General features: G+C 69.2%; 112 protein-coding genes, 1 tRNA gene and 3 pseudogenes (1 of these 116 cut by a window edge). 53 read left to right on the top strand and 63 right to left on the bottom strand.

The window, feature by feature from the left end; genetic code table 11:
• Positions 1–624, bottom strand: partial view of an AAA family ATPase gene (locus tag AB0J87_RS00580; RefSeq protein ID WP_363962030.1) — the 5' end (the start) only. The gene continues 2277 nt to the left of window position 1, outside the view; 624 of the gene's 2901 nt are visible here — the first part of the coding sequence; the start codon lies at positions 622–624; the stop codon falls past the left edge of the window.
• A 181-nt stretch (positions 625–805) separates the two neighbouring features.
• On the opposite strand from AB0J87_RS00580, the gene AB0J87_RS00575 reads away from it, so the two are divergent.
• From AB0J87_RS00575 to AB0J87_RS00565, 3 genes are all read left to right on the top strand, one after another.
• Entirely contained in the window at positions 806–4528 is a 3723-nt protein-coding gene (locus AB0J87_RS00575) for a S8 family serine peptidase (protein WP_363962028.1), read from the top strand.
• 147 nt (positions 4529–4675) lie between these two features.
• Positions 4676–5029 (top strand): hypothetical protein, encoded by a 354-nt coding sequence (locus tag AB0J87_RS00570; RefSeq protein WP_363962026.1) that lies wholly within the window; start codon positions 4676–4678, stop codon positions 5027–5029.
• Positions 5026–7143: a carbon starvation CstA family protein gene (locus AB0J87_RS00565; RefSeq protein ID WP_363962024.1), complete on the top strand. Its 2118-nt coding sequence runs from the start codon at positions 5026–5028 to the stop codon at positions 7141–7143. The genes AB0J87_RS00570 and AB0J87_RS00565 overlap by 4 nt, the downstream gene beginning before the upstream one ends.
• On the opposite strand, the gene AB0J87_RS00560 is transcribed toward AB0J87_RS00565, so the two are convergent.
• Entirely contained in the window at positions 7140–7565 is a 426-nt protein-coding gene (locus tag AB0J87_RS00560; protein WP_363962022.1) for a MarR family transcriptional regulator, read from the bottom strand. The two genes, AB0J87_RS00565 and AB0J87_RS00560, sit on opposite strands and share 4 nt — an antisense overlap.
• Before the next feature lie 62 nt (positions 7566–7627).
• Here AB0J87_RS00560 and AB0J87_RS00555 point away from each other — a divergent pair, with 62 nt between their 5' ends.
• The gene (locus AB0J87_RS00555; RefSeq protein WP_363962020.1) at positions 7628–8263 is read left to right on the top strand and encodes a maleylpyruvate isomerase family mycothiol-dependent enzyme; all 636 of its coding nucleotides are present in this window, start codon (positions 7628–7630) and stop codon (positions 8261–8263) included.
• Here the strand turns inward: AB0J87_RS00555 and AB0J87_RS00550 are convergent.
• Complete coding sequence (locus tag AB0J87_RS00550) at positions 8226–8822, bottom strand: histidine phosphatase family protein (RefSeq protein WP_350733136.1); 597 nt, start codon at positions 8820–8822, stop codon at positions 8226–8228. The two genes, AB0J87_RS00555 and AB0J87_RS00550, sit on opposite strands and share 38 nt — an antisense overlap.
• Before the next feature lie 50 nt (positions 8823–8872).
• On the opposite strand from AB0J87_RS00550, the gene AB0J87_RS00545 reads away from it, so the two are divergent.
• From AB0J87_RS00545 to AB0J87_RS00535, 3 genes are all read left to right on the top strand, one after another.
• Positions 8873–9820, top strand: a complete 948-nt coding sequence (locus AB0J87_RS00545; protein ID WP_350733134.1) for an ATP-dependent DNA ligase — start codon at positions 8873–8875, stop codon at positions 9818–9820.
• Between the two features lie 153 nt (positions 9821–9973).
• On the top strand, positions 9974–11473 hold the full coding sequence (locus tag AB0J87_RS00540) for a M28 family metallopeptidase (protein WP_363962017.1): 1500 nt from the start codon (positions 9974–9976) through the stop codon (positions 11471–11473).
• Between the two features lie 190 nt (positions 11474–11663).
• Positions 11664–13160, top strand: a complete 1497-nt coding sequence (locus AB0J87_RS00535; protein WP_363962015.1) for a M28 family metallopeptidase — start codon at positions 11664–11666, stop codon at positions 13158–13160.
• A 129-nt stretch (positions 13161–13289) separates the two neighbouring features.
• Here AB0J87_RS00535 and AB0J87_RS00530 read toward each other — a convergent pair whose 3' ends face one another.
• Both AB0J87_RS00530 and AB0J87_RS00525 read right to left on the bottom strand, forming a co-directional pair.
• Positions 13290–13901: a hypothetical protein gene (locus tag AB0J87_RS00530; RefSeq protein ID WP_363962013.1), complete on the bottom strand. Its 612-nt coding sequence runs from the start codon at positions 13899–13901 to the stop codon at positions 13290–13292.
• A gap of 158 nt (positions 13902–14059) precedes the next feature.
• The gene (locus AB0J87_RS00525; RefSeq protein WP_363962011.1) at positions 14060–14257 is read right to left on the bottom strand and encodes a hypothetical protein; all 198 of its coding nucleotides are present in this window, start codon (positions 14255–14257) and stop codon (positions 14060–14062) included.
• A gap of 156 nt (positions 14258–14413) precedes the next feature.
• Between AB0J87_RS00525 and AB0J87_RS00520 the strand changes: the two genes are divergently transcribed.
• Together AB0J87_RS00520 and AB0J87_RS00515 are read left to right on the top strand one after the other, a co-directional pair.
• Positions 14414–16471 (top strand): serine/threonine-protein kinase, encoded by a 2058-nt coding sequence (locus tag AB0J87_RS00520; protein ID WP_363962009.1) that lies wholly within the window; start codon positions 14414–14416, stop codon positions 16469–16471.
• 12 nt (positions 16472–16483) lie between these two features.
• On the top strand, positions 16484–18424 hold the full coding sequence (locus tag AB0J87_RS00515) for a WD40 repeat domain-containing serine/threonine protein kinase (protein ID WP_363962007.1): 1941 nt from the start codon (positions 16484–16486) through the stop codon (positions 18422–18424).
• A 13-nt stretch (positions 18425–18437) separates the two neighbouring features.
• On the opposite strand, the gene AB0J87_RS00510 is transcribed toward AB0J87_RS00515, so the two are convergent.
• Complete coding sequence (locus AB0J87_RS00510; protein WP_363963080.1) at positions 18438–18686, bottom strand: MFS transporter; 249 nt, start codon at positions 18684–18686, stop codon at positions 18438–18440.
• Between the two features lie 303 nt (positions 18687–18989).
• Between AB0J87_RS00510 and AB0J87_RS00505 the strand changes: the two genes are divergently transcribed.
• Positions 18990–20312 carry an aspartyl protease family protein gene (locus tag AB0J87_RS00505; protein ID WP_363962005.1) on the top strand — a complete coding sequence of 441 codons (1323 nt, stop codon included), beginning with the start codon at positions 18990–18992 and terminating at the stop codon, positions 20310–20312.
• A gap of 148 nt (positions 20313–20460) precedes the next feature.
• Here AB0J87_RS00505 and AB0J87_RS00500 read toward each other — a convergent pair whose 3' ends face one another.
• Positions 20461–21681 carry an MFS transporter gene (locus AB0J87_RS00500; protein ID WP_363962003.1) on the bottom strand — a complete coding sequence of 407 codons (1221 nt, stop codon included), beginning with the start codon at positions 21679–21681 and terminating at the stop codon, positions 20461–20463.
• 220 nt (positions 21682–21901) lie between these two features.
• Between AB0J87_RS00500 and AB0J87_RS00495 the strand changes: the two genes are divergently transcribed.
• The 3 genes from AB0J87_RS00495 (at position 21902) to AB0J87_RS00485 (ending at position 24756) form a co-directional block, all read left to right on the top strand.
• The gene (locus AB0J87_RS00495) at positions 21902–22441 is read left to right on the top strand and encodes a hypothetical protein (RefSeq protein WP_363962001.1); all 540 of its coding nucleotides are present in this window, start codon (positions 21902–21904) and stop codon (positions 22439–22441) included.
• A 128-nt stretch (positions 22442–22569) separates the two neighbouring features.
• On the top strand, positions 22570–22953 hold the full coding sequence (locus AB0J87_RS00490) for a hypothetical protein (protein WP_363961999.1): 384 nt from the start codon (positions 22570–22572) through the stop codon (positions 22951–22953).
• 150 nt (positions 22954–23103) lie between these two features.
• Complete coding sequence (locus tag AB0J87_RS00485; RefSeq protein WP_363961997.1) at positions 23104–24756, top strand: FAD-binding dehydrogenase; 1653 nt, start codon at positions 23104–23106, stop codon at positions 24754–24756.
• Between the two features lies 1 nt (position 24757).
• On the opposite strand, the gene AB0J87_RS00480 is transcribed toward AB0J87_RS00485, so the two are convergent.
• Both AB0J87_RS00480 and AB0J87_RS00475 read right to left on the bottom strand, forming a co-directional pair.
• Positions 24758–25102: a hypothetical protein gene (locus AB0J87_RS00480; RefSeq protein ID WP_355204180.1), complete on the bottom strand. Its 345-nt coding sequence runs from the start codon at positions 25100–25102 to the stop codon at positions 24758–24760.
• A 166-nt stretch (positions 25103–25268) separates the two neighbouring features.
• Positions 25269–26246: an NAD-dependent epimerase/dehydratase family protein gene (locus tag AB0J87_RS00475; protein ID WP_363961995.1), complete on the bottom strand. Its 978-nt coding sequence runs from the start codon at positions 26244–26246 to the stop codon at positions 25269–25271.
• Positions 26247–26407: 161 nt separating this feature from the next.
• Between AB0J87_RS00475 and AB0J87_RS00470 the strand changes: the two genes are divergently transcribed.
• Together AB0J87_RS00470 and AB0J87_RS00465 are read left to right on the top strand one after the other, a co-directional pair.
• The gene (locus AB0J87_RS00470) at positions 26408–27775 is read left to right on the top strand and encodes an ATP-binding protein (RefSeq protein ID WP_363961993.1); all 1368 of its coding nucleotides are present in this window, start codon (positions 26408–26410) and stop codon (positions 27773–27775) included.
• A 30-nt stretch (positions 27776–27805) separates the two neighbouring features.
• Positions 27806–28111: a pyrophosphatase gene (locus AB0J87_RS00465; RefSeq protein WP_350733106.1), complete on the top strand. Its 306-nt coding sequence runs from the start codon at positions 27806–27808 to the stop codon at positions 28109–28111.
• A gap of 185 nt (positions 28112–28296) precedes the next feature.
• Here AB0J87_RS00465 and AB0J87_RS00460 read toward each other — a convergent pair whose 3' ends face one another.
• The gene (locus AB0J87_RS00460; RefSeq protein ID WP_363961991.1) at positions 28297–30084 is read right to left on the bottom strand and encodes a bifunctional metallophosphatase/5'-nucleotidase; all 1788 of its coding nucleotides are present in this window, start codon (positions 30082–30084) and stop codon (positions 28297–28299) included.
• A 161-nt stretch (positions 30085–30245) separates the two neighbouring features.
• Here AB0J87_RS00460 and mshD point away from each other — a divergent pair, with 161 nt between their 5' ends.
• Positions 30246–31184 (top strand): mycothiol synthase, encoded by a 939-nt coding sequence (gene mshD, locus AB0J87_RS00455; RefSeq protein ID WP_363961989.1) that lies wholly within the window; start codon positions 30246–30248, stop codon positions 31182–31184.
• Here the strand turns inward: mshD and AB0J87_RS00450 are convergent.
• From AB0J87_RS00450 to dcd, 3 genes are all read right to left on the bottom strand, one after another.
• Positions 31159–32163 (bottom strand): inorganic phosphate transporter, encoded by a 1005-nt coding sequence (locus AB0J87_RS00450; RefSeq protein WP_355204167.1) that lies wholly within the window; start codon positions 32161–32163, stop codon positions 31159–31161. The two genes, mshD and AB0J87_RS00450, sit on opposite strands and share 26 nt — an antisense overlap.
• Before the next feature lie 8 nt (positions 32164–32171).
• Entirely contained in the window at positions 32172–32789 is a 618-nt protein-coding gene (locus AB0J87_RS00445; protein ID WP_043625094.1) for a DUF47 family protein, read from the bottom strand.
• Positions 32790–32956: 167 nt separating this feature from the next.
• Positions 32957–33532 carry a dCTP deaminase gene (gene dcd, locus AB0J87_RS00440; protein WP_350733098.1) on the bottom strand — a complete coding sequence of 192 codons (576 nt, stop codon included), beginning with the start codon at positions 33530–33532 and terminating at the stop codon, positions 32957–32959.
• Positions 33533–33631: 99 nt separating this feature from the next.
• Here dcd and AB0J87_RS00435 point away from each other — a divergent pair.
• A tRNA-Gly gene (locus AB0J87_RS00435) sits at positions 33632–33705 on the top strand.
• Positions 33706–33795: 90 nt separating this feature from the next.
• Here the strand turns inward: AB0J87_RS00435 and AB0J87_RS00430 are convergent.
• The 9 genes from AB0J87_RS00430 to AB0J87_RS00390 all read right to left on the bottom strand — a co-directional run bounded on the left by AB0J87_RS00430 (position 33796) and on the right by AB0J87_RS00390 (position 40789).
• Positions 33796–35133, bottom strand: a complete 1338-nt coding sequence (locus tag AB0J87_RS00430; RefSeq protein ID WP_363961987.1) for a site-specific integrase — start codon at positions 35131–35133, stop codon at positions 33796–33798.
• Complete coding sequence (locus tag AB0J87_RS00425) at positions 35133–35339, bottom strand: helix-turn-helix domain-containing protein (protein WP_355204159.1); 207 nt, start codon at positions 35337–35339, stop codon at positions 35133–35135. The genes AB0J87_RS00430 and AB0J87_RS00425 overlap by 1 nt, the downstream gene beginning before the upstream one ends.
• A gap of 12 nt (positions 35340–35351) precedes the next feature.
• A complete protein-coding gene (locus AB0J87_RS00420; protein ID WP_363963078.1) occupies positions 35352–36887 on the bottom strand; it encodes a replication initiator in 1536 nt (511 codons plus the stop codon).
• Between the two features lie 29 nt (positions 36888–36916).
• Positions 36917–37069, bottom strand: coding sequence for a hypothetical protein (locus tag AB0J87_RS00415; RefSeq protein ID WP_185070347.1), 153 nt, complete (start codon positions 37067–37069; stop codon positions 36917–36919).
• Complete coding sequence (locus AB0J87_RS00410; protein WP_363961984.1) at positions 37066–38475, bottom strand: FtsK/SpoIIIE domain-containing protein; 1410 nt, start codon at positions 38473–38475, stop codon at positions 37066–37068. The genes AB0J87_RS00415 and AB0J87_RS00410 overlap by 4 nt, the downstream gene beginning before the upstream one ends.
• An 88-nt stretch (positions 38476–38563) precedes the next feature.
• Positions 38564–38866 carry a hypothetical protein gene (locus AB0J87_RS00405; protein ID WP_355204152.1) on the bottom strand — a complete coding sequence of 101 codons (303 nt, stop codon included), beginning with the start codon at positions 38864–38866 and terminating at the stop codon, positions 38564–38566.
• The gene (locus tag AB0J87_RS00400) at positions 38863–39138 is read right to left on the bottom strand and encodes a hypothetical protein (protein WP_355204149.1); all 276 of its coding nucleotides are present in this window, start codon (positions 39136–39138) and stop codon (positions 38863–38865) included. The genes AB0J87_RS00405 and AB0J87_RS00400 overlap by 4 nt, the downstream gene beginning before the upstream one ends.
• On the bottom strand, positions 39138–39551 hold the full coding sequence (locus AB0J87_RS00395; RefSeq protein WP_355204147.1) for a plasmid replication, integration and excision activator: 414 nt from the start codon (positions 39549–39551) through the stop codon (positions 39138–39140). The genes AB0J87_RS00400 and AB0J87_RS00395 overlap by 1 nt, the downstream gene beginning before the upstream one ends.
• Positions 39552–40057: 506 nt before the next feature.
• Positions 40058–40789: a GntR family transcriptional regulator gene (locus AB0J87_RS00390; RefSeq protein ID WP_355204145.1), complete on the bottom strand. Its 732-nt coding sequence runs from the start codon at positions 40787–40789 to the stop codon at positions 40058–40060.
• 756 nt (positions 40790–41545) lie between these two features.
• Here AB0J87_RS00390 and AB0J87_RS00385 point away from each other — a divergent pair.
• Both AB0J87_RS00385 and AB0J87_RS00380 read left to right on the top strand, forming a co-directional pair.
• Positions 41546–42445, top strand: coding sequence for a DUF5919 domain-containing protein (locus AB0J87_RS00385; protein ID WP_363961981.1), 900 nt, complete (start codon positions 41546–41548; stop codon positions 42443–42445).
• Positions 42442–43266: an inositol monophosphatase gene (locus AB0J87_RS00380; RefSeq protein WP_363961979.1), complete on the top strand. Its 825-nt coding sequence runs from the start codon at positions 42442–42444 to the stop codon at positions 43264–43266. Before AB0J87_RS00385 ends, AB0J87_RS00380 begins: the two co-directional genes overlap by 4 nt.
• Positions 43267–43436: 170 nt before the next feature.
• Here the strand turns inward: AB0J87_RS00380 and AB0J87_RS00375 are convergent, their stop codons facing one another.
• The gene (locus AB0J87_RS00375) at positions 43437–43778 is read right to left on the bottom strand and encodes a hypothetical protein (RefSeq protein ID WP_363961977.1); all 342 of its coding nucleotides are present in this window, start codon (positions 43776–43778) and stop codon (positions 43437–43439) included.
• A 540-nt stretch (positions 43779–44318) separates the two neighbouring features.
• Entirely contained in the window at positions 44319–44942 is a 624-nt protein-coding gene (locus AB0J87_RS00370; RefSeq protein WP_363961975.1) for a hypothetical protein, read from the bottom strand.
• 121 nt (positions 44943–45063) lie between these two features.
• Here AB0J87_RS00370 and AB0J87_RS00365 point away from each other — a divergent pair, with 121 nt between their 5' ends.
• Positions 45064–45636: a hypothetical protein gene (locus tag AB0J87_RS00365; RefSeq protein WP_363961973.1), complete on the top strand. Its 573-nt coding sequence runs from the start codon at positions 45064–45066 to the stop codon at positions 45634–45636.
• A 283-nt stretch (positions 45637–45919) separates the two neighbouring features.
• Here the strand turns inward: AB0J87_RS00365 and AB0J87_RS00360 are convergent, their stop codons facing one another.
• Entirely contained in the window at positions 45920–46375 is a 456-nt protein-coding gene (locus AB0J87_RS00360; RefSeq protein ID WP_363961971.1) for a tyrosine-type recombinase/integrase, read from the bottom strand.
• 350 nt (positions 46376–46725) lie between these two features.
• Between AB0J87_RS00360 and AB0J87_RS00355 the strand changes: the two genes are divergently transcribed.
• Complete coding sequence (locus AB0J87_RS00355) at positions 46726–47532, top strand: inositol monophosphatase family protein (protein ID WP_363961969.1); 807 nt, start codon at positions 46726–46728, stop codon at positions 47530–47532.
• A gap of 257 nt (positions 47533–47789) precedes the next feature.
• Here AB0J87_RS00355 and AB0J87_RS00350 read toward each other — a convergent pair whose 3' ends face one another.
• A complete protein-coding gene (locus AB0J87_RS00350) occupies positions 47790–48152 on the bottom strand; it encodes a hypothetical protein (RefSeq protein ID WP_363961967.1) in 363 nt (120 codons plus the stop codon).
• Positions 48153–48251: 99 nt separating this feature from the next.
• Here AB0J87_RS00350 and AB0J87_RS00345 point away from each other — a divergent pair, with 99 nt between their 5' ends.
• Complete coding sequence (locus AB0J87_RS00345; protein WP_363961965.1) at positions 48252–48485, top strand: hypothetical protein; 234 nt, start codon at positions 48252–48254, stop codon at positions 48483–48485.
• Positions 48486–48694: 209 nt separating this feature from the next.
• On the opposite strand, the pseudogene AB0J87_RS00340 reads toward AB0J87_RS00345, so the two are convergent.
• Positions 48695–50070: pseudogene (locus AB0J87_RS00340) on the bottom strand (IS1380 family transposase).
• Between the two features lie 1037 nt (positions 50071–51107).
• On the opposite strand from AB0J87_RS00340, the gene AB0J87_RS00335 reads away from it, so the two are divergent.
• Positions 51108–52382, top strand: a complete 1275-nt coding sequence (locus AB0J87_RS00335; RefSeq protein WP_363961963.1) for a hypothetical protein — start codon at positions 51108–51110, stop codon at positions 52380–52382.
• A 1068-nt stretch (positions 52383–53450) separates the two neighbouring features.
• Here AB0J87_RS00335 and AB0J87_RS00330 read toward each other — a convergent pair.
• From AB0J87_RS00330 to AB0J87_RS00310, 5 genes and pseudogenes are all read right to left on the bottom strand, one after another.
• Complete coding sequence (locus AB0J87_RS00330; protein WP_363961961.1) at positions 53451–53978, bottom strand: EF-hand domain-containing protein; 528 nt, start codon at positions 53976–53978, stop codon at positions 53451–53453.
• A 354-nt stretch (positions 53979–54332) separates the two neighbouring features.
• Positions 54333–54707: an STAS domain-containing protein gene (locus AB0J87_RS00325; RefSeq protein ID WP_363961959.1), complete on the bottom strand. Its 375-nt coding sequence runs from the start codon at positions 54705–54707 to the stop codon at positions 54333–54335.
• A 302-nt stretch (positions 54708–55009) separates the two neighbouring features.
• On the bottom strand, positions 55010–55888 hold the full coding sequence (locus AB0J87_RS00320) for an FG-GAP-like repeat-containing protein (RefSeq protein ID WP_363961957.1): 879 nt from the start codon (positions 55886–55888) through the stop codon (positions 55010–55012).
• Between the two features lie 330 nt (positions 55889–56218).
• Positions 56219–56467: pseudogene (locus tag AB0J87_RS00315) on the bottom strand (FG-GAP repeat protein); the annotation flags it as partial.
• 298 nt (positions 56468–56765) lie between these two features.
• Complete coding sequence (locus AB0J87_RS00310) at positions 56766–57401, bottom strand: hypothetical protein (RefSeq protein WP_363961955.1); 636 nt, start codon at positions 57399–57401, stop codon at positions 56766–56768.
• Positions 57402–57811: 410 nt separating this feature from the next.
• On the opposite strand from AB0J87_RS00310, the gene AB0J87_RS00305 reads away from it, so the two are divergent.
• Together AB0J87_RS00305 and AB0J87_RS00300 are read left to right on the top strand one after the other, a co-directional pair.
• Positions 57812–58267 (top strand): hypothetical protein, encoded by a 456-nt coding sequence (locus tag AB0J87_RS00305; RefSeq protein ID WP_363961953.1) that lies wholly within the window; start codon positions 57812–57814, stop codon positions 58265–58267.
• A gap of 401 nt (positions 58268–58668) precedes the next feature.
• On the top strand, positions 58669–59202 hold the full coding sequence (locus AB0J87_RS00300) for a DUF6461 domain-containing protein (protein WP_363961951.1): 534 nt from the start codon (positions 58669–58671) through the stop codon (positions 59200–59202).
• A gap of 98 nt (positions 59203–59300) precedes the next feature.
• Here the strand turns inward: AB0J87_RS00300 and AB0J87_RS00295 are convergent, their stop codons facing one another.
• Complete coding sequence (locus tag AB0J87_RS00295; RefSeq protein WP_363961949.1) at positions 59301–59882, bottom strand: dihydrofolate reductase family protein; 582 nt, start codon at positions 59880–59882, stop codon at positions 59301–59303.
• A 275-nt stretch (positions 59883–60157) separates the two neighbouring features.
• A complete protein-coding gene (locus AB0J87_RS00290) occupies positions 60158–61786 on the bottom strand; it encodes a beta-N-acetylhexosaminidase (RefSeq protein ID WP_363961947.1) in 1629 nt (542 codons plus the stop codon).
• A 36-nt stretch (positions 61787–61822) separates the two neighbouring features.
• Here AB0J87_RS00290 and AB0J87_RS00285 point away from each other — a divergent pair, with 36 nt between their 5' ends.
• Positions 61823–62785: an MBL fold metallo-hydrolase gene (locus AB0J87_RS00285; RefSeq protein WP_363961945.1), complete on the top strand. Its 963-nt coding sequence runs from the start codon at positions 61823–61825 to the stop codon at positions 62783–62785.
• A 24-nt stretch (positions 62786–62809) separates the two neighbouring features.
• Entirely contained in the window at positions 62810–63697 is an 888-nt protein-coding gene (locus AB0J87_RS00280; RefSeq protein WP_363961943.1) for a PHP domain-containing protein, read from the top strand.
• Here AB0J87_RS00280 and AB0J87_RS00275 read toward each other — a convergent pair.
• The gene (locus AB0J87_RS00275; protein ID WP_363961941.1) at positions 63676–64182 is read right to left on the bottom strand and encodes an NUDIX domain-containing protein; all 507 of its coding nucleotides are present in this window, start codon (positions 64180–64182) and stop codon (positions 63676–63678) included. The two genes, AB0J87_RS00280 and AB0J87_RS00275, sit on opposite strands and share 22 nt — an antisense overlap.
• A gap of 529 nt (positions 64183–64711) precedes the next feature.
• Between AB0J87_RS00275 and AB0J87_RS00270 the strand changes: the two genes are divergently transcribed.
• Positions 64712–65248: a GNAT family N-acetyltransferase gene (locus tag AB0J87_RS00270; RefSeq protein ID WP_363961939.1), complete on the top strand. Its 537-nt coding sequence runs from the start codon at positions 64712–64714 to the stop codon at positions 65246–65248.
• Here the strand turns inward: AB0J87_RS00270 and AB0J87_RS00265 are convergent, their stop codons facing one another.
• From AB0J87_RS00265 to AB0J87_RS00240, 6 genes are all read right to left on the bottom strand, one after another.
• On the bottom strand, positions 65249–65593 hold the full coding sequence (locus AB0J87_RS00265; RefSeq protein ID WP_363961937.1) for a DUF4190 domain-containing protein: 345 nt from the start codon (positions 65591–65593) through the stop codon (positions 65249–65251). It abuts the gene before it with no gap.
• 68 nt (positions 65594–65661) lie between these two features.
• Complete coding sequence (locus AB0J87_RS00260) at positions 65662–66612, bottom strand: hypothetical protein (protein ID WP_363961935.1); 951 nt, start codon at positions 66610–66612, stop codon at positions 65662–65664.
• On the bottom strand, positions 66609–67154 hold the full coding sequence (locus tag AB0J87_RS00255; RefSeq protein WP_363961933.1) for an RNA polymerase sigma factor: 546 nt from the start codon (positions 67152–67154) through the stop codon (positions 66609–66611). Before AB0J87_RS00255 ends, AB0J87_RS00260 begins: the two co-directional genes overlap by 4 nt.
• Before the next feature lie 108 nt (positions 67155–67262).
• Positions 67263–67667 (bottom strand): hypothetical protein, encoded by a 405-nt coding sequence (locus tag AB0J87_RS00250; RefSeq protein ID WP_350741918.1) that lies wholly within the window; start codon positions 67665–67667, stop codon positions 67263–67265.
• Positions 67668–67732: 65 nt separating this feature from the next.
• Positions 67733–68107 carry a hypothetical protein gene (locus AB0J87_RS00245; protein ID WP_363961931.1) on the bottom strand — a complete coding sequence of 125 codons (375 nt, stop codon included), beginning with the start codon at positions 68105–68107 and terminating at the stop codon, positions 67733–67735.
• 113 nt (positions 68108–68220) lie between these two features.
• Positions 68221–69615 (bottom strand): MFS transporter, encoded by a 1395-nt coding sequence (locus AB0J87_RS00240; RefSeq protein WP_363961929.1) that lies wholly within the window; start codon positions 69613–69615, stop codon positions 68221–68223.
• Between the two features lie 67 nt (positions 69616–69682).
• Between AB0J87_RS00240 and AB0J87_RS00235 the strand changes: the two genes are divergently transcribed.
• Together AB0J87_RS00235 and AB0J87_RS00230 are read left to right on the top strand one after the other, a co-directional pair.
• A complete protein-coding gene (locus AB0J87_RS00235; RefSeq protein WP_363961927.1) occupies positions 69683–71092 on the top strand; it encodes a cytosine permease in 1410 nt (469 codons plus the stop codon).
• A 34-nt stretch (positions 71093–71126) separates the two neighbouring features.
• Positions 71127–71612, top strand: a complete 486-nt coding sequence (locus AB0J87_RS00230) for a hypothetical protein (RefSeq protein WP_350741911.1) — start codon at positions 71127–71129, stop codon at positions 71610–71612.
• A 51-nt stretch (positions 71613–71663) separates the two neighbouring features.
• Here AB0J87_RS00230 and AB0J87_RS00225 read toward each other — a convergent pair whose 3' ends face one another.
• Positions 71664–73463 (bottom strand): alkyl sulfatase dimerization domain-containing protein, encoded by a 1800-nt coding sequence (locus AB0J87_RS00225; RefSeq protein WP_363961924.1) that lies wholly within the window; start codon positions 73461–73463, stop codon positions 71664–71666.
• Between the two features lie 146 nt (positions 73464–73609).
• Here AB0J87_RS00225 and AB0J87_RS00220 point away from each other — a divergent pair, with 146 nt between their 5' ends.
• From AB0J87_RS00220 to AB0J87_RS00210, 3 genes are all read left to right on the top strand, one after another.
• Positions 73610–74239, top strand: a complete 630-nt coding sequence (locus AB0J87_RS00220; RefSeq protein WP_363961922.1) for an HAD family phosphatase — start codon at positions 73610–73612, stop codon at positions 74237–74239.
• Positions 74240–74297: 58 nt separating this feature from the next.
• Positions 74298–75236 (top strand): ribose-phosphate pyrophosphokinase, encoded by a 939-nt coding sequence (locus tag AB0J87_RS00215; protein WP_363961920.1) that lies wholly within the window; start codon positions 74298–74300, stop codon positions 75234–75236.
• A gap of 80 nt (positions 75237–75316) precedes the next feature.
• A complete protein-coding gene (locus AB0J87_RS00210) occupies positions 75317–76045 on the top strand; it encodes a nucleotidyltransferase domain-containing protein (protein ID WP_363961918.1) in 729 nt (242 codons plus the stop codon).
• Here AB0J87_RS00210 and AB0J87_RS00205 read toward each other — a convergent pair.
• A complete protein-coding gene (locus AB0J87_RS00205) occupies positions 76026–76586 on the bottom strand; it encodes a helix-turn-helix domain-containing protein (RefSeq protein ID WP_363961916.1) in 561 nt (186 codons plus the stop codon). The genes AB0J87_RS00210 and AB0J87_RS00205 overlap by 20 nt on opposite strands.
• Before the next feature lie 82 nt (positions 76587–76668).
• Here AB0J87_RS00205 and AB0J87_RS00200 point away from each other — a divergent pair, with 82 nt between their 5' ends.
• The 3 genes from AB0J87_RS00200 to AB0J87_RS00190 are packed head-to-tail and all read left to right on the top strand — an operon-like array spanning position 76669 to position 78267.
• Complete coding sequence (locus tag AB0J87_RS00200) at positions 76669–77298, top strand: NAD(P)H-dependent oxidoreductase (protein ID WP_363961914.1); 630 nt, start codon at positions 76669–76671, stop codon at positions 77296–77298.
• Entirely contained in the window at positions 77295–77609 is a 315-nt protein-coding gene (locus AB0J87_RS00195; protein ID WP_363961912.1) for a multidrug efflux SMR transporter, read from the top strand. The genes AB0J87_RS00200 and AB0J87_RS00195 overlap by 4 nt, the downstream gene beginning before the upstream one ends.
• A gap of 19 nt (positions 77610–77628) precedes the next feature.
• Complete coding sequence (locus tag AB0J87_RS00190) at positions 77629–78267, top strand: maleylpyruvate isomerase N-terminal domain-containing protein (RefSeq protein ID WP_363961910.1); 639 nt, start codon at positions 77629–77631, stop codon at positions 78265–78267.
• An 8-nt stretch (positions 78268–78275) separates the two neighbouring features.
• Here the strand turns inward: AB0J87_RS00190 and AB0J87_RS00185 are convergent, their stop codons facing one another.
• Complete coding sequence (locus tag AB0J87_RS00185) at positions 78276–78842, bottom strand: TetR/AcrR family transcriptional regulator (RefSeq protein WP_363961908.1); 567 nt, start codon at positions 78840–78842, stop codon at positions 78276–78278.
• A 73-nt stretch (positions 78843–78915) separates the two neighbouring features.
• Between AB0J87_RS00185 and AB0J87_RS00180 the strand changes: the two genes are divergently transcribed.
• Both AB0J87_RS00180 and AB0J87_RS00175 read left to right on the top strand, forming a co-directional pair.
• Positions 78916–80094: an FAD-dependent monooxygenase gene (locus tag AB0J87_RS00180; protein WP_363961907.1), complete on the top strand. Its 1179-nt coding sequence runs from the start codon at positions 78916–78918 to the stop codon at positions 80092–80094.
• A 61-nt stretch (positions 80095–80155) separates the two neighbouring features.
• On the top strand, positions 80156–80980 hold the full coding sequence (locus AB0J87_RS00175) for an NmrA family NAD(P)-binding protein (protein ID WP_363961905.1): 825 nt from the start codon (positions 80156–80158) through the stop codon (positions 80978–80980).
• Here AB0J87_RS00175 and AB0J87_RS00170 read toward each other — a convergent pair.
• Positions 80941–82017, bottom strand: a complete 1077-nt coding sequence (locus AB0J87_RS00170) for an alpha/beta hydrolase (RefSeq protein ID WP_363961903.1) — start codon at positions 82015–82017, stop codon at positions 80941–80943. The two genes, AB0J87_RS00175 and AB0J87_RS00170, sit on opposite strands and share 40 nt — an antisense overlap.
• 109 nt (positions 82018–82126) lie before the next feature.
• Between AB0J87_RS00170 and AB0J87_RS00165 the strand changes: the two genes are divergently transcribed.
• Together AB0J87_RS00165 and AB0J87_RS00160 are read left to right on the top strand one after the other, a co-directional pair.
• A complete protein-coding gene (locus AB0J87_RS00165) occupies positions 82127–83224 on the top strand; it encodes a histidine kinase (RefSeq protein ID WP_363961901.1) in 1098 nt (365 codons plus the stop codon).
• Positions 83221–83868: a response regulator transcription factor gene (locus AB0J87_RS00160; RefSeq protein WP_363961899.1), complete on the top strand. Its 648-nt coding sequence runs from the start codon at positions 83221–83223 to the stop codon at positions 83866–83868. The genes AB0J87_RS00165 and AB0J87_RS00160 overlap by 4 nt, the downstream gene beginning before the upstream one ends.
• 7 nt (positions 83869–83875) lie before the next feature.
• Here the strand turns inward: AB0J87_RS00160 and AB0J87_RS00155 are convergent, their stop codons facing one another.
• From AB0J87_RS00155 to AB0J87_RS00130, 6 genes and pseudogenes are all read right to left on the bottom strand, one after another.
• Complete coding sequence (locus AB0J87_RS00155; protein WP_363961897.1) at positions 83876–84883, bottom strand: ABC transporter ATP-binding protein; 1008 nt, start codon at positions 84881–84883, stop codon at positions 83876–83878.
• A complete protein-coding gene (locus tag AB0J87_RS00150) occupies positions 84880–85854 on the bottom strand; it encodes an ABC transporter ATP-binding protein (RefSeq protein WP_363961895.1) in 975 nt (324 codons plus the stop codon). The genes AB0J87_RS00155 and AB0J87_RS00150 overlap by 4 nt, the downstream gene beginning before the upstream one ends.
• Positions 85851–86732 carry an ABC transporter permease gene (locus tag AB0J87_RS00145; RefSeq protein WP_363961893.1) on the bottom strand — a complete coding sequence of 294 codons (882 nt, stop codon included), beginning with the start codon at positions 86730–86732 and terminating at the stop codon, positions 85851–85853. The genes AB0J87_RS00150 and AB0J87_RS00145 overlap by 4 nt, the downstream gene beginning before the upstream one ends.
• Positions 86729–87781, bottom strand: a complete 1053-nt coding sequence (locus AB0J87_RS00140; RefSeq protein ID WP_363961891.1) for an ABC transporter permease — start codon at positions 87779–87781, stop codon at positions 86729–86731. Before AB0J87_RS00140 ends, AB0J87_RS00145 begins: the two co-directional genes overlap by 4 nt.
• Positions 87778–89592 (bottom strand): ABC transporter substrate-binding protein, encoded by a 1815-nt coding sequence (locus AB0J87_RS00135; protein ID WP_363961889.1) that lies wholly within the window; start codon positions 89590–89592, stop codon positions 87778–87780. The genes AB0J87_RS00140 and AB0J87_RS00135 overlap by 4 nt, the downstream gene beginning before the upstream one ends.
• A gap of 246 nt (positions 89593–89838) precedes the next feature.
• Positions 89839–90042 (bottom strand): annotated as a pseudogene (locus AB0J87_RS00130) (copper ion binding protein); the annotation flags it as partial.
• Positions 90043–90163: 121 nt separating this feature from the next.
• Between AB0J87_RS00130 and AB0J87_RS00125 the strand changes: the two are divergent.
• On the top strand, positions 90164–90709 hold the full coding sequence (locus AB0J87_RS00125; protein ID WP_363961887.1) for a type 1 glutamine amidotransferase domain-containing protein: 546 nt from the start codon (positions 90164–90166) through the stop codon (positions 90707–90709).
• Here AB0J87_RS00125 and AB0J87_RS00120 read toward each other — a convergent pair.
• Positions 90687–91271, bottom strand: coding sequence for a helix-turn-helix domain-containing protein (locus tag AB0J87_RS00120; RefSeq protein WP_363961885.1), 585 nt, complete (start codon positions 91269–91271; stop codon positions 90687–90689). The two genes, AB0J87_RS00125 and AB0J87_RS00120, sit on opposite strands and share 23 nt — an antisense overlap.
• Before the next feature lie 99 nt (positions 91272–91370).
• On the opposite strand from AB0J87_RS00120, the gene AB0J87_RS00115 reads away from it, so the two are divergent.
• From AB0J87_RS00115 to AB0J87_RS00100, 4 genes are all read left to right on the top strand, one after another.
• The gene (locus AB0J87_RS00115) at positions 91371–92285 is read left to right on the top strand and encodes a zinc-binding dehydrogenase (protein WP_363961883.1); all 915 of its coding nucleotides are present in this window, start codon (positions 91371–91373) and stop codon (positions 92283–92285) included.
• A gap of 98 nt (positions 92286–92383) precedes the next feature.
• Positions 92384–93913, top strand: coding sequence for an amino acid permease (locus AB0J87_RS00110; protein WP_363961881.1), 1530 nt, complete (start codon positions 92384–92386; stop codon positions 93911–93913).
• 64 nt (positions 93914–93977) lie between these two features.
• Positions 93978–94205 (top strand): antitoxin, encoded by a 228-nt coding sequence (locus AB0J87_RS00105; protein ID WP_185070191.1) that lies wholly within the window; start codon positions 93978–93980, stop codon positions 94203–94205.
• Positions 94202–94591 (top strand): type II toxin-antitoxin system VapC family toxin, encoded by a 390-nt coding sequence (locus AB0J87_RS00100; RefSeq protein WP_350741865.1) that lies wholly within the window; start codon positions 94202–94204, stop codon positions 94589–94591. Before AB0J87_RS00105 ends, AB0J87_RS00100 begins: the two co-directional genes overlap by 4 nt.
• Positions 94592–94599: 8 nt before the next feature.
• Here the strand turns inward: AB0J87_RS00100 and lipB are convergent, their stop codons facing one another.
• Entirely contained in the window at positions 94600–95235 is a 636-nt protein-coding gene (gene lipB / locus AB0J87_RS00095; protein WP_363961879.1) for a lipoyl(octanoyl) transferase LipB, read from the bottom strand.
• On the opposite strand from lipB, the gene AB0J87_RS00090 reads away from it, so the two are divergent.
• Entirely contained in the window at positions 95226–95597 is a 372-nt protein-coding gene (locus AB0J87_RS00090) for a sigma factor (RefSeq protein ID WP_363961877.1), read from the top strand. The two genes, lipB and AB0J87_RS00090, sit on opposite strands and share 10 nt — an antisense overlap.
• Here the strand turns inward: AB0J87_RS00090 and AB0J87_RS00085 are convergent.
• The 3 genes from AB0J87_RS00085 to AB0J87_RS00075 form a co-directional block, all read right to left on the bottom strand.
• The gene (locus tag AB0J87_RS00085) at positions 95557–95751 is read right to left on the bottom strand and encodes a PspC domain-containing protein (RefSeq protein ID WP_350741857.1); all 195 of its coding nucleotides are present in this window, start codon (positions 95749–95751) and stop codon (positions 95557–95559) included. The two genes, AB0J87_RS00090 and AB0J87_RS00085, sit on opposite strands and share 41 nt — an antisense overlap.
• Before the next feature lie 62 nt (positions 95752–95813).
• The gene (locus tag AB0J87_RS00080; RefSeq protein WP_350741855.1) at positions 95814–96320 is read right to left on the bottom strand and encodes an HAD domain-containing protein; all 507 of its coding nucleotides are present in this window, start codon (positions 96318–96320) and stop codon (positions 95814–95816) included.
• Complete coding sequence (locus tag AB0J87_RS00075; protein WP_355204026.1) at positions 96317–97234, bottom strand: AraC family transcriptional regulator; 918 nt, start codon at positions 97232–97234, stop codon at positions 96317–96319. The genes AB0J87_RS00080 and AB0J87_RS00075 overlap by 4 nt, the downstream gene beginning before the upstream one ends.
• Positions 97235–97309: 75 nt before the next feature.
• Between AB0J87_RS00075 and AB0J87_RS00070 the strand changes: the two genes are divergently transcribed.
• Both AB0J87_RS00070 and AB0J87_RS00065 read left to right on the top strand, forming a co-directional pair.
• Positions 97310–98113 carry an NmrA family NAD(P)-binding protein gene (locus AB0J87_RS00070; RefSeq protein ID WP_363961874.1) on the top strand — a complete coding sequence of 268 codons (804 nt, stop codon included), beginning with the start codon at positions 97310–97312 and terminating at the stop codon, positions 98111–98113.
• A 124-nt stretch (positions 98114–98237) separates the two neighbouring features.
• Positions 98238–99068: an undecaprenyl-diphosphate phosphatase gene (locus tag AB0J87_RS00065; RefSeq protein ID WP_350741849.1), complete on the top strand. Its 831-nt coding sequence runs from the start codon at positions 98238–98240 to the stop codon at positions 99066–99068.
• Here the strand turns inward: AB0J87_RS00065 and AB0J87_RS00060 are convergent.
• The 3 genes from AB0J87_RS00060 to AB0J87_RS00050 all read right to left on the bottom strand — a co-directional run bounded on the left by AB0J87_RS00060 (position 99060) and on the right by AB0J87_RS00050 (position 101366).
• On the bottom strand, positions 99060–99734 hold the full coding sequence (locus AB0J87_RS00060; protein ID WP_363961872.1) for a hypothetical protein: 675 nt from the start codon (positions 99732–99734) through the stop codon (positions 99060–99062). The two genes, AB0J87_RS00065 and AB0J87_RS00060, sit on opposite strands and share 9 nt — an antisense overlap.
• Positions 99735–99814: 80 nt before the next feature.
• Positions 99815–100192, bottom strand: a complete 378-nt coding sequence (locus tag AB0J87_RS00055) for a hypothetical protein (protein ID WP_363961870.1) — start codon at positions 100190–100192, stop codon at positions 99815–99817.
• 25 nt (positions 100193–100217) lie between these two features.
• Positions 100218–101366, bottom strand: coding sequence for an MFS transporter (locus tag AB0J87_RS00050; protein ID WP_363961868.1), 1149 nt, complete (start codon positions 101364–101366; stop codon positions 100218–100220).
• 87 nt (positions 101367–101453) lie between these two features.
• Between AB0J87_RS00050 and AB0J87_RS00045 the strand changes: the two genes are divergently transcribed.
• From AB0J87_RS00045 to AB0J87_RS00035, 3 genes are read left to right on the top strand one after another with little or no spacing between them, the layout of a single operon-like run.
• Complete coding sequence (locus AB0J87_RS00045; protein WP_363961866.1) at positions 101454–101810, top strand: helix-turn-helix transcriptional regulator; 357 nt, start codon at positions 101454–101456, stop codon at positions 101808–101810.
• Positions 101810–104194: an ATP-dependent helicase HrpB gene (gene hrpB / locus AB0J87_RS00040; protein ID WP_363961864.1), complete on the top strand. Its 2385-nt coding sequence runs from the start codon at positions 101810–101812 to the stop codon at positions 104192–104194. Before AB0J87_RS00045 ends, hrpB begins: the two co-directional genes overlap by 1 nt.
• Complete coding sequence (locus AB0J87_RS00035; RefSeq protein ID WP_363961862.1) at positions 104191–104844, top strand: hypothetical protein; 654 nt, start codon at positions 104191–104193, stop codon at positions 104842–104844. Before hrpB ends, AB0J87_RS00035 begins: the two co-directional genes overlap by 4 nt.
• Here the strand turns inward: AB0J87_RS00035 and AB0J87_RS00030 are convergent.
• Positions 104818–106011 (bottom strand): pyridoxal-phosphate dependent enzyme, encoded by a 1194-nt coding sequence (locus AB0J87_RS00030; protein WP_350741835.1) that lies wholly within the window; start codon positions 106009–106011, stop codon positions 104818–104820. The genes AB0J87_RS00035 and AB0J87_RS00030 overlap by 27 nt on opposite strands.
• Before the next feature lie 47 nt (positions 106012–106058).
• On the opposite strand from AB0J87_RS00030, the gene AB0J87_RS00025 reads away from it, so the two are divergent.
• On the top strand, positions 106059–107501 hold the full coding sequence (locus AB0J87_RS00025) for an amidase (protein ID WP_363961860.1): 1443 nt from the start codon (positions 106059–106061) through the stop codon (positions 107499–107501).
• Positions 107502–107619: 118 nt separating this feature from the next.
• Positions 107620–108957: an MFS transporter gene (locus AB0J87_RS00020; protein WP_363961858.1), complete on the top strand. Its 1338-nt coding sequence runs from the start codon at positions 107620–107622 to the stop codon at positions 108955–108957.
• On the opposite strand, the gene AB0J87_RS00015 is transcribed toward AB0J87_RS00020, so the two are convergent.
• The 3 genes from AB0J87_RS00015 to AB0J87_RS00005 all read right to left on the bottom strand — a co-directional run.
• Positions 108932–109750, bottom strand: coding sequence for a helix-turn-helix transcriptional regulator (locus AB0J87_RS00015; RefSeq protein WP_363961856.1), 819 nt, complete (start codon positions 109748–109750; stop codon positions 108932–108934). The two genes, AB0J87_RS00020 and AB0J87_RS00015, sit on opposite strands and share 26 nt — an antisense overlap.
• A 13-nt stretch (positions 109751–109763) precedes the next feature.
• On the bottom strand, positions 109764–110609 hold the full coding sequence (locus AB0J87_RS00010; protein WP_363961854.1) for an aldehyde dehydrogenase family protein: 846 nt from the start codon (positions 110607–110609) through the stop codon (positions 109764–109766).
• Between the two features lie 179 nt (positions 110610–110788).
• The coding region (locus AB0J87_RS00005; protein WP_363963076.1) for an aldehyde dehydrogenase family protein at positions 110789–110917 on the bottom strand (129 nt) is incomplete at its 5' end.

Here is a 110917-nt window from a genome sequence, read left to right as displayed (position 1 = left end):
CGGGCTCAGCGGGGTCAGGCTGACCACCCGCGCCGGCCCGGACGGCGCGCGGGCGAGGGCCTCACGGATCGGCAGCGCCCCCGACCCGGTGCGGACGGTGAGGATCACCGAGACGTCGCTCGGCTGGTGGGCGGCGAGGAAGGCCAGGAAGTCGTGCGTGCCGCCGTCTGCCCAGTGCACGTCCTCCAGGACGAGCACCAGCGGGCTCAGGTGGTCGAGCAGGGCCACGGCCGCCCTGAACACCCGGTGCCGCTCGGCCCGCTGGTCCGGTAACGGGGCCAGCGGCGGCGGCAGGCGCTCGGCGAGCTCGGGAAGGAGTGGCACGAGCGCTCCCACCACCGGGCTGACCGGCCGGGACGCGGTGAGGTCGGCCGCCAGGCGGAAGGCGTCGAGCAGCGGAGAGAGCGGCAGGGGCTCCTGGAGCTGCTCGCACTGCCCCACGAGCCGGCGCGCCCCGGACGCGGACAGCAGTTCCCCCACCAGGCGGCTCTTCCCGATGCCCGCCTCCCCCTCGACGAGCGCGAGCGAGGGCGGGGCGGCGATGACGGTACGGAGGAGGGCCAGCTCGGAGCGGCGCCCGATGAGCACATCGGAGAGGGAACCTGAGGGGGCGAGGCGGGGCATGCGGCCACCCCCTACCTGCCCTAATGGCGATATATCAGAGGAAAACAGGCTACCTGATCTCCCTCTTGCGATAGGTGCCGCCCAAAAATCCGTATTCGGTACGGATGCCGCCCCCCAGCCGTCCTCATTAGCCTCGGCGATCGTTCCGCGTGATCAGCGGGCGATGTACAGAGGGGCGACGATGGACCTGTCCGAACCTACGCGTGGCCGCCGCTTACTCGTAGCGGCGACCGCGCTGATCGCGGTGGCCTGGCCGGGAGCGGCCGAGGCCGAGACCGCGCCCGAAGAGCAGAAGACCTACATCGTGCAGATGGCGGCGGACCCCGTCGCCACGTACGAGGGCGACGTGGCCGGGCTGTCCACCACCAAACCCGCGCAGGGCGAGAAGATCGACCCGGGCTCGGCCGACGTGACCAAGTACGTGGACCACCTGCGCGGCCGGCACGACGCCGCGCTCAAGAAGGTCGGCGGCGGCAGGAAGCTCTACGAGTACGTGTACTCGTACGGCGGCTTCGCGGCCAAGCTGACCGGCTCGCAGGCCAGGGAGCTGCGGGCGATGCCCGACGTCGTGGCCGTGACGGAGGACAGGAAGGTGACGGTCCAGACGTCCTCGACGCCGCACTTCCTGGGCCTCGACGCCCGCGGCGGCCTCTGGGACCAGCTCGGCGGCCCCACCGGCGGCCGGCACGGCAAGGGCGCCGGCGACGGCCTGGTCATCGGCGTGATCGACACCGGTGTCACACCGTCCAGCAAGAGCTTCGCCAACCCTGACGGCAGCGGCAAGCCGTACAAGCCGATCCGCGGCTTCCACGGCGCGTGCCCGCAGACGAGCCCGGCGGTGTGCAACGGCAAGGTGGTCGCGGCGCGGCACTTCGACGCGGCCTGGGGCGGCGACGCCGCCGTGAAGGAACTGCTGCCGTGGGAGTTCACCTCGCCGGTCGACTACAACGGGCACGGCACGCACACGGCCTCGACGGCGGCCGGCAACCACGCCGTGCCCGCGACCGGGCCGGCGGCGGCGTTCGGCGCGATCAGCGGCATGGCGCCACGCGCGCGGGTGGCCGTCTACAAGGCGCTCTGGTCGGCGCAGGACTCCTCGACGGCCAACGGCTACTACTCCGACCTCGTCGCTGCCATCGACCAGGCGGTCGCGGACGGCGTGGACGTCATCAACTACTCGGTCTCGGGCACGAGCACGGACTTCCTCGACCCGGCGGAGATGGCGTTCCTGGCGGCCGCGCAGGCCGGCATCTTCGTCTCCGCCTCCGCCGGCAACGACGGCCCCGCCGCCTCCACCGTCAACCACCCCTCCCCGTGGGTGACCACGGTCGCGGCGGGCACGCACAACCGCGGCACGCAGGGGTCGGCGACGCTCGGGAACGGCACGACGTACGGCGGGGCCTCGCTGGCGGCGACCAAGGCCGGCCCGGCGCCGCTCGTCGACTCCACGGCCGTGGGACTGCCCGGCGCCGACCCCACCATGGTGGCCCAGTGCTACGCGGCCAGGAACAACGACGGCAAACCGGTGCTCGACCCGGCCAAGGTGAAGGGCAAGATCGTCATCTGCGACCGCGGCGTGACGCCGCGCGTCGACAAGAGCCTGGCCGTGGCCGAGGCGGGCGGCGTCGGCACGGTACTCGTGAACGTCGACGAGAACTCCCTCAACGCCGACTTCCACTCCATCCCCACCGTGCACCTCGCGGTGAAGGACCGGCAGGCGGTCAAGGACTACGCCGCCACGAGCGGCGCGACGGCCACGATCGACCAGGCGAAGATCAGCGACGACGTCCCGGCGCCGTACCTGGCCGCCTTCTCCTCCCGGGGCCCGCTCAGCGCGGGCGGCGGTGACCTGCTCAAGCCCGACCTGACCGCTCCCGGGCAGGACATCCTGGCCGCGACGGCGCCGCCGGGCAACAACGGGGCCGAGTTCGGGCTGTCCAGCGGGACGTCCATGTCCGCCCCGCACGTCGCCGGGCTCGCCGCGCTGCTGAAGGACCTGCACCCGGACTGGTCGCCGATGGCCGTCAAGTCGGCCCTGATGACCAGCGGCACCGACGTCCTGGACGGGCCCGGCACCGACCCGAAGGTGATCTTCGGTCAGGGCGCCGGCCACGTCGCCCCGAACAGCGCCGCCGACCCCGGGCTCGTCTACGACAGCGGGGTGAAGGACTGGACGGCGTTCCTCTGCGGGACGACCACGGGCATCGACCGGAAGGTGTGCGACGCGCTGAAGAAGCGGGGGTACTCACTGGACCCCAGTGACTTCAACGGCCCGTCGATCTCGGTCGGCCGGCTGCCCGGCACGCAGACCGTGACGCGCTCGGTGACCAACGTCGGCCGCTCGACCGCCACGTACACGGCCTCCACCTCCGGTCTGGCCGGGATCACGGCCAAGGTGACGCCGAGCCGGCTCACGGTGCGGCCGGGGCAGACGAAGTCGTTCACGGTGACGTTCACGCGGACCACGGCCCCGATGAACGCCTACACGGGCGGGCAGCTCACGTGGAAGGAGGGGCGGCACAGCGTACGCGTGCCCGTCCTCGTACGGCCGGTGCCCGAGACCTGGTCGGCCACGTACGGGGCCGCGGGCGGCGCCGACTCCGCCGAGTTCATCGCGCTCGACCCCAAGGGCAAGCAGGTGTACGTGACGGGCGCCAGCTTCGGAACGTCCCCCGGCGCGCTCAGCCCGAGCATCGCCACCGTCGCCTACGACGCGGCCACCGGCGCGCAACTGTGGAGCAAGGGTTACAAGGGCCCCGCGGGGACGTACGACGAGCCGGCGGCGATCGTGATGAGCCCCGACGGGAGCAAGCTCTTCGTCACCGGCATCAGCGCGGGCACCGACACCGGCAACGACGCCGTCACCATCGCGTACGACACCGCCTCGGGCGCGGAGCTCTGGGTCGCCCGGCACACCGGGCCGGGCAACCTGTCGGACTTCGCCAACGGGGTCGCGGTCAGCCCCGACGGGAAGAGCGTCTACGCCACCGGCATGAGCACGCTGGCCGAGGGCGGCAAGGACGACTACTTCATCGTCGCGTACAACGCCGACAACGGGGAGCGCACCTGGCTGCAGCACTATGACGGGCCCGGGGGCGGCACCGACGACGCCCGGGAGATCGAGGTGACCCCGGACGGGTCCAAGCTCTTCGTCACCGGCCAGAGCCAGGGCGTCTCCGGCACGGGCTTCTCCGACTGGGGCACCGTGGCGTTCAACACGGCCACCGGCGAACAGCTCTGGGCCGCCCGGCACAACGGCCCCGCGAACGGGATGGACATCCCCTCCGGCATGGCCGTCGACGACAAGTCCGTCTACGTCACCGGGTCCAGCGAAGGCCGGGGCACGCAGACCGACCTCGCCACGGTCGCCTACGACGTCGCCACCGGCAAGGAGCTCTGGACGGACCGCTACGACGGGCCGGCGCACGGCAGCGACACCCCGCACGCCATCACCCTCGCCGCCGGCAGGCTGTACGTGACCGGCAACACGGAGGGGGAAGGCACGCGTTCCGACTTCACCACGGTCGCCTACGACCCGGGCACGGGTCAGCGGGCGTGGGTGCAGCGCCGCGACGGGCAGGGGAAGGGCGAGGACTACGCCTGGGACGTCGCCGCCACCCCGGACGGCTCCAGGGTCGTCATCACCGGTGAGAGCTCCGACTCCGAGGATGGTGTCGGCGGGAGTGACTACGTGACGGTCGCGTACGACTCGGCCACGGGGCAGGAGGTGTGGACGGGGCTCTACGACGGGGCGGCGGGAGCGCAGGACCGCTCGCACGCGCTGGCGGTGGACGCGGCGGCCGGCATCCGCATCTTCGTCACCGGGGCCACGGCCACGGCTGGGAGCGCGGACTCGATGGATATCGACTTCGGCACGGTGGCCTACTTCAACCCCTGGAAGTAGCCCTGACCCACGGAGGAGGCCTTCACCCTGAAGGCCTCCTCCCAAGGGTGTACGGCGGGATGTGGACGCCGGGCGACGTTTCGGGAGCGGTGGCAGCGGGTAAGGCCGTCGGTAATTTCTGAGCTACCTGGTCTTCAGGAGCCACAGATGCCCCGTGTCACGCTCACGCCGGCCGCCCGTGAAGCACTGCGCGACGACGAAGTGGTGTTCTTCGACTGGCACGTGACCGGCCTCTGCTGCGCCGACGCGGGTGAGTTCTCGGTCCGGCCGTTATCACGCTCCCGGCTCCCCCGGCGAGCGCGTCGGCTCGGCGACGAGGACGGGAAGGTCTACGCCCATCCGACCGCCTGGGTGCATCTCGCCGAACTCCCCGTCACGATCGACTACCGCCCGCTGTGGCGCTGGCGGCGTTTCACGACCGATCTGCCGCCGGACGCCGGACTGCGCTGCTGCCTGGGGCGACCTCTGTATGGCCCTTCACATATGGGAGGTAACCGGTGAAGTTACGTTCCATCATCATCTGGACGGCGGTCGCGCTCGTCGGGGCCGTGGGGTGGGCCGTGCTGGCCCTGTCCAGAGGGGAGAACGTCAACGCGGTCTGGCTGCTGGCCGCCGCGCTCGGTTCGTACGCCATCGCCTACCGGTTCTATGCCCGTTTCATCGTCCGCAGGGTGCTGGGCGCGGACGACCGCAGGGCCACCCCGGCCGAGCGGCTCGACAACGGCATCGACTACCAGCCGACCGACCGCCGGATCCTGTTCGGCCACCACTTCGCGGCCATCGCCGGGGCGGGGCCGCTGGTGGGGCCCGTGCTGGCGGCCCAGATGGGCTATCTCCCGGGCACCATCTGGATCGTCGCGGGAGTGATCTTCGCGGGGGCCGTGCAGGACATGGTGATCCTGTTCTTCTCCATGCGGCGCAACGGTCGCAGCCTCGGCCAGATGGCCCGCGAGGAGATCGGGCCGATCGGCGGGGTGGCGGCGCTCGTCGCGGTCTTCGCCATCATGATCATCTTGCTCGCCGTGCTGGCCCTGGTCGTGGTCAACGCCCTGGCCAAGTCGCCGTGGGGCGTCTTCTCCATCGCCATGACCATCCCGATCGCCCTGTTCATGGGCTTCTACCTGCGGGTGCTCAGGCCGGGCAGGGTCGTCGAGACCACCGTGATCGGGGTCGCGCTGCTGCTGCTGTCGATCGTGGCCGGCGGCTGGGTGCAGGAGTCGAGCTGGGCGCCGTTCTTCACGCTGAGCCCGTCCGCACTGGCGCTGTGGCTCATCGCGTACGGGTTCGTCGCCGCGGTGTTGCCCGTCTGGATGCTGCTCGCGCCGCGCGACTATCTCTCGACCTTCATGAAGATCGGCACCATCGTGCTGATCGCGATCGGGATCGCCGTCACGATGCCCACACTGAGGACGACGGCTTTCACGGACTTCGCGTTCAGCGGCAAGGGCCCGGTGTTCGCCGGGTCGCTGTTCCCGTTCGTGTTCATCATCATCGCGTGCGGCGCGCTGTCGGGGTTCCACTCGCTGATCTCATCCGGCACGACGCCCAAGATGATCCAGAAGGAGACCCAGGTCCGGATGATCGGGTACGGCTCCATGCTGATGGAGTCGTTCGTGGCCGTCATGGCCATCACCGCGGCCTGCGTGCTGACCCCCGGCCTCTACTTCGCGATGAACTCCCCGGCCGGCGTCGTCGGGGCCACCGTGCAGAGCGCCTCGCAGGCGGTCACCGACATGGGCTTCGTGATCACGCCGGAGCAGTTGCAGGCCGCGGCGGCGGCCGTACAGGAGCAGACCCTGATCGCCCGGACGGGCGGCGCGCCCACGCTGGCGGTGGGGATCTCGCAGATCTTCTCCGGGTTCATCGGCGGGGCGGGGCTGCAGGCGTTCTGGTACCACTTCGCGATCATGTTCGAGGCGCTGTTCATCCTCACGACGGTCGACGCGGGCACCCGGGTGGGGCGGTTCATGCTGCAGGACACGCTGGGCAACCTGTGGAAGCCCATCTCCAGGGTGAGCTGGTGGCCGGGGCTGGTGGCGGCCAGCGCCGTCGTCGTGGCGGCCTGGGGATACTTCCTGTACGTGGGCGTCAACGACCCGCTGGGCGGCATCAACCAGCTGTTCCCGCTCTTCGGCATCGCCAACCAGCTGCTCGCGGCCGTGGCGCTCACGGTCGCCACGACGTTGCTGATCAAGAGCGGCCGGCTGAAGTGGGCCTGGGTGACGGGGGTACCGCTGGCCTGGGACGTGGCCGTCACGCTGACGGCCAGCTACCAGAAGGTGTTCTCCCCTGACCCCACGCTCGGCTTCTTCGCCCAGCGCGACCGGTACCAGACGGCGCTGGACCAGGGGAAGCTGCTCGCGCCGGCCAAGACCCGGGACGCGATGGAGCAGGTCGTGCTCAACTCCACCGTGGACGGGATCCTGGCGGCGCTGTTCGCGGTCCTGATCATCATCGTGATCCTCGACGCGCTGCGCGTGTGGGTGAAGGCGGTCAGGTCGCGTGAGCCGCTGCCGACCACGGAGGCGCCGTTCGAGGAGTCGAAGATCCTCGCGCCCGCCGGGCTGATCCCCACCCGCGAGGAGCGGGAGACGATGGCCAAGGCGGCTCCCTAGAACGCGTCGATGACGCGGCTCAGCGTGGTGTTCAGCTCGGCGAGGCCGTCCTCGCCGAGCAGGGCCGCGAGGCGTCGTTCGACGTCGTCGATCGCGGTGTAGCCGACCCTCAGCGCCTCGTCGCCGCGCTCGGTGAACTCGATGAGCTTGGCGCGGCGGTCGGCCGGGTCGGGCACCCGGCGCAGGTAGCCCAGCTCCTCCAGGTCGTCGACCAGCGCCCCCATCGCCTGCGGGGTCATCTGCGCCTTCTCCGCGAGCCTGCTCAGCCGGATGCCGTCGTGCTCCATGTGGAAGAACACCGCCGAGTGCGCGGGCCGGATGCGGGCGTCGTACGTCCTGCCGACGTCGAGCACGACGTCCTGCAGGCGCAGGTACGCCTCGTACAGCAGGGCTATGACGTGCGGTGGATGTGTGGCGGCCAAACCCCTTCTCCAATCGCTCAGGAAGCCTTATATTAAGGCCACCTTAGCAATGGGAGGGTGCGATGAACCAGGAAGAGATCTGGGCCGCCCTCGAGATCGAGCGGCGCGGCGTGGCCGACCTGCTCGGCTCGCTGCCCGCCGACGACTGGGAGCGGCCGTCGCTCTGCGAGGGCTGGCGGGTCCGCGACGTGGCCGCCCACCTCGCGCTCGCCACCAACGTGAACGTCCCGCGGGCGCTGGTGGACTTCGTCCGGGCCCGTGGGAGCTTCGATCGTTTCGTCCGCGACACGGCGGCACGTCACGCCAGGCTGCCGGTCGGCGAGCTCGTCGCTCAGGTGCGCGAGTCGGCCACCTCGCACCGCCGGGCGCCGACGACCAAGCCGCTCGACCCGCTCTTCGACGTGCTGGTCCACGCGCAGGACATCGCCGTGCCGCTCGGCCTCGACCGGGCCATGCCGCTGGAGGCGGCCCGCGCCTGCGCCGTGCACATCTGGGAGCGCGGCTTCCCCTTCCATCCGCAGCGCCGCCTGCGCGGGCTGCGGCTCGTGGCCACGGACGTGGACTGGTCGGTGGGCGAAGGGGACGTGGTCGAGGGGCCCGTACAGGCGTTGCTCCTGCTGATCAGCGGGCGGCCGGCCGCGCTGCCCAGCCTGCGAGGAGCTACAGGCGCAGCTCTGGCGGGAATCCGGTCCACCTGAGCTCGGGCGGCAGGTGCGCCATGTCGTTGAAGAAGAGCACGGAGGACGGGCGGTCGGACGCGTACCGGATGACGGTCAGGGCGGCGTTGCAGTGGTTGAGGCCGAGCCAGCGCCAGCCGGGGGCGTCCAGGGCGGCGCGGACGAGCCAGCCGATCAGGAAGTTGTGCGTGACGACGAGCTCGTGGCGCGTCTCCTCCACCGGACCTGTGAAGAGCTCCTCGGCCTGGCGGACGAGCCGCGCGCCGCCGTCCGCCGGGAAGTTGGCGAGGAAGCCGAGCAACCGGTCCGCGTGCTCCGGGGGAAGTTCTTCCTTCGCCGGCACGTACGGGAGGTAGTCCCCGGCCGCCTCCGAGACGCGCACGGGCACGCCGGGAAGGTGCTCGGCGATCAGGCGCGCGGTCTGGGCGGCCCTCGGGAGCGGGCCGTGGTGGACGGCGGAGAGGGGGACGTCCTTCAGCCGCTCGCCGAGCAGCGCGGCCTGGCGGCGGCCGTTCGCGGTCAGGCCGGTCTCGTCCGGCGTGGCCTCGCCGTGGCGGGTGAGGTAGAGGTAGCGAGTCATCGGGCTCCAGTTGTTGACCTCGGACACACGTCATGGGCATCGTAGGGCGGGTGGCCGGCGATGAGACACGTGACGGGGTGGCGCTCACCAACCTCGACCAGCCCCTGTTCGACGGGGCCGGCGCGACCAAGCGCGACCTGGTCGACTACCTCGACGCGGTCGGCGACCGGATCATCCCGGTCCTGCGCGACCGGGCGCTCTCGGTCATCCGCGTGCGGCCGGGGCAGGAGCCGTTCATGCAGAAGAACCTGCCCAAGTACGCCCCCGAATGGGTGCAGTCGGTCTCCGTGTGGGCCGAGGCGTCGCGCAGGCAGGTGACGTACGCGCTGTGCAACGACCGCAGGACGCTGCTCTGGTTCGCCAACCAGCGGGCGGTGGAGTACCACCCCGGGCTGTTCGTGGGCTCCCATCCCACCCACATGATCCTCGACCTCGACCCTCCCGACGGCAGCGACGCCTTCGAGCTGGCCGTGCGCGGGGCCTTCCTGGTGCGCCAGGCGCTGGACGACGCCGGGCTGGCGGGCGCGGTGAAGACCAGCGGGGCGAAGGGCGTGCACGTGTTCGTGCCCGTGGCCGAGGGGACGGGCGTGGAGGACCTGGCCGCGGCCACGCGCGCGCTGGCGGCCCGGGCCGAGCGGGTGGACCCGGCGCTGGCCACCACGGCGTTCATCCGCGAGGACCGCGCGGGCAAGGTGTTCATCGACTCGACCAGGGCGGGCGGGGCCACGGTGGCGGCCGCCTACAGCCCTCGCGTACGCCCCGGCACGCCCGTGTCGTTCCCCGTGGCGTGGGAGTCGCTCGATCAGGTGGTGCCCGCCGACTTCACCGTGCACACGGCGGCCGGGCTGCTCAAGGACGCGGACCCGTGGGCCGAGTCCATGCCCGAGCCGCAGCGGCTGCCCGCCGACCTGGTCGAGGAGGGGCACACGATCCCGGTCGCCCGCGTACAGGCGATGCACGAGGGCAAGCGGCGCGCCCGCGCCCGCCGCGCCGAGTGACCCTCGGCGAGCCCGTGCCCGCCGGGCCGAGTGAACCAACCGGATATGTCCGGATATTGACGCACTAGTGGGCCTTCTCAGTGATCCTCCGCCGGGTTACGTTCACGTGGCGGCTCGGGGGAATCATCGAATTCGTCCACCAGGGGAACCCTTATGCGTCGAATCGCCATCGCACTGATCACCGCACTGGCCCTACCACTGGCTCTGACCACCCCGGCCAACGCCGGCGGCCTTGACGACCTCTTCGCCAAGTTGCTCGTCAAGCAGGTGAAGGGCCCGAACGCCAAGAAGCACCTCGACGCTCTGCAGGCGATCGCCGACGCCAACGGCGGCACCCGCGCCGCGGGCACCCCCGGCTACAACGCCTCCCGCGACTACGTGGCGGGCAAACTACGCAAGGCCGGATACAAGGTCACGCTCCAGCCGATCAACTTCGTCGAGAGCTGGACCGAGAACTCCCCGCCCACGCTCAACCTCACCGCGCCGGGCTCGAAGACGTACGTGCCTAACGACGACTTCTTCTCCTTCGAGCCCTCCCCCGCCGGTGACGTGACCGCGCAGGTCCAGGCCGTGGACCTGACCCTGCCGCCGACCCCGACGCCCACCTCGACCAGCGGCTGCGAAGCGTCCGACTTCGCCGGGTTCGTAGCCGGGCGGATCGCGCTCATCCAGCGCGGCACGTGCGCCTTCGCCCTGAAGATCCGCAACGCGGGCCGCGCCGGGGCGTCCGGGATCATCGTGTTCAACGAGGGCCAGCCGGGCCGGACCGACGCCTTCCCGCTCGACATCGGCGAGTGGCGGGCCGGGGTCCCGATGGTCTTCGCCGACTTCGCGGTCGGCAACGAGCTGGCGGCCACGGCCGGGGCGACCGTACGGCTCAAGGTCGACTCCACCCTCGTGCTGGGCACCAACGACAACGTGATCGCCGAGTCCCGCTTCGGCGACCCGCGCAACGTGGTGATGGTCGGCGCCCACCTCGACAGCGTGCCCGCCGGTCCCGGCATCAACGACAACGGCTCGGGCTCCGCCTCCATCCTGGAGGTCGCCGAGGAGATGGCGCTCTACCCGGTCAAGAACAAGGTCCGCTTCGGCTTCTGGGCGGGTGAGGAGATCGGGCTGCTCGGGTCCGACCAGTACGTCGCGTCGCTGTCGGAGACGCAGCGCGACCGGATCCGGGTCTACCTGAACTTCGACATGGTGGCCTCGCCCAACTACGCGTACAAGCTGTATGACGGGGACAACTCCGACAACGAGGGCTCCCCGGCCGGGCCGCCCGGATCCGACCGGATCGAGAAGCAGCTCGAGGCCTTCTACGGCTCGCGCAACCTGCCCACCGTCGGCACCGACTTCGACGGGCGCTCCGACTACGGCCCGTTCATCGACGTCGGCATCCCGGCGGGCGGGATCTTCACGGGCGCCGAGGGCATCAAGACGCCCGAGGAGGCGGCGAAGTTCGGTGGCACGGCGGGGGTCGCGTACGACGCCTGCTACCACCAGGCGTGCGACACGACCGCCAACATCAACGACACCGCGCTGGACGTGGACCTGGACGCGATCGCGGACTCCGTCGCCCGCTTCGCCTTCAACCTGCGCTCCATCCCGCCGCGAACCGCCCCCGCGGCGGCGCCCCTGGCCGCCAAGACGGCCGCCTGACGGCTCCACACCGGGTGGGCAGCACCCCTGCCCACCCGGGCACCACCTAGGCACCACGGCACTTTGGCACCACCGCACCATCGAACCTTCGCACCACGGCACCACGGCACCACGGCACCACGGCACCACCGGTTCCAACGAGCACCATCTCGGGATCTTCCACCCTCGACCCTCGGATGGAGGCGCCGCAATGCGATCGATCATCGTCGCGGCAACAGCGTTATCCCTGGCCATCACCGCCCTGACGGCCGTGCCGGCGCAGGCCGCAGCAGCCCCGAACATCTCCCTCACCAACGTCAAGGCCCACCTCACCCAGCTCCAGTCCATCGCCACCGCCAACGGCGGCAACCGCGCACACGGCCGCCCGGGTTACCTGGCCTCCGCGAACTACGTACGCGGCCAGCTGGACGCCGCCGGCTTCACCACCACGCTCCAGTCGTTCACCTACAACGGCGCCACCGGCTACAACGTCATCGCCGACTGGCCCGGCGGGGACCCCAACGACATCCTCATGGTCGGCGCGCACCTCGACAGCGTCACCGCGGGTCCCGGCATCAACGACAACGGCTCGGGCAGCGCGTCCATCCTGGAGACCGCGCTCGAAGTGTCGCGCCAGGCGCTCCAGCCGGCCAAGCATCTGCGCTTCGCCTGGTGGGGCGCGGAGGAGCTGGGGCTGCGCGGGTCGCAGTTCTACGTGAACAACCTGCCGGCCGCGGACCGGGCGCGGATCAAGGGGTACCTGAACTTCGACATGGTCGGCTCCCCGAACCCCGGATACTTCGTGTACGACGGCGACAACTCGGACGGCACCGGCTCCGGTCCCGGCCCGGCCGGATCCGCGGAGCTGGAGAAGGTCATCCAGGACTACTTCACGTCGATCGGCGTGCCGACCCGGGGCACCGACTTCGACGGCCGCTCCGACTACGGCCCGTTCATCGCGGTCGGCATCCCGGCGGGCGGCACGTTCACGGGCGCGGAGGGCATCAAGAGCTCGGCCCAGGCCACGCTGTGGGGCGGCACCGCCGGTCAGGCGTTCGACGCCTGCTACCACCGCTCGTGCGACACCACTTCCAACATCAACGACACCGCGCTCGACCGGAACGCCGACGCGATCGCGTACTCGGTGTGGACGATCGCCACCGCCGTACCACCCGCCGTGGTCTGGCAGGACACGTTCGAGACGGCCAACGGCTGGACGGTCAACCCGTCGAGCACCGACACCGCCACCACCGGCCAGTGGGAGCGCGGCGACCCCGAGGACACCAACTCCAGCGGCGCCAAGCAGCTCGGCACCACGGTCAGCGGCACGAACGACCTGGTCACGGGCCGCCTGGCAGGCTCGGCCGCCGGTGACTTCGACATCGACGGCGGCATCACCTCGATCCAGTCGCCCCCGATCACGCTTCCGTCCACGGGCCCGCTGAACCTGTCGTTCTCGTGGTACCTGGCGCACGGCTCGAACGCCTCCAGCGCCGACTACTTCCGCGTCCGCGTGGTCGGCACCACCACCACGACGGTCCTGAACCAGGCGGGCGCCGCGTCCAACCGCAACGGCGCCTGGACCACGGCCACGGCCAGCCTGAACGCGTTCGCGGGCCAGACGGTCCGCATCCTCATCGACGCCGCCGACGCCTCGGGCGCCTCCCTGGTGGAGGCCGGCGTGGACGACGTCAAGATCACCCGCTAACCGCGCGGAGGGCCGGGCCCGTTACGGCCCGGCCCTTTGCTCCCTCGCGGGCCGGGCTCCACGGCCCGGCCCGCGACGCCCCCGAATCAGGCGGCCTCAGCGGTGCTGTGAGTACACAGCATCCCCAGATCAGGCACGCTCGGCGGTCCGGCCAGTACGCAACGCCGCCACGACCTTCTCCGGCTCATCGGCGAAGAACCGGATCGACGTGGCCTCCCCCCGGCGGCCGAACGGGCGCACGAAGGCGACCGGCTCGCTCAGCTCGACCGTCATGTTCGTCTGCGAGGAGACCGCCACGCCGAGCCGCCCGTCCTTGACGGTGACCATGCCGCTCTCGTTGTAGTTGCGACTCGTCCGCACGGCGGCGACCCGCTCGACCGGCACGCGCACGTCGAAGTACACGCCGAACCGGATGCGCAGCTCACCAGAGGTGATGACATGCGGCCTGGTGGCGCAGGCGGCGGCCAGCATGACCCCGAACAGCAGCCCGTACACGTCGGCGATCAGCACCACGAACCGCAGCCACGCCGGCACGTCGAGCGCGACCAGCAGCAGATCGACCACCACGGTCTCGACCGCCATCGCGAACAGCATCAGCGACAGCATGAACGTCTGCGCCTTCGTGTACGTCACGACGGTCGCCCCCGCCGGCACGCCATCACGACGCCGGACGATCCACTGCCCGATGGCCAGCAGGCCTTTCAGCTCGAACACCACGATCCGCAGCGCGGCTCTGACCATCGGTCCCCTCACTTTCGGCTCTCTGGGCCCGGTCGATCCCGATTAGACACGTTGACGTCGCGTCAAGGTCAACCCGAGAGGATCCGGTCTTCCCGACTGGTCAGGGGAGGTACAGAAAGTCTTATTGATCTTTGGGAGCCAAACGGGGAGCCAGTGCTCTACCCGGTCTTCGACTTGAAGATCTTGTCCATCACGAGGTCCGGCCCCTGCCGGACGCCGGCCTGGACGGACGCGAAGTCGGCCGGGTTGGCGCCCTGGACGTAGCCCGCCGGGACCAGGCGGTGCGCCTGCTCCCACGGCCGACAAGCATCCAGACCGATCACCTCGGTCGCGACCCGCCACGGTGGGGAAGCCATCGGGCTGAGGATTCCAACGCATGCGATGCCGCACGTCTTTGGCGCGCGGCAGCCGCTCCTGGAGGACGGCATTGACCAGGAGGCGTGACTGGCGAAAACATCACGTGTTCCACCAACTCGGATTCTTTGTCTCAAGTGCCCAGCTATGGTGAGCCCGTGGGCGAAGATCTTCAGCGGATCTCGGCGGGGCGGTATCGCGTTCTCGGCCCCCTCGGCAAGGGCGGCATGGGTGCCGTGTGGCGGGCGCTGGATGTGGAATTGGGGCGTACGGTCGCGGTCAAGGAGTTGCGGCTTCCGGAGCACATCTCCGAACAGGACCGGCGCAACCTGTACGCACGGATGGAGCGCGAGGCCAGGGCCGCCGCCAGGCTGAAGCACCCTGGGATCGTGACGGTGTACAACCGTCTCGTGGGTGACGATGGACGCCCATGGATCGTCATGGAGCTGATCCAGGGGGGCTCGCTCGAAGACCTGCTCCAGCGCGAAGGACGGCTCCCTATCGGCCAGGTCTCCGACATCGGCGTGAAGATCCTGGACGCTTTGATCGCGGCGCATGCCGCAGGCGTCGTGCATCGTGATCTCAAGCCTGCCAATATCCTCCTCGAGGGCGAGCGTGTCGTCATCACCGATTTCGGCATCGCCGCGCTCGAGGGCGACACCAAGCTCACGATGTCCGGCGCCGTCCTCGGCACTCCGACCTTCATGTCGCCCGAGCAAGTGTGCGGACTTCCCGCGACGCCCGCGTCCGACCTGTGGTCTCTCGGCGCCACCCTCTACACCGCCGTGGAGGGTCGTCCGCCGTTCTCGGGCCGTACCCTCAGTTCCCTCTTCGTCGCCATCGCGACTCAGGACCCTGCTCCGCAACAGCACTCCGGGCCGCTCACTGCGGTCCTGGACGGGCTGCTGCACAAGAACTCGGCCGAGCGCCTGACCGCCGAAGCCGCTCGTGACCGGCTCAGGCTGCTGACCGGCACATCCGAACCGCACAGATCGGCGCCCGTCTCGCCGGTGGATGCCCGCGAATCGGCTGTTCTCGTCGACACCTCCAGCATCGCGCCCGCAGCGGGTCCATCGACGAACGTCGCCCCACCCCCCACGGTCGTCGAAAAGCCGATCATGGAGCGGCCATATCCTCCGCCGCGTCGCCTTGTCCGGTCCCGAAAAGTGATCATCCCGCTGACTGTGGTTCTCGCGCTCGCCACCAGCGCGACGGTATGGCTGATGAGAGGCCCCAGCGAATCCGGGCCTCCCGCGACGCAGACCTGGTTTCCCCGGACGGTCAGGCTGCCGATCGAGAACTACGGCTACGGGTTGGCGCTCAGTCCGGACGGGAAGACCGTTGCCCTGGGAGGCGACGACGGCATCGACTTCTGGGATCTCGCTTCACGTCAACGATCAGAACCCCCCATCCAGCCCAGCGGGGCGCTGAGAGCCGGCGGCAAAATGGCCTTCAGCCCCGACGGGCGGCTCCTGGCCGCGACCGACGACGGACGTGGAGGTGATGACGTCCGCGCCTTCGACCAGGTCAGGTTGTGGGACGTGCGGTCACACAAGCAGATCGGCAAGCCCTTCGGCCGGCCGCGCGACACCATCGGCTCGCTGACCTTCAGCCCGGACGGCCAGGCGTTGGCGACCTCTCACGAAGATGAAACCCGGCTCTGGAATCTCACCACCCAGCGCCAGTTGGGCGCCTCCTTCCCCAACAACGCCGCCGGCCCGGTCGTCTTCCTCGACCAGGCCGGAAAACTTCTCGCAACCGACAACGACCTGACCGTCTGGAACATCAAGACACGACGGAAGTCCGGCCGGCCGTTCATACCCCTGACGGTACGTCTGTGCGATCTGGCCGTGGTCAGCCCCAACGGCAAGATCTTGGCCGCCACCATGGATGACGACGAGATCAAGCTCTTCTCGGTCGACTCGCGGAAGAAGATCTCAAACCCCATCAAGATCACCGCTTCACCCCCGTACGAGGAGGTCATTGCATCCCTCAGCTTCAGCCCGGACGGCAGGCTCCTGATCAGCGCAGGCTCTACCGTACGGATCTGGGATGTGAAAACGGGCCGGCAGGTCGGCCCACCTCTTACCGGGAAGGCGGTGATTGCGGGCTTCGGCCCCTGGAGAAGCGCCGCTGTGTCCCCGGACGGCAGGTCCCTCGTCACCGCCGGCGACGGTGCTCTTGAAGTCTGGGACATCCGCCGTGCTTATCAGTGAAAAGGAGTCTCGGTGAGCGTGGGGCCTGTGCACCTCCTGGCGGACCGGTATCAGATCCAGGGAGCACTCGGCCGGGGCGGCATGGGAACGGTCTGGCAGGCATGGGACACCGAACTGGACCGGGCCGTCGCCATCAAGGAACTGCGGCTCTCCGACGACATCCCGGAAGAGGAACGCCGCAACTGGTACGCCCGGATGGAGCGCGAGGCCAGGGCCGCCGCCAGACTGAAGCACCCCGGGATCGTCACGATCTACGACCGCGTGATCGAGGAGGACGGACGTCCATGGATCGTCATGGAACTCATCCACGGTTCTTCCCTCGACGACCTGCTCCGCCGGCACGGACGGCTGCCCGCGGAGAGGGTGGCCGCGATCGGCCTGCAGATGCTGGACGCGCTGATCGCCGCGCACGCCACAGGCATTGTGCATCGTGACGTCAAGCCGGCCAACGTCCTGTTGGAAGGTGATCGTGTCGTCCTCACCGACTTCGGGATCTCCACGCTGGAGGGCGACGCTCCTCTGACGAGGTCCGGCGCCCTCCTCGGAACCCCGTCCTTCATGTCCCCTGAGCAAGTGCACGGTGGTCCCGCCACGGCGCAGTCCGATCTGTGGTCCCTCGGCGCCACCCTCTACACCGCCGTGGAGGGCCATCCGCCGTTCTCCGGCACCACCCCCGGATCCGTCTTCGTCGCCATCGCCACCGAGCGACCGGACCCCACGCATCACGCCGGACCACTTGTGGCCGTCCTGGACGGCCTGCTGTGCAAAGATCCCACCGTACGGCTGACCGCCCAGGCCACCCGCGACAAACTCACCCACCTCGCGGCCGCCCAAGAAACCCCGCAACCCGTCTTCGGCCGCTCCTCGAAAACCGGTACCGGACCGCCGCCCAGCGGCGTGCCCCAGCGACGCGGACCGCGGACCCTGAGAACGCTTCCCGCCTTGGGGCTCATCGTGACTCTCGTCGGCATCTCCGCTGCCCTGACCATCTGGCTCCAGTCCCCGCCCAGCCCGGTGCAGAACAGGTTTCCCAGACTCGCCTGGCTGTCGGAGTCGGAAGCGGACTGGGGGTCTGGGCTGGCGCTCAGCCCAGACGGGACCACCCTGGCGGTGGGAACCAGGACCGGCGTCGAGTTCTGGGACGTCGCCACGCGCCGGAAACTGGGTGACACGGTAGAGATTTCCGGAGCGCACCGCGTGGACGAGCTCGTATACAGTCCCGACGGCAAGAAGCTGGCCGTTCTCAACTATGGCCTCGGCGGCCGGCAACTCCATCTCTGGGACGCCGTCGGCCGCAAGCCGGATGGACCGGCGCTGATGAGCGGTGGCGAGATCCTGGGAGTCGCCTTCAGCCCCGACGGCAAGACGATCTCGGCCACCAGCACGGAGAGATCGTGGACCGAGCTGTGGGCGGTTGCGTCGCGGCGACCTGTGGGAACGCCGGTCAAGACCGAGCCCTTGGCAGTCTCCATCACATTTCTGGACCCTGGCGGCAAGCTCTTCGTCTCGGACGGCCCTGAGGTATGGGATGCCGCCACGGGCCGCAAGCACCGTCGCCAGTTCCCCATCACTCCCTGTTCGAACAGCGGCTCCCCCTCAGCCCTCGCGCCAGACGGTCAGACCATGGTCATGATGAGCTTTCAAGAAAGGCAGCTCTGCTTCTACTCCACCAAGACCTACACGCAGATCGGGCTCACCCGAGAAGTACCCGAAGAAGCGAAAATGGGCCCGGTCGCCTTCAGCCGGGACGGCTCCATCCTGGCCAGTGGCGGCAAAACTGTCCGGCTCTGGGACACCCGCACCTTCGAGCAGATCGGGCCGGACATGACCCCCGTCGAGACGGAGGTCGTGTCACGCGACGGCGACCGAGTCGCCATCACCCCTGACGGCAACGTCCTCATCAGCCTGACCAGTGCGGGCGTCGAGTTCTGGGACATCAGCTCCGCCCGTTGAGCGACTCCCGGCATCACGCGCCGGGCCGGTCAGCGATCCCAGGACATCTGGACAGGTTCGTCAGGGACATCCTCGGCGAACCTACGTTCCAGCAGGTCGGGAAGGCGGACAGGGCCGGGATACCGACCAGGACGTTGACGTAGAAGATCCACTGCCAGCCCAGGGTGTCGATGAGGACACCACCGAGCAGCGGCCCGGTGACTGTGGCGAGACCGGAGACGCCGCCCAGGACACCCGTGGCGCGGCCGGGATGGCGGCGAATGCGCGCGTTGTCCGTCGCATGTCACGGCTTCTCGGCGGCGGCCGCCGCCGGCGCGACTGTGACACAACCATGACGCGGCGCGAACGAGGCGGGGACGCGGCCGGCCGACAGTGGACGGGGTTGACCGGCAGGCGAGTTACGGAGCGTGCTGCGAAGCGATCCGGCCGCCCGCATCGGGACGACGCCGTACGGCCCGGGGGGCCCGGCACCACGGCGTCGCCCTCATCAAGCAGGGCGAGCCGAACCGGCCGGAGCCGCCGGGACAGAACGTTACGACGAAGGCGATCACGAAAAGGAGAAGGCGTGGCTAATGACGGGAAATGGGACCGGCGTTCGCTGTTTCAGGGCGCCGCTGTGCTGGCCGGTGCCGCCGCGGCCGCGCCGCTGATGGGCGAGGCGGCCACGGCGCTGGCCGACAGCGGTGACGCCGACGCGCTGTTCAAGGCCGGGAAGTTCGAGCAGGCCGGCCGGGCGTACGAGGAGATCCTTAAAAAGGACCCCAAGAACCTGCACGCGGCCCGCCGGCGCGGCTATGTCGGGCTGCTGTCCAACCGGTTCCCCGACGCCGAGAGATACCTCAAGATGGCCCTCCAGTTGGCGCCCGACGACAAGGAAGCCAACGGGCTCCTGGGCGACTGCTACATCCGGCAGGACAAGTTCGGCCTGTCCACACCACACTGGAAGGCGGCCGGTGAGGACGGCTACGCCAAGTGGTTCGCGGCGGTCAGTGGTGAGGCGTACCAGGTCCACGGCGACATCGCGCGGCTGGAAATCAAGCAGATGGACCCGATTCCGCTGGTGGAGGCCTCGGTCAACGGCGGACCGACGAAGCGCTTCACGTTCTACACCGGCGCCCCGAATCTGAGCATGCGGGCGTCGGTGGCCAAGGAGGCCGGGCTGAGTCCCGTTGCCAGTCAGAAGGTCGAGTACGAGAACGGCATCATATGGGCGTACTACGGGATACTGGACTCCTTCAAGCTGGGTGGCATCGAACTGCGCAACGTCCCGGTGGGCTGGTCGTCGACGGAGTCGGGCGAGGATGTCGGAACTGACAGCGACGGCCTGATCGGCACGTGGGTCTTCTACCACTTGCTGACCACCTTCGACTATGCGGGCCGGCAACTGATCCTGCGCCGCCGGACCCCCGAAACGGCCAGGAAGGCACGCGCCGCCGCCAAATCGGCGGGCGCACAGCCCCTTCCCATATGGCTGGCCCGTGAGCAATACCTGCACAGTACGGGCAGCTTCGCCGGCACCGCCGGCTCCCGCACAGGGGTGGTGGGCGTCAACTTGGGCGGAACCAGCGAGATCGTGGCGGGCCTGCGGGGAAAAACGGCCGAGCAGTTGGGAATCCGCAGCGACTACGACCGCGAGATCGGGACTTTTGGCAGCAGCCACCCGGCCGTCGTCTACCCCTGCTACCCGAAGGAGATCCGCCTTGGCAACGCCGTCGCCAAGGAGGTCTATTGCTACACGAACCCCAACTCGCAAATCAACGTGCCCTGGCCCTATGGGACAGGGTTCGACTCGATGGGCTGGTTTTCCCACTGCTTCTGGAAGCCCTATAACATCACCGTCGACTTCACCGGCATGAACCTCTACATCGCCCGCGGCAAGGCCACCTGATCAGGAGCTACGTGGAGCTGCCGGCTCCTACGGGCGACGGGGTAAGGGCGAACCGGACGCCTTCACCCCCTCGCCCGGTGCCGTACCGGGTAGCGTCCCCCGGGCGCCGCCGTAGCCAAGCGCGGCCGGAGCCCGGCGGCAAGCCGCGTCAGGAGCCAGGGGCGGCGACGGCGTCGGGTGGGAGGTGGCGGGAGAGGCGCAGGAGGGTGAGGGCGGCCAGCGCGAGCAGGACGGTGAGCGTGCCCCACAGCAGCGCGGGCGCGGCGCCCAGCAGGGCCGAGAAGGAGGCCGGGGCGACGACGTTGCCGATGGCCCAGGTCTGCTGGTGGATCGCCAGGTAGCGGCCGCGGAGGGCCGGTGGTGCCGCCGCCGCGGCCAGGGCCCACGACGGGGTGGCGTGCATCAGCTCACCCACCGTGAAGACGAGGGTGGCCGTCACCAGGGCGATGACGCGCGGCGGGCCCGGGGGGAACGCGGCCGCCGCGGCGTACGCGACGCACGACACGATCAGGACCGCCCCACCGAGGGCCATGGCGTGGGTACGGCGGGCGGCGCGCTGCCGTCGCCGGACCGCGAGCTGGCCCACGGCCACCAGGATCGTGTTGAGCGTGTACAGCAGGCCCAGCAGCCAGGCGGGGGCGCCGAGCACCGTGACGGCGTACACCGGCAGCGCGACCGGAAGGACCAGGCGTGTCAGCGTGAACGCCTGCTCGGCCGCCACCAGCCCGAGGAACGGCCGGTCCGCCAGGACCCGCCGGTACCCGCCCCGCTCCGGGAGCACCGGATCGATCGGTGCGCGCCGCCCCGACAGGACCAGGCAGGCGGTGGCCACGACGAAGCTGGCCGCGTTCACCGACGCGATGATCACGAAGCCGGTCGTGCCGCCCAGCGACACCACCCCCGCTGACAGGAGCCCGCCCAGGCCGAACGCGACGTTCCTGGCGGTCGACATCAGCGCGTACAGCCGGTCCCGGTCCGCGCCCGTGGCCAGGACCGAGATGTAGCCGCCGGAGGCGGGATAGTAGGCCCGATCTCCGAACGCGACCACCGCCGCGACCACGATCAGCGCGGCGAAACCGTCCACGAACGGGTACGCGGCGAAGCCCAGCCCGCGCAGCACGTACGTACCCATCAGCACCCGCCGTGCGTCGAACCGGTCGATGAGCACGCCGGCCACCGGATTGGCGGCCAGCCCCACCGCGGCCGCGGCCGTCACCCCCAGCCCGACCACGGTCATGGGCAGGCCGGTGACCCGGTGGATGAACAGCAGGGTGAGCGGGTAGTACAGGCCGCTGCCCAGGGCGTCCACGAACATCCCGACGAGAAACGGCCGCACGCCCGACTGGCGCTGCGCGGAGGCGATCGACATGAGCAGGAGTATCAGCACGCGCGAGGGCCGTCGCGGATCGGCCGCCCGCCCTAGACGTTCTACGCCGATGGTCTTAGTACCCGGGTGAGCGCTGCGGCGATCCACGTAAAAGGCCAGGTCAGGAACCGTGCGACACGCTCTTTGCGCGAATGGGGCCTATCGGTCGCGGGTATCGGTCGCATGCATCTCCGGCAACACCACAGGCCTGAAAGGGAGTCAGATGACCACGACCGCAGAGCGTACCGAGACGACTGAGCGCGACACCGAAGAGCGGGAGGCGTTCGAGTCGCTGATGTTCGCCGCACTCGCGGCCCGCCGCGAGGAAACCACCGAGATGGGCATCGAGCACCCGCTGCTGCTGGCCATGCTCATGCGCCGCCGCAAGGAAGGCGGGACGAGCATGATCGAGCACCCCCTCCTGCTCGCCATGCTCATGCGCCGCCGCGAAGAAGGCACCGAGATGGGCATCGAGCACCCGCTCCTCCTCGCCATGCTCATGCGCCGCCGCAAGGAAGGCGGCACGAGCATGATCGAGCACCCCCTCCTGCTCGCCATGCTCATGCGCCGCCGCTCGGAAGGCGAGGAGACCGGCATCGAGCACCCGCTGATGCTGGCCGCGCTCATGCGCCGCCGCAGGGAGAGCGGCACGAGCATGATCGAGCACCCTCTCCTGCTCGCCGCGCTCATGCGCCGCCGCTCGGAAGGCGAAGAAGCCGGCATCGAGCACCCGCTGATGCTGGCCGCCCTTGCGGGCCGATAAGCACCCGATAACCGCCCGACAACCACCCGACGACCGCGCCCGCCGGCCCGCAAGGAAGAACGCCGTCTCCTGGTTTCCCGGCAAGGGGAAATCGGGAGACGGCTCACACCGACGTAAAGGAGCACCTCATGGCGCCGGAGCAAACCGGTAACTCATCCGAGCACAACCCTCTGGAGTCCATGATCGACGACCTCATCCGCGACATCCTCAGCGAGTCCGGCCAGACCACCAAAGCCCGCACACGCGGCGTGGATCCCATGGCGAGCCTGATCGAATCGGCTCTGTCGTCGACCTCGCGTACGGCGTCGAAGGCGTCGCCGATGGAACGGCTCCTGCTCACGCAGGTGTTGTCGTCCGCGTTGGCGGACGCGCTCGCGCCGGCGCTGGCAGAAGTCCTGGCACCCGAGATCATGAAGTCCCTGGAACATCATCTGTCTCCCGGCCCGACCAGCGGCATGGCTTCGACGCGCAGCCCTGCCAAAGGAGGAGCGGCGAGCAGGAGAAAGACCTGAGTCTCCGGCCGCGGCGACAGGGCCCGGCCGCCGTCCGGCGACAGCTCCGCGACGGCGGCCGGGCCCTGCTGCCTGACGGACCGGGCAGGCGCCCGAAATCAGGGCCCAGGCGGCTTATGGCGCGTGCTGATCAGGTGGAATCATCGGCGCATGAACGCTGACGTCATCGTCGTCGGGGCCGGGCTGGCCGGCCTGGTGGCGACCTGCGAACTGATCTCCCGGGGCAAGAAGGTCGCCGTGGTCGACCAGGAGAACGCCGCCAACCTGGGCGGCCAGGCCTTCTGGTCGTTCGGGGGGCTGTTCCTGGTCGACTCCCCGCAGCAGCGGCGGCTGGGCGTGAAGGACTCCTTCGAGCTGGCCTGGAACGACTGGCAGGGCAGCGCCCAGTTCGACCGCCTGGACGACGAGGACTCCTGGGCCGTGCAGTGGGCGCGGGCCTACGTCGAGTTCGCCGCCGGGGAGAAGCGGGCCTGGCTGGACGGCCTGGGCATCAAGTTCCTGCCCACGGTCGGCTGGGCGGAGCGGGGCGACCTGCGCGCGGACGGGCACGGCAACTCCGTGCCGCGCTTCCACGTGACCTGGGGGACGGGGCCGGGGGTGCTGAAGCCGTTCGTCCGCAGGGTCCGGCAGGCGGCCGGGAGCGGGCTGGTCACCTTCCACCACCGCCACCAGGTGGACGAGCTGATCGTCAGCGGCGGAGCCGTGCAGGGCGTGCGTGGCACGCTGCTGGCCGAGGACGACTCGCCGCGAGGAGTGGCCTCCAACCGCGACAGGATCGGCGAGTTCGAGCTGACGGCACCGGCGGTGATCATCACCAGTGGCGGCATCGGCGGCAACCACGACCTGGTGCGCCGCTACTGGCCGGAGCGGATGGGCAGCGCGCCGGAGAGCATGGTCACGGGCGTGCCGGCGTACGTGGACGGCCGGATGCTCGACATCAGCGCCGAGGCCGGGGCGCGGCTGGTCAACCGCGACCGCATGTGGCACTACACGGAGGGCCTGCGCAACTGGGACCCGATCTGGCCGGGCCACGGCATCCGGATCCTGCCCGGCCCCTCCTCGATGTGGTTCGACGCGCTGGGGCGGCGGCTGCCCGACCCCTGCCTGCCCGGCTACGACACGCTGAGCACGCTGCGGCACCTGCGCGGCACCGGCCACGACCATTCCTGGTTCGTGCTCACTCAGAAGATCATCGAGAAGGAGTTCGCCCTGTCGGGCTCCGAGCAGAACCCCGACATCACCGGCAACGACCGCAAGGCGTTCCTTCGGGAGCGCCTCCTCGGGAAGGGCGCCCCGGCCCCGGTGGAGGCGTTCAAGCGCAACGGCGCCGACTTCGTCGTGGCCGCCACCTTGGACGAACTGGTCGCCAAGATGAACCAGCTGACGGTCGAACCCCTGCTCGACGCCGACCTCGTGCGCCGCCAGATCGAGGCCCGCGACCTGCAGGTGGCCAACCCGTTCAGCAAGGACTCCCAGATCCAGGGCATCCGCAACGCCCGCCGCTACCTCGGCGACAAGCTGGGCCGGACGGTCGCCCCACACCGGATCCTCGATCCCGCCGCCGGGCCGCTGATCGGGGTCATGCTCCACGTACTCACGCGCAAGACGCTCGGCGGCATCCAGACCGACCTCGACTCCCGCGCCCTGGGGCCGACCGGCGAGCCCGTCGACGGCCTGTTCGCGGCGGGTGAGATCGCGGGCTTCGGCGGTGGCGGCGTCCACGGCTACAACGCCCTCGAAGGCACCTTCCTCGGCGGCTGCCTCTTCTCCGGCCGCCAGGCCGGCCGCGCCGCGGCACGCTGAGCTACTTCCACAGATAGTCGTGACGCGGCGAGGCCCGGCCGACGAGGACCCCGCCGTCGCGGACCTGCCACTCCTGCTGCCCCTCGACCTCGTGGAACACGAGGAAGAGACCGCAGACGCGGTCGCCGTCCGCGTCCGCGGGCGGCAGGGCGGCGATCCGGCGGATCAGCGCGAGAACCTCGCCGGATCGGCTCTCGCGGACGGCACGCGCGTAGCAGGCGGCATCGAGCCAGCCCCCTTCGGGGAAGGCCCAGCCCTCCGTCTCGCCCTGCCGGATGATCCGCTCCGCCTCGGATCGTTGACCCGAGAACTCCAGCCAGCCGCGTATGTAGACCCACGCACTCATAACCACATGATGGCTTGCGGGAAGTCGAGAGCATTTGTCGGAATTGCCTGCGGAGGCCACCGCCCGGACGGCAGACTGTTGCCGCGGCCATCACGAGCCTTTCTCCGTTCTCTGACGAGAGCCCGCGGAGGGGGCCGGGGTGGCCGTCACCATTTCCCGGACGCCCTCAGCCCAGCAGCCGCGCTTCCGCCTCCGGGGCGAGGCCGACGCTCGGCCGGTCCGGGCGCGTCGGGGGCAGGCCGCCGATGCTCCGGAGCCACTCCCACGTGTCGGCCACCGTCTCCTCCAGCGGACGGCACCGCAGGCCCGCCGCCACCGCCTTGGACACGTCGCCCCCGTGCATGAAGTCGCAGCTCTCGCCCACCAGCCAGATCGGCAGGTCCGTCCACGGTTTCACACCCGCCGCCAGGATCCGCTCGGCCGCCACCCAGCGCAGCTCCGCGTCCGATCCGGTCACCTTGACGCAGGTCTCCAGGAGCTGCCTCATCGTCGCGAACCCCGGCGGGCTCACCACGTCATAGGCCCCGCCGAGCCCGCGCCGGGCCGCCGCCAGGCACCAGCCGGCCAGGTCGCGGGCGTCGATGTACTGCAGGCCGAGGTCGCGCGGCCCCGGGGCGAGCACCGGGCCGCCGCGGGCGATCCGGCTCAGCCACCAGGGCAGGCGCCCGATGTTCTCGTACGGGCCCAGGATCAGGCCCGCGCGGGCCAGCAGCGCCCGGTCCCCGAACGCCGCGACCGCCCCGGCCTCCGCCCCCGCCTTGTCCTTGGCGTAGTCGCCGTCGCCGTCGTCCGCCGCCACCGCCACGACCGGGGCGCTCTCGTCAGCGCCGAACGGCACCGGCGGCGCGTACACCGACCGGCTGGAGACGTAGATGTAATGGCCGGCCCGGCCGGCCAGGAGCGACGCGGCCGCACCGACCGCGGCCCGCGCCCACGACCAGGTGTCGACCACCACGTCCCACTCCCCGCGCTCCAGCGCCGCCAGCCCGCCAGGGGCCGTGCGGTCGCCGCGCAGCGCCGTCACGCCGGCCCGCGGCTCGTGCGTGCCGCGATTGAACGTCGTCACCTCCCAGCCCAGCGCCACCGCCTCGTCGACGAACGCCCGCCCCACGAACTCCGTGCCGCCCAGCACCAAAAGCCTCATGGCATCCACCATGGCCTGCCGGGTTCGGGCGCGGTAGGTGTGCACGCCCTCAGCGGAATCGCCACCAGCGAATATGCCGGGGCGGACGCGGGCCCGGTCATGTTGCGACGGCCCAGCGCGGGTAAATGTCACAGACAGTGATGAAGTCGGGACGGGATGGGATGGTGAGACGGCTGTTTCCACGCTCGATCCGCGCACGCCTGACCACGGTCGCGACCTTGATAGCGGCCGTGGTCTTCATCGCGACCGCCACCATCACGCTCGCCACCGTGCCCGACAACCTGCGCAGCATGGTCCAGGCAAGGGTCGAGCTGGCGGCACGGCGGGTCGCCGCCGAGGCACGTGCCGGAAACCTGCCCCCGGTGCTGGAGACGCCGTCACGCGTCCGCATCCTCCAGGTGGTCTCGGCGGACGGCAGGCTGCTCGCGAGCAGCCCCGGCCCGGCCCAGAGCCTGCGGCTGGGGGACCTCAAGCCCACCTGGCCCCAGGTCGTCCGCGTCGGCGAGCGCACCGTGTCCCGCAGCCCCGACGAGCCCAAGACCCACTACCTGGTCGTGGCGATCGCGGCGCAGACCCCTCAGGGCCCTGTGACGGTCTACGGGGCGTCCCCGCTGACCGACGTGGACCGAGCCCTCAAATGGATATATGTCCTGGTATTCATTGGCACTCCGCTCGTCCTGGTGAGCGTGGCGGGCATCACCTGGATCTCGGTCGGGTCCGCGTTGCGCCCCGTCGAACGCATCCGTGCGGAAATGGCCGAGATCACCGGCCAGGACCTCAGCAGACGCGTGCCCGTGCCCGACACCGGCGACGAGATCACCGACCTCGCCGCCACCACCAACGACACCCTCGACCGCCTCGAACGCTCCGCCGAGACCCAGCGCCGCTTCGTCTCCGACGCCTCCCACGAGCTCCGCAGCCCCATCTCGGCCCTGCGCGCCCAGCTGGAGGTGGCCCACGCCTACCCCGACGAGACGGACTGGCAGGCCACCGGCGAGCAGGCGCTGGCCGCCGCCGACCGCCTGGCCGGCATCATCGACGAGCTGCTGATGCTGGCCCGGCTGGACGCCGGCGCGCTCAGCGAGCGCCGCGTGGTGGACCTGGCTCACGTGGCGATGGACCACGTCCGCCGCCGCGAGGGCAACCGGGTGCCCATCATCCCCGACGTGTGCGCCGCGGCACCCGTCCACGGTTCCCTCATGCAGCTCGACCGCCTGCTGACGAACCTGCTCGACAACGCCACCCGCCACGCCGCCACCCGCATCGACCTGGAGGTGGCCGTGGAAGGCGACAAGGTGATCGTCACCGTGACCGACGACGGCGACGGCATCCCGCCGCAGGACCGGGAGCGGGTCTTCGAACGCTTCACCCGCCTGGCCCCCGCCAGGGCCAAGGACAAGGGCGGCAGCGGCCTCGGCCTGGCCCTGAGCCGCGACATCGCCGCGGCCCACGACGGCACCCTCACCGTCGCCGACCACTCACCCGGCGCTCGCTTCGTGGTCGTCCTCCCCCTTTACGGGGAGCCGTGATCGGCCGCGGTCTGCCGTAGGCTCGCGCCCATGGATCTGCGCCAGCTCGCCGCCGAGATCGAACCCATTTCCAGCCGGTACGCGGACAAGCTCGGGATCGAGCGCGACGACACCTGGTTCCTGCTCAAGCTCCAGGAGGAGATCGGCGAGCTGACCCAGGCGTTCCTCATGCGCTCCGGCCGGGCCAGGACCAAGGGGCGCACGGCGGACGAGCTGGACGCGGGGTTCCGGGAGGAGCTGGCCGACGTGCTGTGCCACGTGGTCCTCCTGGCCCACCATCACGGGGTGGACCTGGAGGCGGAGGTGGCGCGCAAGTGGCTGGCCTGGAAGCGCTGATGCGTGCGCCGTTACGGCGGCCGGGCCCGTGCGGGTCAGCGGGCGTCACCCTGGAGGCCCTTCGCCACGTGCGGCGGGTGGTGCCGCCCGTGCTCTGCCGTACAGGATGAAAGAGCCCCGCCACGTGCGGCGGGAAAAGGGGCGGCCCGCCCGGGAGGAAACGGGCGGGCCGGAGGGAAGAAGGGTCAGTTGACGGCGGTGATCCGGTTGGTGGCCGGCGGGGCGATGGGGTTGTCCTTGCCGAGCTGCTCGACGAAGGCGTCGATGTCCAGCGGCCCGCTCCACAGGTCGGTGCCGTCCTTGAAGCCCGCGAAGGCGTCGCCGCCGCCCACGAGGAAGTTGTTCGCGGCGACCCGGATCGACTGCGTGTCCGTCACCGGCACCCCGTCGATCTTCATGTCCGACACCTTGGAGCCCCAGGCGGCGCTCCGGCTGTAGGTGTAGGTGAAGTTCGCCGACGGCTGCAGGATCTTGGCGAACGGCTGGTTGTTGGGACCGCCGGTGAACTGCTGCTCGAGCACGGTCTTGAGCTGGGCGCCGGTGAGCGTGACGACCTGCATGAGGTTGTTGAACGGCTGCACGGTGAACGCCTCGCCGTACGTGACGACACCGTCGCCCTCGTTCGCCGGGGACGTCGCGTACGTCAGGGACGCCCGCACCCCGCCCGGGTTCATCAGGGCGATCTGGGCGTTGCCGCCGGTCTTCGTCCCGGCCAGCTGGCCGTCGGCGATGAGGTCACCGAGCGCGGACTCGCCGGACGGCGCGGCCGTGTTCGTGATGTCGGCGGTGATCTTGCCGACGGGCTTGTTGGCGACGGGGGCGACGCGGTCCTTCCACGTCTGCACGAACGTCGAAATTTCGGGATCCGGGGTGACTGTCCGGGTCACGACGTGGTTGTCCGCGACGACCGAGGCGCGGTCGATGTCCCGCGTCTTGACGTTCACGTTCAGGTCCACCTGCGTGATGACCCGCCCGAACGACCCGCCCTGCGAGTAGACGCGGTCGTTGCCCGCCGGGTCCTTGACCTTGCACAGGTACGCCTGGTGGGAGTGCCCGCTGAGCACGACGTCGATCTCCGGGTCCACCTGCGTGGCGATGCGGTTGCCCGCACCCGGGACGGCGCTGCAGGCGTCGGGCGACTGGCCCGCGTTCACCTGGTCGCCCTCGTGCACCAGTACGACCTGCGCCTTCACCCCGACGAGCTTGAGCAGCTTCGAGGCGACGTTCGCGGCCTTCACCTCGTCCACGAACTTGAGGTCCTTGATCCCCTCGGCCGTGACGATGTTCGGCGTGGTCTGCGTGACGAGGCCGATGAAGCCGATCGGCACGCCGTTCATCCACTTGATGCTGACCGGCGGCAGCGCGGGCACGCCCCAGTCCGACAGGACCTGCTTGACCTGCGCCGAGTCCGAGCCACCGAGGGCGGCGAGCGCGTCGGTCTTCTCGTTGCGGTTCTTGAACAGGACGTTCGCGCCCACGTAGTCGAACTTCGCGCCCTCCCACGGGCCGGCGGGCGAGCAGCCGTCCACCGGGTGGCAGCCGCCCTTCATGATGCGCCGCAGCTCGGTGTAGCCCTCGTCGAACTCGTGGTTGCCCACCGCGGCCACCTTGAGCCCCAGCTTGCCCATGAACTCGACCGACGGCTCGTCGTGGTAGGCCGCCGAGATCAGCGGCGTCGCCCCGATGAGGTCGCCCTGGGCCACGGCGATGGTGTTCTTGTCGGCCAGGGCCTTCATGTGGGTGGCGACGTACGCGGCGCCACCGGCGTCCACGGTCTGGCCGTTCTCGTCCACCATGCGGCCGGAGGATCCGGTGGGGGGTTCGAGGTTGCCGTGGAAGTCGTTGAGCGCAAGCAGCCGTACGGGCACCGTACGAGGGGCTTTGCTCGCGTCCGCCGGGAGCGTGGCGAGCATGACCGCACCCGAGGCGACGGCTCCGGCCAGCGCCAGCCGGAGGAAGGAACGAGACGTCATGGCCCAAGACGTTACGTTGGGAACCTATGCAGCCAATGGCGCAAAGGTAACGATTTGCCAGGCTGTCACATGGCGGTATTTGCCAGTCATACGCCTAGAGTTCGTTCTGTGAGCGAACGAGGGATTGGCGCCACGTGATCGCTCACGGCGAAGGAGGGCCTGTGGGCGGGCATGTGAAGGTCAGGGAACGGCTCGATGACACCGAGGTCGCCTCGGTGCTCGGCCTGGTGGAGGCGGCGACGGAGGCCGACGGCGTCCGGCCGCTCAACGAGCACGTGATGCTCCATCTCCGCTACGGGGGCGACCCGCAGGCCCGGTCCCTGCTCCTGGAGGCGGACGGCACGCTCGTGGGCTACGCCCACATCGACCCGACGGACGAGGTCGAGGGCCCGAGCGCCGAGCTCGTCATCCACCCCGCCCACCGCCGCCAGGGCCACGGCGCGCGCCTGCTGAGCGCGGTCGCGGAGCTGGCGGACGGGCGGCCGCGCCTGTGGGCGCACGGCGACCACGCGGGCGCCGGGGCGCTGGCGGCCGCGTTCGGCTTCGAGCGGGTGCGCTCGCTCTGGCAGATGCGCCGTTCCCTCTTCGCCCCTCTTGAGGCTTCCGCCCTGCCCGACGGGGTCGTGCTGCGCACGTTCGTACCGGGTCAGGACGAGGAGGCCTGGCTCAAGGTCAACGCCGCCGCCTTCGCCCACCACCCCGAGCAGGGCGCCTGGACGATGGACGACCTGCTCCGCCGCGAGCAGGAGCCCTGGTTCGACCCGGAGGGGTTCTTCCTGGCCTTCCGCGGCGACCGGCTGGCCGGCTTCCACTGGACGAAGATCCACGGCTCCTCGTCCCACGGCCACGAGCCCCTGGGAGAGGTGTACGTCGTGGGCGTCGACCCCTCGCAGCAGGGCACCGGCCTGGGCAGGACGCTGACCCTGGCCGGGCTGTGCCACCTGCGCTCGCGTGGCCTCGCCCAGGCGATGCTGTACGTGGACGAGGCCAACACGGCGGCGATCAGGTTGTACGAGTCCCTCGGCTTCAACCGCTGGGACGTGGACGTGATGTACGCGCCCGCCGAGGAGGCGGCTACTCCACGATCGAGTGAAGGATGAAGTAGGAGACGGCGGCCACCAGGGCGGCGGCCGGGATGGTCAGGATCCAGGCGGTCACGATGTTCCCGGCGATCCCCCATCGCACGGCGCTGAGCCGCTTGGTGGCCCCCACGCCCATGATCGCCGTGGTGATCGTGTGCGTGGTGGAGATCGGCGCCCCGAACCCGATGGCCGCCCCGTACAGGACCGTCGCCGCCGCCGACTCCGCGGCGAAGCCCTGGGGCGGGTCGAGCGCGATGATGCGCCGGCCCAGCGTACGCATGATGCGCCAGCCGCCCGCGTACGTCCCCAGCGAGATCGCCCCGGCGGCGGCCAGGATGACCCACTGCGGGATGGGGTCGGACGGGTTGGCGAACCCGCCGACGGTGAGCGCCAGGAAGATGACACCCATGGTCTTCTGCGCGTCCTGCAGCCCGTGCCCGAGCGCCATGGCGGCGGCCGAGACGGTCTGCGCGTAGCGGAAGCCGCGGTTGGTCTTGCCCGGCTGGCTGTTGCGGAAGATCCAGTAAATTGCGATCATGATCAGGGCCGCCAGCGTGAACCCGATCAGCGGCGACAGCACCATCGGGATGACGACCTTCTCGACCACGCCGTCCCAGTGCACCACGCTGGCCGAGGCCAGGGCGGAGCCCACCAGTCCGCCGATGAGCGCGTGACTGGAGGAGGAGGGCAGGCCGAAGTACCACGTGATCAGGTTCCAGGAGATCGCACCGATGAGCGCCGCGGCCACGACGACCAGCCCGTGGGGGCCGTCCGGAGCGTCGATGATCCCCTTGCCGACCGTCTGCGCGACCTGGGTGCCCAGGTGGGCGCCGATGAAGTTCATGGCCGCGGCCATGAACAACGCGGCCCTGGGGGTCAGGGCCCGGGTCGAGACGGAGGTTGCGATGGCGTTCGCCGCGTCATGGAACCCGTTGGTGTAGTCGAATACCAAAGAGATGACGACCACGCCGATGACGAGGGCGAGCGTGAGGTCCACTACTGGGCCTAGCTTTCCTTGACCGCGATCGACTCGACGGTGTTGGCCACATGCTCGAAGGCGTCGGCCGCCTCTTCGAGGGCGTCGACGACCTCCTTCATCTTCATGACGGTGAGCGCGTCGTACTCACCGCTGAACAGCTTGGCCAGCAGCCTCCGGTAGACCTGGTCGCCCTGGTTCTCGAGGCGGTTGACCTCGATCCAGTACTCGTTGAGGTTCTTCATGGACCGCAGCCGCGGCATCGCCTCGGCCGTCAGCTCGGCGGCCCGCTCCAGCACCTCGACCTGCCTGACCACGTCTTTCGGCAGGTGGTCGAGCTGGTACAGGACGATCAGGTCGGAGGCCGCCTCCATGGCGTCCATCACGTCGTCGAGGTTGGACGCGAGTCGGTAGATGTCCTCACGGTCGAACGGAGTGATAAAGCTCTCATTGAGCCGGTTCATGATCGCATGGGTGCGTTCGTCCCCGGCATGCTCGCATGCACGCATCTTCTCGGCCAGGGCCTCCCTGTCCGATCCGTCACTGATGATCTCTACCAGCAAACGGGATGCGGTGACCAGGTTGTTCGCGGAGTCTGCGAACAGGTCGTAGTAGCTGTCCTCACGTGGCGTGAGACGCAGGCGCACGTCGTTCTCCAGATGTGCGGGGATGGTCCGTGGAAAGGGTACGGGCTACCAGGCGAAATGCGAACTTCATGTCCCCTTCTCCTACTGGTTACCCTGCGTATGTTGTGCGACACCCGGGACAGAGGGTACTTTGGTGTCTTTTTTGTCACGTTACCGGGGGACCGATATCAAACCTTGGTCCGATGGAAGTCCCGGAACGACCTCGACGGCGTCGGCCCCCGCTGCCCCTGATACCGCGACCCATACTTCGCGGACCCGTACGGGTGCTCAGCGGGCGAACTGAGCCGGAACACGCACAACTGCCCGATCTTCATCCCCGGCCACAACTTGATCGGCAACGTGGCCACGTTCGACAGCTCCAACGTCACATGCCCGCTGAACCCCGGATCGATGAACCCCGCGGTCGAATGCGTCAGCAACCCGAGCCGCCCCAGCGAACTCTTCCCCTCCAGCCTCGACGCCAGATCATCCGGCAACGTCACCACCTCATAGGTGGAGGCCAGCACGAACTCCCCCGGATGCAGGATGAACGGCTCATCCCCGTCGGGCTCGACCATCCGCGTCAGATCCGGCTGCTCGACCGAGGGGTCGATGTGCGGGTACCGGTGGTTCTCGAAAACCCGAAAGAATCGGTCAAGCCGTACGTCGATGCTGGAGGGCTGGATCATGTCCCGGTCGAACGGCTCCAGCCCGAGCCGGCCGACTTCGATCTCGGCAAGGATGTCGCGGTCAGATAGCAGCACGGTGAGCAACCTACCGTCCGATCGGAAACTCTGTGGGGTTGGGATTGCTGTTGTGCGCCAAGTTTCCGCTACAGTGGGGGACGCGGCTTCGGGTCGCATGCGGGTGTAGTTCAATGGCAGAACATCAGCTTCCCAAGCTGACAGCGCGGGTTCGATTCCCGTCACCCGCTCCACGTACGAAAAGCCAGGTCAGGGATGGTTCCCCAACCTGGCTTTGATCGTTTCTGGGGCTCTCTACGATCTTCCGTGCAATTAGCGTGCGATTAGCCCACGGGAGCCAGCACACCCGCCGAGCCGTCATCGTCGCCCTGGTCGTGCTGCTTGAGCTGCTGATCGATGGCATTCGTGATCACCTGGTCGGCACCCCTGACCGCGTGCTGATAGATCATGGCTGCTCGGACGTTGTCGTGCCCCATGCGCGCCATCAGGTCCTTGAGACCGGCCCCCGACATCGCGGCCAGCATGTTCCCCGTGTGACGGAGATCATGGAAGTGCAGACCGGGAAGTCCCATGTCCTTGACCACGTCCACCCAGCGGGTACGGGTGTTGAAGCCACTACGACGCATCGGGCCACCCTTCGCGGCCGGGAACATCAGCGCCCCCGGCTCCTCCTGGACGTAGGTGTCCATGTGCTCCTGGAGGATGGGGACGATGCTCTCGGGGATGCCCACGGTCCGCCGGCCCGCCTTGGACTTGGGAGGCCCGAGGAGCAGCCCGCCCGTTGAACGCTCCACGAAGGCGACGCGTACGCGAACCGTCTTGGCGACGAGGTCCACGTCCATCCGACGCAGCGCGCTGACCTCTCCCCACCGGAGACTCGCGAACGTGGCCAGCAAGACCATGGCGCGGAACCGGCGATCTTGATCGGAATCCGCCCTGCCGTCACGGGCCATCTCCCACAGCGCCCGCTCAGCTTCTGCCCGGGTCAGGAAGATCTCAGGATGCGTCCGCATCTCCCCGTGACGCTGGAACCGTAGCCGGTAGGCCCCGTCCTTGACCTTGCGCACATTGCCGAAAGGACGACGGCCGAGGCGGTCCGCCAGTTCGAAGACCTGAGGAACGGTCAGCACTGGACGCTCCTCAGCGTGCTCAGCGTCCGCCCCGCGGATCCGGCACGGGTTACGAGGGATGATCCCGTCGTCCTCCGCAGCCGTCATGAGCACAGCCCGTAGGAGCCTGTACGCCTTCGCCAGCATGGTCGGTGACACGCCCTTGCCGAGCAGGTCGGCCCGCCACCTCCGGACCATGGCGGTAGAGAGCTTCCCGAGCTGGACAGTGCCGAGGTAGGGCGTGATGTGCTTGTTCAGCGTCCAGGTGTAGAGATCGACGGTCCGCGGACGCAGGCCCGGACGTTCCTTGATCCACATCTCGGCGTAGTCCTTGAGCTTGATCTTGCCTCGCTCGGGGTCGATCCAGTCTCCTTTGACGATCTCGGCCTCGATGAGGGAGAGCGCACGTTCCGCGTCGCCCTTCCGCTCGTAGGTCTCCGGAGCGTTGTGGCGCCGCCCGTCCGGACCAAGGTAGGACGCTTGATACCGGCCGGAGGGAAGCTGACGGATGTTGCCGAAACGTCGGTGGTTCGGCTTGTTGCCCTTGGCCATCAGGCAGCCCTCCCTGTGACGTCATGGCTTGTGAGCGGTGCGACGGTGCCCGCGACGACGAAGGCGATCAGCGCGGACTCACGGATGCGGACGTGCCGCCCGACCTTCACGAACTCGATCCGGCGTTCGGCGATCAGTCGGCGGACGAAGCGAACCGAGGTGCTGAGCAGTTCGGCCGCTTCCGGAACGGTGAACAGTTGGTCCAAGATCTCCTCCTCTCAGGCTGCCTTTGGAGTTGCCGAAAGTTCTTCGAGCTGTCTCAGGTGAGCGCGCCATCGCTGGCGTTCGGCGATGGATCGGAGGAGCCGGACGCCGATAGGAGCGACATCGGGATCGCCCGGTCTGACCGGCTGCCAGACGTAGCGATGCGGATCGGTGGGCTCGTCGACCTGGCCGAGCGCTTCCAGAACCCAGGTACGGCGGTCCTGCTTGTGTTCGGCGAGCGTCTTGTTGCTCCACTTGCGGGAGACGAGGACCCGGCGACCGGCGTAGCCGAGGTGTTCGGGCTTGTGCGCCTTGGACCTGCACTGGCCGGGGACCATGCCCGGCTTGGCGTTCTTGGGCTGCACGCCGTATCGCAGCCAGTTCGGGCAGGTCGACGAGCACGGCTCGTAGCGCAGGGCATCGACGAAGCGGGCCGCGTGCTCCCGCTGAGCTTGACCATCCAAGGTCTCGCCGAGGCTCTTCGTCAGATACTTGGACAGGTAGCGGATGCACTGGTCAGCGTCCGGCGACCCAGCGAGCACGCCCTTGACGTCCACCTGATCGCCGAAGCGGATCACGTGCATGGGCTCGTCGCCGAGCTGGTCGAGAGCTTCGTCCCAGGTGGGCAGGACCTCGCCCGTGTCAGGGTCCACGTAGCCGATGCCGTCGTTCCAGACGGGCAGGTGGTCACCTTCGAAATGGGCTTCATCCGCCTGAGGCCACCAGACTTGGTGATAGGTCGCCGCCGCGATCTGCTTCATCTCGGCGCGCGGCAGGGTGCCCCGGACGGCCATGTGCAGATGCGGGGCGAGCCGCTTCTGAGGCTCCACCGTGGCGAAGTACTGCACGTCATAGCCAGCGACCCGGCGAAGGTTCTGCACGAACCGGTCCACGAGCTTGGAGAAGTGCAGCGCGTCACGAGCTGCCCGAACGTAGTCGTACGTGTCCGGATCGATGGGAGCGCCGTTCATGACCTTGCCATAGCTCGGCAGGGTGAGCGTGACGAACAGCGAAGGCCGGTAGGTCCTGCCGTCCGCCGCCTCAAAGGTGCGCCCCAGAGTGGTGCTGGCCATCTTCCGCTTGGGCAGGTCGGGCGCATCCTGGCGGCGCTTGGTGGAGCGGACCCGCTTGGACCCCGTACGCCCCAGCACGTTGCCGCGCATCCCAGCCTCATTGATCTCGATGTCGAGCCCCGTGAGCACGGCGTCCAAGTCAGAGGTGTCGCCGCCGGCCTTTTCCTCCTCGTCCCGCTTGGCCTGCATGTCGGCCCGGAACTCGACGAGCCAGCGCTGCCCATCGGTCGGTTCGTCGGGCGTGATGATCGGTTCCTCGTCGAGGTGCCAGCCCTCACGGCACTGCGCCATCCGGAGCTGCCGGTTGCGCTTGGCACACGGAGGACACTTGCTCTCCAACGGCGAGCCGCACGGAACATCGACGACCTCTGACTTGCCGGTCATCATGTCGAGCCGCTTGAGCGCCACGGGCCGGATACAGACGCCGTAGAGCTTGGCGATCTCCTCGGCCACGTCGCGGGCAAGCGGTTGAGCCATGCGGACAGCGCGCGGAGTCTTGCGGTCGGTCAATGGACCTCCTCTCCGATCTCGGGGAACGTGAGCGCGGTCTGTCCGCACTCGGAGCACTCGACCAGGCCACGCAGCGAGTCGAGCCAGAGGACATTCAGCGCGCCGCACAGAGCGCAGCGCAGGCCGTCGAGGAAGTGAGCCAGCGTCATCGGGCCTCACCGACCATCGCGCGGATGTCGTCGTCGGAGACGTACGCGGCGCGGACGCGGATCGGATCGGGACTGGTCTCCAGCCGCACATATCCGACGCCTGCGCCCTGCTCTGGACGAGGAGAGATGCGATCGGCCAGCGCGCCCCGATCCCTCGCCCCGTCACCGAGCACCATGTCCACCTGCTCCGACTCGTCGAGCCGAAGAGCGATCTTGTCCGGGAAGAGGTTGCGGATGTTCATGACCTCCTTGCGAGGGTCCTGGAGAGCCGCCAGGACGCCAACGCCGACCGCGCGTCCCTGAGTAGTCAGCGTGGCCAGGGCAGCGGAGATCCGTTGCCTGAGCTGCCTGTCGGACTGGTAAGCGGTAAGGAACGCCACCTCGTCGACCACGACCAGGACGAAGGGGTCGTCGAGGGTAGGCGTGTGCGATCGCTGTACTCCGGCGAAACGAGCCGCGCGCTTATGCATGACACTCACGGCCTCGTCGAGCAGGTCAGCGCAGTCGGCGGGATCGGCCGCGTACCGACCGCCGAAGAGTGCCTTGCCGTACGACAGCTCCATCAGCTTCGGGTCGAGCGCCCAGATCTCGACCAGGCCCGCATGCATCGCAGACATGAGCCCACGAATCGCTGACCAGATGATCGAGCCCTTGCCCGCCCCCGTGGCCCCAGCGACCAGGACATGAGTCCCATGCAGCCGGAGCAGCCACGGAGAGCCGTCCTCTTGCCTGCCGATCTCGACCGGTCCGACAGTCGATGTGTCTGGAATCGGAAGCGCTGCCATCGGCGTGGCCAGCGGATCGTGGTGCGGAAGGGTCAGCAGGAGTTGACCGGCCCTGACCACCGAGACGCGGCATGTCTCCGACCCGAAGCCATGGGACAGGTTCTCGACCCTGTCGGCCCAGTCCTTGACCGCCTGGCCGTCGAGCATGCGGACGGTGAGCCTGTCGGCCCAAGCGTCGGAGGTGACCTTGACCAGCCGCGGAAAGTACTCCCGCCCGCGTATGTGCCGAGCCAGCCCGGCGACGGTCATGACCGGTTGCCAGCGCCGCCGATAGATCCAGAACCAGCGACCGAAGGCGACCAGCCGCCAGCCGATCCACCGCGCGAACGTCGGCCTGTCGAGGATCGCCCAGGCGCCCATGGCCACGAGAGCCGGAACGACGAGCAGCAGCGCGACGCGCCACCCGTACACGAGGCAGAGCCCTGCGGGAGTGGAGATCGCAGCCAGCGCGACGGGGTGCCGCCAGACGAGGCGGAAAAGGCCGGCTACGAACCGGGCGGTGAAGATGACCAGGGTGATGATGGCCGGGGTCTGCACCACGGCCGGTTTGAAGACCACCGCCGTGTCAGGGGTGGTGGAGACGATGCGGTGCGGCTCGTCGCCGGGCATCCTCTTGAGCATTAGGGTGAAGTCCTTCCAAGCATGTCGCGCGTGTACGGAAGACCGAGGGGCCGCCGGAAGTTGCCGCTTCCTGCGGCCCCGCTCAACATCAGGCCGCCTCGTCTGCGGTGGCCTTGCCTGACTGGCTGGAGTGCAGCCGCTCGCAGTCGGCCAGGTACCGAGCGGCGGCGTTGAAGATCTCGCGAGCGATGGCCAAGTCGTCGTCGGTCACCGGCCCCGAGGTCGAAACGGTCACCGAGGCGTCCGAGGCGTCCAGGTCGAAGCAGGGCTTGCCGCTGTCTCCGAGCCAGGCGCGCGCCCGCAGCTCCGCCGAGCAGAAGGCGACACTGACCCGTGAGGGCCGATCGGGACGCATGGAGACGGTGACGTAGGTGTACGGGCTGAGCGTCATCGACCAGCCACCCCCAGCCCGTTCGGGAGACCGTGGAACATGCGCTCCACCGCAACCGCGAACATGGCAGCCTCCCGCGCCAGACTCCGAGCGAACTCGACGTCGTCGAGGGTGACGTGATCGTTGGCCGACGTGGTGACGAGCACCTGTGTGCCGCCGAAGACAAGCCCCAGGACCGGCGACCGCTGCGGATACGGATGGTTCCGAACATCAGCGCCCTGTCCGACCTTGAGAGCGATCGTGCTGACTGGACGGGCCTTCCGCCGCCCCATCACGCCGCGTCCTTGGCAGTGGCTGTCGCCTTACCGGCCGGACGAGGAGCACGCATCTCGCGGACCTTGATCGAGTACGCCAGCCGCCCGGCCTGGTTGACGTACGGCGTTGCGGTCATGTGGTCGAACTCGACCGGCGTGAACGGCAGCCCAGCCATCGGAGCCGGAGGAACCGGCTGCGCCGGGCTGAGGATCTTGACGGAGACGGTCTTCTGTGCCGCCTTGAGCGTGGGGTCGGCGTCCATGACGCTGACCTGCCAGACGAGCTCTCCGCTCTGCTTGTCGCGGGTCTGGACGAAACGCCCGTTGGTCGAGGCGTCGAAGTCCTTGACGGGCTCGACCTCGCCCACGATGTAGCAGCCGTGCGGGAAGACCATGTCGAACGTGACGGGGATGGGACCTTGCAGTGCCATGAGGCTTGCTCCTAGCTAGTCGTCTTGTCGCTAACTCGTCTTGTCGAGTTGTCATGAAGGTACCCGCAGGTCAGGGACTTGACAACATGAGTTAGCGGGATTTCTTCAAGATCTTTTTATGGGCTATGACAAATCCATCTATAAGCCATTGCGGCAAAGAGGATGGACCGGTTTAATGACGACCAACTCCACGTGATCTCCAAGGCTCACACGGGGACCATGTGGCAGTCGCGCCGATGTGGGACCGTGCAAGGAGTGCGAGATCTCGAAATTACGGTACGACCTCAATCACGCCCGCGACATGTCGCTCAGAAGCGAACCCGACGATGAGCCCATAGGCCCATTACCAGGCGGTCGAGGGGTTAACATCGCCAAGATCAAAGCCCATAATCGACAGCTAGCCAGACATAAGCTGACACAGCAGGAAGAGAACGCATTAAAGCGAAGAATCGTGTTGGCTCGGGCTGAGCGCAGGGAACAGGAGCGCCGCAGAAACGGGCTCTGAACTAGAGCGAATAAGAGTCTTCCAGCTCGTGAAGGTCTCCGGGCAGCACGAGGTCTACGACGAGCACGGGTCGCCCCCCGCCGTTGAAGACGCTGGCCAGCACCCCGAGAACTGGCGCAGTCTTGCGGATTTCCATGAACTTGGCTTCATCCGCCGAAGGGTGTCGAGCGGTCAGTCGTTCGACGACATGTTGGAGCTTGAGGCCCTTGCTCGCCTGGAGATGTTGCCTGATGCCGGCAGTGAGCGGCTGCGCCTCGCTGAGCTGCGTTCCTTCGGCCTGATGCGCTGGACACCACACAGTGAACAGGTCTGTCGGTCGCTCATCATCCCGAAAGAGAACACGGCGCCGTACCACTGTGGACCCCTCCGGTACGTCCAACAGCTTCGCGATCCCAGCAGTAGCCGCTAGTGATCCAGCGTCGATGACCGTGCAGTTCTCGTCGGCTTCCACGCGGTCCAGAACGGCTCGTCCCGGACGGGGATTCTGGTTGGACGCGCCCGGTGGGGCAGCCTTAACGAAGGACCCCTTGCCGTGCTCTCGTTCGATAACCCCGCGGAGCTGAAGAACTTGGAGGGCCCGGACGACCGTCGGGCGGCTCACCTTGAACTCGCGGACAAGCTGCGTCTCGGAGGGCAGCAGAGAGCCGGGCGGATAGGTCCCGTCCGCGATCTTCTGCCTGATCGTCTGCACGATCTGGGCGTACTTCGGTGGCGCGAACTCTTCAGAGGACATGACGACCATCCAACAACTCGACTTGTCGTAAAGCCTAGTTCGAGATGAACGGTCTGTCTCCTCCTCGCGCACAGGAACCGTACGGACTGGTGAGGGACTGTCTGACTGCGCGACAGCAGTCCCCCACCAACCCAAGGCACGACGAGATGGGCACCCCTCCGCACCCCTCGTCGCGCCCGCTTATCGGGCCCGACCTTCGAGAAGGGCTATCCAGACGCCTTGGGCCTCCTTGCGCAGCCATCGGTACGTCTCATGGACCTGTGTTGCCCCGGCGCTTCGCTGAGTCCGGCGGATGAAGGAGTGGCCCGCCGCATGGCACAGTTCGTAGACCGTGTCCTTGCAGTCACAGGTGTAGGCGGTCACCCGGACCATGTCTTCCGCCTTGTGGGGCTCTTGCCAGACCAAGCGCATGTGATCCGGTTGCGGCGGAGCGACATGGAAGCTGAAGCAGTCGGTGTCCATCGTCACGACAACGCACCGGCCTCTCCGCTCCCGTTGCACCGCCAGCAGTCGTCCTGGTGCCTGTCGTCCGAGACGGCGACATCGGGGTTCTCCGCCACCACAACAGCCCGACGAAGGCTGACGTATTTCCAGCCCCGTCCCGAGCAAGAGTCGCATCGCGCAGTCATGCAACGAGGATTGCCCGAGGGACTGTCACGTCTCGATCGCCCGCGAGTACCGTCTGTGATCGACTCGTCTCCGTTCGTCTCCTCTTTGTCTCGTCCGAGCCCGTCTCTGTCGCTAACCTGAGCATGTATGGCACCCCAGCCCGAGGCGCGGATCATGACTGACCAGCCGATCCTGTTGAAGACCCTCTTGACGCAACGCCACTGGCAGACCTACAGCACGTTCTGTAAGGAGTACGACAAAGCCGCCAAGAAGGTGGACCCGTCGTTGCAGGGTGGTTGGCCTAGTCGCGCACAGCTCCATCGATGGCTGACAGGCGAACTCAAGGGCTTGCCCTACTCCGGTCACTGCCGCGTCTTGGAAGCGATGTTCCCCGGCAAGTCGGCACGTGAGCTGTTCTCCACGAACGCCGTCGAAGTCCCCACGCCGAGGGCAGAGCCAGAGCCAGCCCGAAGCGCCGGCCCCGAGGTTGCAGCCTGCGCGATGCCGCAAATGGCCGACGTAACCGCGGTCTTCAGCAGCCGCTCCGCCTTCTCATCCGCGTATCCCCCATCGACGATGTTCGACAGCGCGAAGGAGATCAACGCGGCGGGCCTGTCGCTCAACGTCATCTGCCAGAGCTACCCCGACCATCAGCTCAGGCGCCTGCTGGACTCCGGCACTCGCATCCGCTGCCTCTTCCTCGACCCCAAAGGCCAGGCGATCCGTGCCCGCGAAGCAGAAGAGCGCTACACCGACAACGCTCTGACAACCCTCACAGCACTCAACATCACCATGTTGACCAGGCTGCGCGATCGACTCGACACCGCCTCGGCTCAGCGCCTCGAACTCCACGTCTACGACGAGACGATCCGCTTCAACCTGCTGATCGTTGACCGGGCGTTCTGCGTGGTCCAGCCGTACCTACCGCAGTCCCGCGGAGTCGACTCACCAACCTTCGTGATCAAAGACAACACCGCCGCGGAGGGACTGTTCCCCGTCTTCGACCAGGTGTTCAGGGATATGTGGGAGCGGAGCAAACCCGTATGACCGTCGACGCCCGAACTCTTCTCCCTATCGCCGAACGCGCCGTATCGATCGCCAGCGAGATCATCAGAACCAAGGCTCCAGGCGTCGTCACCGCCAAGGGCGACCGCGACATGGCGACCGAGGTGGACTTCGCCGTCGAGCACGCCGTACGGGAATTCCTGTCTCGCGAGACACCCGAGATCGGATTCCTCGGCGAGGAAGAAGGCGTCAGTCGGACGGGTGATGGCCTGATGTGGGCGCTGGACCCCGTGGACGGGACGGCGAACTTCCTGCATGGCATCCCGTTGTGTGGGGTGTCCTTGGGCTTGGTCGACAAGGACATGCCCACGCTCGGAGTGATCGATTTGCCGTTCCTCAACCTCCGCTACTCAGCGGCCGAAGGAACCGGCGCACAAGCCAACGGATCTCACATTCGAGTGAGCGACGCCCGCGAGTTGGAAACTGCCATCGTCGCCATTGGCGACTACGCCGTGGGCAAGAACGCCCAGGAACAAAACAAACCACGACTCGCTCTGACCCAAGAGCTAGCCGCACGCGTCCAGCGCATACGGATGTTCGGCTCAGCAGCGATCGATCTCGCGTGGGTGGCAGACGGCAAGATCGACGCCAACATCATGCTCAGCAACAACCCATGGGACACCGCCGCAGGCGTCATCATCGCCCGCGAAGCCGGGGCCACAGTGATCGATCTCGACGGCAGCCCACACAGCATGAACGCCCTCGCGACCATCGCCGCAAGCCCCAAGCTCGCAGCCGACCTCGTGGAGCTCATCGCCGAGGCTCGCGAGGCCACCAGGCATAGCCAGCACACTGCCGAATAGCTCTTGTAGGTATCAAGCGGCGGCGCGCCGCGCCGCCGTACCGGCCCTCTGCCGCCCGCCGCCCGGGCGTGCGGCCTGGGGGCCGGTCCCGGACGACGGCGGCTCGGGCCCACCCGCAGCGCGTACTCGCCGTACCCAGCCCCCGCACCGACCACCGGCACGCCGCCGCACTAAGCTTCGGACTCATCCGGCCAAGCAGTCCAAGTCAGCGTCTCCCGCCACCCAGGCAACCGGTAGAGCCACATGGTGAAGATCTGCGCCAGAACCGGCAATGTCCGGCTAGAAGTGCGGAAGTGCGCGTCCACGCTGCCGTCGCGATACTCCAGCCAGTAGGCCCCGTCGTCCCGTAGGTAAGCCTGCATGTAGTACTCATCATTCTCTGCGTCCAAGCGCTCGACAACGAGGAAACGGTTGGACAAGGTCAATCCGCGAAGCAGAGCATGCAGGTCGTCAGAGCTGGGGTTCTCCACAGAATCGCCTCGTTCATTGAACGCCCGCGCAGTTGAACTCATGGCGCACAAGGTAACTAATGCTCTATGCCTCCGGCAGGGGCGCTCCGGCTCCGGGATGATCAGCATCCTTGAGGTCGAGGTCTGTAGGTGGCTGAGGTGGAAGCCTGATCATCCCGCCCACCATCGACCCGGGACAAGCCGAGCAGACCAGGGCCATGGGTCAAGGGTCGTTCGTCCAGTGGGGCGCTCCACCCTTGACCCATGGCCCTGGCCCGCTTCCCCTTCGGGCGGGTCGACGGCAGACGGGATGATCAGGCGGGCAGGGTGCGCGCGTCGCGCGAGAAACGCCAGGTCGCAGGCTGATCACCGTGCAATTAGCGTGCAATTAGACAGGGTAACGAAGGGTCAACTACGGTCACTCATGACCAGGCTTCTGCCCAGCTCAGCGCCCTCACGTGCCGCGATCCTTCCAGTTCCCAAGCTGACAGCGCGGGTTCGATTCCCGTCACCCGCTCCAAACGCGAAGGCCCTAGTCAGGTGATTTTCCCCTTCCTGGATCTTGATGTACCGCCAACAGTCGACACGGCCTTCGCGGTGGTATCAGTCGAACCAGGCGACCAATCGCACGCCCCCAGGCCCGAACCGCAGCGCCAACGCCTGCATCACCCCAAAGACGTGTTCCCACCCGGTGCCCGGTCCCAGCGCGTCCAGTCGCGTCACCGGGCCATACTCGAGCGTCGCTCCAGAAACCTCCCAGCGACCCATCGGAGCCTCGACAGGCGAGGCACCCAACGGCGGCATGCCGTACTCCTCCACAACATCCTCGGGCCACTGGTCATCAACCCGATACCGGCTGATCGACGAGCCATGCCCTGACCGAACATCAAGCACCCCCCTAGCGGCGGGACGAACAGTCATATCCAGATCACGCAGCTCCGCCCATGAAACCCACGTACAGCCATGTATGGCGGCATCGATTCGGACGCAGTCCTCATAGTCAGCACGAACAGGTTCCGACGTGTCCGCAGGCAGACCGCGGCCGGCCGCGACTGGGATCCAGCCGAGCCGGTTACGAACACCGAAGAGGCAGCCGAACGACTCATAGTCACGGCCGTCATAGAGCGGGTAGAGAGGCATGGACACCGCCCATGCATCCGAGTCGTACCAGTCCTCGTCAGCGCACGGGTGGCGAGCCTCGATGTAGCCGTAGATGTCAGTGCCCACGCCGACAGGTTAGACATGTTTAGATCGTTGCCTTCTTGATCGCGTGCCGGACCGTCTTCTCCCAGGAGAATGGAGCCATGACTAGACGGTCGGACGGACACACTCTGATCTAGAGTGCCCTATGGCCGAGAACCGATGGTTTCCGCTTGACGATGATGAGCCTGATGAGGTCCAGGCTGCTTTCATCGACGCGTTGAGAGAACGCGCAGCCTCGTGGTCGCTGACACCTGATGATGCTGAGGTGCTGCTTCCGGACTATGTTGCTTACGGGTATCGCCCCCAGTTGGGAGAGACATCCTTCGGCAAGCTCCTTGTCTACGCGGATCTGCCGACCCCTGGATTGCACCTCAGCCTTATGACGGTAGGTGCCTACCTCGATGGATCCAAGATTCGCGGCGACCAGCTCCACAACCAGCTACTGACCTTCCCCGCCGAACCCACGCCCCTCGCCTTCACAGGGTCCGGTAGCCCTGCGGAGTTGGCAGCGAGCACGGCCGATTGGTTCGAAACCATCTGGAGGCGTCCGGTCGTACGCTACAACTGGCTCCAGTTTCGGCAGGTCTACGCGCATAGATTTCTATTCGCAGACACAGGCCAGGGTCTGATCGAGAGCAGAGTCCGTACCGCCGCCCTCGGAACGCCTGATCGCATTGTCCACGTCCGAGGCGAATCGGGCCTGTCCGAGGGTGAGTGACAACCAACAGCTGACCAGATCACAGTGGAAGCGTTCGGCGTGCCCGTTGCGTGCCCGTTCGCACGGCGACCAGTGGGGAATCACGGAGACTCACGCTCACTCGACCGGCATCTGCCCAGGTCAGCGTTTCCCCTGCGCAGAGGCCATGATCTTGAAAGAGTTCCCAAGCTGACAGCGCGGGTTCGATTCCCGTCACCCGCTCTCATCGTGAAGGCCCAGGTGGGGACATGAATCCCGACGCGGGCCTTGATTGTTTCCGGACTGATTCGATCTCCGCGGGCCATTAGCTCTTGATCACCCTGTGGGGACCAGCGCGCGCCGTACCCTTGTCGTCGTCATCGTCGCGCGCTTCGAGCTGCCGATCGATGGCGTTGGTGATCGCCTCGTCGGCTCCCCTGACGGCGTGCTGGTAGATCATGGCCGCTCGGACGTTGTCATGTCCCATGCGGGCTATGAGGTCCTTGAGGCCCGCGCCAGACTCCGCGGCCAGCATGTTGTCCGTGTGCCTCAGATCGTGGAAATGAAGCCCTGGCAAGCCGATCTCCGTGACGACATCCACCCACCGAGTGCGGGTGTTGAAGCCACTGCGGCGCATCGGGCCGCCCTTGGCCGCTGGGAACATGAGCGCGCCCGGCTCGTCCTGGCCGTAGGTGTCCATGTGCTCTTGGAGGACGCGGACGATGCCCTGCGGAATGCCGACCGTCCGTCTCCCGGCCTTGGACTTGGGAGGCCCCAGCACCAGCCCGCCAGCAGAGCGCTCGACGAAGGCGCCTGCTGGACTCCGGCACCCGCATCCGCTGCCTCTTCCTCGCCCCCAAAGGCCAGGCGATCCGCGCCCGCGAAGCAGAAGAGCGCTACACCGACAACGCTAGACGACCCTCACAGCCCTGAACATCACCATGTTGACCAGGCTGCGCGATCGACTCGACACCGTGTCGCCCAGCGCCTCGGCGTGGTCCAGCCGTAACTACCGCAGGCACGCGCAGTCGACTCGCCAACCTTCGTAATCAAAGACAACACCGCCGCGGAGGGATTGTTCCCCGTCTTCGACCAGGTGTTCACGGATATGTGGGAGTGGAGCAAACCTGTATGACCATCGACGCTCGAAAACTATTTCCTATCGCCGAACGCGCCGTATCGCTCGCCGGCGAGATCATCAGAACCAAGGCCCCTGGCGTCGTCACCGCCAAGGGCGACCGCGACATGGCGACCGAGGTGGACTATGCCGTCGAGCACGCTGTACGGGGGTTCCTGTCTCGCGAAACACCCGAGATCGGATTCCTCGGCGAGGAAGAAGGCGTCAGTCGGACAGGCGATGGCCTGATGTGGGCGCTGGACCCCGTGGACGGGACGGCGAACTTCCTGCATGGCATCCCGTTGTGTGGGGTGTCCTTGGGCTTGGTCGACAAGAACACACCCACGCTCGGGGTCATCAATTTGCCGTTTCTCAACCTCCGCTACTCAGCGGCCGAAGGAACCGGCGCACTAGCCAACGGGTCTCACATTCAGGTGAGCGACGCCCACGATCTGGAAGCCGCCATCGTCGCCATCGGCGACTACGCGGTGGGCGAGAACGCCCAGGAACAAAACAAGCCACGACTTGCTCTGACCCAAGAGCTGGCCGCACGCGTCCAGCGCATACGGATGTTCGGCTCAGCCGCGATCGATCTGGCGTGGGTGGCCGACGGCAAGATCGACGCCAACATCATGCTCAGCAACAACCCATGGGACACCGCCGCAGGCGTCGTCATCGCCCGCGAAGCCGGGGCCACAGTGATCGATCTCGACGGCAGCCCGCACAGCATGACCGCTCTCGCGACCATCGCTGCAAGCCCCAAGCTCGTAGCCGACCTCGTGGAGCTCATCGCCGAGGCTCGCGAGGCCACCAAGGCATAGCCAGCACACTGCCGAATAGCTCTTTTAGGTATCAAGCGGCGGCGCGCCGCGCTGCGGCCTGGGGGCCGGTCGCGGCGCGGGCGTCACGCGGAGCATCGCCGCACGGCTACCGCGCTGCAGCCAACCAACGCACCGACCACCGACACGCCGCCGCTATCCCACGCATGATTCCGATTCCTGCGCCACTACAAGCTCGTCGAGCCGCTGTCGCACGGCCTCCAACGGTTAAAGCCGGGTCCGAGCAACCATCCGACCTGTCACCCAACGACTTCCCCGTCCTTCGCATCCTGGCCATTTCGCTTCCGCGCCAGATATACGACCCCGGCCACCAGTTTGAGCAGGATCCCAAGCGAGAGAAACACCCACATCCCCGTCAGCCACGCATCTGGCATGGGGCCGCGAAACCCAGAGAGCCCGAACGCTGCACCAGCCCCGCTCCACCCGCAAAAGACGAAAAAGAACGCAGACCCAAACTGATACCAAAAAGATCGCCGCACATCCATGTCGCCAACCCTCCCATTCCATTCCCCGACCAACAATGCCTCCGGCGGTGCCTCCAACTCCGGGATGATCGCCGTGCCGTACAGGGCCGTAGACAGCTGAGGTGGAAGCCTGATCATCCCGCCCACCATCGACCCGGGACAAGCCGAGCAGACCAGACGGGATGGTCAGGCAGGGCGGGATGCGCGCGGTGCGCCTCAAGATGCACAATGCCGCTCGTGGAAATCATTCGCACCACCGCCGACGTGATCACCGTGAACCTGGGCCCAGAAGACGCCATCGCGATCAAGAACGCCCTCAACGAGGTCTGCAATGGGATCCACCTCGACGACTGGGATTTTCGGCTTCGCATGGGCGTTAACCGCGATCAAGCTCAGGTTGTGCTGGGAGCCATCTACGACGCCATCGTCGTGATGGAGGAGCAGCGCTTGGGGAAGGGCAAGCAGCAGTAGGGCATCAGGTCAGAGTCCTGTTCACCGTGCCATTAACGTGCCATTAACCTCGATCTTTCGCGATCAAGGTGTGGTCGGCTGAGCGGTCCAGCTGAGGGTTGAATTGCGTGCTGTGGTCAGCGCGCTGGCCCGGCTGTCGCGCCGGGTGTGCGGGGTTCCACGGGCCCGCGGGCGTTCCTTTCCTGGTCGTGGGGTCGGTCGGTGGCTGGTCAGGGTGGGGCGGGCAGGGCTTGCAGGCGGGCGAGTGCGGTGAGGATGTCGTGGGCCCAGGGCCATCGTGCGGCCAGGCGCAGGCGCACGCGTCGGCCACCGCGTACCAGCCGTCCGGCCACCGCGAACAGGCGCAGGCGCAGGCGTTTGGGTTCGTAGCTGCGGGCGGCGGTGCCGGGCAGCGCGAGCATCTGCATCCAGGCCAGGAGTTCGCAGGCCAGGGCGACGAGTTCGCACCAGATCTGGTTGCAGGCGAAGTGGTGCAGCGGCAGGTTGGCCAGGCCGGTGTCCTTGGCGCAGCGGATGCGGTCTTCGGCACGGGCCCGGCGGCGGTGGCGCAACTCCAGATCAGCGAGCTGGCCGTGCTGGTGTCGGTGACAAAGCAGGTGACGCGGCAGCCGTCGACGTCGGTGAAGCGCAGCTGGGCGCCGGGGTGCGGACGTTCCTTGCGGGCGATGACGCGCATGCCCTTGGGCCAGCCGGTCAGGTCGAGAAGGCCGGTCAGCTCGGCCACCCAGGCTCCGGGCCGCGCCTGCCGGTCGGCGTCGTAGGCGGGCGTCCACGCACTCTTCGGCAGGCGCAGCACGGCCTGCTGCACCTGCTCGGTCAGGAGGAATCCGATCGAGTACGACAGCCGGCGGCCGGGTTTGGTGAGCCAGGACAGGAACTCATGCGTGCCGCCGCCGGAGTCGGTGCGGATCAGCACCTGCCGCCGGCGGTGCTTGGGCAGCTGGGCCAGCGCCAGCCGGGTGGCCTCGATATGGTCGGTGGCGGTGTTGGAGCCGGCGTTGCCCGGCCGCAGCACGAGGGCCAGCGGTTCGCCGGAGCCACCCGGGCCGTGGTCGGCGAAGACTGTCATTGGGTGGAAACCGAAGGTGTGTTTCCAGGTCGGGGCCGCGTGCTGTTTGTCGGAGTGGGCGATGACGATGGTGGCGTCGAGGTCGAGCGGGATTAGCTCACCATCGCTGCCCGGCGCCCCGGTCCCGGCAAGCTTCCAGGCGCGCTCGCGGGCCAGGGCGCGGGCCGAGCGCAGGGCCTTGAGCGCCTTGGCCTCATCGTGGGCGAGCCGGTCGATCAGGCGGGAGACGGTCGGGTCGGAGGCCACCGCGCCGAACAACTCGGGCTGGGCGCGCAGCAGGGCGATGTCAGCCAGGCAGTCCCCGCCCAGAGCGAGAGCGACGGCCAGGTCGGCCACGATCTTGCCGGGGTCGTGCACCGCGCGGGCGGGCCGCCAGCGCTCCATCTGCGTCGACAGCGCCCGGTCCAGGCCGGTGACGCGCAGGGTCTTGAGCAGCAGCAGGCTTCCGGCATGGGACAGCAGCCCAGTGCCGTCGGCGGAGGCGGTGATGGTGTGGTGGGAGGCGATAGTCTTCACGTGGAAAGTGCTTCTCGATCTGGCGGGGACAGGACCTTAGACAAGCCCCATCCTCCCAGCTCAGAAGCACTTTTCTTATGTAGTTGATCAATCTGCGCGAAATTCACCGCGAAAGCCCGAGGTTAAGAGGAGTAACGAGGGGTCAACCACGATCACTCATGACCGGCCTCAGCCGCAGGTCAACGCCCCGACGAGCCGAGATCCCTGCAATGCCCAAGCTGACAGCGCGGGTTCGATTCCCGTCACCCGCTCCACGTACGAAGGCCCAGGTAGACCGACGAAGTCGGTATCTGAGCCTTGATCTTTGTTGGGGCCAGATGCAACCGGGCCAGGCGGACCATCCACGTCCCCGTCATCATCGCGGCGTATCGGATGAGCCCTACCGCTCCGGACAACGCCAATCTCGACCATCCTGAGTGGATCAACATCCTGAACTCGGCCGGCGCCGCCTACCCGGCCTTGTCCTCCGACAAGCACAGCTTGTGACGAAACTCCGCGCAACGCCCTTGCGCATAGGAGCGTCAGGCGCGTGGGGTGCGCGCGTCGCGCGAACAAGACCAGGTCGCGGGAAAGGGTGGCGCCTCGTGGCGCACCTCCCAGGCGGTTCATCACGTACGTCCTCGGCGGACGGGTGTGAGGTGCGAAAACCGCCGCTATTCGTTCTTCCTCCGCAAAGCCTGGCCTGAAAGCTTCACCAAAGCCGGAAGTGTTACGGCTGGTCGCCATTGGAGAGCTACGCTCCCCCTTTGCCGGGCTCCTATACGAAGGCCGGTGGACCGAGCTAGTAGCGATCAGGGAAGGGAGGCATCATGGCACAGCCGCCCTACCACGCCGGGCCCGGTGCGTGGCAGCCGCAGGGCCAACCGCGCCATGCCAGAAGCGGGCCGCAGGGCGCATACGGGAATGCGCAGCAGCCGCAACCGCCCTACCCGTTTGGTCCGCCGTATGCGCCTGGAGGGCCACCGCCCCCGCGGCGGCGCAGGAAGTCGGGGTGTACGGCGGTGCTGTTGGGCGTCTCAGGGCTGCTGCTAGCCGCCTTGGTGATCGCCGTCGGCTTCGTGGCGGTGTCCAAGCTGCGGGGCGATGTCCGTCCGATCGCACGAGGAGACCGCACCGCCTCGCCGGAGCCCGGCATCGCCGAGGGCGGCGCCAAGCTGAAGACGGTCGAGCGTGACGGCTACGACGAGCTGAAAGGGGAGGAGGCGGAGGGGATCGCCGATCCTGGGCCGCTGGTGGCGAAACCCGGCCGCTCGCCGCGCCGGTACGCCGGCTCACCGGTCATCTCAGCCTGCACTCTGCTGACGTTCGCCGATCTGAACCAGCTCGGGCTGCTTCTGCACCCCAATCCCCTGATCGGATCGTACCGGCGCTCCTACTTCGACGGGCAGGGCAATGGTCCGATCGAGAAGGGCGGGCTGTTCGTCCCGACCGACGCGCCGAACAGCTGCAAGTACGTGCTGTGGCCGAAGTCCCCGGTGGAGATCGCGGTATTTCAGGAGAGCTACACCAGTTCCCGCGCCATGGACTACTCCTTCGATCGCTACAGCACGAGGCCGGCGATCGGCGACGTGACGGTGCGGGAGCGCAAGCGCAGCTCGAGCCGAGTGAACGAGACCATCGACTACCTGCACTACGTTCTACGGCTGAAGAACACGGTCGTTCAAGTGGAGTTGTCGCTACAGCGCGGACCCCAGCAGGAGAAGCTCAGGCGGGCGCTGCTGAAGACGATCGCCGGCAACCTGGTGGAGCGCTCGGCGGATCCGGCGGGCATCCCTTCTATCGCCTATGACAGCCCTCTGATCACCGCGAAGCCGGCGCCCGCGTGTGCCCTCATCGATTCCAAGGACTTCCGGACGCTGTTCCGCCGGCCAGCCGCGCCGTTCGTCGGGGAGGAGTTCGGCAGCGCGGCCGGCAGGACGAATTTCAGCATCGGCACGGGCATCCCCGACCAGAACGAGTACGCCTACGTCTACACACGGTGCGAGCGGAGCACGGGGCACAACTACCTCACCGACCGATACAAACTGCAGGTAGAGGTCATCAGCTACATGGCCGATGCCGCGCCCGCGCACTCTATCGAGTTCACCAGGCCGCTCGACGGCGGGCAGCCGCTGACCCGTCCTGCGGGCGAGGAGTCGTACTGCGTGACCCGGCCCTATGCCCGATCGGCCGGCGCGCTGGTGTTCCGGAAGGGGCGATTCCTGGTGACGCTGTGGATGACTCAGCCCGATGATGTTCAGCGCTTCGATCCGCGCGAGCGCTGCGGGCACATCGCCTCCGTGGCGCAGCGGGTGGCCGGCAGGCTGTTGTAAGGCCCCTGCCCTGGAAAGCACGCCGACCGCATGCGGCGGCTCGTCGCAACCGCCGAGGCGGACGTTTCCGAGTTCGACGACTGACTCGCCTGTTGCTGAACGGCGAACGCCAAGCCCGCCAGCCGTACGGGCGCGTTCGATCCGACGTGCGACTTTTACGCACGCAGTAGGCCGAGCGGCGGCATGAGCGTGTGCGTCGGCAGTGCTCCAGCATGGTGAGATGGCGGTTGTGGCGATCAGCGAAGTCGACGGCTGGCCGGTGGGTGAGCGGACGGTCGCGTCGGTGGCGCGCGAGTTCCGATCGTGGGCCCTTGGCCGTGCCCGTTGCGTGTCCGTCAGGTTGGTGCATAGCGGCGAGTCACGGAGACTCATGGTCGCTCGGCTGGCATTTGCCCAGGCCGGCGTTTCCCCAGTTCATACCGTGTGATCTTGAAAGGCTTCCCAAGCTGGCAGTGCGGGTTCGATTCCCATCACCCGCTCCATACCAGAAAGCCCAGGCCAATCGGCATTTCAGGATCCGAGATTTGAACTTATCGATCTTCTCGTGCCATTAGGCGTGCCGTTAGGGCCGATGATCACTCAGCGGGTACCAGCACGCCAGGCGGGTTGTCCTCGCGTCACCACGTGCCCGTTCGTTCCCGATCAGGTGCTTGTCGATCGCTTGCGTGATCACCTGAGTCCGCCCCGCGCACCGCATGCTTGATAGATCATCGCGGCGCGCACGTTGCGATGGCCCATTCGAACCATCAGGCCATCAGGTCCTTGGGGCCCCGCACCCGACTCCGCCGCGATCGTGTTCGCCGTGTGGTGAAGGTCGTGCAAATGGAGCCCCGGCACCCCGATGGTCCGTACGGCATGCGTCCAACCACTCACTTGTTGAACCCACTCCGCCGCATCGGGCCGCCCTTGACCCTCGCGAAGACGAGCGCGTCATCCTCCGGCGTGGAACAACGGCCGGAGCTGACCCTGCGCAGGGCCGCACCCTCCACCTGTGACAATGTCCTGCCATAGCGGAACGCCCCGGCGTTCGGTGCGCTCCACGGCCGCACTGATGACGCCACCTTCGGGCTATTCCACCAGCGCGCCGAATACGTAGGTTCCGGGAGCGTCCGGGTCGTCGCCGGCCCAGAACTCTGTCCAGTGGGTGCGGAACTCGTCGCGGGTGAGATGACCGTCACCGTCCAGGTCGAGGCGCGGGAAGATCTCATCGGTCGCTGAGGGCGCCCCGTTCCACGTCTCGATGAGCGCGCCGTATTCCGAACAGGAGATGAGGCCGTCGCCATTGAGGTCGATGGCCTCGAACATCGCGTCGGCAGTGCCGGAGACCGCGTCGGTCATGTCACCAAGTCCATCCACGACGCGAAGCACCTCGTCGAGGGAGACGGCGTCGTCTCCACGGGGGCCAGAGGCGGCTCGGAGCACCGGCCACCAACCGGTCATGATGGAGGCCAGTCGCTCTGGGTCGACGGACCCTCCGACGGCCGTCCAGCGGTGGGCGAGCGCCTGGAAGTCGGCCTGGGTCAGTCGGCCGTCGCCGTCCACATCCATCGCCCGGAAGACTCTGCCGACCTTTCTACGCTGGAACTCACTGGCCACATCCGCCTCCACTCCTCGGGAGACTCAATGTTTTCGAGAGATCACTAATCGTGACCATAGTCATTTGAGTGATGAACGCATTACTTAACGTAGAGGCCCTGGTTCGTGACGTAGGAAATCGTCATCCGAAGGACAGGGTCAACGAGGACCAGGGAATCGTCCCGGCGCCCCGAGAGCACGTGCGGTCGATCACGCCACAGCCACCTTGCGGCCGTGGGACCAGCGCCAAATGGTGGCGACAGTTTCTAGTGGAAGGGGAACAGACCGGTCCTGGTCAGGGACTGTTCTCGCGCGGTGTATCACCGTGGCACTACACACCGTGCCCATCGAACTCGCTGACCGAGTGCCGTACCGTCACGCACCAGAGCGCAGCTGCTCCACAGCCGACTCCACCGTCTCGCGGAACCTGAACGCCCGGTCCAGCCTTATCTGTCGGCAGTGTGCCAGCAGGTCAACAGGAGCTGCCGCGACAACCAGCGCTCCGCCACCTGTCATCACTCGCTTCGCGCTCGAAAGAACCGCTCCGATGGTCCAGCTGTCCCAGGCGTCAACGCCGGCAAGGTCGAGGACCAGATAGGGCGGATCCGGCATGGGCAGCGCCGTCATCGCATCCCGAAGACGAGCCCCTAAGCGAGCATCGTGGCAGAACTCACCGCTCACGTGCAGGACCGCATACCAATCGTGCAGCGCTCCATGTATTTCCAGAGCAGTGCCAGGTTGCTCGCTCATGCTGCAACCCCCGTCTCTGCCGATTGCCCTCCATTCTGCCTCCGGCTCGGGCTCCAGCTCCAACTCCGGGTCCGGGTCCGGCTCCGGGGTGATCGCCGTACTGCGGCAGGATCGTAGATGGCTGAGGTGAAAGCCTGATCATCCCGCTTGTCACCACCCTTGGAGAAAGCGAGCAGGCCGGGAGCCAATGTCGTTCCTCATGCGTCGCGCAAGGAGTGCCAGGTGGCGGGCTGATCGTCGTGCCAGCGCGCAGTTAGGGCGAGCCTCCGGTGAGTGGTGGATTGGGCTGAGGTCGGCTCAGTTCAATAAGCGGCCAAAGCCGATGTCCTGCCCGGGCGGGTGTTCTGGTCAGGGCTGATGAACGTGGGCCTCGTCGTGTTCACACCGTCTGACGAGCCTGGCAGTACGGCTACTGCCGACTCGGTCGGGATCGCAAGTGCGAGGTCCGCACGGCCGTCCTTGTTGAAGTCCGACAACTGCAGCGAGGCGCCGAACGATTGAACGTGCTGCGCATCGAGCACGTCGCCCGGTTCGATGATCTGGGCTCCTTCACCCGGCAGGCGGTTCTTTTCTCCGTACAGCAGGAAGGCGGCGCCTTTGCCGGCGAACTTGGCGGGTGCGCTGACCGCTACATCCGCGTACCCGTCGTGGTTGATGTCGTCGACAGCGAGATAGCCGCCGAACCCGTCGCCGTCCACGGAACCTGCGAGCAGGCCGCGAGAGTCCTGGGAAATCAGTACGCCCTTGGGGGTCAGTCCCTTGGGTGAGCCGCGGTGAACGTAGATCTGGCCTCCGGGGTCGGCTGCGTCGGCATAGCTGTTGCCCGCGATCACGTCGCCAAAGCCGTCGCCGTTGACATCGCCGACGCCCAAGGCCTGAACGCCCCACGCGTCGAAGGTGCGACCGGCCACCACCCTCAGCCCGCCGGAGGAGCCGCGGTAGACCGCCCCCTTACCCTCATCAGCTGGATCGTCGTCAGAAAAGGCGGCCACGAGATCGTCGATCCCGTCGCCCGTGACGTCGCCTGCGGCCAGCGCATTGATCTCGCTGGACTTCTTGACTATTCGAGGCCATGGCGGATGCTGCCGTATCCGGCTGCTCCCATAGACCACCCCAACCGACTGTTCCGTCACCAGTCCCAGATCCTGGTAGCCGTCCCCGTTGAAGTCGCCCGCGGTCAACAACTCCCCGAACGTCGCGTCTTCGGGCTCGAGCAGAACCGCCGAGCGGCTGGACAGCCCCCTCCTTGCTGCCGAAGAAAATCGTCACAGCGGCAGGCGAGAGATTGGATTCGGGAGTCGCGCCGATGGCTAGATCGGCGTATCCGTCGCGATCGAAATCGCCGCTGGCGGACGACACGCCGAAACTGCTGCCATTGGTCGAAGCCCCCCCGGCTGGCCCGCCTGTTCAGGCTGGAGAAGCTTCTGACGACGCGTGGTGAGTCCGTCGGCTCTGCCGAACGAGATGATGACGTATCCGGAAACCGTGGAAGGTTTGCCCTCCCACCATGGTCCAGGAGCACCGATGGCGAGGTCGGCGTAGCCGTCGCCGTTGTAATCGCGGGCCTTCACCGTGTCGCAGCCCACTCGGCATTTTCCGCGGGTTCCCGGCAGCTTCAGCGGTGCCTTCGTCGGAGTCGGTGAGCGGGCCGCAGAGGGAATCTCGGCAGGTTCAGGCGCATGAACGGGGGCGGATGTGATCGGGAGCCGAGCCGCCGGAGCCTCGGCGGAACATGCGGTCAGACCTACCGCGATGGTCATGGTCGCAAACCCTCGCGTGATGGTCGTCCGCATGACCGGCAGGATAAAAGGCCGCTGTGAGATGAGTACGACGAAGGTGACGATCGAATCTGGGCGCGCTTTCATGTCGCCACGTCGCTCCAGGTCACCGTTGCCGGCAGGGTGAAAGGTATGCCGACCGATATTTGCCGGTGCGGCTCAAGGGGGCCGCTGCGCGGCCTCGCGGTCCTGCGCTTGTCAGGGGTGGCCGCAGTTGTGTCTGTGCCTGTGCTTGGGGCGATCGATCGACGGCAAGTTTCGGGACGGCAGGGCAGATGTACTAATGGCGTTCGGGAGGCAGTTCACCGACTCGCGCCACCGTGTGGGTTCCATTGCCCGTGCATCGCCAGACAGCGATTTTGTGTTCCAGTTCGGCGCGCAGGCCTAGATCATGAGCGGAGCAGACGGGCCAGACTTTCCAGAGCAGCTCCATGATCACTTCCTGAGTGGCGTCCGCGACGCTCGCGAGCGCCTCCTGAGCATCGCGTCCCTCGGCGGGCCTGATGCCGTTGCCCTGGTAACCATCCCGGAACTCCACCCAGGCATGACCGCTGTCGTCCCAGTCAGGGATGACCAATCGGAGGGTTCCAGTGATTCCCCTGCTGCGGATGTCGCGCTCGACGAGCTTCAGTGCCCGTTCCAACGCCACCCACAGACTTGGTTCGAGGGCGAAGGTGGGCTCGAACCGGACGTCACGGAGAAGCCTCTTGCCCAGGCGGGCCACGTCGGCCGTTGTCAGATGAGCGGTTGGGCGTTCGAGGAGTTCCCGCGTGGCAGGGGTGCTTATGTCGGCTTCCTCCAGCAAGCAGGCCAGCGCGATGACGGGTTCGGCGTCAAGGGCGCCGTCGCGCAACGCCACGTAGATGCGGCCCGTCAACTCGTCGATGACCTGCCGGGCTTCCTCATGGGAGTGCACGCTGCAGTGTTGCCGATCGGCTGAAGCCAGGCAACCGAAATCGTGGCGTGCGACTCGGTCAAGATGGCGGCTGGGCTGTGCCCCTTCCTGCAGCGATCGGGGAGTCACGTGGCTGGAGAGGCGAAGGTGCTCTGTGAGAACGTGCCTGCCTGCGAACGTTCCGCCGTGTCGCTGAAACTGGATGCGATGCCCCTTGCCCTCTTCTGGAACGAGACGCGCTGGCGCGCGAATCGCTCACTGCTCTGTTTGTCGCGGGCCCGGATAAGGCGCCCATCGGTCGAGGTGTCGAAATCCTTGACGGGCTCGGCCTGATTCGGTGACCTTGCCGCGGTCATGGCGGTGCGTCCCGGCCCTGAGCGCTCGACAGGCAGGACAGGAGATTGTCGTACGGGATGGCTACGGTTCGGGGTGTGACGTATCCCGAGGTCATCCCGATTTCATACGAGCCCGACTATCACACCGACCGCATCGGCCGATGGCGAGATGGTCAGTTCCTTGGCGGGGTTGTGCCTGCCTTCCGGGAAGGCTACTCAAGAACAGAGGATTGGTTATCCCATAAGCGGTGGTATGCCGTTCTTCACCGCTTCAGCCCTGAAGGTCACTACCTTGACTCTCGTGTCGAATGTACCGGAGCCGATGACAGGCATAGGGAGTCGGTAGACGCCGCAGATCGGCGGCTGGACGAATGGTTCACTGAGCTGCCCGACCTCGAGTTCGGCGACATCGCCATTCGTCCGTTTCGGCTGGAATTCGATGGCGTGGTGTTCGGGCTGATCCTGGAAGACCATGAAGGCGAGGAGTGCGCGGAGCTTTATCCCAACAATCTTGGCTTCTATGCACCCTGGGACGGCCTCTACGACACCTGATCACCATCATTACGGGCCACCGAGAGCCGGAGTGGCCTGGAGTTCGGCCCCGTCGGTCATAGGGTGCTGGGCGACAGGGGGCCAGTCGCCCGAGCTGGGCGTATTTCGGCACGTCAGGTGCAGCTCGGGGCGGGGCTGGATCTTCCCGCGAGGATGGCCTGCTCTGAATACTTCCGGCCTCCACCGACCGCCAGTGCTTCGCTTCGCATCGACGCCGACAAGGCCAGGTCTTGGCTGATCGTTGCCGTCAGCGAGCCGAGAGCTGGTCTCCGGCGCAGGTCCGTGCCACGACGAGCCAAGGTGCTTGCGATTCCCGCGTCGACAGCGCACCTCTTCGGGAAGCATCGCGGGACGTTGCCCAATCTGGTGAGGCGGTCTTTCGTCGTTAGGAGAAATATTTCATGAGCGGTGCGACAGCGGCTGACTATGCGTGGCTGGCGGACGAACGCACTGGTTACGATGGCGAGGCAGGGCTGTGCCTGACCTTCGTGCGGGGGTTGCCTCCCGACGAAGCCTTTCGGCGGATCGGGGCCGCCCCTGGAGCTGCCGGCGAGTTCCGAATCGCAGCCTATGCCGTGCAGAGCGGGACCGTTCTTGAGTACGGATGGGCGGGGATGTTACGGGAGCAGTCGGTTCCCTTGTCCGTCGGCACCGTCGTGGCCACCGTATTCGTTGACATCAACCACGATGACTTCTTCTATCTCGTCGACGGCCGGCGGATCAGCTCATTCAGCTGGTACGCCTACTCCCTTCGCCACGGTCTCGACCCTGATCCGCTCCTGGCCGACGTACACGAGTTGGGGCTCGACCTGGACGATGGCACCGAAGAACCGCTGCCGAGCGCGCTCGCGCTGGCCGAGCGTGCCACCGGAGTGCGGTTGCACCGCGCCGACTACATCAGACCTTCGCTGATCGGCTCGGTTGGTCAGGCCTGAGCGAAGCGCGAGGAGATCGCGACCGCCTGCACAGGAACCGCCTACGGATGCTCATCGAATCCCGATGGCCTTCCAGCGACTCGGCGCGGTAGGCGAGGTCATCGGCGGACGCGGTAGCGGAGGTGTGTGGCTTCCCGTCCTCGGATGACCTGGATGGTCTCCAGTTCGATGTGGTCGGCGCCGAGGTGTTCGAAGAGTCGGCGGCCCTCACCGAGCAGGACCGGGACCAGGTGGATCTGTATCTCGTCGAGGAGTCCGGCCAGGAGACAACCCTGGGCGGTACCCACGCCATGGACCAGCACGTTCTTCTCGCCGGCGGCCTCCTTGGCGCGGCGTACGGCGTCCTTGAGATCGCTCAGATATGTGACGTTGGGCCACTTCGCGTATCGGGGGCCGGGTTGGTGGCGGCTGAGAATGAAGATGGGCACGCCGTCGTGATGATCTCCGTCCCAGCCTCCGGCTGGTTCGAAGGTTCCGCGGCCGGCGAGCACCGCTCCGGTGGAGAGAGAATCGTCAAGGACCTCACGATCGGCGCCGTCCAGTTGTTCGGCGTCGCCGACGCCTCCCGTCCATTCGTGGAGGCGGTGTCCGCCGTCACCCAGGCCGTTATCGGGTCCCTCATTGGGGCCGGCGACGAAGCCGTCGAGGGACATGGACATGTAGAGGACGGTCGACGACATGACGGGGGTTCTCCCTTGTTCGAATGATGAGCAGGGGTGGCGCAAATCTGATACCGCTTCACCGCCGGGCCGCGCACAGCCGTGGGACGCCAGGTGTGTGAGTTGACCGACTTGATTCTCTTCGCGATCGGTGGCGTTCAGAACGAGCTGAAGGGGTGTGCGTCTGGAAGGTTGGGATCCTTGTCGGCCTTGCTGGCGTTGGTCGCCGCCCAGACGCCCAGACGCCCAGAGGTGCGGAGAGTGGTTGGTTGCCGCATTAGCGGTCGTGTGGCAGGTCAGGCCGTTCGCCAGGTTCGTCGAGGTTTGTTGTGCGGGCGTCCGGGGATGCCGGGGCGTTGCTGCCATGGGCGGGGTCCGTCGGGCGGGCGGTAGGCGACGCCCAGCGCGTCCAGGCGGGCGTAGTGTGCCGCGTTCATCCGGCGCTCGAAGCCGTCGAAGTCGCGTTCGTCGGGAGCCGGCAGGTCCGACCAGGCCACTTCGGCGAACGCGACCAGCCGGGGAAACGCCTGGTAGTCCACTCGGCCGCGATTTTCGGCGACTTCCGTCCACAGGTTGGCCTGGGTGCCGATGACGCGGGCCGCGTGAGCCGTGCCCGCCAGCCGGGGCGGTACGGGCTCGAACCGGTAGACGTCCTCCAGCGTGTGCACCCAACCGAACGGCACGGGCTCCCGGGCATCCTGGGACTGGACGTGATCGAGGTAGACCTCCTGTTGAGGGCACATCACCACATCGTGCCCGGCCTCGGCAGCGGCGATGCCGCCCGTGTACCAGCGCCAGCACGCGACGGCGGCGCCCTCCGCCAGGCCGCCCTCCAAGATCTCGTCCCAGCCGATGAGACGACGGCCACGCTCGGCCAGCCGGCGGCCGAAGTGGCTGATCATCCAGGACTGGAGCCCGTCCTCGTCCTTGAGCCCCAATTCCCTGATGCGTGCCTGCGCCGTGGGTGACTCGCGCCATTGGCCTTTGAGACACTCGTCGCCGCCGATGTGGATGAACAGGCTGGGGAAAACCTCCAGCACCTCTTCCAGAACGCCCTCATAGAAACGCAGTACGGCGTCGGTCGGCGCGAGCACGTTTGGGCTCTTTCCCCATTCGGTCCACACCTCCAGCGCGGTGGTGTCGATGACGTCGGTGTTCCCCAGTTCGGGATAGGCGGCGATGGCCGCCTGCGAATGACCTGGGATATCGATCTCCGGGACGACCGTGATGTGCCGCTCCCCGGCGTACGCGACGATCTCGCGTAAGTCGTCCTTGGTGTAGAACCCGCCGTGCGGCCGTTCCTCCCAGATCGCCGGCTCGCCCCAGCCCATGCGGGTACGCGGCCGCCACGCGCCGACCTCGGTCAGCCTGGGATAACGCTCGATCTGGACGCGCCAGCCCTGGTCATCGGTGAGATGCAGATGGAACACGTTGAGTTTGTGCGCGGCCAGCAAGTCGACGTACCGCATCAGGTCTTCCTTGGGCAGGAAATGGCGTGCGACGTCGAGCATGAATCCCCGCCAGGCGAAACGCGGCGCGTCGTGTACGGTCACGTACGGCACCATGACCGGCTCTCGTGCGATGGGGGCACGGCGAAAGGCGTCCAAGCCCTGGATCTGCCGTAAGGTCTGACGCCCCCAGAAAACACCGGCCTCGTCACCGCCCGCGATCTCGGCGCCGTCGGCCGACACGGTCAGTCGATATGCCTCAGGCCGGAGCAACGGATCGACGCGGGTACGCACGACCCCTGTGAACGGCCCGGAACCTCCGGCCCATTCGAGCCGGACCGGTGCGGGAATCAAGCCCGGTTCGATCGCCACCGGCCTATTCTGCGCTCGGCCGGCGGCATGGGAAAGGCAGCCGACCCCGGCAGAGATATCCACTGGAAATTTCGCCGCCGGGCCGCGAACCTGGCGAGCATCCATCAAGGCCAGTGTTCGAACATCTGGAAGGCGTACCCGATGACGCATACCTCCCAAGAGCATCCGGATCTGCTGGTGAAGGGGCACCCTTTCCGGCAGTGGAAGACGTGGCGGATCCCCGGCACCGCGTTCACCCTCACCGGTTACTCCCGGGCGAACGACAAGACCTTCTTCCACATACCGGAGCTGCGATGCGCCCTGGACGCCGGGTTGTGCGAAGGGCGGCAGCCCGAGACGGTCTTCTTGACGCACACGCACCACGACCACGCCAAGGATCTCGACTACCTCGCCTCCAGACCATCCGGCGCCGACATCTACCTGCCGGCCGAGGCGCTGCCCTATGTGGAGGCTTTCCTGCGTGCGTCCGCCGAGCTGAATCACGCGGCGCCGTACGATCCGGCGCTGGCCCCGGCCTATCGTCTTCACGGCGTGCGGCAGGACGACGAATTCGCTTTCGGCTCCCGTGGCCACCACGTGCGCGTGGTGGGATGCGAGCACAAGGTGCCCTGCGTGGGCTACGCGTTCAGTGAGAACGTCAAAGAGCTGCTGCCCGAATTCCAGGACCTGCGGGACGGACTCGTCCGGGACGGACGCGGCGCGGAGTTCGGCCGGACCATGGCGCGGAAACGGCGAGAAGGCGTGGAGATCGACCGGCAGGTACGCCGCCCCCTTTTCGCCTTCCTCGGCGATACGCATGTGTCGGTGTTCGAGCGGAACCCCTGGCTGTTCACCTATCCGGTCATCATCACCGAGTGCACCTTTCTCCACGACAGCGAGCTGCCTCGCGCGGACCGGGTCGGGCACACGGTGTGGAGCCGGCTCAAACCCGTGGTCGAGGCGCACCCGGACACGCTGTTCGTGCTGACCCACTTCAGCCTGCGCCATTCCGATCAGGAGGTGGTCGATTTCTTTCGGCGGGAACGGCACGACAACGTCCTGGTGTGGGCTAATTCGGAAAGCCACCTGCCGGAGCAGCACCAGTCCGGGCACGCGGACCAGTAGATGGTCGAAGGAGAGGATGAGGTCATGCTGCCCGCGGACAGTCATGTTCACAGCGAATGGTCGTGGGATGCGCCGGGCGGCTCGATGGAGCGGACCTGCGCGCGGGCGGTGGAGTCAGGGCTGCCCGCGGTCGCGTTCACCGAGCACGTGGATTTCACGGCCTGGGTGGTCCTTGCCGACGACCTCGACGAATACGCGCATCTCAAGCCGTTCGTCACGCCGGCCGGAACGCCGACCGGAACGCCGACCGGGACGCCGACCGGGACGCCGACCGGAACGCTGACTCCGCCGAGATTCGATCCCGGCGGATACCTGGAGTGCGTGCGGCGCTGCCGCGATCGGTTTCCGAGCCTGCGCATCATCACCGGGGTGGAATTGGGCGAACCGCATTGGTACGGCGACGAGGTCGCGAGGCTGCTCGACGCCGGGCAGTTCGACCGGGTGCTCGGTTCGCTGCACTGCCTGCCGGTGGGGCGGCAGTTCTCCGAGCCGCCGTACCTGTACCGTCAGCGACCGGCCGCGGAGGTGATCCGGGAATACCTGGCCGAGATACCTCGCCTGATCAGGAGCTCGGACGCCTTCGGGGTGCTCGCCCACATCGACTACCCGCTGCGCTACTGGCCTGCGCAGGCCGGGCCGTTCGATCCGAACGCGTTCCAGGAGGAGTTCCGTCATGCCTTGCGCGTGCTCGCCGACAGCGGCCGGGCGCTGGAGGTCAACACGCGGGGGCCGCTCCATCCCGAGATCGTTCGCTGGTGGCGTGACGAAGGCGGAGACGCGGTCACCTTCGGCAGCGATGCCCACGACCCGACCGGAGTCGCGTACCGCTTCGCCGAGGCGACGGCCATGGTCGAGGCCCAGGGGTTCCGGCCCGGCCGTCATCCCCATGACTACTGGACGCGTACGGGCTGACCGCCGGTGAAGTACTTCCCCGCCATCCGCGTGTGCAGCGGGAACGCCAGCTCCTGCGGCCGGTCGATCACCAGCCACTCCGTCGTTTCGGCCGTGGCCGTCACCGGTGGGAGGGCGGCCGAGCTCGTACGCGGCCCCAACCCGAAGATCAGCACCGTGCCGTCAGGGGCGCTGAGCACGTCGAACAGCCGGACGTCGTCCGCCTCGACGAGGATGCCCGTCTCTTCCCGAAGCTCTCGGGCGGCCGCCTGCTGCCAGGATTCGCCCAGGTCGATGAAGCCGCCGGGCAGGGCGAGCTCGCCGGGGCGCGGCTCGATGTCGCGGCGGATCACCAGCAGTCCCTCGTCCACCGGCAGCACCATCACGGCGACGGGCAGCGGGTTGAGGTAGCTGGTGTTGCCGCAGCCGGCGCAGGTCCGCGGCCACGGCTGATCCGGGACGTAGGCCGTGCCGCAGAAGGAGCAATGTGAGTTTCTGGTCGTCACGATCACGAGGCTAACGCCGTGACCGGAAACAGCCGCCGGCCGCAAGAAGGAAGCGATGGAGAAGAGACACGGAAGCCCCGGCTGCCAGGCTTTCGGCTCGATCGAGAAAGGACGAGTGGCTTCAGGAAAAGTCCGGAACGTGGCGGGCACGGTGGCGGCGGCGGGGGCCGTCGGCGCGTTCGTAGCGGCAGGGGAGCCGGCGGTGCCGCAAACTGACGGGTGAGCACTGGGACCACAGCGCTTCGGCATCCTGGCGACTCCGCTGAGCAGGGGCTCCTCCCAGAGGGGCGAGGGGCCGGGGATGCGGCTCGTCCGAGAAGTGCACAACGACGGGCTTCACCAGTGCGAGCCCGTCGAAGAAGCCGGTGGCGTGGAGCGTCACCTCCAGCCGGCGCCTTGGCCTTCGGGGGTTCGGAGGCCAAGGCGCTCTTGGAGGCCGGCCAGGTGATTACCCGGCCGGCATCTGTCGTGAGGAGCGGGGGTCCGAGGGCAGTTCGGGTCGTTCATCGGTTATGGCACGCTCTGACCCATGCAACTCAGAACGGGCGCACCGCGCGACGCCGACCTCATCGCGGCGTTGCACGCCGAGAGCTGGCAGACGGCCTACGCCGGGATCATGCCCGCCTCCTTCCTCGACGGCCCGCTCCTGGAGGACCGCAAGGCGCTCTGGGCCGCCCGGCTCGGGGCCGGTGAGCCGGGCACCGTCGAGAACGCCTCCCACCTGCTGCTCGCCGAGCAGGACGACGCGCTGCAGGGTTTCACCTACCTGATCGCCCAGCCCGACGGCCGGGTCCTGCTCGACAACCTCCACGTCCGCCCCGCCCGCAAACGCTCCGGCATCGGACGCCTGCTCATGAGCCGCGCCTTCGGCTGGGCAGCCGCCAACCACCCCGGCAAGGCGGTCTACCTGGAGGTGCTCAGGGACAACGCCCCGGCCATCGCCTTCTACGAGCGATGCGGCGGCAGCGCCACGCGGGACTTCTGGGAGAGCGTGCCGGGAGGGGTCGAACTGCCCGTGATCGAGTACGCCTGGACGCCGGAAAGCGTCAAGGCCCTGGCCGGCTGATCAGGGGTTCAACCAGGAGAATCCGGTGTTGACCAGTTCGGCGAGGGCCTGGGGTTGGGTGAGAACGAGGAATCCGATGAAAAGGAATGCCGGTACGACCACGACGTACCCGAGGACGAGCCCCGCTATGGCCATGCCGTGGCCGGGCCTGATGCCGCGTTTCGTCTTGCCGGTGGCGGCATGGCCCAGGACGACGGCCACGATGGACGGGATCCCGAGCAGGAACCAACTGCTGAAGAGCCCGAGGATGCCGAAGATGAGGCTGGCGACGGCGAGACCCGAGGTGGGCGCCGGACCCCTCAGCGGGGGAAGGTGGTACTCGCCGCCTTCGTGCGGAGGCCGCATTTCGTCTCCGTCCTGAACGGGCTTGGATTCGCCACGATCCCCCACTTCTCCTGGCCGATCAAGAAGCGTTATTCCTTGATGACGTTGTCGCGTGGACCGCCGTAGACAGGGTTGCGGTCGTAACGCTTGTCGGTGACGAGCAGGCGGATCACCCCGGGCTCGCGGATGGACTCCTCCGCCTCCCAGACGACCCAGTCGTCGCCCACGGGAGTGGTCCGCGTGGGGCCCTCGCCGAATCCGCCAGGGTTGCCCGGCGCGATCTCCATGATGAGGAAGGTGACCTTCAGTCCGCGCTTCCTGAGCTCGGGCAGGACCTCGCCGACGGTCTTCTCGTCCACCCGGAGCCCGGCGAGCGAGCGGCCCTTCACGGTCGCCAGCCGGTAGTCGGGCTTGACGTCCTTCCGCACGGGCTCGTCCTCCAGGACGCACTGCCCGATCGGCCCGGTCATCAGGATGGTGGTGGTGGTCTGCTCTCCGATCGTCCAGACGAAGGTCTGGCCGGGCTTGAACAGCTTGGTGTCGATCCGCATCTGCCAGCCGCGCCCCTCTTCTCCGGGAATGTTCTCCGGTACGGAGTACAGGCCCGGGGGGATGTCCTCGACGTGGGTCCCGCGCGGCTCCCGGCACATCTTGCCCGGAGGCACGTAGTCGACGATGGCGGGGACGTTGAGCTCCTGCAGTTGCCTCGTCAGCCCCGCGGCGTCACGGAAATCCCGCAGCTTGACGTACACGACGCCGTCGGAGTCCCTGGTGACCGCGTACGAAGGCGGCACGCCGGTCCGCAGCAGGCCCTGCCCCACCACGATGCCCACGGCGAGCGTGGCCGCCACGGCCAGCCCCAGGAACAGGCGCCGGGCCCGGTACGGGCGTGGGCGAGCCGCGGGCGGGCCGGGTTCGGTGGCGGTGATCGAGGCCAGCAGCGTCCGCGCCCCCGCGTCGGACGCCTGCCCCCCTGGCCGGCCCGGCTCCACTCGGGCCAGTGAGCGGGTGATCGTGTCGATGTCGTCGGTGTTCTTCACAGCTGCCTCTCCGCCGGGATCAGCCGGCTCTCCGACGTGAAACGGACGTCCGCCTCGGCCAGCGCGCGGGCGAAGCGCTTGCGGGCGCGGTGCAGCCTGATGCGTACGGCGTTGCGCGACAGGCCGAGCACGGCGGCGATCTCCTGCCGGTCCAGGCCCTCCCACGCGACCAGCGCCAGCAGTTCGCGGTCGTCGTCGGACAGGTTCCGGAAGACGTGTGCGATCGCGGACAACTCGACCCCGCTGTCGGGCGAGGCTCCGTACAGGTCGGCCATCTCGGTGTCGAGCTCCACGCTGCGCGCCTGACGGCGGACCTCGCCGCGATAGTGGTTGGCCAGCACCTTGCGTGCCGTGCCGTACAGCCACAGCGTGGCTTCCTCCCCGTCCGGGAGGTCGTGTATCCGCCGCCAGGCGACGGCGAAGGTCTCCGCCACCACGTCCGCCGCATCCTGCGGGGAGTCGCAACGGCGCGCCGCGTACGCCGTGATCAGGCCGTACGTTTCCTGGTAGACGGACTCGAACCTGGCCCGTTCCTCATCCACGAGGCATCCCCATGCCTGGCTCCTTCATAGTGCGATGTACGGACATCTGTGCCTATGTAGGGAGGCGGGCCATCATTTCGCGTCAGAGCGGAGAAAGTTCGAGGGAGCTCAGTCAGTCGCGCGTTCGAAGGCGCTGAGCACGCGGGTGGTCGGGTCCGGCGCCCCCTCGTCCCGGAGGCGGTCGGTGAGGAGGAAATCGGTCAGCTCGAACGCGGCGGCGTGCTCGTCCTCGCTCAGGACGAAGACCCCGCCGGCGGCGTCGGGGTCCCAGCCATGCGTCAGCGCATGGTCGATGACCTCCCGCACGTCCTTCGGGGTCGGGTAGGAGTTGTCGCTCGCGCAGCCCCACGGCAGGACCGCCTTCGACAGCAGGTCCGCCTGGAGCACGCGGCTGTTCTTCCCGGCGCCCCAGACCCGCAGGCGGACGCATCTGTGGCAGTCGCGCCCGCCGGACACGTGGTGGATCTCGCCCTTCCACACGAACTCCCGCCCACCCGCGCGGAGCTTGCGCAATCTCGTTCGTATGGTGCCCACCCCCGCGCCGAAGCCTAGCCGACCCGGCGAACGGGAACGCCTGGTCATCCTTCGAAGCGGATCGTCGCCCCCCGGTCGGTGATCGACAGCACGCGGAAGTTGAGCGTGCGCTTGCTCCCGTACCGGAACTCCCCCCTGGCGCCCTCCCCCAGTGACGAGGTGAGGCCGGGGGCCCGCACGACGACCATGTCCTGGTTGAAGAGGCCGCCCATGTACTCCTTGGAGACGCGCACTCTGCCGAGGCCGTACGCGCTGGAGACGCGGAAGCTCACGGCCCTCGTGAACGTGAACTTACACTTCCCGTCGTAACAGGCCCGCAGGTTCGGGGCGGAGGCGGCGGCCGGGGTCGCGGCGAGGACCGGCGTCGCGACCAGCGCGCAGGCGAGGGTCAGGGCGGTGATGGCCTTCCGGGGGTGCATGGTCTCCCTTTCGTCGGCGGTTGCGGCCCGGTACGCCGTGCTCGCGTGGCTCGGCCGCAGGAGGTGAGGCCTTTCTACAAGGCATGCGCCGGGAGGGGTCCCGAGCGGAGGCGCTAACGCGGGCGGGCGAGGTCGTACACGGCGGCCACCAGGGAGAGGAAGACGAACAGCAGGACCACCGCCAGGCCGTGGCGGAAGGCGATCGCCCAGTCCGCGCCGAGCGCGCCGAAGAACGTGGAGCCGGCCGTCGCGATGCCGATCGCCGAGCCCAGCCGCTGGCCCGTCTGCAGGACCCCCGCCGCGCTCCCGCCGCCCTCGGGCGGCACCTCCGACAGGGTGATGGCCTGGTTGGGCGAGATGACCAGGCCGCTGCCGATGCCCGCGACCAGCAGCGGCAGGGCGGTGGCCAGGCCCGCGCCGGGCCCCGGCACCAGCACGGTGGCGGCCATGGTCGCCGCCAGGCCGGCGATCACCGTGAGCAGGCCGATGACCACCACGCGGCGTCCCGCGCGGGACACCAGCCGCCCGCCCACCACGCTGGACGACGCCGAACCGAGGGCGAACGGCGTGATCGACAGGCCCGCCAGCAGGGGGCTGTAATGGAGGCCGCTCTGCAGGTACAGGGTGAAGATGAAGAAAATGCCGGTGAATCCGGCGAAGTAGAACAGCCCGATGGCCGTGCCGAGGCGATAGGAGCGTTTCCTGAACAGCGCCAGGTCCACGAGAGGCTCGCGGCGGTAGAACCGTTCCCACGTCACGAACCCGCCCAGGATCAGGAGCGAGGCGGGGATGATCAGCCATTTGGCGTTCCCCTCCCACTGGTGGCGCTGGATGAAGGGCAGCAGCAGGCCCGCCACCCCGACGCCCAGGAGGAGCACGCCCACCGGGTCCATGCTCTCCCGCCGCCGCGGCACGTCCTGGCGCGGGGCCGGCAGGACGTGCCAGGCCAGCGGCAGCAGGGCCAGCCCGATCGGCACGTTCACCAGGAACACCCACCGCCACCCCAGCTCGGGCCCGGACAGGGTGACCAGTGCGCCGCCGATCAGCGGCCCGGCGGCCGTGGAGAGGCCGATGGTGGCGCCCAGCGCGCCGAACGCCCGCCCCCGCTCGTGCCGCGCGAACATCTGCTGGATCAGCCCCGACACCTGCGGGTTCACCGTTCCGGCGGCCATGCCCTGCACGAGCCTGGCCGCGATCAGCACCTTCATGTCCCAGGCGAAGCCGCACGCCGCGCTGGCGAGCGTGAACAGCGCCACACCCCACATGAACAGCGTCCTGCGGCTCCTGGCGTCCCCCATACGCCCGGCCGGGACCAGCAGCAGGCCGAACGTCAGCGCGTAGCCGGAGACCGTCCACTGCAGGCCGTCCGCCGTCGCGTGCAGGCCGGCGCGGATCGACGGCAGCGCCACGTTGACGATGCTCACGTCCAGCCCGGTCATGAACGCCGACACCAGGCACACGGCCAGTGCATGCCGTCGCCTGTCGAACCCGGTGGTCTCCGCGCTCATGCCGTCCAGACTCTCACCGACCATCCAAGGGTTCTCTTACCGGGTATGGGGCGAGTAACGTCCGATCATGGACACGATGACCGTCGAGCAGAACGGCATCAACGCGGTCCCCGAGGCCGAGCGGCACGGCCGGCCGGGGGACCTCTTCTGGCCGTGGGCCGGCTCCAACCTCTCCCTGTTCGGTGTCGCCTTCGGCGTGTACATGGTCGGTCTCGGTCTGGGCGTGATCCCCGCGATCATCACCGGGGCGGTCGGGTACGCGCTGTCGTTCCTGCTGGTGGGCCTGGTCGCGGTCGCGGGGACGCGGTCGGGCGTGCCGACGATGACGCTGGGACGGGCGCCGTTCGGGTACCAGGGGAACAAGCTTCCCGCCGTTTTCTCCTACATCTCGAACGTCGGCTGGGAGATCGTGCTCGTCACGCTCTCCGCGCAGAGCGGCGCGGCGATCCTCGCGCGGCTCGCGCCCGGCGTCCCCGCCACCACGGCCACCGCCGTGTGCTTCGCCGTCGCGGCCGTCGTGGTGATCGCGGTCGGCGTGTACGGCCACGCCCTGATCATGGCGGTCCAGCGCTACCTGACGTACGCGTTCGTCGTGCTGACGATCGTCTACATGGCTCTCATGGTGCCGAAGCTCGGCGGGGCGCTGAAGAGCGACGCGGGTCCCGGCGAGTGGGTCGGCGGGGTCGTCTTCGCCATGACGCTGCTGGGTCTGGGCTGGGTCAACTGCGGCGCCGACTACTCCCGCTACCTGCCCTCGAACTCCCGGGCCAGGTCGGTGGCGCTGTGGACCACGCTGGGTGGCGCGGTGCCGCCCATGGTGCTGCTCGTGTTCGGCGTGCTGCTGGCGGGCGGCGATCCGAAGCTGGCCGAGGCCGCCGGGGGCGACCCGGTGGGCGCGCTGGCCCAGGCGCTGCCGACGTGGTTCCTGCTGCCGTACCTGCTGACCGCCATCGGCGGCTTCCTGGCCGGGGCGATCATGGACATCTACTCGTCCGGGCTGTCGATGCTGGCGCTCGGCGTGCCGGTCAGGCGGCACTACGCGGTGCTGATCGACGGCGTGCTCATGGTGCTCGGCGGCTACTACCTGCTGTTCGTGTCCAGCAGCTTCCTCGGCACCTTCCAGGCGTTCCTGGCGATCATCGGGGTGGTGATGGCGGCCTGGGTGGCGATCTTCCTGGTGGACATGTGGCGGCTGCGCGCGGGCGGCAGGTCGTACGACGAGCGGCTGCTGCGGCCGGGCGCGCCCGCGCTCAACTGGGCCGGGCTGGTCTCGCTGGTCGTGGCGTCGGCCGTGGGCCTCGGGCTGATCACCTCGGGCGACCCGAACATCGCCAGGATCGTCGGCTTCCTGATGAGCGACGAGATGAAGACGGGCACGTTCGGGGGGACGAACATCGGCGTGGTCATCGCCCTCGTGCTGGCCGGGCTGCTGTACTTCCTGATCACCATCTTCACCGGGCGGCGCCGCGAGGCGTGACGGCGCCGAGTCCTGAGGTTACTCTTGGTGAGTAATGATGGACATTCCGTCGCGGTTGCTGCGGTGGGCGGTGCATGCCACGGCCTGCGGGCTTCTGGTGCCCGCGGTGGTGGGCTCGCTGCGCGAGGACCAGGTGGCCGTGGCCGTCGGGGGGCTGGTGCTCGGCTTCGCCTATGCCGCCGGTCCGCTGACGTCCGGAGGGCTGCGGGTCGTATGGCTCGGGCTCGTGACGGCCGGATGGGTGGTGCTGGCGGTGGCGGCGCCGCCGTTCGTGTGGCTGGCGTTCCCGCTGCTGTTCGCGTACCTGGACGTGCTGCCGCTGTGGGGGGCGATGTTCGGGGTGGCGGTGCTGACCTCGGCGGCGATCCTGGCGGCGGTGTGGCACGCCGGTGAGCTGACCCTGCCGCTGGTGCTCGGGCCGGGCATCGGGGCCGCGGTGGTGACGCTGCTGGCGCTGGCCTGCAAGGCGCTGCGCCACGAGGTCGAACGGCCCGAGCAAGAGCCCTCGCTCAGGCCGTGACGATGACCCTGCGAAGACTCAGGCCGTGACGGCCCGAGCTAGGGCAGAGGCTCAGGCCGTGACGATGGCGAAGTCGGGTGTCGCGTGGTCGAGGACGGCGACCAGCCGTTGCAGCGCCCCCGTGTCCCCCTCGCGCTCCACGCCCCCGACCCCCTTGCCCGCCAGCAGCCCCACGAGCTGGTCCTTCGTCAGCCGCAGCGTCAGGTCGGCGCTCTCGTCCGCGGGCTCCCGCTGCTGGATGAGCGCGCCGTTGGAGAGCGTCGTACGGTACCGCTCCCCCAGGTCGGTCAGGTACCAGTCGATCGACAGCCGCTCGTGCCAGGCGCGCGGCCCGTCCACGCGGATGGCGAGCGAGTCGAAGATCTGCTCCACGGACAGCGCGGCGAGCAGGTCGAGCGAGCCGGCGTCCACGCTGGCGGGCACGATGCCGTCGGACAGCTCCAGGGCTCCCATGAGGTAGAAGTTGCGCCACACGGCGTTCTCGGCGCCGTGGCCGAGCCGGGTGTAGACCTCGGCGAGCAGGTCGCGGGCCTCCTTGTTGCCCTCGTCGGCGAAGACGGCGTGGTTGAGCAGCTGGGCGGCGAAGCGCAGGTCGTTCTCGTCGATGTAGCGCCTGGCGAACGCGACCACGGCCGAGCCGCCGCCCAGGCAGTCGACGTACCGGACGGCGCTCTCCCGCGGCGGGTGCTCCCACAGATGCGCCGGATTCCCGTCGAACCATCCCAGGTAGCGCTGGTAGACGGCCTTGACGTTGTGGCTGACCGAGCCGTAGTAGCCGTGCGTGTGCCAGGCCTGCTCCAGCTCGGGCGGCATGTGCATGGCCTCGGCGATCTCGGGCCCGGTCAGGCCCTTGTTGAGCAGCCGCAGCGTCTGGTCGTGCAGGTACGCGTACATGTCCCGCTGCTGTTCGAGGAAGCGGACGATGCTGTCGCGGCCCCAGGTGGGCCAGTGGTGCGAGGCGAAGGCGACGTCGGCGCGGTCGGCGAACAGCGTCACGGCCTCGTTCAGGTAGCGCGCCCAGGCGCGGGCGTCGCGGACCATGGCGCCGCGCAGGGTGATGACGTTGTGCTGGTTGTGCGTGGCGTTCTCGGCCAGGCACAGGACGCGGCGGTCGGGGAAGAGGAAGTTCATCTCGGCGGGGGCCTCGGTGCCGGGCGTGAGCTGGAAGAGCATCCGGATCCCGTCGACGGTCTCCTCCTGGCCGGTACGGGTGATGTCCGTCGTGGGCGGGATGAGCGACACGGTGCCCGTCGAGTTGGTCATGCCGAGGCCGCAGCCGATCTGGCCCTCGGGCGAGCGGGGCAGGGCGGGGCCGTACATGTAGACGGCCCGGCGGGTCATGGCCGGGCCCGCGTAGACGTTCTCCGACACCGCGTGCTCCATGAACCCCTCCGGGGCCAGGATCGGCACGCCTCCCCCGGTGACGCCGCGTACGCCGCCGAAGTGGTCGACGTGCGAGTGCGTGTAGACCACGCCGGTGACCGGGCGCTCGCCGCGGTGCTCGCGGTAGAGCCGGAGCGCGGCGGCGGCGCACTCCGTGGAGACCAGCGGGTCGATCACGAGGACGCCGCGCTCGCCCTCGGCCAGGGTCATGTTCGACAGGTCCAGGCCGCGCACCTGGTAGACGCCCTCCGCGACCTCGTACAGACCTTGCCTGGCGCACAGCTGGCCCTGCCGCCAGAGGCTGGGATGGGCCGTCGCCGGGCACTCCCCCTGGAGGAAGTCGTAGGAGTCGTTGTCCCAGATGACCCGGCCGTCGGCCGCTTGGATCACTGCCGGACTCAGCTTCGCGATGAAGCCGCGGTCGGCGTCCGCGAAGTCGTCCTTGTCGTGAAATGGAAGGTCTGCCATGTCTAGCCGAGTGCCCAGGAATCACTCCACATAGCTCAATAAACATCCCTAATAGCATGAATCTAGGGCAATACGGACAGACCTGGCCCGGCTCCTCGGCGCCGAGTGATGGGGCCGTGTGGTTGGCTGGTCGGGTGGAAGCGTGCGTGTTCGACCTCGATGGCGTGCTGGTGGACTCCGAGCCCGTGTGGGAGGAGGTGCGCCGGGCGTTCGTCGCCGAACACGGCGGCACCTGGCAGCCCGACACGCAGTCCAGGCTCATGGGCATGAGCACCGGGGAGTGGGCCGCGTACCTGCACTCGCTGGGAGTGTCGATGCCTCCTGACGAGATCGCGCGTGGTGTGGTGAACCAGATGGCCGCCCGCTACCGCGACGGGGTGCCGCTGATGCCGGGGGCGGTGGAGACGGTGCGGCGGCTGTCCGACGCCGTCACGCTGGGGCTGGCCAGCTCGTCCCCGCGCAGGCTGATCGACGTGGTGCTGGACGCGGCCGAGCTCGACGAGTGCTTCGCGGCCACGGTCTCGACCGAGGAGGTCGCCCGCGGCAAGCCGGCGCCCGACGGATACCTCGAGGCCGCCCGGCGGATCGGGGCGGACCCGCGCAAGTGCGTGGCGGTGGAGGATTCGAGCAACGGGCTGCGTTCGGCGCACGCGGCGGGCATGCGCGTGATCGCCGTGCCGCACCCGCACTACCCGCCCGCCCCCGACGCGCTGGCCCTGGCCTGGCGCGTCCTGCCCGGCCTCGACGAGCTGACCGCCGATCTGCTGCTCGTTTGACCGCACCCCCGGGTCGCTCACGCGAACGCCGAGGCCGGGTGGCTATGCTTACGGAATCGTGCGAGACATCACGGTTTTCTCTGGAAGCGCCCACCCTGAGCTGGCTGAAGAGATCTGCAGGCATCTGGGTACGCCACTCCACCCGGTGCGCATCGAGCGCTTCGCCAACGACGTCCTCGAAGTACAGCTCCAGGCCAACTGCCGTGAACGCGACGTGTTCCTCATCCAGCCGCTCGTGCCGCCCGTACAGGAGCATCTGGTCGAGCTTCTGCTGATGCTGGACGCGGCGCGGGGCGCGTCCGCGGCGCGGACCACTGTGGTCCTGCCGCATTACGCCTATGCCAGGTCGGACAAGAAGGACGCCCCGCGCATCTCGATCGGCGCGCGGCTGGTCGCCGACCTGATGGTAGCCGCAGGCGCCAGCCGGGTGCTGGCCATGACGCTGCACTCTCCGCAGGTGCACGGCTTCTTCAGCGTCCCCGTCGACCACCTGCACGCGCTGCGCGAGCTGGCCGCGCACTTCCGCCAGTACGACCTGTCGAACACGGTCGTCGTCTCCCCCGACCTCGGCAACGCCAAGGAGGCCGCCCACTTCGCCCGGCTGCTCGGCACCGGCGTCGCCATGGGCGCCAAGCAGCGCTTCAGCGACGACCGCGTGGTGATCAGCTCCGTGATCGGCGACGTCACGGGCAAGGACGTGATCATCCTGGACGACGAGATCGCCAAGGGCAGCACGGTCATCGAGCTGCTCGACCGGCTGCGCGAGCAGGGGGTCCGCTCGGTGCGGGTGGCCTGCACGCACGGGCTGTTCGCGGGCGGGGCTGTGGAGCGGCTGAGCGCGCTGCCGGAGGTCGAGGAGATCGTCTGCACCAACACCGTGCCGTCGCCCAAGCCCAGCGACAAGCTCACCGTGCTGTCGATCGCGCCCGCGCTGGCCGAGGCCATGCGCCGCATCCACGACGGGGAGTCGGTGAGCGCGTTGTTCAACGCGTCGTGACGACCTGACCGGAGCCGCGCGGAACCGCTGTGATCTGCGCGGCTTTCCCACTCGGCGGTTTATCGATCATAGTGACCAGTATGCACGCGGCCACCGAACGACTGCTGAGCGACTTTCTCCGGGGCGTCGAACCGGCCGTGCCCTTGGTCGCCTTATGGGCACACGGTTCGCTCGCCACCGATGACTATCAGCCCGGCCGCAGCGATCTGGATCTGATCGCCGTCATCGACGCCCCGGTGACGATGGAGCAGTGGCGCCGGATCAAGACCGTCCACCGGGCGCTCGACGGGCCGCTGGCCGCGCACCTGCACTGCTCGTACCTGGCCAGGGAAGAGCTGGCCGACCCCTCGATCGAGCACGTGACCTGGGCGCACGAGCGCATCTTCCGCCGTCCCGTCAGCGCGGTCACCCGCCGCGAGCTGCACGAAGGGGCCCTGGAGCTGTACGGCCCGCCGCCCGCCGGGCTGCTGCCGCCGGTGTCGGACAAGGAGCTGACCGACTTCGTACGCGGCGACCTGCGCGACTACTGGCTCGTCAAGACGCGGGCCCGGCGGCGCTGGCTGCGCGACATCTGGGTGGACCTGGGCCTGCTCACGGTCGCCCGGGCCACGGTCACGCTGCGGGAAGGGCGGATGATCAGCAAGCGGGAGGCCCTCGACGTGCTCGCCGAGCTCGGGGCGCCGGAGAACGTGGTGGCCGACATCCGGGCACGCAGGTACGGCACGGCGCGGCCGGTGCTGAGCCGGTTCAGGAGGGGGAGGCTGGCCCGCGCGTTCCTCAGGTCCGCCATCAAGAAGGCCCTGACCTGAGGGTCGCCGTGAGCTCGGCCAGCGCCCGCGTGATCTGCTCCGGGGTCAGGCCGAGCACCGAGCGCTGGTAGCCGTACACCTCGGGGGCAAGGGGCGCGAGCAGGACGTCCACCAGCGCGTCGGGATCCGGGGTGCGGGCCGCGACCAGGAGCGCGCGCACGTGCGCCCGCCAGAAGCCGTACGCGCCCGTCTCGAAGCGCGAGCGGCCCACCTCCGAGCCGAGGACCAGGTGCCGGTGGTCCTCCAGCAGGCGCACCATCGCGGCGTAGAAGGCGGCGAGCCGCTCGGCGGGCGGCGCTCCCGGGCCGAGCGGCGGGTCGCCGCGCAGCAGCCGTTCCTGCAGCGCCCGCTCGTGCTCGTCGAGGAGCGCGACGGCGATCGACGCCCGGTCGGGGTAGCGGCGGTAGAGCGTGCCCCGGCCCACCCCGGCCTTCCTGGCGATGTCGTCCATCGTCACGTCCTGCGGGAGCCGCTCCGCGAAGAGCTGCGCGGCCGCCTCCAGGATGCGCGCGCGGTTCCGCGCGGCGTCGGCTCTCTCCATGCGTCCGATTGTATGTGGACACGACGTCCGGTTATATTGAAGTGGACAGCGTGTCCGCTTAGGGCCTTTCAAGGGAGAGATCATGCTGCTGCATCTGGACGCGAGCGCACGCCGGGCGTCGTCGTTCTCGCGCAGGCTGTCCACCGTGTACGCCGACACGTGGCGGGCCGCGCATCCCGATCGCGGGTATGCGTACCGCGACCTGGCCGCGCAGCCCGTGCCGCACATCGGCGAGGCGTGGACCGAGCTCTGCGACCACATCCTCGAACACGAGATCACCGACATTTCGCGCTATCGGGAGGCGGTGCGGACGCCCGCCCAGCGGCAGGCGTGGGCCGTCGTGGAGCCCCTGCTCGACGAGGTGGTGGCGGCCGAGGTGATCCTGATCGGCACGCCGATGTACAACTACTCGATCCCCTCCTCGCTCAAGGCCTGGCTCGACCAGATCACGTTCCCGAAGATGTCGCTCGAAGGCCGCTCGTTCGTGGTGACGAGCGCGCGGGGCGGCGCGTACGGGCCGGGCACGCCCCGCGAGCCCTACGACCACCAGGAGCGCTACCTGCGCGACTTCTTCAAGGGGCACTTCAGGGTCGAGGACGTGACGTTCATCCACGCGGAGCTGGTCAACGCGCGGCTCGACCCGGCCCTGGCGCACCTGCGCGACAGCCACGAGCAGTCCCTGGCGGCGGCGCTCAAGGAGGCGGCCCGGTGAACTGGATCGTCCTGTTCCTCGCCGGACTCGTCGAGGTGGCGTGGTCGCAGAGCATCAAGCCGACGCAGAACTTCACCCGGCCGGTGCCCACGCTCGCGTCCCTCGTCCTGATGGCCGCCGCCGTCTGGCTGCTGTCCCGGGCGATGAACACGCTGCCCGTCGGCACCGCGTACGCCGTCTTCACGGGCATCGGCGCGGTCGGCGCGATCACCCTGGGCATCGCGCTCAACGGCGACCCCGTCTCGGTCGGCCGGATGGCGGCGCTCGGCCTGATTGTCGGAGGGATAGTCTTGGCGCGAGTTACCACCTAAACCAGGGGAAGGGCGGCAAATGGGGGAAATCAGGCAGTCCTATCTGGTGGCCGCGACGTCGGCAGTCTCGCTGCTGCGCGATCCCGCCGTGGCGGCGGCCTGGGACAAGCCGAGCGCGCTGACCGAGTTCAGCGTCGCGGGGCTGGCGGGGCACCTGGCCCACCAGCTCGTCCGTGCCCGTGACGTGCTCGTCCCCGACGGGGTGGCCGGCGAGCCGGTCGGGCTCCTGGAGCACTATTCGAGGTCGCCGTGGGTGCAGGCGGGGCTCGACCACGAGAGCAACGTGAGCGTCAGGCGCGGCGGCCAGGCCGCCGCCGCGGACGGGCCCGGGGCGCTGGTGGACCGGACGCAGGAGCTGCTCGACCTGCTGACCGCCGCACTGCCCGCCGAACCCGACGACCGGGTCGTGGGCCTGCCGTGGACGGGGTGGTCGCTGCGGCTCGACGACTTCCTGCTCACGCGGCTTGTGGAGCTGGTCGTGCACTCGGACGACCTGGCGGCGAGCGTGGGGCTGGACACGCCGGAGCTGCCGTCCTCGATCATCGATCCCGTGGTCGAGCTCCTGGCCCGGCTGGCCGTCCACCGGCACGGGGCCACGGCGGTCATCCGCACGCTCAGCCGCACCGAACGCGCCCCCGCCACCATCAGCGCCTTCTGACCGTCTCGTCAGGAAGCGAATGAGCGCAGGGCCGTGACGACCTCGCGGCCCGACAGGGCGCTGTCCGGGTCGAGGAGCCACTGCGACAGGAAGCCCGTCAGCAGCGCCTGGTAGAGCGTCCCCGCCAGCCGCTCACGCTCCGGATCACCCCCCAGCTCCACCCCCTCGAACAGCTCGGCCAGCCCCAGCCGCGCCTCCCCGGTGGCCCGCACCAGTTGCTCGCGCACCTCCGGCAGGTGGTCGATCTGCCCCAGCAGCTCGAACTGCGTCAGCCACAGCGGCCGCAGGCGGGTGAACGACTCCACCACCCGGTCCCAGGCCGTCTCGAACCGCTCCAGCGGCGTGGCGTCCGGTTTGACGTCGGCGGTCAGGGTCTGCGCCAGGTCGTCCCCCCACTCCCGCATCGCCTCGAAGAGCGCCTCGTTCATCAGCGCCTCCTTCGACTTGAAGTGGTAGCCGATGCCCGCCAGGCTCACCCCGGACGCGTTGGCGATGTCGCGCGCCGTCGTACGCGAGTAGCCCTTCTCGATCAAGCATCGCTTGGCCCCGGCCAGCAGATCTTCCCTGTTTCCCATGCCCGCAGCCTAGCACAAACGTCTTGAAAACTCGTCCTAGACAAGCGTCTGAGACATATGTACCGTCAGGGCCATGACGAAGAGCATCCTCATCTCAGGCGCAAGCATCGCCGGCACCGCGACCGCGTACTGGCTCAGGCGGCACGGCTTCGACGTGACCGTGGTCGAGCGGGCCCCCGCGATCCGCGAGGGCGGCTACAAGGTGGACATCCGGGGCGTGGCCCTCCAGGTCATCGAGCGGATGGGCCTCATGGAGGCGGTCCGCGCGGCGAGCACGGACATGCGGATCGCCACCCACTACGACGCCAGGGGCAGGAAGATCGCGACCATGGACGCCGACCTGTTCGGCGGGCGCACGGGCGACGACGCCGAGATCATGCGCGGCGACCTCAACGAGCTCCTGTACGACCTCACCCGCCGCGACGTCGAGTACGTCTTCGACGACTCCGTCACGGGCATCGCGGCGGACGGCACGGTGACGTTCGAGCGCTCGGCGCCCCGCAGGTTCGACCTGGTCGTCGGGGCCGACGGCGCGCACTCCAACACCAGGAGGATCGCCTTCGGCGAGGAGTCCCGGTACGCCCGCGACCTCGGCTACTACATCTCCATCTGCACCGTCCCCAACACCCTGGGCCTGGACCGCGAGGAGGCCGTGCACGTGGCCCCCGGCCGGACCGCGAACGTCTACAGCACCCGCCAGGACACCCGCGCCAAGGCGCTGTTCATGTGGTCGTCCGAGCCGCTGGCCTACGACCACCGCGACGTCGAGGGCCAGAAGGAGCTGCTGGTGAAGGCCATGGCGGGGGTCGGCTGGGAGGTGCCCGCGCTGCTGGAGTCCGTACGCGACGCCAAGGACTTCTACTTCGACTCGGTCACCCAGATCCACATGGACCGCTGGTCCACGGGGCGCGTCGTGCTGGTGGGCGACGCGGCGTACTGCGCCTCACCGGCCGCCGGGCAGGGCACGAGCCTGGCGCTCGTGGGCGCGTACGTGCTGGCCGGCGAGCTGGCCGGCGGCGGCGGGACGGAGGGCTACGAGCACGAGATGCGCGAGTTCGTCGAGGCCAACCAGGCGCTCGGGCCGGCCAACGTCAAGGGCATGGTGGTCGGCTCGTCCCTGGCCGTCTGGCTCCAGACCAGGATGATCAGGCTGCTCCCGCACCTGCCCGGCCGCGACCGGATGATCGACAGGATCGCTGGCCCCATCCACCGCGCCGCGAACGCCATCTCGCTCAAGAATTATTCGGAATGAAGCGTTCCGTTCTGCTATAGTAAGAGCAGAACATTCCGTTCCGAAGAAAAAGGGGTTCGCCATGACCATCCTCGTCACCGGAGCCACCGGGACCGTCGGCCGTCTCGTCGTCGAGGAGCTCCTCGCGGCCGGGCAGCACGTACGCGCCCTGACCAGGAACCCCGCCAAGGCCGGACTCCCCGAGAGCGTCGAGGTCGTCGCCGGTGACCTCGCCCGGCCCGAGACGCTGAAGGACGCCTTCGAGGGCGTCACCGGCGCGCACTTCATCAACTTCGCGGGCGACGACTACGCGCCCCTGCCGGACGGCGCCGCGATCGCGGAGCTGGCCGTCAAGGCGGGCGTGCGGCGGGTCACCGTGCTGGGCGGCCGCGAGGACGGCCCGCTCGAGCAGGCGCTGGCCGCGACCGACCTGGAGTGGACGCTGCTGCACCCGGTCGAGTTCATGTCCAACACGCTGCGCTGGTGGGCGCAGACGGTGAAGACGGAAGGCGTCATCAAGGAGCCGTTCGGCGACCGGCTGAGCGCCCTCGTGCACGAGCGCGACATCGCCGCCGTGGCCGCGACGGTGCTGGTCGAGGGCGGCCACGGCGGCAGGACGTACGTGCTGACGGGTCCCGAGGCGATCACGCTCAGGCAGAAGGTCGAGATCCTGGGCACGTCGATCGGCAGCCGCGTCGAGTACGTGGAGCTGACCGTGGACGAGGCGCGGGCCAAGTGGGCCGCCGACGGCATGGGCGAGCAGACCATCGAGTTCCTCGTGCAGGCCCTGGGCAACACCCCGGAGGTCGGCTACACGGTGGTCCCGACCGTGCGCGAGGTCACCGGCCGGGATGCGCGCAGCTTCGCTCAGTGGGCCTCGGAGAACGCCGACGCGTTCCGGGTGTGATCGGTGACCTCGGGATGGTCCTCGACCGGAGTCCGCTTACCGAGCAGGTGCAGGTCGAGGAAGCTGACCAGGTGAGCGCGGGTGATCCGCAGCGCCCGCGCGCCGTCCAGCTCCTGCGCGGGCAGACCGAGCGCCGGCCTGAGCACCGCGTAGTCGACGAACGCCGAGTGGTCGGTCCCCGCCACCGTGATCCAGCGCTTCCAGCCCTTCAGGTTGACCCAGGCCTTGTCCCAGGAGCCGTAGCCGGGGGCGTGCCCCGGCGCCCCGACCAGCATGAACGGCCGGTCGAGCGGCTCGTCCAGCGCGAACGTGCCGTCCAGGTTGACGCCGGCCTTGATCCGGGTGTCGGCGAGCATGGTCTGGGCGGTGGCGTACCCGCCCATGGAGTGGCCGACCATGGCGATCCTCGACCGGTCGATCGCCTTGCCCCACCGGCCCTTGACCAGCTCGCCGAGCACGAACCGCACGTCCTTGACCCGGCTCGCGGCCACCTTGACGTTGTCCTGGCCCTTCACGCAGGCCAGGCAGGTGGTGGTCCGGCCGTCAGGGAACGTGGTCGCGACCGACTCGTACGTGTGCTCCACCGCCGCCACCAGGTATCCCCTGCTCGCCAGCTCCTCGGCCAGCGAGGTCAGGGTGGCGCGCGGGAAGGAGAAGCCCGGCGACATGACGACCAGGGGCAGCCTGCCCCCTCTCACGGGGGCGTCGAGCCTGGCGTACGTCCTGGTCTTCGTGAGCGCGTCCGGGGAGACGCCCGGGAAGCCCTTCACGATGGCGGCCGACTCCTGGGGCGTCACGTACGGCGCGGGCCGCCCCACGGCCTTCCTGGCCGGGTACCAGAGCGAGACCATCAGCTCCCGCCGGGACGCCTCGGGGTTCCAGGGGTCGGGGCGGCTCGAATCCACGAGGTGCAGGCTGGTCGTGCCGACGGGCCTCGGCCCGGTCGGCTTCGGAAGGGCGAGGTCGGCCGCCTGCGCCGGAGCGGCTCCGGCGAGGACGGCCAAGGACATCGCGACTGTCGCGAGGGTTTTACGCATGGGCCCAGGCTGGTGCCGGAGGCCGCCGCCCGGGACGCCCCGATCGTCGATCGGCTCTTACTACTTTCGTCGTAATGTCCCTTTCCGGGCGGCCCATACGCTGTGAGGCATGCGGTTCGTGCTGCTCGGCGCCGGTGTGTTCGCGGCCTCGCTGTTCGTGGTGCAGGGGCAGGCCGGGGTGCCGTCGAGCCTGCCGCTCCCGGTGCTCGTCGCGGTCGCCGCGGTCGCGGGCCTGGCCGCCTGGCAGGCGCGGCGGTCCTGGTGGCCGCTGGCCGCGGTGGGCGCCGCCGGCTACGTGTGGCTGGTGATGTGGCCGCCGCTGCTGGTGGCCTCCTACTTCGCGGGCCTCACCCTGAGCGGGCGCCGCCTGGCCGCCTACCTCGGCGGCTGCCTGGCCGTGTGCGGAGTCGCCGCGCTCGCGGGCGCGGGGCGGAGCGGCCCGTACGAGCTGATGACCGCCACCACGGGCAACGCGCTGATCCTGGCGCTGGCCGTGATCGGGCTGCCGCTGGCACTCGGCCTCCTGGTACGCACCCGCCGGGACGCGGCCAGGGAGCGTGCGGAACGCCGCGAGCACGAGCAGGTCATGCGGGCCGAGCAGGCCAGAGCGCAGGAGCGGGCCAGGATCGCCAGGGAGATGCACGACGTGGTCGCGCACCGGGTCTCGCTCATGGTGCTGCACGCGGGGGCGCTGGAGATGCGGGCGTCCGACGAGGAGACCGAGCGGGCCGCCGCCCTGATCGGCGGGATCGGGCGCGAGGCCCTGGCGAACCTGCGCGATGTGCTCGGCGTCCTGCGCACGCCCGAGAACCCTCCGCTCCAACCACCGCCCGCCCTGGGGGACCTCGACCGGCTGCTCGACCAGTCCCGTGCCCTGGGCATCGCGGTGACCAGGCACGACGAGGGCGAGGCGCGGCCGGTCGAGCCGACCGTGGAGCGGACGGCGTACCGGGTGGTCCAGGAGGCGCTGACCAACGTGCACAAGCACGCGGGCGACGCCGCCACGGACGTGCTCATCCGCTACGGGCCCGAGGAGGTGGAGGTGGAGGTGCGCAACGAGGCGCCGAAGGAGCCGCCCGGGGAGCTGCCCGGCGCGGGCTGGGGCCTGGTGGGCCTGCGGGAACGGGTGGAGCTGCTCGGCGGCACCCTGCGTACCAGCGCGCAGGACGGCGGTGGCTTCCTCGTGAGCGCCAGGATCCCGGCATGATCAGGGTGCTCGTCGTGGACGACGAGGAGCTCGTCCGTTCGGGGCTGCGGCTGATCCTGGAGGCGGCGGGCGACATCGCGGTCGCCGGCGAGGCCCGCGACGGCGCCGAGGCCGTCTCCGCCGTGCGGCGGCTGCGGCCCGAGGTCGTGCTGATGGACGTCCGCATGCCGGGCATGGACGGCCTGACCGCCGCCGCGCGGCTCCTGTCCGTGCCGGACGCGCCCAAGTTGATCATGCTGACCACGTTCGACCTGGACGAGTACGTGCACGAGGCGCTACGCCTGGGCGCGGTCGGGTTCCTGCTCAAGGACACCCCGCCGAGAGAGCTGGCCGCCGCCGTCCGCACGGTCGCCGGCGGCCAGGCCATGCTCTCGCCCTCGGTCACCAAGCGCCTGATCGCGTCGTACGCCAACCGCGCGCCCTCCCGCGCCGAGGTGGCGCGCAGGCAGCTCGACCGGCTCACCGGGCGGGAGGAGGACGTGATCAGGGCCGTCGCCCGCGGCCTGTCCAACGCCGAGATCGGCCGCGAGCTACGCCTGACGGAGGCGACGGTGAAGGCCCACGTCAGCCGCGTGCTGGCCAAGCTGGGCCTGGCCAACCGCGTCCAGGCCGCCATCCTGGTCCACGACGCCCACCTGGGCTAGACCTGGGCTAAGCGTCGACGGCGTCCGCGTAGTAGCAGGCCGCCTGGGCCGCGGGCACGGCCGGCAGGATGTCCAGCAGCTCCGAACGGCACCTGGCGTCCACCCCCGCCTCGGCCGCCTTCCCGGAGGCGAGCACCTGGCAGCGGGCGTGGAAGCGGCACCCGCCCGGGATCCGGGTCGGGTCCGGCGGCTCGCCGGTCAGCACCACCCGCTCGGGAGACTCCGGCAGCACCGACATCAGGGCCTGCGTGTACGGGTGCCGCGGCGCGGTCAGCACCTGCTCCACCGGCCCCGACTCGACGATCCGGCCCAGGTACATGACCGCCACCCGGTCGGCGATGTTCCAGGCCAGGCCCAGGTCGTGGGTGACGACCAGCGCCGACAGCCCCAGCTCGTCGCGCAGCCGCAGCATCAGAGCCAGGATCTCGCCGCGTACGGAGGCGTCCAGCGAGGCCACCGGCTCGTCGGCGATCAGCACCTTCGGGTTCAGCGCCAGCGCCCCGGCGATCACCACGCGCTGCCGCTGCCCGCCTGACAGCTCGTGCGGGTAGCGCAGGAAGAACCGGTCCGGCGGCCGCAGCCCAGCCCTGGACAGGGCCTCGGCCACGACCTCCCGCTCGTCCGGCAGGCCGTGGATGCGCGGCCCCTCGGCGACCGCCTCGTACACGGTGTGCCTGGGGTTGAGCGAGCCGGTCGGGTCCTGCAGGACGAGCTGCACCTGCCTGCGGTACGCCTTGAGCGCCCTGGAGCCGTAGTCCAGGGCGGCGCCGCCGTAGCGGACCTCGCCCGAGGTGGGGCGTTCGAGGCCGAGCAGCGTGCGCGCCAGCGTGGTCTTGCCGCAGCCCGACTCGCCGACCAGGGCCACGATCTCGCCCTCGCCGACGGCCAGGTTCACGCCGTCCACGGCCTTGGCGCGGCGGCCGCGCGAGGAGAACTCCACGCGCAGGTCGCGGGCCTCCAGCAGGCTCGGCCGGGCCGTCGAGACCGCCTCGGCGGTGGTCTGCGTCTCGGTCATGAGACCCCCTCCTTCTCGCGTACGTGCACGCAAGCGGCGGTACGGCGCTCACCCGCGGGCCACAGCTCCACGTCCAGCGTGGCGCATTCGTCCAGCGCGACCGGGCAGCGCGGGTGGAACGAGCAGCCGCCCGGGAGCTGCATCGGGTCGGGCGGGTCGCCTCCGAGGCCCTTCGGGGCCAGCCGCGAGGCCGGGTCGCCCACCGTGGGGAACGCCGCCGCCAGTGCCCGGCTGTAGGGGTGCTTGGCGTCGTGGAACACCTCGGCGGACGGCCCGTACTCGACGACGCGGCCCGCGTACATGACCGCGAGCTGCCCGCACACGTCCGCCAGCACCGACAGGTCGTGCGAGATCATGATCAGCGAGATGCCGTGCTCGGCGACCAGCTCCTTGATCAGCGTCAGGACCTGGGCCTGCACCATCACGTCGAGCGCGGTGGTCGGCTCGTCGGCGATGATCAGCCGGGGCGAGCAGGCCAGCGCCATCGCGATCATCACGCGCTGCCGCTGCCCGCCGGACAGCTCGTGCGGGTAGCTGCGGGCCCGCCAGGTGGGCAGGCCGACCTGTTCGAGCAGCTCGGCCACGCGCTTGCGGGCGGCCTCCGGCTTGGCCAGGCCGTGGACGAGCAGCGGCTCGGCGATCTGGTCGCCGATCCTGCGCACCGGGTTGAGCCCGTGCTGCGCGCCCTGGAACACGATCGAGGCCTCGGCCCACCGTACGGCGCGCATGCGGCCCCACTTCATGGTGAGCACGTCCTCGCCGTCGAGCAGGATCCGGCCACCGACGCGCGCGTCGCGGGGCAGGAGCCGCATCAGCGCCATGGCCAACGTCGATTTGCCGGATCCCGACTCGCCGGCGACTCCGAGTGCCGCCCCGGAGTCGAGCGTCAGCGACACACCGCGCACGGCGGGCACCTCGCCCGAGGCGATGCGGTACGTCACCGACACGTCGTCGAGTTCGAGAAGACTCATGCCGCCCTCCTGAGCCGCGGGTTCAGCACGGCCTCCAGCGCCCGCCCGACGAGGGTGAACGCCATGACGACGGCCAGGATGGCGAGACCGGGGATGAGGATGTACCACCACGCGCCCTGCGTGGCCGCTCCGTAGTCGTAGGAGGAGCGCAGCATGGTCCCCCATGACGTCTTGTTCGCGCTGGCGCCCAGGAAGGCAAGCGTGGACTCGGTGACGATCGCGCTGGCCACCTCCAGCGTGGTGCTGGCCAGCAGCAGCGGCGCCACGTTGGGGAGCACGTGCCGGGTGGTGATGTGCCAGTGCCCGCCGCCGAGCGCCTTCGACCGCTCGATGTACGGCCGGGCCTCCACGGCGAGCGTCTGCGCACGGATCAGGCGGGCGGTCGACGGCCAGGAGGTGACCGCGATCGCCATGATCACCGTGAACGTGGTGCCGCCCAGGATGGCCGCCAGCACCAGCGCGGTCACCAGCGAGGGCAGCACCAGGAACCAGTCCGTGACCCGCATGAGCGTGCCGCCGGCCCAACCGCGGAAGTGCCCCGCGGCGATGCCGATGACCGTGCCGATCACGATGCTGAGCAGGGCGGCCAGGAAGCCGATGAGCAGGGACGTGCGCGAGCCCCACCAGATCATCAGCAGGATCGAGCGGCCGGACTCGTCGGTTCCGAAGGGGAAGTCGAGGCTCGGCGCGGCGAACTTGCCCCCGGTGGCATCGACGACGCTGGTCACACCCTCGTCGATGAACAGCGGCGCGATCAGTGCGAACACCACGGCGATGAGCAGGACCACCATCCCGGCGAGGCCTGCTCGGTGGGTGCGGAACTCGGCCCAGAACCGGCTCAGGACGAGCCGTCTGCGGGCCGCGGCGACGCTGGTCATGCCGACCTCACTCTCGGGTCGAGCATGTGGTAGACCACGTCGGCCAGCGTGTTCATGAGGATCACGGCCACGGTGATCAGCAGGAACGTCCCTTGCATGAGCGTGAAGTCAGGCACCTTGATCGCGCGGTAGAACAGCTGCCCCAGTCCGGGCCAGGTGAAGATCGTCTCCACGGTGACCGCGCCGCCGACCACGAAGCCGATGCGCATGAACACCAGCGTCACCGTGGGCAGCAGCGCGTTGGGCACCGCGTGGCGCCGCCGGACCTCGTCGTCCCGGAGCCCCTTGGCCCTGGCCACGGTCACGTAGTCCTGGCTGACCTCCTCCAGCAGCGACGAGCGCATGATCAGCAGGTACTGGGCGTAGACCACGCCCACCAGGGTCAGGCACGGCAGGACCATGTGCGAGGCCACGTCCAGCACGTACGCGAAGCCGTCGGGCGCGTCCACGCTCTCGATGCCCCTGAACGGGAAGAGGCCGGGAATGGGCCCGATGCCGACGCCGAGCACCATCATCAGCAGCAGACCCAGCCAGAACGTGGGCACCGACCAGAGCACCAGCGACACGCTGGTGGAGAAGCGGTCGAACTTGGTGCCCGGCCGCCACCCGGACCGCGTGCCCTGCCAGATCCCGAGGCTGACGGCGATGACCAGACCCGTGCCCGCGAGGAGCAGCGTCGGGCCGATGCGCTCGCCGATCAGGTCAAGGACCGGCCGCTTGTACTCGTAGGACGTGCCCAGGTCGAGCCTGAGCGTGTTGCCCACGAAGTCGAAGAACTGCTGGAGCACCGGCTTGTCCAGGCCGAGCCGGTGGCGTTCGAGGTTGAGCTGGTCCGGCGTCATGTTGCGACCCTGCGCCAGGTTGCGCACCGGGTCGCCGGGCAGCAGCCGGAACACGAAGAACGTCCCGACGATCACCATGGCGATGCTGAACAGCGCCCCACCGGCCTTGGACAGCGCGTACTGCAGCGTGCCGCGGCGGGTGGAGCGCTCATCACCAGGGCCCGCCGCCTGGACGGCGGGCTCTGCTGCTTCTAGCGGAGTGGTCATTCGCGCTCGTCTGCGACGCTCTTACGCCGCCTGCTCAGGAAGAATCCCGCCAGGCCGATGACCACGACGCCACCCACGATGCCGGCGATGAGTCCGGTGTTGGAGCCACCGCCGCCGCTGCCGCCGCTCGCCGCCGCGGCCTTGACGTCCACGGTGTAGAACGGCCAGTAGCCGCTGCCGCCGTAAAGGAGGCCCTTGTCCTCGGGGATCGGGGTGATGCTGGTGACCCGGTCCTTGCGGTAGCCCTCAAGGTCGTTCGGGTAGTAGATCGCGATGACCGGGGCCTCGGTGTAGAGGCGCTCCTCCATCTTCTTGATGGTCTCGGCGCGCTTGGGCCGGTCGAGCTCCTTCAGCTGCTCCTGGTAGAGCTTCTCGAAGGTCTCGTCGCAGAAGAACGACTCGGTGCCGCCGCCCTCGCCGCCCGGGGCCGGCCTGCGGCTGCACAGGTGCGTGGCCAGGACCTCCTCGGGGTCGGGGTTGACCGACCAGCCGCTGATCGCGATGTCGAAGAGACCGGTGACGCCCGTCTGCTCGGTGAACTTGCTGGAGTCGAGCTTCACGGTGGTCAGCGTGATGCCGATCTCCTTGAAGAAGCCCGTCAGGTATTCGGCGAGCTTGTCCTCGACCGGGGTGTCGGTGTGGATGCTGAAGCGGAACTCCAGCTTGCGCTTGCCGTCGGGCATCGTACGGATGCCGTCGGAGCCCTTCTTGTAGCCGGCGTCGTCGAGGATCTTGTTGGCCTTGGCGGGGTCGTAGGTGACCTTCGCGTCGCCCGTGGCCTCCCAGAAGAAGTCCTTGAACATCGGCGGCACGATCGAGCCGTCGGCGGGCTTGGCCAGGCCGTTCTGGACCTCGTCGACCAGCTTCTGCTTGTCGATGGCGTAGTGCAGAGCCTGGCGGACCTTGACGTCCTTCAGGGCCGGGTGGCCGTCACCGACGGGCTTGTTGTCGGTGGTGGTGGCGCCGTGGTTGATCTGCAGGTACGCCGCGCGGCGGCCCTGGGTGTTCCACGCCTCGATGTTCTGGTCGTTCTGGATGGCCTCGAACTCTGCCGGGGACATGCGGCCGAGCAGGTCGATGTCACCGTTCTTGAGGCCGGCGACGGCGGCCTGCGGGTTGTCGTAGAAGATGACCTGCAGCTCGTCGATCTTGGGCTTGCCCCGCCAGTAGTTGGGGTTGGCCTGCAGCTTGACGTACTGGTCCTTCTTGTGCTCGATCGCGATGTACGGGCCGCTGGTGACGGCCGGGTACTTCTCGGCGTCGTAGTTGGCCATGTCGGTGACCGACTCCCAGACATGCTTGGGCATGATCGGGATCGGGTTGTCCAGCATGGACGCCTGCGGCGACTTGAGCTTGATCGTCAGGTCCTGGCCGCTGGCTGTGACGCTCTCGAAGTTCTCGACCGCCGGGCCGTTGGCCGTCTTGGCGGCCTCGTCCGTCATGATCTTGTTGAACGTCCAGGCCGCGTCATCGGCCGTGACCGGCTTGCCGTCCGACCACTTGGCCGCGCGGATCTTGAACGTCCACGTGAGCCCGTCGGGCGACGTGGTCCACGACTCGGCCAGGTCGGCGCTGGGCTGCAACGTCTTGGAGTCCGGCACCGTGAGGAAGCCGTACATCCAGCGGTGGATCGACGTCGATACCAGGCGGACCGCCAGGAACGGGTTCATCGAGTCCATCGTCTGCGTGGCCCCGACGCGCAGTACCTTCTTCCCCGCCGCGGGCTCCTGGGCATGGGCGGCTGTCGCGCCCTGACCCGCCACTAACAGCGCGACACCCAGCGCTGCCAGGCGCGCGATCCATTTCCTCATATGTGCCTCACCTTCAGGCGGGGGTTTTCCTGTGTAGAAGAAGGCACACCATAGGGAGTCCGCGTGTCAACGCGCTGCGGAAAATTGTTTCATTCTCGTTTCCTTTTGCGGTGTAAATTTTCAGTCCCCTTGGGGCTGCCGTGATGCGGCACCCCCAAGGGGACGATGAGGCATCCTACGGGGCGATCAGTGGCAGCCGCCGGAGCCGCAGCACGAACCCCCCGCCTGCGGCAGGAGCTCGATCGCCCCCGCAAGCTCGTAGCCGGCCTCCACCACCGCCGCGTCGATCAGCACGCGGTCGATCGGCGCCTCGCTCGTGACGGTCACGGCCTTGGCCGCCAGGTCCACCTGGACCCCGCTCACGCCCGCGACCTTGCCGACCTCCTCGGTCACGGCGCTCACGCAGTGACCGCAGGTCATGCCCTCAACCTGGTACGTCGTGACGGTCATGCCTCGCTCCTTCACTCCTTGATCCTTGGCCGCCACTATACCCCCTAGGGGTAAAGGTGCATACTACGGCCGCGCCCGGAAAGGGGGAGAGGGAAGCACTCAGCCCCAAGGGGGAGATCACATGTTGGACGGCAAGACCATCGCATTCCTCGTCGCTCCCGAGGGAGTGGAGCAGGTGGAGCTCACGGAGCCGTGGAAGGCGGTCAAGCAGGCGGGCGGCACGCCCAAGCTCGTCTCCACCAAGCGGGGCCAGATCCAGGCGTTCCACCACCTGGACAAAGGCGACCGGTTCGCCGTGGACGACACGGTGGAGGACGCCGACCCGGCCTCGTTCGACGGCCTCGTGCTCCCTGGCGGCGTCGCGAACCCCGACTACCTGCGGATGGACCCGCGGGCCGTCCGGTTCGCCCGCGCCTTCTTCGACCTGGGCAAGCCCGTGGCCGCCATCTGCCACGCGCCCTGGACGCTGATCGAGGCGGACGTCGTGCGCGGCCGTACGATCACGTCCTGGCCGAGCCTGCGGACCGACCTGCGCAACGCGGGGGCGACATGGGCGGACCAGGAGGTCGTGATCTGCACGTCAGGGCCCAACACCCTGGTCAGCAGCCGCAAGCCGGACGACCTCAAGGCCTTCTGCCAGGCCGCTACCGACGCGTTCGCGGAGTAGCCGCACCCTGGAGCAGGGTCTCGGCCAGGCCCCTGACCGCGGACTTGAGCCGCGCCACCCCGCCGTCCGCCATGACGTGCCGGGCCAGATCGGCGTCGAAGGAGCCCAGCAGCGCGTGGGCGGCGAACTCCGCGTCCAGGCCATCTTCCGGCCGGGCCGCGGCGATCAGGGCCGTCACGTGCGCGTGCCAGCGCAGGTAGGTCGGGTCGCGGTACTTGTCCTCGGCGCAGGCCCGCTCGTGCGCGGCGAAGAGCGCCAGGTTGCGCTCGGCCAGCTCGCACAGCTCGTCCAGGAAGGCCGTCAGCCGGCCCTCGGGCGGCGTGCCGGGCCCGAGCGCGGAGCCGGGCGTCTCGATGGCCAGCGCCAGCGCGGCGGCCCGCTCGGCGAGCAGCTCCTGGAACAGCCCGGTACGGCTGCCGAAGCGCCGGAACAGCGTGCCCTTGCCGACCCGCGCCGCCGCGGCCACCCGGTCGAGGGAGATGTGCTCGGCGCCGTGGGCGGCGAGCAGCTCCTCCGTGGCCCGCAGGATCGCCTCCCGATTGCGGGTCGCGTCTGACCGCACCGGCCTTACCTCCTCTTGCAAGCGGACCGTCGGTCCTCATACTATCCCTGCCATCGAAGCGGACCGACAGTCCGCATCCTGACAGCGGGGAGAATGAGCATGCGTGCGTTGGTCGCGGGCCCGGGAGCCGAGGGACGCTTCGCGGAGGTGCCGGAACCCGAGCCGGGGCCCGGGCAGGCGCTCGTCGAGGTCCGTCACGCGTCCGTCAACTTCAGCGACCTGCGGCACATGGGCCGCCTGCCGGAAGGCACCGTGCTCGGCTACGACGCCGCCGGAGTCGTCCTGCGCGCCGCCGAGGACGGCACGGGACCGCGCGAGGGGGCGAGGGTGGCGGCGTTCGGGGCGGGCGCGTGGGCCGAGCGGGCGGCGTTCGACACCGGCTCGCTCGCGGTGGTCCCCGACGGGGTGGACCTGGTACGGGCCGCCGCGCTCCCGATGGCCGGCCTCACGGCGCTGCGTTCGCTGCGGGCCGCCGGACCCGCGCCGGGCTCGCGCGTCCTGGTGACGGGGGCGTCGGGGGCCGTGGGACGGCTGACCGTGCAGCTGGCCGGGCGCGCCGGCGCCCACGTCATCGCCTCCGTCAGCAGACCGGAACGCGCCGAGCGACTGGCGGCCGGCCTCGGAGCTCCCGTCGACATCGTGGTGGGCCTGGACGGGGTCGAGCCGGTCGACGTCGTGATCGAGACGGTCGGCGGCCCGGCGCTCGTCGCCGCCTGGGCCCTGCTGAAGCCCGGCGGCAACCTCCAGAGCGTCGGCTGGGCCTCCGGACAGCCCGCCGTCTTCCCCCCGAACTCGACCTTCTCCCTGGGCCGGGCCAGGTCGCTCAACTCCTTCGGCGACGTGACGGCCCCCGCCGACGACCTCGCCCACCTGCTCGCCCTCGTGGCCGCGGACGACGTCTCCCTCGAAATCGGCCTGGCCGGCTCGTGGGAGGACCTGGACGACGCGAAGGCCGCCCAGCTCGGCGGTTCCCTCACCGGGAAGATCGTCCTGGCGGTTGGCCGAACGCCCTGACGGGCCCGAAACCCACCTGTAACGCCTTGTCGTCGCCAAAGAAATGGTCTAGATGTAGTCCAAATGGAGCGTCCTCCACGCCCCCCAGGGAGACCTCAATGACCACTGAAGAGGATTCCAGGCGACTCGCCGAGCTCGGCTACAAGCAGGAGCTGGCCCGCACCTGGAGCGGTTTCTCCAACTTCGCCATCTCCTTCTCGATCATCTCCATCCTCGCCGGCTGCTTCACCACCTTCGGACAGGCCTGGAACTACGGTGGCCCGATCGCCATCTCCTGGGGCTGGCCGCTGATCTCCGCGTTCATCCTGATCATCGGTTTCTGCATGTCGGAGCTGGTGTCGGCGTACCCGACGGCGGGCGGCATCTACTGGTGGGCCGCCACGCTGGGCAAGCCGATCCACGGCTGGTTCACCGGCTGGCTCAACCTGATCGGCCTCATCGCCGTCACCGCGTCGGTGGACTACGGCTGCGCCACGTTCCTCAACATGACGCTCAAGCTGCTCACCGACGGCGCGTGGGAGGCCACGCTGCCACAGGCGTTCCTGCTGTTCGTGATCATCCTCGTGGCCCACGCGCTGATCAACATCTACAGCCACAAGCTCATCTCGCTGCTGCAGAACGTCTCGGTCTGGTGGCACGTCGCGGGCGCCGCGATCGTCGTCGGGATCCTGATCTTCGCGCCCGACCACCACCAGTCGCTCGGCTTCGTCTTCGGCGGCACGAACAACAACTCCGGCTTCGGCGCCGGCTCCGACGGGCTGTCGTTCTGGTTCTACGTGCTGCCGCTCGGCTTCCTGCTCACCCAGTACACGATCACCGGCTTCGACGCCTGCGCGCACGTGTCGGAGGAGACCCAGGGCGCCGCCAGGACCGCCGCCCGCGGGCTCTGGCAGTCGATCTTCTACTCGGCGATCGGCGGCTGGATCCTGCTGCTGTCGTTCCTGTTCGCGGCCACGAACGTGGACGAGATCAACAAGCAGTCCGGCTTCGTGGGAGCCATCTTCGAGACCGCGCTCTCAGCTCCGCTGGCCACCGTGGTGTTCGCGATCTCCACGATCGGCCAGTTCTTCTGCGGGATGAGCTGCGTGACGTCGATGTCGCGCATGACGTACGCGTTCTCCCGGGACCGCGGCGTGCCCGGCTGGCGGCTGTGGTCGAAGGTGGACCGCAACCGCACCCCGGTCAACGCGATCATCGGAGGCTGCGTCGTGGCCGCCCTGATCACCCTGCCCGCCCTCTACGCGCCTCCCGGGCTGACCACGCCGGTCGCGTTCCTGGCCGTCGTGTCGATCGCGGTCGTCGGCCTCTACCTGGCCTTCCTCATCCCGATCTGGCTCCGGCTCCGCGCGGGCGACGCCTTCAAGCCGGGCCCGTGGACGCTCGGCCGCAAGTACAAGGTGCTCTGCTGGATCGCCTGCGTCGAGATCGTCGTCGTGTCGATCTACTTCATCATGCCGATCTCGCCCGCCGGGGTGCCCGGCAACAAGGCCTTCGACTGGACCTCGGTCAACTACGCCCCGATCGCGGTCGGGGTGGTGCTGGTCGGCATCGCCCTGTGGTGGGCGCTGTCGGCCAAGCACTGGTTCACCGGCCCCCGCCGCACGGTCGACGAGGTCCCGATCTCCTGACCCGGCCCGCGGGTACGGCCACCGCGGCCGTACCCGCCTGCTTGCAAACTGCTAGCATTCCTCTATGGCAACGCTCTACATTCGCGATGTCCCCGAACCCGTAGCCGAGTCGTTGAAGGAGCGCGCGGCCGAGGCAGGCATGTCTCTTTCGGCTTACGTCGCGAGGGAGTTGGCAGACATCGCCGCCAGGCCGACCAATGCCGAAATCGTCAAGCGGCTCAAGTCTCGGGATCGATCCCAAGGGCCGTCCACCGCCGACATCCTCGACGCCGTCCACGAGGGCAGACGATGATCGTCATCGACTCGTCCGCGATGGTCGAGGCATTGGCGGGACGTGCGGCGGATGCCGAGCTCATCGACGCCCTCCAAGCGAGTATCCACGCCCCTCACCTGCTCGATGTCGAGGTTCTCTCGACCCTGCGGGGTCTCTCGCTCGGCGGCAAGCTCGGCACGGCCGCGGCGGAGCAGGCGCGAGCCGATTATCTCGCGCTGAAGATCGCCCGCTACGAGATCAAGGGCATCGCGGAGCGCATCTGGGAGCTGCGGCACAACTACACGTCCTACGACGCTTCCTATCTCGCACTCGCCGAAGCGCTCGAGGCCCCGCTCTACACCTGCGACGGCAAACTCGACGGTGGCGGACATGATGCCGACGTGCGGGTCTTTCCGCGCGGCTGAAGGAGCGCTCAGGAGGCTTCGAAGGCGGTGGCCACGGCCGTGCGGACCTCGGCCATCGAGGCCGTGCCCAGCTCGCGCTTGAGCGAGGTCATGTCCACGTCGGGCATGCCGCAGGCGACCGCCCAGTTCCACGGCTCCAGGTCGCCGTCCACGTTGAGCGCGAACCCGTGGCTCGTGACGCCCCGGCTCTGCCGCATCCCGATCGAGATGATCTTGCGGCCGGTCTCGGCGGTCCAGACGCCGGTCAGCAGCTCCGAGCCCGGCGGCGTGTCGCGGCGCTCGGCGGGCAGCCCGAGCTTGCCCAGCGCCTCCACCAGCCGCAGCTCCACCTCGCGGACGTAGTCGACGATGCCCTGGTCCTCGGAGAGCTTGACGATCAGGTAGCCGACGAGCTGGCCCGGCCCGTGGTAGGTGAGCTGGCCGCCGCGCCCGGTCTCCATGACGGGGATGCCGCGCTCGGGCGCCGGTAGGTGGGCCATCGGCGTGCGGCGCCCGATCGTGTAGACCGACGGGTGGCTGAGCAGCCACAGCGTGTCCGGCCGCTCGTCCCGCTGGCGCTGCCCGACGAGGTCGGTCATGCGCTCCATCGCGGCGTCGTAGTCGACGAGATCGTCCTGGACGAGTGTCAGCGGCCTTGCCCTCATCCTTCGAGGATAAGCGGCATCCCGGGCATCGGCGCACGCGGCCCGGACCGCCGTTCCTCGCCCGCCGCGTCGAGGATCCGCACACCGTCGCGGATCTGGTCGCCGAGGTCTTCGTGGCGGTGCTGGACTCGGCCCACACCTACCGCGCCGACCTCGGCACCGAGATCGCCTGGCTGTACGGCGTGGCGCGCAGGACGATCTCGGCCGAGCGGCGGCGGGCGTACAAGCAGTACCGGCTGACCGACCGGGTGAGCGGGCGACCGGTCGAGCCGGCCGTCCGCCGATCCACGGCGGGCGGCCCACCGGCGCCTGTCGCGGACGTCACGCCGCCGAACGGTAGCCCCTCGGCTCCTCCGGGATGAGGATCCACATGACGACGTAGACGACCCACAGCGGCCCGGGGATGAGCGACAGCAGGAGCCACAGGATCCGGACGAGAGTGGGCGGCAGGCCCATCTTGTCGGCGAGACCGCCGCAGACGCCGGCCAGAATCCTGTGCTCTCGTGAGCGGTACATGATGTTTCCTCCGTGTGTGACGACCTACCTGTTCAACGGACGGACAGGCCGACGGACTCCCGTCAGGAACCCTGAGAAAACCCTGTAAGGGTCAGCCACTCATGTGCCATGCCCAGATGTCGGCTGGTCAGTCCCCGTGCGGGGTCCACGTGGATGAGCAGGAAGTCAGCCAGACCCTGATGCACCCTGAGATACTCCTCGTCCTCCGCCCACACCTGGTCGTCGAACCAGACGAACGGCCGCCGGCCCACATAGCGGGCCACGTGCTGCGTCTTGAACATCTCCCCGCGCTCCGAGACCACGTTCGGGTCCACGGGGATGACGGGCAGCGAGGGCAGGCCGATCCTGGGAGCGATCCAGTCGTTGGCGTGGTGCTCCCACGTCGTCGCCCAGACCAGCTCGGAGCCGGTCGCCAGGGCCAGGTCGAGGAGCCTGCGGCCGTGGCGCGGGTTGAGGTGCACGGTGTAGACCTCGCCGTCGATCGTGCACCGGTAGCGCCGGAAGTCCGGAGTGGGCCGGCCCATCGGGTTGAGCACGCCGTCCACGTCCAGCAGCAGCAGTGGTTTCATCCGGCCCGGTACTCCTGCGGGCTGACGCCGCGTACCCGCTTGAAGGCGGCGCTGAGCGCGAACGGGCTCCCGTACCCCACCTTCCTGGCCACCGAGCCGATCGTCGCGTTCGGCTCCCGCAGCAGGTCGGCGGCCAGCGCCAGGCGCCAGTCCGTGAGGAAGGACATCGGCGGCTCGCCGACCAGCTCGGTGAAGCGCCTGGCCAGCGACGCTCTGGACACGCCCACCTCGGTGGCCAGCGCGGCGACCGTCCACGGGTGCGCCGGGTTGTTCTGCAGCAGGCGCATGGCCCGGCCCACCACCGCGTCGCCCATCGCGCGGTACCAGGCGGGCGCCTCGTTCGCGTGAGTGGCGAACCACGAGCGCAGCACCGCGATGAGCAGCAGGTCGAGCAGCCGGTCGAGGACCGCCTCCTGGCCCGGCTCGTCCTTGACGATCTCGGCGCCGAGCAGCGAGATGATCGGGTCTCCCGGCTGGACGAGCAGTTGCGGCAGCGCGTCCAGCAGCCGCCTGCTGACCTCGCCCTCCAGGTTGTACGTGCCGGTGAGCAGCACGGTGCCCCCCGACGGGTCGTTCCCCCACGTGCGCACGCCCATGGACATGGTGTCGTAGGGCGACTCGCCGTCGATCGTGCGGCACTCCTGGCCGGGGAGGATGACGACCTGCGGCTTGAGGCCGGGCTCCGAGGCCACCGTGTACGGCCGCGGCCCCCGGGCGATCGCGACCTCCCCCGGAGACAGGCGCACGGGCTCGCCCGAGTCGAACGCGATCCACGACTCCCCGCGCACCTGCGCGATCAACGACAGCGGGGCCTCGTCCTGGATGCGCATCGACCAGGGCGGATCCAGGATCGAGCGGAGCAGGAAGGCGCCACGGGCCCGCGGGCCGTCCAGTAGCGCCGCCAGCTGGTCCATGGGTTAGACGATCGCATATGCCATTGCGCTTCTCAAGCATGGAGAGTCTTATGGGTATGGCGGCTTACTAGATATATGACGATTCTGGTTCTGGGCGGCACGGGCAAGACCGGCCGCCGCGTGGTTGACCGCCTCAACGCTCTCGGCCTGCCCGTGCGGATCGGGTCCCGCCCCCTCTTCGACTGGCAGGACCGCTCCACGTGGCCGGCGGCCCTCGACGGCGCGACGGCCGTCTATCTCGCCTATGTCCCCGATCTGGCCTTCCCCGGCGCGTACGAGGACGTCAAGGCGTTCACGGAGCTGGCCGTGAGCGGCGGCGTGCGGCGGCTGGTCCTGCTGTCCGGGCGGGGCGAGCCGGAGGCGGAGGCCAGCGAGCGGACCGTGCGGGAGTCCGGGGCCGAGTGGACGATCGTCCGCTGCAGCTGGTTCATGCAGAACTTCAGCGAGGGCTTCTTCTACGACCAGGTGCTCGAAGGCGTCATCGCGCTGCCGGTCGCCGACGTCCCCGAGCCGTTCGTGGACGTGAACGACATCGCGGACGTGGCCGCCGCCGCGCTCAGCCGGGACGGCCACGCGGGCCGGCTCTACGAGCTCACCGGGCCGCGGCTGCTGACGTTCGCGCAGGCGGCCGAGGAGCTGTCCAGGGCCACCGGCAGGGAGATCTCGTTCGCGCGGGTGACGCCGGAGGAGTACGTGACCGCGGCCGTCAAGAACGGCGTGCCCGAGGAGGAGGCCGCGGGGCTGGCCGCGCTGTTCACCGGCATCCTGGACGGCCGCAACGCCTCGGTGGCGGACGGCGTGCGGCAGGCGCTCGGCCGCCCGGCCCGCGACTTCACCGACTACGCCGAGGCCGCCGCCGCGATGTGGCAGCGCCTCTGAGATCTCACGGGGCCGGTGCTCCTCGTGGCCGTACGGGACTCTGTACGCGACGCGAGCAACCCACCGGCCCCGGCATCCGCTAGCCTCACCCTCGTCACTCCCGCGTTCTCGGAAGGTTGTCGTCGTGATCGGCTGGCTAGAAGCGGTGGTTCTGGGGTTGGTCCAGGGGCTCACGGAGTTCCTGCCGATCTCCTCCAGCGCCCACATCCGGGTGGTCTCCGCCATCGCCGGCTGGCAGGACCCAGGGGCGGCGTTCACCGCCGTCATCCAGATCGGCACCGAGCTGGCCGTGCTGATCTATTTCCGCAAGGAGATCTGGGAGATCATCTCCACCTGGACCAGATCCCTGTTCAACAAGGACCTGCGCGGTCACTGGGCCGCCCGCATGGGGTGGTACATCATCGTCGGCTCGCTGCCGATCGTGGTGCTCGGCGTGACGTTCAAGGACCAGATCGAGACCGTCTTCCGCGACCTGCGCCTGGTGGGCACCACGCTGATCGTCTTCGCCCTCCTCCTCTGGTTCGCCGACCGCACCGCCCGCAACAAGCTCACGCTGGAGAAGCACCTCAGCTTCCCCCACGCCATCGTGTACGGCTTCGCCCAGGCGCTCGCCCTGATCCCCGGCGTGTCCCGCTCGGGCGGCACCACGACCGCCGGCCTGCTGCTCGACTACCGCCGCGAGGACGCCGCCAAATACTCGTTCCTGCTGGCCATCCCCGCCGTGCTGGGCTCGGGCGTCTTCGAGCTGCGCGAGATCGGCAAGGGCCCGGCCCCCGAGTGGGGGCCGACGATCCTCGCCACGGTCATCTCGTTCGTCGTCGGATACCTGGCCGTGGCCTGGTTCCTGCGTTACATCAGCACCCACCGCTTCACCGGCTTCGTGATCTACCGGATCGTCCTGGGCTTCTTCCTCATCCTCGCGGTCACGGCGGGCTGGATCCCGGCCCTAGGCTGACACGAGGGCAGGAGCCGGATAGTACGCCGCCCACGCCTCGTCGCCCATGCGCAGGATCTTCAACCCGGTCCAGCCGAGGGCGACGACGGGCAGGATCCAGAACACCACGGTCAGAGGCCCGTACGGGACGGGGAACGAGACGACGTAGCCGACGAAGACGAGCAGCGGCACCCACCAGCCGACGAAGCCCGCCCGCCACACGGCCGCGGTCAGCAGCGGCAGGCCGAGGACGGCGAAGAAGATCCACGGCATCTGGAAGCCGATGATGACCCCGGGCAGGTTCAGCATCTCGTCGAGGATCCGCTGGGCCTCCTCCGGCGGGTGGTGCTGCCCCAGCCACCACTCCACGGGGTCCATCATGAGCAGCGCGGACGTCGAGAGATAGCCGATCACCGTCATACCCGCCGCCACGTGGCCGAGCCGCGTGGCCCTGCGCCGGGTGAGATGGGCCAGGCCGAGCGCGGCCACGGCCATGAGCATCCAGCTCCAGTGGTAGAGCGCGGACTCGGTCTGGGCCAGCGCGGGGTTCGCGCCGTAGCTGACCGCCTCCCGGTCGTCGCCCCAGGTGCCTGGATCGACGACGACGGCGACGGCCTGGAGCAGCGGGGCCACGATGAGCAGTACGCCCGCCGCGATGCGCCGAAAGGTCACCTGGTCGTTCAACATGCCGCCGACGGTAGGCGCCGCGCCCGCCGCCCGTCGTCCGCCTGCGGACCGATCCGGCGTCCCCTACGCGGTGGAGAAGATCACGTCGGCCGGAGGGTCCGGGGGTAGCGGCTGCAGAGGGCGAAGACGACGGCGAAGAGGGTCCAGGCGGCGACGTACGCGACGGGGTGGGCCCAGGCGTCGCCGACGAGGTCGCTCAGCGCGGCGCGGCCCTCGAAGTAGAGCGCCAGGCCCGCCACCGCGCCGGGGATCGCACCCCACCACCGCTGCCACCACACCTCGTGGACGACCACCCCGAACACGACGAGGGCGATCGGGCCGAACAGCAGGAACTTCAGCCCGGGCGGCTGGGACAGCAACGCGGTGAGCCCCATGACCGCCACCGCCGAGGCGGCCGTCAGGAGCACCACGGCCCCGAAGGGCGCGGGCTCGTTCCGGGGGTCGATGTCTTCGGACATGATCACCATTCTGGCCGACGGCGCGCTACCCGACGGACACGCCCTCCTTCGGGGAGACCGCCTGCGGACGGTAGGTGGCCAGCGTGAACAGCAGCGCCACCAGCCCGAACGCGGTGGCCAGCACGATCACGCCCGTCCTGCCGTACCAGTCGAGCGTCGCGCCGCCGGCCAGCCCGGCCAGGAACAGGCCCACGTACTGGGCCGACGACAGCAGCCCCAGGCCGATCGGCACGTTACCGGGCACCACGGAGACGGTCCTGAACTGCTGGGCGGGGGCCACCAGCCACCCGAGCGCGCCCCACAGGAACGCCCATACCAGGGCGACGGGCAGGGCCAGGTTCGCGACGGGGATCAGGGCCAGGAACAGGGTGCTCGCGCCCAGGGCGAGCAGCACCATCCTGCGCGGCCCGTACAGGTCGGTGAAGCGCCCGCCGAGCTGGTTGCCCACGATGCCGCCGATCCCCCACGCCCACAGCACGGCGGGCAGCGGCAGGTCGATCAGCGACCCGATGTAGGTGTACGCGGTGAACGCCGCCGCGAACAGCAGCAGCTGCGTCACCAGCACCGCCAGCACCTGCCGGTCGCCCAGCGGCGCGAGACGCTCCCGCAGCCGCCCCGACGTCGGGATCCTGACCACCGGCACCACCGTCGCGACCCAGGCGAACCCGATCACGCCCAGCCCCGCCACCATCCACAGCGTGGACCGCCAGCCCGAGACCGAGCCCAGCCAGGTGCCCAGGGGCACGCCGATCGCGTTCGCGACCGTCATCCCGCCCATCACCAGCGCGAGCGCCCGGCCGCGCCGCTCGGGCTCGGTCAGCGCGTTCGCCACGCCGGACGCGGTCGGCGTGAACATCGCCGCCCCCGCCGCCGCGACCACCCGGGTGGCCATGACCAGCGGGTACGTCGGAGCCAGCGCGGTCAGGACGTTGCCCAGCACGAACACGCCGAGGGCCACCAGCAGCACGGTCCTGCGCGACAGCCGGGCGGTCAGGGCGGCGAGAACGGGCGACAGCACCGCGTACGCCAACGCGAAGACGGTCATGAGCTGCCCCGCCGCGGAGGACGAGATCCCCAGTTCCTTCGAGATGGGCGGTAAGAGCCCGGCGGTCACGAACATGCCCGTACCGATGGCGAAATTTCCGGCAGCAAGCGGGTAGAGCCGCGAAGTCATGGGGCCTCCAGAAGAAAGTTGGACATGCATCAAACTGACGTATAGTTGGATTGTTGTCAAACAATAGAACGAAGGTAGGGTTTGACCATGCGCCTGCTACCTCACCCGGCTACGGAGGACATCGAGCTCACGGAGGTCCTGCGGGCGCTGTCCGACCCCGTCCGCCTGGAGATCGTCGTCCGGCTCGCCCTGAGCGGCGTGATGAACTGCGGCGAGGCGGGCGACGACCTGGGCGTGCACAAGTCGACGGCCTCGCACCACTACCGGACGCTGCGCGAGGCGGGCGTGGTCATCACCAAGCAGGAGGGACGGCTGAAGTTCATGAGCCTGCGCCGCGACGACCTCGAGTCCCGCTTCCCCGGCCTGCTCGACTCCGTCCTCTCCGCCGCCGGGATACCGAGCCCTGACCTGATCCCGAGCGCCGACGTCCCCGCCCCGCGTTGATGCGCCACGACTCGCTGCCCATCCGGCACGTCCTGCCCGACCTGCTCGCCGCGCTCGACCGGCACGGCAGCGCAGTGCTCACGGCCCCGCCCGGCACGGGCAAGACGACGGTCGTGCCCCTCGCCCTGGCCGAGGCGGGCATGCGGGTGCTGGTCGCCGAGCCGCGGCGGCTGGCCGTGCGCGCGGCGGCCAGGCGGATGGGCGTGAGCTACACGATCAGGGGCGAGCGCCACACGGGCGCGAACCCGATGGTCGAGGTCGTCACCACCGGCGTCCTGCTCCAGCGCCTCCAGCGGGACCAGGAACTGGCCGGGGTGGACGCGGTCATGCTCGACGAGTGCCACGAGCGGCACCTGGACGCGGACACCTCCCTGGCGTTCCTCCTGGACGTACGCGACACGCTCCGGCCCGACCTGCGCCTGCTGGCCACCTCGGCGACCGCCGACGCCGAGCCGTGGTCCCGGCTGATCGGCGGCCCGATCGTCGCGGCCACCGGCGCCGCGTACCCCGTCGAAACGGTGTGGGCCCCGCCTGCCCGCCCGGTCGCCCCGCCGCACGGCCTCCGCGTCGACCCCGCGCTGCTGTCCCACGTGGCCTCGGTGGTCCGCAGGGCGCTGGCGGAGCGGGACGGCGACGTGCTGTGCTTCCTGCCCGGCGTGGCCGAGATCGCCAGGGTCGCCGGGATGCTGGACGGCGTGGCGGTGCTCCAGGTGCACGGGCAGGCCCCGGCCCACGTCCAGGACGCCGTGCTCGCGCCGGGCCCGGCCCGCCGGGTGGTGCTGGCCACGTCGGTCGCCGAGTCGAGCCTGACCGTCCCCGGCGTCCGGGTGGTGGTCGACTCCGGCCTGGCCCGCGAGCCCCGTACCGACCACGCCCGCGGCCTGGGCTCCCTCACCACGGTCAGGGTCTCGAAGGCGTCGGCCGGCCAGCGCGCGGGCCGGGCGGGGCGCGAGGCGCAAGGCACGGTCTACCGGTGCTGGTCGGCGGCCGACCACGACCGCCTCGCCGACCACGCGCGGCCGGAGATCGCGCTCGCGGACCTGACGGGGTTCGCGTTGCAGGCGGCCTGCTGGGGCGCGCCCGATGCGTCGGGCCTGGCGCTGCTGGACCCGCCGCCGCCCGCCGCGATGTCCGCCGCCGGCCGCACCCTGGAGGCGCTGGGCGCGCTGGACCCGGCCTCGCGGGTGACGGAGCGCGGGCGCCGGATGGCGCTCGCGGGCGTGCATCCCCGCCTGGCCAGGGCCCTGCTCGACCTCGGCCCGAGCGCGGCCGAGGTGGTTGCCCTGCTGTCGGAGCAGCTGCCGCGCGACGCCGGCGACGACCTGGTGGAGGTCTGGCGCGCGGCCCGCCGGGGCGGCACCGGCTTCGCCGCCCGCTGGCGCCAGGAGACCAGGCGGCTCCAGCGGACCGCCGGCACGGGCCGCCCGGACCTGCCCGGCGACGCACTGGCCGGGACGGCGGTGGCGCTGGCGTTCCCCGAGCGGGTGGCGCGCAGGCGGGGCGGCGGCTATCTCATGGCCTCCGGCACGCAGGCCCAGCTACCGGAGGGGTCCAGGCTGCACACCGCCGAGTGGCTGGCCATCGCCGTCGCCGACCGGCAGTCGGGCTCGGCCTCGGCCCGCATCAGGCAGGCCGTGGAGATCGACGAGGCGACCGCCAGGCTGGCCCACCCCACCACCACCCAGGACGAGATCGCCTGGCACGTCCCTCCGGGCGAGCGTCGCGGCGACGTGCTCGCCCGCAGGGTCGAGCGCCTGGGCTCGATCGAGCTGTCCGCCGCCCCGCTCAAGGACGCCGACGTCCGCGAGGCCGTCCTGTACGGCCTGCGCGCGGAGCCCGACGTCCTGACCTGGACGAAACAGGCCAAGGACCTACGGGCTCGCCTGGCCTTCTGCCACCGCGCCATCGGCGCCCCCTGGCCCTCCACGGACGCGCTCATCGACCTGGCCGACCAGTGGCTGGAGCCCGAGCTGTCCAGGGCCCGCCGCCGGGCCGACCTGGAGCGCATCGACGTGGCCGCGGCGCTGAAACGCCTGATTCCCTGGAGCGAGCGCCTGGAGCGGGCGGCTCCCGAACGCATCGAGGTCCCCAGCGGCTCCCACATCCGCGTCGACTACTCGGGCGACCGGCCGGTGCTGGCGGTGAAGCTGCAGGAGCTGTTCGGCTGGCAGGAGACGCCCGAGATCTCCGGCGTGCCCGTCCTGGTGCACCTGCTCTCCCCGGCGGGCCGCCCGGTGGCCGTCACCGCGGACCTGGCGTCGTTCTGGCGCGAGGGCTACCGTTCGGTACGCGCGGAGCTCCGCGGTCGCTACCCCAGGCACCCCTGGCCGGAGGACCCGCTGACCGCGCCTCCCACCCGCCGCGCCAAGGAGAGACGAGCATGACCAGCGTGGCAGCCGCCGCCCGCGACAACGCCGAGTGGTGCGACGCGATGTGCCGCGCGCACGGCATGCCCGGCGCGTTCGCGGACCGAGCCTGGACCAACCCCGCCAGGACCCCGCCCTTCTACCCGGACGCGGTGACGCTCTCGCCCGACGCGACGGCGGCCGACGTGCTCGGCCGCATCGACGCGGGCCCGGGGGCGTCGGTCAAGGACAGCTTCGCCACGCTCGACCTGCCGGGCTTCGAGGTGCTGTTCGAGGGGCAGTGGATCCACCGTGAGCCGCCGGAGCGCCGCGAGCCCACGATCGCCATGGAGGTGGTGAGCGACGCCGCCACGCTGCGCGCCTGGGAGCAGGCGTGCTTCGACGGCGAGGTCGGCGGTCTCTTCCTGCCCACGATCCTCGACGAGGCCACGATTCTGTACGGCAGGAGAGGGGGCGCCATCGTCTGCGGCTCCGTGCTCACCCCGCGCGAGCAGGTCGTGGGCGTCTCCAACGTGTTCGGCGAAGCCGTGTGGGAGGCGACCCTGGCCGTGGCGGCCAGGGTGTTCCCCGGCCGGCCCCTGGTCGGCTGGGAGATCGACCCGGCGGACGCCCTGCGGCACGGCTTCACCACGATCGGCCCGCTACGCGTCTGGAGCAAGATCGTCTAGGGTCGGGTTCTCCAGCACCGGAAAGCGCTCGGCCCCCACGCCCACGTCCTTGAACCCGCTCGACGTGGCCACGCACACGACGGGCCCGTCGAAGTCCCGCCGCAGCTTCCGGTGGCCCGCGAGCCCCGCCGCGCCCGACAGCTCCTGCCACAGCCCCTGCCCGGCCAGGTCCCGCTGCGCCGCCCGCAGCTCCTCGTCGGTCACGAGCAGGGCCTCGCCGCCGCTGTCGCGCACGGCCACCACCCCGCGGTGCCCGCCGACCGGCCCGGCGATGCCGTACGCGTCGCTGGCCCCCAGCTCGCGGAGCTCGACGATCGCGGCCGGAGCGCCGGTGGCCAGCGCCCGCGCGTGGGGCCCGCCGGCCGCCGTCTCGCAGGAGAACATCCGCGGCACGGCCTCGGTCAGCCCCAGCAGCCGCAGCTCCACGAACCCCTTCCACATCCCGTAGAGCAGCTCGGCGTACCCTGTGGGGGTGAAGACGGCCGCGGGCACGCCTCCGAGCTGCAGGAACAGCTCGTAGGCGATCGTCTTGTAGCCCTCGGGCCCGAACGGGTGCCCGGTGTGCGTCACCGTCTGGTTGCTGACCGGGTGGTAGCCGAGCCGGTCGACGACCTCGCGCAGCAGCGGCCAGCGTGCCTCGGCGGGCACGGAGACGACCTTGGCCCCGTACGCGCGCACGAACGCCTGCACGGCGGGCGGCGAGTCCGCCGAGGTCAGCACGATGGCGGGCAGCCCTGCTCGGGCGGCGTAGGCGGCGGCCGAGGCCCCGTGGTTGCCGGACGAGGCCACGACCACTCCGGGCGCGCCCGAGGCGACGGCGGCGCTGACCGCGACCCGGTTGAGGCGGTCCTTGTGCGACCAGGTCGGGTTGCGGGACTCGTCCTTGACGTAGATCCCGTCGAACTCCACCAGCGGCGTCCCGCCCTCTCCCAGCGTGGGGGCCTCCAGCGGCGGCAGCAGTGGCGACCAGCGCGCGAGGTCCGTGCCCGGCTCCTGCTCGAACAGGCGCGGATCCACCCGCCCGTAGTCGTACGTGATCTCCAGCGGATAGGCGATCTCGTCCGTGCTGGTCCTGGGACAGCCCCGCGTCAGCGGCGGGAACAGCGGGAACTCGGTCGCGGGGTCACCCAGCGAGCGCTGGCGGAGGGCAAGGGAGGGTCCGTTCACGTGCATCGACCCTATCGAGCCGCGCTGCCAGGATGCAGACTCTAGTCATGTTGTGGGCAGGCAGGTCCGCTGTCGAGATCGCGACGGCCGTCCGGCGTGGGGACGTCACGGCCACGACCGTCGTCGAGGAGCACCTTCACGCCATCTCGGAGCGGGATTCCAAAGTAGGGGCGTTCCGGCGGATCAGAGAGCGGGCCGTGGAGGAGGCGCAGGCCGTGCAGAAACGGCGCGACCTGGCGGACCTGCCGCTGGCCGGCGTGCCCGTGGCGGTCAAGGACAACCTGGAGGTCGCGGGCGAGGCCACCCGCGGCGGGTCCGCGGTCACGGCGGACGCGCCCGCGCCGGAGGACCACGTGACGGTGGCGCGCCTGCGGGCCGCGGGGGCGGTGGTCGTCGGCCTGACGAACCTGCCCGAGCTGGGGCTCGTCGCGCTCGGCGACAGCGCGTACGGCATCGTCCGCAATCCCTGGAACCCGGCCAGGACGGCCGGCGGGTCGTCGTCGGGCAGCGCGGCGGCAGTGGCGGCGGGCATGGTGCCGCTGGCGCTGGGCAACGACGGCATGGGTTCGCTGCGCATCCCGGCCGCCTGCTGCGGCGTGCTGGCCGTCAAGCCCGGCACCGGGCTCGTGCCCCCGCCGACCGACCACTGGGACGGGCTGACGGAGAACGGCCCCCTGGCGACGACCGCGTCCGACCTGGCGCTGGCGCTGTCCGTACTGGCCGCCGACCCGGCGCTGGCCGAGTCCTGGCGCGGCGGCCGCCGGATCGAGCCACGGCCACCCATGCTGCGCTCGGTCTGGGCGGACGACGACGAGATCTGGGAGCCGCAGCCGCCCCAGGACAGCCCCGAGCCGTTCGACCTGCGGGTGGCGTACGCGCCCCAGCCGCTCCCCGTCGGCCTGCCTGTCGACAGGGAGTTCCAGGCCGCGGTGCGCGGGGCGGCGGAGACGCTGCGCCAGGCCGGGCACACGGTGGTCGAGCACCGCGCCAAGCTGCCCGCCTGGCTCGGCCCCGCCACGATCGCCACCTGGCTCACCAGGGCCGCCGCGTCGGCCGACGGCCTGGACCGGCGCCGGCTCGAACGCCGCACCCGCGGGCTGGCCCGCGCGGGCCGGGTGCTCGGCGCGCTCAAGCTCGACGGCGTGCGCGGCCGGGAGCGCTGGAGCGGCTACGGGGCCGACCAGTGGTTCGGGGACGCCGACGTGCTGATCACGCCCGCACTGGCCACCGTCCCGCCGAAGGCCGAGCGCTGGGGCGAGCGCGGCTTCGTCCGCAACGCGCTGGCCAACATCAGGTACGCCCCCGCCACCGGCCCCTGGAACATGTGCGGCTGGCCCGCCATCACGGTCCCCCTGGCCACGCACTCCACCGCGCTGCCCATCGGCGTCCAGATCGTCGCCCCTCCCGGCGGCGAACCCCACCTGCTCGGCCTGGCCGCCCAGCTCCAGGCCGCCCATCCCCCGGTCAGGCCGCCCGGCTTCGCGTTCTGAGCCACTGCTTCGAGCCACTGTTTCGAGCCGCTGCTTCGAGCCGCTGAGGGTGCACCTGACAGGTGTACCTCCAGCGGGGCGCTGGCCGGCGTGCGGGCCGTGCCGCAGCCTGGTCCGCATGAACACACGTGAATGGCTCGTGCTCGTCACGCTGTGCGGCGCGACGTTCATGACAGGTCTGGATTATTCGATCATCACGGTCGCGCTCCCCGAGCTCGGCCGCGATCTGGGTTTCGCCACGCGGGGCGACCTGCAGTGGGTGGTGACCGCCTGCCTGCTGCCGACTGCCGCGTTGATGCCGCTGTTCGGGCGGGTGTCGGACGTGGTGGGGCGGCGCAGGCTGTTCGCGGCCGGCGTGACGGCGTTCACCGGGTTCTCCCTGCTGGCGGCCCTGGCCCCGGTGCCCGGGGTGCTGGTCGGCGCCAGGGCCGGGCAGGGCGTGGCGGCGGCCATGATCGGCCCGACCGCGCTGGCCCTCATGACCACGGCCTTCTCCGAGGGCCCGAAGCGTACGAGGGCGATGGGCGTCAACGGGGCGCTGCTCTCGCTCGGCTTCGTGGCCGGGACCATCGGCGGCGGCCTGGTCACCAGCGGGCTGAGCTGGCGCTGGACCATGCTCATCCTGGTGGGGATCGGCGTGGTCGTGCTGGTGGGAGCGCTCACCGTGCTCCCCGGCGACTCCGCCGGGAGCGCCGTCCGGCTGGACGTGCCGGGGGCCGTGCTGGCGAGCGGCGGGCTGTTCGCCCTGGTCTACGGTATTTCTACGCTCACGTGGGTCGGCGTAGCGGCGGCCGTGCTGCTGCTGGGGGCGTTCCTCGCGGTCGAGGCCAGGCACGCCGCCCCGCTGGTGCCACTACGGCTGCTGCGCCGGCCCACGGTGAAGTGGGGGATGGCGGTGGCGCTGGTGACGTTCGGCATGTGCGGCGGGGCGACGCTGCTGCTGAGCGTCTACATGCAGGACGTGCTCGGCTGGTCCGCGCTGCGGACGGGGCTCGGGTTCCTCGGCGAGGGCGTGGCCGCCCTGGTCGCGGGCGGCCTGGCGGCCCGGCTGATCGGCGCGTACGGCGCCCCCGCGACCGTGGCGGCCGGCCTGACCGCGCAGGCCGTGGGGACGGCGGCGATGGTGTTCCTGCCCGCCTCGGGAGGGCTGGGGGTGCTGCTGGCCACCTCGGCGGCGATGGGCTTCGGTCACGTGCTGACCGTGGTGGCCGCGATCACGACGATCACGTCCGGGCTCGACCCGGCCGACCAGGGGGTGGCGGGCAGCCTCGCGCAGATGCCCACGTTCGTCGGGGCGATCGGGGTGGCCGGGCTGACCGCCGTCGCGTCGGCGTACGCCGAGCTGCTGACGGGCCTGCACGCGGCGTTCGCGGTGGCGGGGGCGGTCGCCCTGCTCGGGGCGGCCGGGGGCGCCCTGCTGCTGCACCGCGCTACCCCTGCCGCAGCAGGCGTCTGAGCGGCTCCTCCGAGCCGGGCTCCGGCTGGAAGAGCACCACGCCCTGCCCCTCGTCGTCGGGCGTACGCAGCAGCTCGGCGGTGAGCGTGACGACGCCGAGCTCGGGGTGGCGGTAGCCGCGCGAGATGGAGGCGCAGTTGCTCACCGGATGCCGCGTCCACATGGCCCTGAACTCGGCGCTCCCGGCCGTCAGCTCGTCCACCAGCGCGTGCAGCCCCTCGTCGCCGGGGAACTTGCCGAGCGACACCTGCAGGTACGCGATGTCGTCCAGGGCCTTGCTCTCCCAGTCGACGTAGAACTCGCGGGAGCGGGGGTCGAGGAAGTCCATGCGGGCGAAGTTGGGGCGCGGCTCGCGCTCCGGCGCGTCGAAGTCCAGGTGCGGGGTGAACAGCGCGTGCGCGAGCCGGTTCCAGGCCAGCACGTCGGCGCGCCGACCCACCGCCCAGGCCGGCACCTCCGTGAACGACTCGACCATGCGCCTGATCCCGGGCCTGAGCAGCTCAGGCCCGACCGGCGGGCGGGACCGGACGGCGCGGGCCAGGCGGTGCAGGTGGGCCCGCTCGTCGTCGTCCAGCCGCAGCGCGCGGGCGAGCGCGTCGAGCACCTCGTCGGAGACGTTCGGGCTCTGCCCCTGCTCCAGCCGGGTGTAGTAGCCGACGCTCAGGCCCGCCAGCGGCGCCAGCTCCTCCCTGCGCAGCCCGGCCACGCGCCGGTGCCGCACCCCCGGCCCGAGCCCGACGTCCTGCGGCTTGAGCCGGGCGCGCCGGGCCCGGAGGAACTCACCGAGACTCATCGATGTGCCGTGCTCAGACCCCGACCGGATGCCAGACGGTCTTGGTCTCCAGGAACCGCGTCATCCGGCCGGTCCCCGGGTCGGCCGCCCAGTCCTGCCGGGAGGGGCGCAGGACGCGCTTGAGGTTCTCCGCCGCCGCCTGCTCGCAGCTCAGCGCCAGGTCGGCGTCCTCGACCCCGGTCAGGTCGAGCCCGTTGACGTCCATGTGCGCCGCCAGCCAGGGCGCCAGCTCGGCCTGGTGCCCGGTGAGGACGTTCACCACGCCCCCGGGCAGGTCGGACGTGGCCAGGACCTCCGCCAGCGTGATCGACGCGAGCGGCGTGCGCTCGGACGCCACGACGACGCACGTGTTGCCGGTCACGATCACGGGCGCGACCACCGACACCAGCCCGAGCAGCGGATCGGCGGGCGCGATCACGGCCACCACGCCGGTCGGCTCGGGCGAGGACAGGTTGAAGTACGGGCCCGCGACCGGGTTGGCCGCGCCGTGCACGGCGGCGATCTTGTCGGACCACCCCGCGTACCAGACGAGCCGGTCGATCGCGGCGTCCACCTGCTCCAGCGCCGCCTTCTTGCCGCCGCCGACCTCCTCGGCGAACTGCGCGCGCCGCCCCTCCAGCATCTCGGCGACCCGGTAGAGGATCTGGCCCCGGTTGTAGGCGGTGGCGCCCGACCAGCCGGGGAACGCCTTGCGCGCGGCCACCACGGCGTCGCGGGCGTCCTTGCGCGAGGCGCGGGACGCGTTGCCGAGGAATTCGCCCTTGGCCGAGGTCACGGGGTAGGACCTCCCACTCTCCGAGCGCGGGAACGCCCCTCCGATGAACAGCTTGTAGGTCTTTCTGACGGACAACCTACTCATCGCCCCGCCCCCTCCACGTGGACTCCTGCGACATCTGGACCGGCACGAAGACCTGGCCGCACCGGCTCACGCCGCAGCGGTGGGCGTACCAGCCGGTGCGTACGGGCCGCCCGGCCCTGGCGAAGGCGTGACCCCTGGTGGCCTGTGCCCGCCGCCTGGCGCGGCGGGGACGGCGATGCTCACACGTCAAGGTAGGCCTCCAATCCGTGCAGACCGCCTTCGCGGCCATAGCCGGACTCCTTGTAACCGCCGAACGGCGAGGCCGGATCGAACTTGTTGAACGTGTTGGCCCACACCACCCCGGCCCG

It is taken from the genome of Nonomuraea sp. NPDC049625 (assembly GCF_040675285.1).
GTDB classification, from domain to species: Bacteria; Actinomycetota; Actinomycetes; order Streptosporangiales; family Streptosporangiaceae; genus Nonomuraea; species Nonomuraea angiospora_A.
The sequence above is the reverse complement of the archived record's forward strand: the minus strand, read 5'-3'. Positions and strand labels throughout refer to the sequence as shown.

Excerpts from the sequence above, each read along its gene's own strand:
- AB0J87_RS00175 (WP_363961905.1), top strand. The coding sequence starts at position 80,156 with ATGACCATCCTCGTCACCGGAGCCACCGGGACCGTCGGCCGTCTCGTC.
- AB0J87_RS00380 (WP_363961979.1), top strand. The coding sequence starts at position 42,442 with ATGACCGTCGACGCCCGAACTCTTCTCCCTATCGCCGAACGCGCCGTA.
- AB0J87_RS00035 (WP_363961862.1), top strand. The coding sequence starts at position 104,191 with ATGACCAGCGTGGCAGCCGCCGCCCGCGACAACGCCGAGTGGTGCGAC.
- AB0J87_RS00060 (WP_363961872.1), bottom strand. The coding sequence starts at position 99,734 with ATGTTGAACGACCAGGTGACCTTTCGGCGCATCGCGGCGGGCGTACTG.
- AB0J87_RS00480 (WP_355204180.1), bottom strand. The coding sequence starts at position 25,102 with ATGAGTGCGTGGGTCTACATACGCGGCTGGCTGGAGTTCTCGGGTCAA.
- AB0J87_RS00110 (WP_363961881.1), top strand. The coding sequence starts at position 92,384 with ATGACCACTGAAGAGGATTCCAGGCGACTCGCCGAGCTCGGCTACAAG.
- AB0J87_RS00050 (WP_363961868.1), bottom strand. The coding sequence starts at position 101,366 with ATGACTTCGCGGCTCTACCCGCTTGCTGCCGGAAATTTCGCCATCGGT.
- AB0J87_RS00265 (WP_363961937.1), bottom strand. The coding sequence starts at position 65,593 with ATGCGGCCTCCGCACGAAGGCGGCGAGTACCACCTTCCCCCGCTGAGG.
- AB0J87_RS00115 (WP_363961883.1), top strand. The coding sequence starts at position 91,371 with ATGCGTGCGTTGGTCGCGGGCCCGGGAGCCGAGGGACGCTTCGCGGAG.
- AB0J87_RS00325 (WP_363961959.1), bottom strand. The coding sequence starts at position 54,707 with ATGAGCGAGCAACCTGGCACTGCTCTGGAAATACATGGAGCGCTGCAC.
- AB0J87_RS00415 (WP_185070347.1), bottom strand. The coding sequence starts at position 37,069 with ATGACGCTGGCTCACTTCCTCGACGGCCTGCGCTGCGCTCTGTGCGGC.
- AB0J87_RS00570 (WP_363962026.1), top strand. The coding sequence starts at position 4,676 with ATGCCCCGTGTCACGCTCACGCCGGCCGCCCGTGAAGCACTGCGCGAC.
- AB0J87_RS00020 (WP_363961858.1), top strand. The coding sequence starts at position 107,620 with ATGAACACACGTGAATGGCTCGTGCTCGTCACGCTGTGCGGCGCGACG.
- AB0J87_RS00490 (WP_363961999.1), top strand. The coding sequence starts at position 22,570 with ATGGCGCCGGAGCAAACCGGTAACTCATCCGAGCACAACCCTCTGGAG.
- AB0J87_RS00145 (WP_363961893.1), bottom strand. The coding sequence starts at position 86,732 with ATGACCAGCGTCGCCGCGGCCCGCAGACGGCTCGTCCTGAGCCGGTTC.
- AB0J87_RS00350 (WP_363961967.1), bottom strand. The coding sequence starts at position 48,152 with ATGATCAGGCTTCCACCTCAGCTGTCTACGGCCCTGTACGGCACGGCG.
- AB0J87_RS00045 (WP_363961866.1), top strand. The coding sequence starts at position 101,454 with ATGCGCCTGCTACCTCACCCGGCTACGGAGGACATCGAGCTCACGGAG.
- AB0J87_RS00495 (WP_363962001.1), top strand. The coding sequence starts at position 21,902 with ATGACCACGACCGCAGAGCGTACCGAGACGACTGAGCGCGACACCGAA.
- AB0J87_RS00135 (WP_363961889.1), bottom strand. The coding sequence starts at position 89,592 with ATGAGGAAATGGATCGCGCGCCTGGCAGCGCTGGGTGTCGCGCTGTTA.
- AB0J87_RS00235 (WP_363961927.1), top strand. The coding sequence starts at position 69,683 with ATGGACACGATGACCGTCGAGCAGAACGGCATCAACGCGGTCCCCGAG.
- AB0J87_RS00500 (WP_363962003.1), bottom strand. The coding sequence starts at position 21,681 with ATGTCGATCGCCTCCGCGCAGCGCCAGTCGGGCGTGCGGCCGTTTCTC.
- AB0J87_RS00555 (WP_363962020.1), top strand. The coding sequence starts at position 7,628 with ATGAACCAGGAAGAGATCTGGGCCGCCCTCGAGATCGAGCGGCGCGGC.
- AB0J87_RS00430 (WP_363961987.1), bottom strand. The coding sequence starts at position 35,133 with ATGGCCAAGGGCAACAAGCCGAACCACCGACGTTTCGGCAACATCCGT.
- AB0J87_RS00155 (WP_363961897.1), bottom strand. The coding sequence starts at position 84,883 with ATGACCGAGACGCAGACCACCGCCGAGGCGGTCTCGACGGCCCGGCCG.
- AB0J87_RS00185 (WP_363961908.1), bottom strand. The coding sequence starts at position 78,842 with ATGGGAAACAGGGAAGATCTGCTGGCCGGGGCCAAGCGATGCTTGATC.
- AB0J87_RS00010 (WP_363961854.1), bottom strand. The coding sequence starts at position 110,609 with ATGAGTAGGTTGTCCGTCAGAAAGACCTACAAGCTGTTCATCGGAGGG.
- AB0J87_RS00280 (WP_363961943.1), top strand. The coding sequence starts at position 62,810 with ATGCTGCCCGCGGACAGTCATGTTCACAGCGAATGGTCGTGGGATGCG.
- AB0J87_RS00200 (WP_363961914.1), top strand. The coding sequence starts at position 76,669 with ATGCTGCTGCATCTGGACGCGAGCGCACGCCGGGCGTCGTCGTTCTCG.
- AB0J87_RS00125 (WP_363961887.1), top strand. The coding sequence starts at position 90,164 with ATGTTGGACGGCAAGACCATCGCATTCCTCGTCGCTCCCGAGGGAGTG.
- AB0J87_RS00205 (WP_363961916.1), bottom strand. The coding sequence starts at position 76,586 with ATGGAGAGAGCCGACGCCGCGCGGAACCGCGCGCGCATCCTGGAGGCG.
- AB0J87_RS00105 (WP_185070191.1), top strand. The coding sequence starts at position 93,978 with ATGGCAACGCTCTACATTCGCGATGTCCCCGAACCCGTAGCCGAGTCG.
- AB0J87_RS00395 (WP_355204147.1), bottom strand. The coding sequence starts at position 39,551 with ATGGCACTGCAAGGTCCCATCCCCGTCACGTTCGACATGGTCTTCCCG.
- AB0J87_RS00240 (WP_363961929.1), bottom strand. The coding sequence starts at position 69,615 with ATGAGCGCGGAGACCACCGGGTTCGACAGGCGACGGCATGCACTGGCC.
- AB0J87_RS00210 (WP_363961918.1), top strand. The coding sequence starts at position 75,317 with ATGCACGCGGCCACCGAACGACTGCTGAGCGACTTTCTCCGGGGCGTC.
- AB0J87_RS00355 (WP_363961969.1), top strand. The coding sequence starts at position 46,726 with ATGACCATCGACGCTCGAAAACTATTTCCTATCGCCGAACGCGCCGTA.
- AB0J87_RS00285 (WP_363961945.1), top strand. The coding sequence starts at position 61,823 with ATGACGCATACCTCCCAAGAGCATCCGGATCTGCTGGTGAAGGGGCAC.
- AB0J87_RS00165 (WP_363961901.1), top strand. The coding sequence starts at position 82,127 with ATGCGGTTCGTGCTGCTCGGCGCCGGTGTGTTCGCGGCCTCGCTGTTC.
- AB0J87_RS00225 (WP_363961924.1), bottom strand. The coding sequence starts at position 73,463 with ATGGCAGACCTTCCATTTCACGACAAGGACGACTTCGCGGACGCCGAC.
- AB0J87_RS00365 (WP_363961973.1), top strand. The coding sequence starts at position 45,064 with ATGGCCGAGAACCGATGGTTTCCGCTTGACGATGATGAGCCTGATGAG.
- AB0J87_RS00475 (WP_363961995.1), bottom strand. The coding sequence starts at position 26,246 with ATGAGGCTTTTGGTGCTGGGCGGCACGGAGTTCGTGGGGCGGGCGTTC.
- AB0J87_RS00470 (WP_363961993.1), top strand. The coding sequence starts at position 26,408 with ATGGTGAGACGGCTGTTTCCACGCTCGATCCGCGCACGCCTGACCACG.
- AB0J87_RS00075 (WP_355204026.1), bottom strand. The coding sequence starts at position 97,234 with ATGGACCAGCTGGCGGCGCTACTGGACGGCCCGCGGGCCCGTGGCGCC.
- AB0J87_RS00525 (WP_363962011.1), bottom strand. The coding sequence starts at position 14,257 with ATGGCTTCCCCACCGTGGCGGGTCGCGACCGAGGTGATCGGTCTGGAT.
- AB0J87_RS00025 (WP_363961860.1), top strand. The coding sequence starts at position 106,059 with ATGTTGTGGGCAGGCAGGTCCGCTGTCGAGATCGCGACGGCCGTCCGG.
- AB0J87_RS00080 (WP_350741855.1), bottom strand. The coding sequence starts at position 96,320 with ATGAAACCACTGCTGCTGCTGGACGTGGACGGCGTGCTCAACCCGATG.
- AB0J87_RS00550 (WP_350733136.1), bottom strand. The coding sequence starts at position 8,822 with ATGACTCGCTACCTCTACCTCACCCGCCACGGCGAGGCCACGCCGGAC.
- AB0J87_RS00420 (WP_363963078.1), bottom strand. The coding sequence starts at position 36,887 with ATGGCTCAACCGCTTGCCCGCGACGTGGCCGAGGAGATCGCCAAGCTC.
- AB0J87_RS00070 (WP_363961874.1), top strand. The coding sequence starts at position 97,310 with ATGACGATTCTGGTTCTGGGCGGCACGGGCAAGACCGGCCGCCGCGTG.
- AB0J87_RS00460 (WP_363961991.1), bottom strand. The coding sequence starts at position 30,084 with ATGACGTCTCGTTCCTTCCTCCGGCTGGCGCTGGCCGGAGCCGTCGCC.
- AB0J87_RS00190 (WP_363961910.1), top strand. The coding sequence starts at position 77,629 with ATGGGGGAAATCAGGCAGTCCTATCTGGTGGCCGCGACGTCGGCAGTC.
- AB0J87_RS00485 (WP_363961997.1), top strand. The coding sequence starts at position 23,104 with ATGAACGCTGACGTCATCGTCGTCGGGGCCGGGCTGGCCGGCCTGGTG.
- AB0J87_RS00410 (WP_363961984.1), bottom strand. The coding sequence starts at position 38,475 with ATGCTCAAGAGGATGCCCGGCGACGAGCCGCACCGCATCGTCTCCACC.
- lipB (WP_363961879.1), bottom strand. The coding sequence starts at position 95,235 with ATGAGGGCAAGGCCGCTGACACTCGTCCAGGACGATCTCGTCGACTAC.
- AB0J87_RS00540 (WP_363962017.1), top strand. The coding sequence starts at position 9,974 with ATGCGTCGAATCGCCATCGCACTGATCACCGCACTGGCCCTACCACTG.
- AB0J87_RS00385 (WP_363961981.1), top strand. The coding sequence starts at position 41,546 with ATGGCACCCCAGCCCGAGGCGCGGATCATGACTGACCAGCCGATCCTG.
- AB0J87_RS00160 (WP_363961899.1), top strand. The coding sequence starts at position 83,221 with ATGATCAGGGTGCTCGTCGTGGACGACGAGGAGCTCGTCCGTTCGGGG.
- AB0J87_RS00295 (WP_363961949.1), bottom strand. The coding sequence starts at position 59,882 with ATGTCGTCGACCGTCCTCTACATGTCCATGTCCCTCGACGGCTTCGTC.
- AB0J87_RS00150 (WP_363961895.1), bottom strand. The coding sequence starts at position 85,854 with ATGAGTCTTCTCGAACTCGACGACGTGTCGGTGACGTACCGCATCGCC.
- AB0J87_RS00270 (WP_363961939.1), top strand. The coding sequence starts at position 64,712 with ATGCAACTCAGAACGGGCGCACCGCGCGACGCCGACCTCATCGCGGCG.
- AB0J87_RS00530 (WP_363962013.1), bottom strand. The coding sequence starts at position 13,901 with ATGGTCAGAGCCGCGCTGCGGATCGTGGTGTTCGAGCTGAAAGGCCTG.
- AB0J87_RS00100 (WP_350741865.1), top strand. The coding sequence starts at position 94,202 with ATGATCGTCATCGACTCGTCCGCGATGGTCGAGGCATTGGCGGGACGT.
- AB0J87_RS00390 (WP_355204145.1), bottom strand. The coding sequence starts at position 40,789 with ATGTCCTCTGAAGAGTTCGCGCCACCGAAGTACGCCCAGATCGTGCAG.
- AB0J87_RS00170 (WP_363961903.1), bottom strand. The coding sequence starts at position 82,017 with ATGCGTAAAACCCTCGCGACAGTCGCGATGTCCTTGGCCGTCCTCGCC.
- AB0J87_RS00245 (WP_363961931.1), bottom strand. The coding sequence starts at position 68,107 with ATGCACCCCCGGAAGGCCATCACCGCCCTGACCCTCGCCTGCGCGCTG.
- AB0J87_RS00535 (WP_363962015.1), top strand. The coding sequence starts at position 11,664 with ATGCGATCGATCATCGTCGCGGCAACAGCGTTATCCCTGGCCATCACC.
- AB0J87_RS00180 (WP_363961907.1), top strand. The coding sequence starts at position 78,916 with ATGACGAAGAGCATCCTCATCTCAGGCGCAAGCATCGCCGGCACCGCG.
- AB0J87_RS00375 (WP_363961977.1), bottom strand. The coding sequence starts at position 43,778 with ATGAGTTCAACTGCGCGGGCGTTCAATGAACGAGGCGATTCTGTGGAG.
- AB0J87_RS00465 (WP_350733106.1), top strand. The coding sequence starts at position 27,806 with ATGGATCTGCGCCAGCTCGCCGCCGAGATCGAACCCATTTCCAGCCGG.
- hrpB (WP_363961864.1), top strand. The coding sequence starts at position 101,810 with ATGCGCCACGACTCGCTGCCCATCCGGCACGTCCTGCCCGACCTGCTC.
- AB0J87_RS00575 (WP_363962028.1), top strand. The coding sequence starts at position 806 with ATGGACCTGTCCGAACCTACGCGTGGCCGCCGCTTACTCGTAGCGGCG.
- AB0J87_RS00300 (WP_363961951.1), top strand. The coding sequence starts at position 58,669 with ATGAGCGGTGCGACAGCGGCTGACTATGCGTGGCTGGCGGACGAACGC.
- AB0J87_RS00015 (WP_363961856.1), bottom strand. The coding sequence starts at position 109,750 with ATGAGTCTCGGTGAGTTCCTCCGGGCCCGGCGCGCCCGGCTCAAGCCG.
- AB0J87_RS00140 (WP_363961891.1), bottom strand. The coding sequence starts at position 87,781 with ATGACCACTCCGCTAGAAGCAGCAGAGCCCGCCGTCCAGGCGGCGGGC.
- AB0J87_RS00055 (WP_363961870.1), bottom strand. The coding sequence starts at position 100,192 with ATGTCCGAAGACATCGACCCCCGGAACGAGCCCGCGCCCTTCGGGGCC.
- AB0J87_RS00290 (WP_363961947.1), bottom strand. The coding sequence starts at position 61,786 with ATGGATGCTCGCCAGGTTCGCGGCCCGGCGGCGAAATTTCCAGTGGAT.
- AB0J87_RS00085 (WP_350741857.1), bottom strand. The coding sequence starts at position 95,751 with ATGTACCGCTCACGAGAGCACAGGATTCTGGCCGGCGTCTGCGGCGGT.
- AB0J87_RS00405 (WP_355204152.1), bottom strand. The coding sequence starts at position 38,866 with ATGACGCTCAGCCCGTACACCTACGTCACCGTCTCCATGCGTCCCGAT.
- AB0J87_RS00400 (WP_355204149.1), bottom strand. The coding sequence starts at position 39,138 with ATGGGGCGGCGGAAGGCCCGTCCAGTCAGCACGATCGCTCTCAAGGTC.
- AB0J87_RS00230 (WP_350741911.1), top strand. The coding sequence starts at position 71,127 with ATGATGGACATTCCGTCGCGGTTGCTGCGGTGGGCGGTGCATGCCACG.